This is a genomic window from Pseudolabrys sp., assembly GCF_035943735.1.
Taxonomy (GTDB): Bacteria; Pseudomonadota; Alphaproteobacteria; order Rhizobiales; family Xanthobacteraceae; genus Pseudolabrys.
The window spans coordinates 54851-169306 of the sequence record NZ_DASZBV010000025.1; the positions used below are offsets into that span (position 1 = coordinate 54851).

103 protein-coding genes (2 of these 103 only partly in view) are annotated in these 114456 nt (G+C 65.6%); 29 read left to right on the plus strand and 74 right to left on the minus strand.

Annotated elements, in window-relative coordinates:
* The 5 genes in view from treZ to VGV41_RS18870 are tightly spaced (at most 8 nt apart) and all read right to left on the minus strand, a layout consistent with a single transcriptional unit that may run on beyond the window.
* Positions 1-793, minus strand: partial view of a malto-oligosyltrehalose trehalohydrolase gene (treZ, locus tag VGV41_RS18850; protein WP_326865543.1) — the 5' portion only. It extends 956 nt beyond the left edge of the window; only the first 793 of its 1749 coding nucleotides appear in the window; the start codon lies at positions 791-793; its stop codon lies off the left edge, out of view.
* Positions 790-2886, minus strand: a complete 2097-nt coding sequence (gene glgX, locus VGV41_RS18855; RefSeq protein WP_326865702.1) for a glycogen debranching protein GlgX — start codon at positions 2884-2886, stop codon at positions 790-792. Before glgX ends, treZ begins: the two co-directional genes overlap by 4 nt.
* Positions 2855-5008: a 1,4-alpha-glucan branching protein GlgB gene (glgB, locus tag VGV41_RS18860; RefSeq protein WP_326865544.1), complete on the minus strand. Its 2154-nt coding sequence runs from the start codon at positions 5006-5008 to the stop codon at positions 2855-2857. Before glgB ends, glgX begins: the two co-directional genes overlap by 32 nt.
* The gene (treS, locus tag VGV41_RS18865; protein ID WP_326865545.1) at positions 5005-8289 is read right to left on the minus strand and encodes a maltose alpha-D-glucosyltransferase; all 3285 of its coding nucleotides are present in this window, start codon (positions 8287-8289) and stop codon (positions 5005-5007) included. Before treS ends, glgB begins: the two co-directional genes overlap by 4 nt.
* An 8-nt stretch (positions 8290-8297) precedes the next feature.
* Positions 8298-10268, minus strand: a complete 1971-nt coding sequence (locus VGV41_RS18870; protein WP_326865546.1) for an alpha-1,4-glucan--maltose-1-phosphate maltosyltransferase — start codon at positions 10266-10268, stop codon at positions 8298-8300.
* Positions 10269-10409: 141 nt separating this feature from the next.
* Here VGV41_RS18870 and malQ point away from each other — a divergent pair, with 141 nt between their 5' ends.
* Positions 10410-12161, plus strand: a complete 1752-nt coding sequence (gene malQ, locus VGV41_RS18875; RefSeq protein ID WP_326865547.1) for a 4-alpha-glucanotransferase — start codon at positions 10410-10412, stop codon at positions 12159-12161.
* Here the strand turns inward: malQ and VGV41_RS18880 are convergent.
* The 19 genes from VGV41_RS18880 to VGV41_RS18970 form a co-directional block, all read right to left on the minus strand.
* Positions 12158-14626, minus strand: coding sequence for a glycogen/starch/alpha-glucan phosphorylase (locus VGV41_RS18880; RefSeq protein ID WP_326865548.1), 2469 nt, complete (start codon positions 14624-14626; stop codon positions 12158-12160). The genes malQ and VGV41_RS18880 overlap by 4 nt on opposite strands.
* A gap of 238 nt (positions 14627-14864) precedes the next feature.
* Positions 14865-17093, minus strand: a complete 2229-nt coding sequence (locus VGV41_RS18885) for a xanthine dehydrogenase family protein molybdopterin-binding subunit (RefSeq protein ID WP_326865549.1) — start codon at positions 17091-17093, stop codon at positions 14865-14867.
* Positions 17090-17584 (minus strand): (2Fe-2S)-binding protein, encoded by a 495-nt coding sequence (locus VGV41_RS18890; RefSeq protein WP_326865550.1) that lies wholly within the window; start codon positions 17582-17584, stop codon positions 17090-17092. The genes VGV41_RS18885 and VGV41_RS18890 overlap by 4 nt, the downstream gene beginning before the upstream one ends.
* Positions 17581-18927 (minus strand): cytochrome c, encoded by a 1347-nt coding sequence (locus tag VGV41_RS18895; protein WP_326865551.1) that lies wholly within the window; start codon positions 18925-18927, stop codon positions 17581-17583. Before VGV41_RS18895 ends, VGV41_RS18890 begins: the two co-directional genes overlap by 4 nt.
* Before the next feature lie 110 nt (positions 18928-19037).
* Positions 19038-21260 (minus strand): xanthine dehydrogenase family protein molybdopterin-binding subunit, encoded by a 2223-nt coding sequence (locus VGV41_RS18900; protein ID WP_326865553.1) that lies wholly within the window; start codon positions 21258-21260, stop codon positions 19038-19040.
* A gap of 16 nt (positions 21261-21276) precedes the next feature.
* Complete coding sequence (locus tag VGV41_RS18905; protein WP_326865555.1) at positions 21277-22305, minus strand: xanthine dehydrogenase family protein subunit M; 1029 nt, start codon at positions 22303-22305, stop codon at positions 21277-21279.
* 2 nt (positions 22306-22307) lie between these two features.
* Complete coding sequence (locus VGV41_RS18910; protein WP_414705156.1) at positions 22308-22796, minus strand: (2Fe-2S)-binding protein; 489 nt, start codon at positions 22794-22796, stop codon at positions 22308-22310.
* Positions 22797-23070: 274 nt separating this feature from the next.
* Positions 23071-23421, minus strand: a complete 351-nt coding sequence (locus tag VGV41_RS18915) for an oxidase (RefSeq protein ID WP_326865557.1) — start codon at positions 23419-23421, stop codon at positions 23071-23073.
* Positions 23418-24065, minus strand: a complete 648-nt coding sequence (locus VGV41_RS18920; RefSeq protein WP_326865558.1) for a cytochrome c oxidase subunit 3 — start codon at positions 24063-24065, stop codon at positions 23418-23420. Before VGV41_RS18920 ends, VGV41_RS18915 begins: the two co-directional genes overlap by 4 nt.
* Entirely contained in the window at positions 24055-25719 is a 1665-nt protein-coding gene (locus tag VGV41_RS18925; protein WP_326865560.1) for a cytochrome c oxidase subunit I, read from the minus strand. Before VGV41_RS18925 ends, VGV41_RS18920 begins: the two co-directional genes overlap by 11 nt.
* On the minus strand, positions 25716-26663 hold the full coding sequence (coxB, locus tag VGV41_RS18930) for a cytochrome c oxidase subunit II (RefSeq protein ID WP_326865562.1): 948 nt from the start codon (positions 26661-26663) through the stop codon (positions 25716-25718). Before coxB ends, VGV41_RS18925 begins: the two co-directional genes overlap by 4 nt.
* A gap of 2 nt (positions 26664-26665) precedes the next feature.
* Positions 26666-27475 carry an SCO family protein gene (locus VGV41_RS18935; RefSeq protein ID WP_326865563.1) on the minus strand — a complete coding sequence of 270 codons (810 nt, stop codon included), beginning with the start codon at positions 27473-27475 and terminating at the stop codon, positions 26666-26668.
* Positions 27472-27978 (minus strand): hypothetical protein, encoded by a 507-nt coding sequence (locus VGV41_RS18940; RefSeq protein ID WP_326865565.1) that lies wholly within the window; start codon positions 27976-27978, stop codon positions 27472-27474. The genes VGV41_RS18935 and VGV41_RS18940 overlap by 4 nt, the downstream gene beginning before the upstream one ends.
* Positions 27971-29065 (minus strand): hypothetical protein, encoded by a 1095-nt coding sequence (locus tag VGV41_RS18945; protein ID WP_326865566.1) that lies wholly within the window; start codon positions 29063-29065, stop codon positions 27971-27973. The genes VGV41_RS18940 and VGV41_RS18945 overlap by 8 nt, the downstream gene beginning before the upstream one ends.
* On the minus strand, positions 29062-29577 hold the full coding sequence (locus tag VGV41_RS18950) for a c-type cytochrome (RefSeq protein WP_414705159.1): 516 nt from the start codon (positions 29575-29577) through the stop codon (positions 29062-29064). Before VGV41_RS18950 ends, VGV41_RS18945 begins: the two co-directional genes overlap by 4 nt.
* A complete protein-coding gene (locus VGV41_RS18955; RefSeq protein ID WP_326865567.1) occupies positions 29574-30107 on the minus strand; it encodes a DUF3341 domain-containing protein in 534 nt (177 codons plus the stop codon). The genes VGV41_RS18950 and VGV41_RS18955 overlap by 4 nt, the downstream gene beginning before the upstream one ends.
* Positions 30104-31471: an NrfD/PsrC family molybdoenzyme membrane anchor subunit gene (gene nrfD, locus VGV41_RS18960; RefSeq protein WP_326865568.1), complete on the minus strand. Its 1368-nt coding sequence runs from the start codon at positions 31469-31471 to the stop codon at positions 30104-30106. The genes VGV41_RS18955 and nrfD overlap by 4 nt, the downstream gene beginning before the upstream one ends.
* 18 nt (positions 31472-31489) lie before the next feature.
* Entirely contained in the window at positions 31490-34417 is a 2928-nt protein-coding gene (locus tag VGV41_RS18965) for a TAT-variant-translocated molybdopterin oxidoreductase (protein WP_326865569.1), read from the minus strand.
* Entirely contained in the window at positions 34414-35031 is a 618-nt protein-coding gene (locus tag VGV41_RS18970) for a cytochrome c3 family protein (RefSeq protein WP_326865570.1), read from the minus strand. Before VGV41_RS18970 ends, VGV41_RS18965 begins: the two co-directional genes overlap by 4 nt.
* A gap of 331 nt (positions 35032-35362) precedes the next feature.
* Between VGV41_RS18970 and VGV41_RS18975 the strand changes: the two genes are divergently transcribed.
* Positions 35363-37147, plus strand: a complete 1785-nt coding sequence (locus VGV41_RS18975) for a thiamine pyrophosphate-requiring protein (protein ID WP_326865571.1) — start codon at positions 35363-35365, stop codon at positions 37145-37147.
* 97 nt (positions 37148-37244) lie between these two features.
* On the opposite strand, the gene VGV41_RS18980 is transcribed toward VGV41_RS18975, so the two are convergent.
* The 7 genes from VGV41_RS18980 to VGV41_RS19010 all read right to left on the minus strand — a co-directional run bounded on the left by VGV41_RS18980 (position 37245) and on the right by VGV41_RS19010 (position 47381).
* Positions 37245-38345, minus strand: a complete 1101-nt coding sequence (locus VGV41_RS18980; protein ID WP_326865572.1) for an enolase C-terminal domain-like protein — start codon at positions 38343-38345, stop codon at positions 37245-37247.
* A 1-nt stretch (position 38346) separates the two neighbouring features.
* A complete protein-coding gene (locus VGV41_RS18985; RefSeq protein ID WP_326865573.1) occupies positions 38347-39987 on the minus strand; it encodes a GMC family oxidoreductase in 1641 nt (546 codons plus the stop codon).
* Positions 39984-40631: a gluconate 2-dehydrogenase subunit 3 family protein gene (locus tag VGV41_RS18990; RefSeq protein WP_326865574.1), complete on the minus strand. Its 648-nt coding sequence runs from the start codon at positions 40629-40631 to the stop codon at positions 39984-39986. The genes VGV41_RS18985 and VGV41_RS18990 overlap by 4 nt, the downstream gene beginning before the upstream one ends.
* Entirely contained in the window at positions 40624-41535 is a 912-nt protein-coding gene (locus tag VGV41_RS18995) for a hypothetical protein (RefSeq protein WP_326865575.1), read from the minus strand. Before VGV41_RS18995 ends, VGV41_RS18990 begins: the two co-directional genes overlap by 8 nt.
* 94 nt (positions 41536-41629) lie before the next feature.
* Positions 41630-42679 (minus strand): SDR family oxidoreductase, encoded by a 1050-nt coding sequence (locus VGV41_RS19000; protein ID WP_326865576.1) that lies wholly within the window; start codon positions 42677-42679, stop codon positions 41630-41632.
* A 255-nt stretch (positions 42680-42934) separates the two neighbouring features.
* Positions 42935-43306 carry a hypothetical protein gene (locus VGV41_RS19005; protein WP_326865577.1) on the minus strand — a complete coding sequence of 124 codons (372 nt, stop codon included), beginning with the start codon at positions 43304-43306 and terminating at the stop codon, positions 42935-42937.
* Positions 43307-43913: 607 nt separating this feature from the next.
* A complete protein-coding gene (locus tag VGV41_RS19010) occupies positions 43914-47381 on the minus strand; it encodes a P-loop NTPase fold protein (RefSeq protein WP_326865578.1) in 3468 nt (1155 codons plus the stop codon).
* Positions 47382-47605: 224 nt separating this feature from the next.
* On the opposite strand from VGV41_RS19010, the gene VGV41_RS19015 reads away from it, so the two are divergent.
* Entirely contained in the window at positions 47606-48562 is a 957-nt protein-coding gene (locus VGV41_RS19015; RefSeq protein WP_326865579.1) for a tripartite tricarboxylate transporter substrate binding protein, read from the plus strand.
* The gene (locus tag VGV41_RS19020; RefSeq protein WP_326865581.1) at positions 48559-48978 is read left to right on the plus strand and encodes a lipocalin-like domain-containing protein; all 420 of its coding nucleotides are present in this window, start codon (positions 48559-48561) and stop codon (positions 48976-48978) included. Before VGV41_RS19015 ends, VGV41_RS19020 begins: the two co-directional genes overlap by 4 nt.
* Before the next feature lie 166 nt (positions 48979-49144).
* Here the strand turns inward: VGV41_RS19020 and VGV41_RS19025 are convergent, their stop codons facing one another.
* Both VGV41_RS19025 and VGV41_RS19030 read right to left on the minus strand, forming a co-directional pair.
* Positions 49145-50218, minus strand: a complete 1074-nt coding sequence (locus tag VGV41_RS19025; RefSeq protein WP_326865582.1) for a 2-hydroxyacid dehydrogenase — start codon at positions 50216-50218, stop codon at positions 49145-49147.
* A gap of 4 nt (positions 50219-50222) precedes the next feature.
* A complete protein-coding gene (locus tag VGV41_RS19030) occupies positions 50223-51890 on the minus strand; it encodes a CocE/NonD family hydrolase (RefSeq protein WP_326865583.1) in 1668 nt (555 codons plus the stop codon).
* 304 nt (positions 51891-52194) lie between these two features.
* On the opposite strand from VGV41_RS19030, the gene VGV41_RS19035 reads away from it, so the two are divergent.
* Together VGV41_RS19035 and VGV41_RS19040 are read left to right on the plus strand one after the other, a co-directional pair.
* On the plus strand, positions 52195-52359 hold the full coding sequence (locus VGV41_RS19035) for a hypothetical protein (RefSeq protein WP_326865585.1): 165 nt from the start codon (positions 52195-52197) through the stop codon (positions 52357-52359).
* 312 nt (positions 52360-52671) lie between these two features.
* On the plus strand, positions 52672-52944 hold the full coding sequence (locus VGV41_RS19040; protein WP_326865586.1) for a hypothetical protein: 273 nt from the start codon (positions 52672-52674) through the stop codon (positions 52942-52944).
* Positions 52945-53227: 283 nt separating this feature from the next.
* On the opposite strand, the gene VGV41_RS19045 is transcribed toward VGV41_RS19040, so the two are convergent.
* The 5 genes from VGV41_RS19045 to VGV41_RS19065 all read right to left on the minus strand — a co-directional run bounded on the left by VGV41_RS19045 (position 53228) and on the right by VGV41_RS19065 (position 57575).
* Complete coding sequence (locus VGV41_RS19045) at positions 53228-53473, minus strand: hypothetical protein (RefSeq protein ID WP_326865588.1); 246 nt, start codon at positions 53471-53473, stop codon at positions 53228-53230.
* Between the two features lie 224 nt (positions 53474-53697).
* Complete coding sequence (locus tag VGV41_RS19050; RefSeq protein WP_326865590.1) at positions 53698-54078, minus strand: c-type cytochrome; 381 nt, start codon at positions 54076-54078, stop codon at positions 53698-53700.
* Positions 54071-55840 carry a GMC family oxidoreductase gene (locus tag VGV41_RS19055; RefSeq protein WP_326865591.1) on the minus strand — a complete coding sequence of 590 codons (1770 nt, stop codon included), beginning with the start codon at positions 55838-55840 and terminating at the stop codon, positions 54071-54073. The genes VGV41_RS19050 and VGV41_RS19055 overlap by 8 nt, the downstream gene beginning before the upstream one ends.
* A gap of 13 nt (positions 55841-55853) precedes the next feature.
* Positions 55854-56585, minus strand: a complete 732-nt coding sequence (locus VGV41_RS19060) for a gluconate 2-dehydrogenase subunit 3 family protein (protein ID WP_326865593.1) — start codon at positions 56583-56585, stop codon at positions 55854-55856.
* Positions 56586-56783: 198 nt separating this feature from the next.
* Positions 56784-57575 (minus strand): enoyl-CoA hydratase/isomerase family protein, encoded by a 792-nt coding sequence (locus VGV41_RS19065; protein ID WP_326865595.1) that lies wholly within the window; start codon positions 57573-57575, stop codon positions 56784-56786.
* 150 nt (positions 57576-57725) lie between these two features.
* On the opposite strand from VGV41_RS19065, the gene VGV41_RS19070 reads away from it, so the two are divergent.
* The gene (locus tag VGV41_RS19070; protein WP_326865597.1) at positions 57726-58319 is read left to right on the plus strand and encodes a hypothetical protein; all 594 of its coding nucleotides are present in this window, start codon (positions 57726-57728) and stop codon (positions 58317-58319) included.
* 142 nt (positions 58320-58461) lie between these two features.
* Here the strand turns inward: VGV41_RS19070 and VGV41_RS19075 are convergent, their stop codons facing one another.
* The 3 genes from VGV41_RS19075 to VGV41_RS19085 are packed head-to-tail and all read right to left on the minus strand — an operon-like array spanning position 58462 to position 59475.
* Positions 58462-58899, minus strand: a complete 438-nt coding sequence (locus tag VGV41_RS19075) for a hypothetical protein (protein ID WP_326865598.1) — start codon at positions 58897-58899, stop codon at positions 58462-58464.
* Positions 58899-59291, minus strand: coding sequence for a hypothetical protein (locus VGV41_RS19080; protein ID WP_326865599.1), 393 nt, complete (start codon positions 59289-59291; stop codon positions 58899-58901). Before VGV41_RS19080 ends, VGV41_RS19075 begins: the two co-directional genes overlap by 1 nt.
* A gap of 40 nt (positions 59292-59331) precedes the next feature.
* Entirely contained in the window at positions 59332-59475 is a 144-nt protein-coding gene (locus tag VGV41_RS19085) for a DUF3309 domain-containing protein (protein WP_326865600.1), read from the minus strand.
* Positions 59476-59722: 247 nt separating this feature from the next.
* Here VGV41_RS19085 and VGV41_RS19090 point away from each other — a divergent pair, with 247 nt between their 5' ends.
* Both VGV41_RS19090 and VGV41_RS19095 read left to right on the plus strand, forming a co-directional pair.
* Entirely contained in the window at positions 59723-59905 is a 183-nt protein-coding gene (locus tag VGV41_RS19090; RefSeq protein ID WP_326865601.1) for a CsbD family protein, read from the plus strand.
* A gap of 432 nt (positions 59906-60337) precedes the next feature.
* Positions 60338-61387: a GGDEF domain-containing protein gene (locus VGV41_RS19095; protein ID WP_326865602.1), complete on the plus strand. Its 1050-nt coding sequence runs from the start codon at positions 60338-60340 to the stop codon at positions 61385-61387.
* Between the two features lie 18 nt (positions 61388-61405).
* On the opposite strand, the gene VGV41_RS19100 is transcribed toward VGV41_RS19095, so the two are convergent.
* From VGV41_RS19100 to VGV41_RS19115, 4 genes are all read right to left on the minus strand, one after another.
* On the minus strand, positions 61406-61756 hold the full coding sequence (locus VGV41_RS19100; protein WP_326865604.1) for a KTSC domain-containing protein: 351 nt from the start codon (positions 61754-61756) through the stop codon (positions 61406-61408).
* 163 nt (positions 61757-61919) lie between these two features.
* Positions 61920-62243, minus strand: coding sequence for a 2Fe-2S iron-sulfur cluster-binding protein (locus tag VGV41_RS19105; RefSeq protein ID WP_326865605.1), 324 nt, complete (start codon positions 62241-62243; stop codon positions 61920-61922).
* Positions 62244-62418: 175 nt separating this feature from the next.
* Positions 62419-63444 (minus strand): NAD(P)/FAD-dependent oxidoreductase, encoded by a 1026-nt coding sequence (locus tag VGV41_RS19110; RefSeq protein WP_326865606.1) that lies wholly within the window; start codon positions 63442-63444, stop codon positions 62419-62421.
* Positions 63445-63491: 47 nt separating this feature from the next.
* The gene (locus tag VGV41_RS19115; RefSeq protein ID WP_326865607.1) at positions 63492-64397 is read right to left on the minus strand and encodes a helix-turn-helix transcriptional regulator; all 906 of its coding nucleotides are present in this window, start codon (positions 64395-64397) and stop codon (positions 63492-63494) included.
* A gap of 201 nt (positions 64398-64598) precedes the next feature.
* Between VGV41_RS19115 and boxC the strand changes: the two genes are divergently transcribed.
* The 3 genes from boxC to VGV41_RS19130 all read left to right on the plus strand — a co-directional run bounded on the left by boxC (position 64599) and on the right by VGV41_RS19130 (position 68450).
* Positions 64599-66254 (plus strand): 2,3-epoxybenzoyl-CoA dihydrolase, encoded by a 1656-nt coding sequence (gene boxC / locus VGV41_RS19120; RefSeq protein ID WP_326865608.1) that lies wholly within the window; start codon positions 64599-64601, stop codon positions 66252-66254.
* 143 nt (positions 66255-66397) lie between these two features.
* Positions 66398-67852 (plus strand): benzoyl-CoA 2,3-epoxidase subunit BoxB, encoded by a 1455-nt coding sequence (boxB, locus tag VGV41_RS19125; protein ID WP_326865610.1) that lies wholly within the window; start codon positions 66398-66400, stop codon positions 67850-67852.
* A gap of 409 nt (positions 67853-68261) precedes the next feature.
* Positions 68262-68450, plus strand: a complete 189-nt coding sequence (locus VGV41_RS19130) for a hypothetical protein (protein WP_326865611.1) — start codon at positions 68262-68264, stop codon at positions 68448-68450.
* Positions 68451-68468: 18 nt separating this feature from the next.
* Here the strand turns inward: VGV41_RS19130 and VGV41_RS19135 are convergent, their stop codons facing one another.
* The 5 genes from VGV41_RS19135 to VGV41_RS19155 form a co-directional block, all read right to left on the minus strand.
* Complete coding sequence (locus tag VGV41_RS19135) at positions 68469-68666, minus strand: hypothetical protein (RefSeq protein ID WP_326865612.1); 198 nt, start codon at positions 68664-68666, stop codon at positions 68469-68471.
* A gap of 72 nt (positions 68667-68738) precedes the next feature.
* Positions 68739-68975 carry a hypothetical protein gene (locus tag VGV41_RS19140; protein WP_326865614.1) on the minus strand — a complete coding sequence of 79 codons (237 nt, stop codon included), beginning with the start codon at positions 68973-68975 and terminating at the stop codon, positions 68739-68741.
* A gap of 52 nt (positions 68976-69027) precedes the next feature.
* Positions 69028-69276 carry a ParB N-terminal domain-containing protein gene (locus tag VGV41_RS19145; RefSeq protein WP_326865615.1) on the minus strand — a complete coding sequence of 83 codons (249 nt, stop codon included), beginning with the start codon at positions 69274-69276 and terminating at the stop codon, positions 69028-69030.
* 183 nt (positions 69277-69459) lie between these two features.
* The gene (locus VGV41_RS19150; RefSeq protein WP_326865616.1) at positions 69460-69882 is read right to left on the minus strand and encodes a thioesterase family protein; all 423 of its coding nucleotides are present in this window, start codon (positions 69880-69882) and stop codon (positions 69460-69462) included.
* A gap of 58 nt (positions 69883-69940) precedes the next feature.
* Positions 69941-70603, minus strand: a complete 663-nt coding sequence (locus VGV41_RS19155; RefSeq protein ID WP_326865617.1) for a hypothetical protein — start codon at positions 70601-70603, stop codon at positions 69941-69943.
* 213 nt (positions 70604-70816) lie between these two features.
* On the opposite strand from VGV41_RS19155, the gene VGV41_RS19160 reads away from it, so the two are divergent.
* From VGV41_RS19160 to cysG, 7 genes are all read left to right on the plus strand, one after another.
* The gene (locus VGV41_RS19160) at positions 70817-70945 is read left to right on the plus strand and encodes a hypothetical protein (protein WP_326865618.1); all 129 of its coding nucleotides are present in this window, start codon (positions 70817-70819) and stop codon (positions 70943-70945) included.
* A gap of 2 nt (positions 70946-70947) precedes the next feature.
* On the plus strand, positions 70948-72702 hold the full coding sequence (locus tag VGV41_RS19165; protein WP_326865619.1) for a diflavin oxidoreductase: 1755 nt from the start codon (positions 70948-70950) through the stop codon (positions 72700-72702).
* An 85-nt stretch (positions 72703-72787) separates the two neighbouring features.
* Positions 72788-74572 (plus strand): NADPH-dependent assimilatory sulfite reductase hemoprotein subunit, encoded by a 1785-nt coding sequence (locus tag VGV41_RS19170; RefSeq protein ID WP_414705163.1) that lies wholly within the window; start codon positions 72788-72790, stop codon positions 74570-74572.
* Between the two features lie 219 nt (positions 74573-74791).
* Positions 74792-75625, plus strand: coding sequence for a formate/nitrite transporter family protein (locus tag VGV41_RS19175; protein ID WP_326865621.1), 834 nt, complete (start codon positions 74792-74794; stop codon positions 75623-75625).
* Entirely contained in the window at positions 75622-77436 is a 1815-nt protein-coding gene (locus VGV41_RS19180) for a NirA family protein (protein WP_326865622.1), read from the plus strand. Before VGV41_RS19175 ends, VGV41_RS19180 begins: the two co-directional genes overlap by 4 nt.
* On the plus strand, positions 77433-79064 hold the full coding sequence (locus tag VGV41_RS19185) for a sulfite reductase subunit alpha (protein WP_326865623.1): 1632 nt from the start codon (positions 77433-77435) through the stop codon (positions 79062-79064). The genes VGV41_RS19180 and VGV41_RS19185 overlap by 4 nt, the downstream gene beginning before the upstream one ends.
* Before the next feature lie 19 nt (positions 79065-79083).
* Positions 79084-80544, plus strand: coding sequence for a siroheme synthase CysG (gene cysG, locus VGV41_RS19190; RefSeq protein ID WP_326865624.1), 1461 nt, complete (start codon positions 79084-79086; stop codon positions 80542-80544).
* Here cysG and VGV41_RS19195 read toward each other — a convergent pair.
* The 5 genes from VGV41_RS19195 to exbB all read right to left on the minus strand — a co-directional run bounded on the left by VGV41_RS19195 (position 80489) and on the right by exbB (position 89992).
* Entirely contained in the window at positions 80489-86968 is a 6480-nt protein-coding gene (locus tag VGV41_RS19195; RefSeq protein ID WP_326865625.1) for a tetratricopeptide repeat protein, read from the minus strand. The genes cysG and VGV41_RS19195 overlap by 56 nt on opposite strands.
* Before the next feature lie 249 nt (positions 86969-87217).
* Entirely contained in the window at positions 87218-87820 is a 603-nt protein-coding gene (locus tag VGV41_RS19200) for a TIGR02594 family protein (RefSeq protein WP_326865626.1), read from the minus strand.
* 192 nt (positions 87821-88012) lie between these two features.
* Positions 88013-88777, minus strand: a complete 765-nt coding sequence (locus tag VGV41_RS19205) for a TonB family protein (protein ID WP_326865628.1) — start codon at positions 88775-88777, stop codon at positions 88013-88015.
* On the minus strand, positions 88774-89199 hold the full coding sequence (gene exbD / locus VGV41_RS19210) for a TonB system transport protein ExbD (protein ID WP_326865629.1): 426 nt from the start codon (positions 89197-89199) through the stop codon (positions 88774-88776). The genes VGV41_RS19205 and exbD overlap by 4 nt, the downstream gene beginning before the upstream one ends.
* 4 nt (positions 89200-89203) lie before the next feature.
* Positions 89204-89992: a tonB-system energizer ExbB gene (gene exbB, locus VGV41_RS19215; RefSeq protein WP_326865630.1), complete on the minus strand. Its 789-nt coding sequence runs from the start codon at positions 89990-89992 to the stop codon at positions 89204-89206.
* Positions 89993-90171: 179 nt separating this feature from the next.
* On the opposite strand from exbB, the gene VGV41_RS19220 reads away from it, so the two are divergent.
* Positions 90172-90696 carry a DUF1993 domain-containing protein gene (locus tag VGV41_RS19220; protein ID WP_326865631.1) on the plus strand — a complete coding sequence of 175 codons (525 nt, stop codon included), beginning with the start codon at positions 90172-90174 and terminating at the stop codon, positions 90694-90696.
* 82 nt (positions 90697-90778) lie between these two features.
* On the opposite strand, the gene VGV41_RS19225 is transcribed toward VGV41_RS19220, so the two are convergent.
* The 7 genes from VGV41_RS19225 to VGV41_RS19255 all read right to left on the minus strand — a co-directional run bounded on the left by VGV41_RS19225 (position 90779) and on the right by VGV41_RS19255 (position 97224).
* Positions 90779-91291, minus strand: coding sequence for a hypothetical protein (locus tag VGV41_RS19225; protein WP_326865632.1), 513 nt, complete (start codon positions 91289-91291; stop codon positions 90779-90781).
* 216 nt (positions 91292-91507) lie between these two features.
* Entirely contained in the window at positions 91508-92521 is a 1014-nt protein-coding gene (locus VGV41_RS19230) for an ABC transporter substrate-binding protein (RefSeq protein WP_326865633.1), read from the minus strand.
* Between the two features lie 63 nt (positions 92522-92584).
* Positions 92585-93586: an ABC transporter substrate-binding protein gene (locus VGV41_RS19235; RefSeq protein ID WP_326865634.1), complete on the minus strand. Its 1002-nt coding sequence runs from the start codon at positions 93584-93586 to the stop codon at positions 92585-92587.
* A 129-nt stretch (positions 93587-93715) separates the two neighbouring features.
* Entirely contained in the window at positions 93716-94543 is an 828-nt protein-coding gene (locus VGV41_RS19240) for an ABC transporter permease (RefSeq protein WP_326865635.1), read from the minus strand.
* Positions 94531-95271 (minus strand): ABC transporter permease, encoded by a 741-nt coding sequence (locus VGV41_RS19245; protein ID WP_326865636.1) that lies wholly within the window; start codon positions 95269-95271, stop codon positions 94531-94533. Before VGV41_RS19245 ends, VGV41_RS19240 begins: the two co-directional genes overlap by 13 nt.
* A 7-nt stretch (positions 95272-95278) precedes the next feature.
* The gene (locus VGV41_RS19250; protein ID WP_326865637.1) at positions 95279-96070 is read right to left on the minus strand and encodes an ABC transporter ATP-binding protein; all 792 of its coding nucleotides are present in this window, start codon (positions 96068-96070) and stop codon (positions 95279-95281) included.
* Positions 96071-96180: 110 nt separating this feature from the next.
* Positions 96181-97224, minus strand: coding sequence for a hypothetical protein (locus tag VGV41_RS19255; RefSeq protein ID WP_326865638.1), 1044 nt, complete (start codon positions 97222-97224; stop codon positions 96181-96183).
* Between the two features lie 195 nt (positions 97225-97419).
* Between VGV41_RS19255 and VGV41_RS19260 the strand changes: the two genes are divergently transcribed.
* Together VGV41_RS19260 and VGV41_RS19265 are read left to right on the plus strand one after the other, a co-directional pair.
* Positions 97420-98244: a class II aldolase/adducin family protein gene (locus VGV41_RS19260; RefSeq protein WP_326865639.1), complete on the plus strand. Its 825-nt coding sequence runs from the start codon at positions 97420-97422 to the stop codon at positions 98242-98244.
* A 95-nt stretch (positions 98245-98339) separates the two neighbouring features.
* Positions 98340-99314: an ABC transporter substrate-binding protein gene (locus VGV41_RS19265; RefSeq protein WP_326865641.1), complete on the plus strand. Its 975-nt coding sequence runs from the start codon at positions 98340-98342 to the stop codon at positions 99312-99314.
* An 81-nt stretch (positions 99315-99395) separates the two neighbouring features.
* Here VGV41_RS19265 and VGV41_RS19270 read toward each other — a convergent pair whose 3' ends face one another.
* The 6 genes from VGV41_RS19270 to VGV41_RS19295 all read right to left on the minus strand — a co-directional run bounded on the left by VGV41_RS19270 (position 99396) and on the right by VGV41_RS19295 (position 104042).
* Positions 99396-99713 (minus strand): hypothetical protein, encoded by a 318-nt coding sequence (locus tag VGV41_RS19270; RefSeq protein WP_326865643.1) that lies wholly within the window; start codon positions 99711-99713, stop codon positions 99396-99398.
* 120 nt (positions 99714-99833) lie between these two features.
* Positions 99834-100733 (minus strand): NAD(P)-dependent oxidoreductase, encoded by a 900-nt coding sequence (locus VGV41_RS19275; RefSeq protein WP_326865645.1) that lies wholly within the window; start codon positions 100731-100733, stop codon positions 99834-99836.
* A gap of 27 nt (positions 100734-100760) precedes the next feature.
* Entirely contained in the window at positions 100761-101513 is a 753-nt protein-coding gene (locus tag VGV41_RS19280) for a nuclear transport factor 2 family protein (RefSeq protein ID WP_326865648.1), read from the minus strand.
* The gene (locus VGV41_RS19285) at positions 101513-102358 is read right to left on the minus strand and encodes an aldo/keto reductase (RefSeq protein ID WP_326865650.1); all 846 of its coding nucleotides are present in this window, start codon (positions 102356-102358) and stop codon (positions 101513-101515) included. The genes VGV41_RS19280 and VGV41_RS19285 overlap by 1 nt, the downstream gene beginning before the upstream one ends.
* Before the next feature lie 7 nt (positions 102359-102365).
* Positions 102366-103325 (minus strand): catechol 2,3-dioxygenase, encoded by a 960-nt coding sequence (locus tag VGV41_RS19290; protein WP_326865652.1) that lies wholly within the window; start codon positions 103323-103325, stop codon positions 102366-102368.
* A 12-nt stretch (positions 103326-103337) separates the two neighbouring features.
* Entirely contained in the window at positions 103338-104042 is a 705-nt protein-coding gene (locus VGV41_RS19295; protein WP_326865704.1) for a DUF938 domain-containing protein, read from the minus strand.
* A 188-nt stretch (positions 104043-104230) separates the two neighbouring features.
* Between VGV41_RS19295 and VGV41_RS19300 the strand changes: the two genes are divergently transcribed.
* From VGV41_RS19300 to VGV41_RS19315, 4 genes are all read left to right on the plus strand, one after another.
* Positions 104231-105244, plus strand: coding sequence for an ABC transporter substrate-binding protein (locus tag VGV41_RS19300; RefSeq protein WP_326865654.1), 1014 nt, complete (start codon positions 104231-104233; stop codon positions 105242-105244).
* A 73-nt stretch (positions 105245-105317) separates the two neighbouring features.
* Positions 105318-106139, plus strand: coding sequence for an ABC transporter permease (locus tag VGV41_RS19305; RefSeq protein WP_326865657.1), 822 nt, complete (start codon positions 105318-105320; stop codon positions 106137-106139).
* Between the two features lie 41 nt (positions 106140-106180).
* Positions 106181-106648 carry a DUF202 domain-containing protein gene (locus tag VGV41_RS19310; protein WP_326865658.1) on the plus strand — a complete coding sequence of 156 codons (468 nt, stop codon included), beginning with the start codon at positions 106181-106183 and terminating at the stop codon, positions 106646-106648.
* Between the two features lie 94 nt (positions 106649-106742).
* Entirely contained in the window at positions 106743-107243 is a 501-nt protein-coding gene (locus VGV41_RS19315; protein ID WP_326865660.1) for a hypothetical protein, read from the plus strand.
* Positions 107244-107370: 127 nt separating this feature from the next.
* Here VGV41_RS19315 and VGV41_RS19320 read toward each other — a convergent pair whose 3' ends face one another.
* Both VGV41_RS19320 and VGV41_RS19325 read right to left on the minus strand, forming a co-directional pair.
* Positions 107371-107532 (minus strand): Flp family type IVb pilin, encoded by a 162-nt coding sequence (locus tag VGV41_RS19320; RefSeq protein WP_326865662.1) that lies wholly within the window; start codon positions 107530-107532, stop codon positions 107371-107373.
* Between the two features lie 244 nt (positions 107533-107776).
* Entirely contained in the window at positions 107777-107938 is a 162-nt protein-coding gene (locus tag VGV41_RS19325) for a Flp family type IVb pilin (protein WP_326865662.1), read from the minus strand.
* Between the two features lie 447 nt (positions 107939-108385).
* Here VGV41_RS19325 and VGV41_RS19330 point away from each other — a divergent pair, with 447 nt between their 5' ends.
* Entirely contained in the window at positions 108386-109537 is a 1152-nt protein-coding gene (locus VGV41_RS19330) for a glycosyltransferase family 4 protein (RefSeq protein WP_326865664.1), read from the plus strand.
* 7 nt (positions 109538-109544) lie between these two features.
* Here the strand turns inward: VGV41_RS19330 and VGV41_RS19335 are convergent, their stop codons facing one another.
* From VGV41_RS19335 to VGV41_RS19345, 3 genes are all read right to left on the minus strand, one after another.
* Positions 109545-110237 (minus strand): 4-carboxy-4-hydroxy-2-oxoadipate aldolase/oxaloacetate decarboxylase, encoded by a 693-nt coding sequence (locus VGV41_RS19335; RefSeq protein WP_326865666.1) that lies wholly within the window; start codon positions 110235-110237, stop codon positions 109545-109547.
* 146 nt (positions 110238-110383) lie between these two features.
* Complete coding sequence (locus tag VGV41_RS19340; RefSeq protein ID WP_326865668.1) at positions 110384-111109, minus strand: PIG-L deacetylase family protein; 726 nt, start codon at positions 111107-111109, stop codon at positions 110384-110386.
* Between the two features lie 47 nt (positions 111110-111156).
* Positions 111157-111825 carry a GntR family transcriptional regulator gene (locus VGV41_RS19345; RefSeq protein WP_326865669.1) on the minus strand — a complete coding sequence of 223 codons (669 nt, stop codon included), beginning with the start codon at positions 111823-111825 and terminating at the stop codon, positions 111157-111159.
* Positions 111826-112387: 562 nt separating this feature from the next.
* Between VGV41_RS19345 and VGV41_RS19350 the strand changes: the two genes are divergently transcribed.
* Positions 112388-113683, plus strand: a complete 1296-nt coding sequence (locus tag VGV41_RS19350; protein WP_326865670.1) for an amidase — start codon at positions 112388-112390, stop codon at positions 113681-113683.
* On the opposite strand, the gene VGV41_RS19355 is transcribed toward VGV41_RS19350, so the two are convergent.
* Positions 113680-114141, minus strand: coding sequence for a MarR family winged helix-turn-helix transcriptional regulator (locus VGV41_RS19355; RefSeq protein ID WP_326865671.1), 462 nt, complete (start codon positions 114139-114141; stop codon positions 113680-113682). The two genes, VGV41_RS19350 and VGV41_RS19355, sit on opposite strands and share 4 nt — an antisense overlap.
* 210 nt (positions 114142-114351) lie before the next feature.
* Here VGV41_RS19355 and VGV41_RS19360 point away from each other — a divergent pair, with 210 nt between their 5' ends.
* Positions 114352-114456, plus strand: partial view of an ABC transporter substrate-binding protein gene (locus VGV41_RS19360; protein WP_326865673.1) — the start only. 1134 nt of this gene lie beyond the right edge of the window; the window shows 105 of its 1239 coding nt (coding positions 1-105); its start codon is at positions 114352-114354; its stop codon lies beyond the right edge, outside the window.

The window sequence follows — 114456 nt, forward strand, 5'->3', positions numbered from 1 at the left end:
GCAGGATTTCCGGTTCGCCCGGGGTGACGATGGCGTGCACGGCGTCGAGCCGCAGCCCGTCGAAGCGGTAGTGGTCGAGCCAGTGCAGCGCATTGTCGATGGCGAAGGCGCGGACGTTCTCGTTCTCGTAGTTGATCGCGCCGCCCCATGGCGTGTGCGCGTCCGTGAAGAACTGGGGCGCGATGCGGGGCAGGTAATTCCCTTCCGGACCGAAGTGATTGTAGACGACGTCGAGGAAGACCATGAGTCCGCGCTGATGTGCCGCATCGATCAGCGCCTTGAGGTCCTCTGGCCGCCCGTAGACGGAATCCGGCGCGTAAGGCAGCACGCCGTCATAGCCCCAGTTCCAGCGGCCGGGAAAATCCGACAGCGGCATCAGTTCGAGCGCGGTAATGCCGGTGTCGGCGAGGTGATCGAGCCTGTCGATGATCGCGCGGAAGCTGCCCTCGCGCGTGAAGGTGCCGACGTGCACCTCGCTGAATACAGCCTCCTCCCAGGGGCGGCCCTTCCAGCCGGCGCACTGCCACGCGAAGCTTTGGTTGATGACCTCGCTCGGCCCCTGCACGTCGTCGGGCTGGAAATGCGAGGCGGGGTCGGGAATATCGAGTTCGCCATCGATATTGAAGCGGTAACGCGTGCCGGCGGCGGCGTCGCCGACGCGTGCCTCGAACCATTCGCCGCGCTTCTGCATCGGCAAGGCGCGATCGAGGACGAGTGTCACCTCGTGCGCGGCCGGCGCCCACAGGCGGAAGGTGACGCCGGTGTCGTCGATAAACGGTCCGAAGCGGCTCATCGCGCGCCCGCGAACACGAGCACGGAGCGGGGCCTCGCCTTCCACTTGCTGCCGACCGGTTGCGCGTTGCCGTCGCCTTCGCCGTTGGCGGTGTCGAGGAACATCAGCCAGCGGCCGGTCTCCGGCCATTCCGGCAGCGTGATCTCCATCTCCTCCTCGGTGCCGTTGAGCACGATGTAGAGCGGCGCGGTGCCGTCACCGTCGCCGGAGAGCACGTAACAAAGAAAGCGGCCGTCGGGGAAATTCCAGTCCTGCTCACTCATCTCGGTGCCGGCCGGCGTCAACCACTTCACGTCGTAGGAGCCGTCCTCTTTTTTGCCTTCGAGCCAGCGGTGCGGCTGCAATTGCGGAAAACGCCGGCGTATCTCGGTGAGCGTCCCTATCAGCTCCGTGAGGTCGTCATCGCTGCCCGCCTTGCTCCAGTCGATCCAGCCGGTGGGATTGTCCTGGCAATAGGTATTGTTGTTGCCGTTTTGGCTGTTATCGACCTCGTCGCCGGCGAGGATCAGCGGCACGCCCTGCGCCAGCAGCAGGCTGACCAGCTGATTGCGCCGCAACTGGCGGCGCAGCGCCAGAATGTTCTCATCGTCGGTCGGCCCCTCGACGCCGCAATTGGTCGAGACATTGTCGTCGGAGCCGTCGCGATTGTTCTCGCCGTTCGCCTCGTTGTGCTTGCCCTCGTAGCTGACGAGATCGGCGAGCGTGAAGCCGTCGTGCACGGTGACGTGGTTGATGCTCGAGCGCGGACCGCGGCCGTCGTGCTGGAACTGCGCCGCCGAACCGGTCATGGCGTGCGCCATGTCGCCGATGAGATTGCCTTCGCCGCGCCAGTAGCGGCGGGCGGTGCGACGATAAATGTCGTTCCATTCCGACCAGCCGGTCGGAAAGCCGCCGACCTGGTAGCCGCCGAGGCCGACGTCCCAAGGCTCGGCGATCATCTTGACCCGCTGCAACACCGGATCCTGCTGCACGGCGGCGAAGAACGGCGCGTTGCGGTTGAACGCCGGTTCGCGGCCGAGCGTGGAGGCGAGATCGAAACGGAAGCCGTCGACGTGGAAAGTCTCGACCCAGTAGCGCAGCGAGTCCATCACCATCTGCAGCACGCGCGGATGCGCGAGCTTGAGCGAATTGCCGGTGCCGGTGAAATCGTCGTAGTAGCGCGGCTGGTCGGGTAGCAGCCAGTAGTACGAGGCGTTGTCGATGCCGCGATAGCACAGCGTCGGCCCCATCTGGTTGCCTTCGCAGGTGTGATTGTAGACGACGTCGAGGATCACCTCGATGCCGGCGTCGTGGAGGGCCGCGACCGTGGAGCGGAATTCGTTGAGCGGATTGGCGACGGCGTAGCGCGCTTCCGGCGCGAAGAAGCTCAGCGTGTTGTAGCCCCAGTAATTGCGCAGGTTGCGCTCGAGGAGGTGCCGGTCGTCGAGAAAGGCGTGGATAGGCAACAACTCGACGGCGGTGACGCCGAGCTTGCGCAGGTGCGCGATCATGCCGGGCTCGGACAAAGCGCGGAATTTGCCGCGCGCCGTCTCCGGAATGTCGTCGCGTTGTTGCGTCAGGCCCTTGACGTGGGCCTCGTAGATGACGGTGTCTTCCCAGGCGATGGCCGGACGCCGCTGATGCGTCCAACTGTGCGCGGTATCGACCACCACCGATTTCAGCATCCCGCGCGCGTTGTCGCGCTTGTCGAACGAGAGGTCCGCCTGCCTGGCACCGGTGCGGTAGCCAAAATGCGCGTCGCTCCAGGCGAAGGTGCCGCCGAGCCGCTTCGAATAAGGGTCGATCACCAACTTGTTCGGATTGAAGCGGTGTCCGGCCTCCGGCGCGTAAGGGCCGTGCACGCGGTAGCCGTAAAACTGCCCGGGGGAGATATGCGACAGATAGACGTGCCAGACGTCGTCGGTGCGCTCAGGCAGGGTAATGCGCTCGGTCTCGCGCCGGCCCTCGCGATCGAACAAGCACAGTTCGACCTTCGTGGCGTTCGCCGAGAACAGGGCGAAGTTCGTGCCGCGTCCGTCCCAGGTCGCCCCGAGAGGATGTGGCGCGCCCGCCGTGACGTGATTACTCGCTCGTGGGAACGAGAAAGATCGCAGCAAGGGGTGGGACGATAACGTGAAGTTCCGGACCATGGCGTGTCACAACCGTGGAGACCGCTCCGGCGTTCCCCACATTGCTGCCTCCGTAAAGTCCCGCATCCGAATTGAGCACCTCGCGCCAGGTGCCGGCGAAGGGCACGCGCACGCGGTAATCGTGGAGCACCTGCGGCGTGAAGTTGACCACTACCACGCAGCGCTCATGCGCAGCCTTGCCCTTGCGAAGCCAGGCGAAGGTCGAGTTGCTGGCATCGTCGGCGACCAGCCATTCGAAACCGGCGGCGTCGCAGTCGAGCGCGTGCAAAGCGGTCGTGTCGCGGTAGAGGCGGTTGAGGTCGCGCACCAGGCGCTGCACGCCGGCGTGTTTCTCGTCGTTGATCAGATGCCAGGGCAGACTGACGTCGTGATTCCACTCGCCCGGCTGGCCGAACTCCGAGCCCATGAACATCAGTTTCTTGCCGGGGTGCCCAAACATGAAGGCGTAATAGGCGCGCAGATTGGCGAAGCGCTGCCACTCGTCGCCCGGCATGCGGCCGAGGATCGACCGTTTGCCGTGCACGACTTCGTCGTGCGACAGCGGCAGGATGAAATTCTCCGAGAAGGCGTACTGCAGCCCGAACAGGATGTTGCCGTGGTGGTGGCGGCGGTACACGGGGTCCTTGGCGATGTAATCCAGGGTGTCGTGCATCCACCCCATGTTCCACTTGTAGCCGAAGCCGAGCCCGCCCCAGTCGACCGGGCGCGACACCATCGGCCAGGCGGTCGACTCTTCCGCGGCGGTGGTGGCGTGCGGAAATTCCTTGAACAGCTCGGTGTTGGTGCGCCGTAAAAACGAGATGGCGTCGATGTTCTCGCGGCCGCCGAATTTGTTCGGTACCCAGGCGTTGGAGGGGCGGCTGTAGTCGAGATAGAGCATCGAGGCTACGGCATCGACGCGCAGCCCGTCGATGCCGTAGCGGTCGAGCCAGAACAGCGCGTTAGCGGTGAGGAAGTTCGTCACTTCCACGCGACCGTAATTGTAGATCAGCGTGCCCCAGTCGAGATGGCGGCCCTGGCGCGGATCGTTGTGCTCGTAGAGCGCCGTACCGTCGAAGCGGGCGAGTCCGTGCGGATCGTCGGGGAAATGCCCCGGCACCCAGTCGAGCAGCAGGCCGAGCCCCTTGTCGTGGCACGCTTCGACCAGCGCCACGAAATCCTCCGGCGTGCCGAAGCGGCTGGTCGGCGCGTAGAGGCCGGTCGGTTGATAGCCCCAGGAGCCGTCGAACGGATGCTCGGCGATCGGCAAGAGCTCGATGTGGGTGAAGCCCATATCGGCGGCGTAGGCCGGGAGTTGCTTGGCAAGTTCGCGGTAATTGAGCCAGAACTCGCCGCGGTCGCCCTTGCGCCGCCACGAGCCGAGATGCACCTCGTAGATCGACATCGGCTTGCCGAGCGCGTTGATGCTCTCGGGTGCGGGCTTCGGCTTCGGCAGCGTCGTCTGGTCGATGACGATCGATGCGGTCGACGGCCGCATCTCGGCGAAGGCCGCGCAGGGGTCCGACTTCAGCGGCAGCAATGCGCCGTTACGGGCGACGATCTCGTATTTGTATTTGTCGCCCGCCTTGGCGCCGGGGACGAAGATCTCCCACCAGCCGCTGCCGCGCACGCGCATGGCATGGCGGCGGCCGTCCCACAGATTGAAGTCGCCGACGACGCTGACGCGGCGCGCATTCGGCGCCCAGACGACGAAGGCGACGCCGTGGATGCCTTCCATCTCTATCGGATGGGCGCCGAGCTTGTCGTAGAGTTGCAGGTGATTGCCTTCGCCGAGCAGATAGAGGTCGAAGTCGGACAGTACCGGCGGGAAGCGATAGGGATCCTCGAGCTCGACCTCCTGCTCGCCGTAGCGCGCGCGCAAGCGGTATTGCTCGCTGCCAACCGGGCCGGCGAACAGGCCGGCCGGATCGAGCTGGGTCAGTTCGCGCTCGCTGCCGTCCGGCACGAGTGCGACGACCTGGCTCGCCTCCGGCAGGAATACGCGCACGATCGTCTGGTCGTTCTCGCGATGCGGCCCGAGATAATGGAACGGGTCGGAATGACGGGCCGCGATGACGTCGCGGGCTTCGGGCGTCAGCGGGCTCATACGGTCACCCCGCGGGCGCTGAGGATGTGCAAGGTGGCGTCGATCGGGATCGCCGCCCAGGTCGGGCGATTGCTGAGCTCGTATTCGATTTCATAGAGCGCTTTTTCCAAAAGGAACATGTCGAGCAACGACTTTTGCTGTGCCTCGTCCACCGGCCACAGCGCGACGCCGCCAATCGTCTCGCGATAGGCGTCCCAATAAGCGGCGCCGAGACGTTCGCTCCACGCGCGCACCTGCGCCATGAGCGGATCGACTTCCTCCGGCTTCAGATTCGGCGCGCGCTCGAGTGCGGCGCTGGTGGCGTAGTCGATCGAGCGCAGGAAGCCGGCGACATCGCGCGCGGCCGGCGCCTTCTGCCGCCGCTCCTCGATGGTGCGGCGCGGCTCGCCTTCGAAGTCGAGGATGTAGGCATCCTCCTTGGCCATCAGCACCTGGCCGAGATGGAAGTCGCCGTGATGGCGGATCTTGAGGCCACCGACTTCGGCGTTCCGCGCCTCCTCGATGTGCGCCAGGATTGCGGTGCGGCCGTGCAGCAGGCGCCGCGCCTGCGCCGCCGTTCCCTCGGGCAGATCGCCCAGCCGGCGTTCGATGGCGGCGAAGGCGCTCTGCGCGCGCGCGACCATCGAGTCCGTCCAGCGACCGGCATCCTCGGCTGTGATCGTCTCGGGCGCGAAGGCCGGGTCCTTGTCGTCGCAGCCGAAGGCGAGATGCATCTCCGCCGTGCGCTTGCCGATCTGGCGGATGCGTTGCGTCAGCAGCGCCGCCGACTCGCTGCTATCGAAGGCCGTCTCGCCAGGGACGAGCCGCTCCTCGTCGATGATGCGGTCGAGCGCCGCCGCGGTGACCGTCCAGGCGTCGCCCTGGTTTTCGATGAAGCTGTGCACCACCGCCAGCGCGCTGTGGCGGTCGTTCTCGAACAATTCGAGCGAGCCGAGCAGCGTCGGCGCGTTCTCGAACTTCGCCACGTCGGTGAGGAAGCGGCCGATCTCGATCTCCGGATGGATGCCGGAGGTGACCCGGCGCAGGATCTTGACCACGTATTTGTTGTCGACGACGACTGTGGTGTTCGACTGTTCGCGCTCGCCGCCGTTCACGGCAGTGACCTCCGGCGCCGGCTGTGCGCTGAAGGCCCGAGTCGGCCGGAATTCCAGCCTGTTGCCGTCGCGCTCGACATCCTCGCCCGCGTGGATCTTGGCCAGCAGCGCGGTGATGAATTCGCGCTCCGGCGAAGCGTCGAGCAGCGCGCCCTCGCGTGGGCCGCGGCGCACTGCCGCGAGCAGTGTGGCCGGGCCTCCCTCGATCGAGGTGTAGCGGGTCCAGCGGATGGTGAGCGGCAGGAAATAGCGGCTGATGCCGGATAGCCCCGCGACGTCCGTGACCACCACCGCGAATCGGTCGTCGCCGTGCTCGATCGGGATGGCGGCCGTCACCTTCGGCGAGAGGTGGCGCACCCCTTTGTCGGCGAACCAGCGCCGCTCCGGGAGGTAAGCGGGCAGCACGTCGTTCTCGAAGGTGCGCCGGGTCCAGCTCGACAGCGCGTTCTCCCAGCCATGGCCGAGGACGAGCGTGGTGACTTCGCGCGGGAAGACCTTTTCCGGCTCGGTCTTCTCGTCGGCGAGCAACTGGAACCAGAAGAAGCCGTAGGGCGGCAAGGTGACCAGATAGGGCAGGTCGCCGATGCGCGGGAAGCGCGTCCGCCCCAGCATTTCCTGCGGCACGCGGCCCTTCCAGGCGCTCATGTCGAGTTCGACCGCCTGCGCCGCGCGCGAGATGTTGGCGACGCAAAGGATCGCCTCGTCGCCGAATTGGCGCACGTAAGCGAGCACGGCCCGGTTTGCCGGGCGGATGAAGGTCAGCGTGCCGCGGCCGAACACCTTGCTCGATTTGCGCACGCCGATCAGCCGCTTCATCCAGTTGAGCAGCGACGAGAGCGAGCGCGACTGCGCCTCGACGTTAACGGCGGAGAAGCCGTAAACCGGGTCCATGATCGGCGGCAGGTAGAGCTGCGCCGGATCGCAGCGGGAGAAGCCGCCGTTGCGGTCGGGCGTCCACTGCATCGGTGTACGCACGCCGTTGCGGTCGCCGAGGAAGATGTTGTCGCCCATGCCGATCTCGTCGCCGTAATAGATGATCGGCGTGCCCGGCATCGACATCAGGATCGAGTTCATCAGCTCGATCTTGCGGCGGTCGTTGTCCATCAGCGGCGCCAGCCGCCGGCGGATGCCGAGATTGATGCGCGCGCGCGGATCGGCGGCGTAAGTCGACCACAGGTAATCGCGCTCGGCGTCGGTCACCATTTCGAGCGTCAGTTCGTCGTGATTGCGAAGGAACATCGCCCACTGGCAGTTCGGCGGGATTTCCGGGGTCTGCCGCATGATGTCAGTGATCGGGAAGCGGTCTTCCTGCGCGATGGCCATGTAGATGCGCGGCATCAGCGGGAAGTGATAGGCCATATGACATTCGTCGCCCTGGCCGAAATACTGCTGCACGTCCTCCGGCCACTGGTTGGCCTCGGCGAGCAGCACCTTGCCCGGCGCATAGGCGTCGAGCGCGGCGCGCAGCGTCTTGATGACCGCGTGCGTCTCGGGAAGGTTCTCGTTGTTGGTGCCTTCGCGCTCGCAGAGATAAGGCACGGCGTCGAGCCGAAACCCGTCGACGCCGGCGTCGAGCCAGCGCTTCATCACCTGCAGCACGGCGCGCACCACGCGCGGATTGTCGAAGTTGAGGTCAGGCTGGTGCGAGAAGAAGCGGTGCCAGTAATAGGCCTGCGCTTCCGGGTCCCAGGTCCAGTTCGATTTCTCGGTGTCGGTAAAGATGATCCGGGTGCCCTGATATTTTTGGTCGGTGTCGCTCCAGACGTACCAGTCGCGGGCGCTCGTCCCCTTGGGGCTGCGCTTGGCGCGCTTGAACCAGTCGTGCTGATCGGATGTGTGGTTGATGACCAGCTCGGTGATGACGCGCAGGCCGAGCCGCTTCGCCTCATGCATGAAGCGGCGGAAATCCTTCATCGTGCCGAACGACGGATTGATGTCGCCGTAGTCGGAAATGTCGTAGCCGTCGTCGCGGCCCGGGCTCGGATAGAACGGCAGCAGCCACAGCGTGTCGACGCCGAGATCGCGCAGGTAGTCGAGCTTGCCGGTCAGGCCGGCAAAATCGCCGACGCCGTCATTATTATTGTCGGCAAAGGCCTTGACGTGAAGCTGGTAGACGATCGCGTCCTTGAACCAGAGGCCGTCGTCGGCGGCTTCCGGAGCGACGGTGATGTCGGGTCGCACGTTCATGGTCGCGCTCACGCGGTACAGCGAAAGAACAGGGCCGGGTCGTCGTTCGGATCGATGCGCAGGCGGATGCCGCCCCATTCGAGCATGTGCCGTTCGCCGGTGACGAGGTTCTCGATCACGCGCACGCCCTTTCGGTTGCCCGACCGGCCGATCTCGTCGGCGCCGAAATGCAGCCAGAACTCCTGCGGACCGCCGGCGAACGAGATCGCTACGGCCACGGCATTGTCGTGCTCGATGGACTCCTTGAGGAAGCCGGTGACGTTGCCGTTGTCGACTTGCAGGAAGCGCAAGTCGTTGGTCTGCAGTAGCGCCGGGTTCTGCCGGCGGATGGTGTTGAGTTGCTTCAGATAGGCCTTGATGTTGCCCGGCCGGTTCCAGTCGCGCGTCCTGATCTCGTATTTTTCGGAATCGAGATACTCCTCGCGGCCCGGCAGCGGCTCGTGCTCGATCAGCTCGAAGCCATTGTAGATGCCATAGTTCGACGACAGCATCGCGGCGAGCGCCGCGCGCGACTTGAACATCCAGGTTTCGCCGGTCTGCAACTGCACGGGGAGGATGTCCGGCGTGGTGACGAAGAGGTTTGGCCGGAAGAAGTCGCGCGCAGGATGACTGGTGATCTCGGTGAGGTATTCCTCGATCTCCGCCTTGGTCGTGCGCCAGGTGAAGTAACTGTAGGACTGCGAGAAGCCGAGCTTGGCCAGCGCCCGCATCACCTTCGGGCGGGTGAAGGCCTCCGACAGGAAGATCGTGTCAGGATGGCGGTCGCGCACCTCGCGGATCATCCATTCCCAGAACGGCAGCGGCTTGGTGTGCGGGTTGTCGACGCGGAAGATGCGCACGCTTTGGGCGCACCAGAACAGGATGACGTCGCGCAACGCTTCCCACAGCGCGATGCGGTCGGGGCAGGTGAAATCCGGATTGACGATGTCCTCGTATTTCTTCGGCGGGTTCTCGGCGAACTTGAAGGTGCCGTCGGGCCGCGTCTTGAACCACTCGGGGTGCTGCTTCAGCCACGGATGGTCGGGCGAGCACTGCACCGCGAAGTCGAGCGCGATCTCCATGTTGTGCTGCTTGCATACCTCGACGAGCCGGCGGAAATCGTCGAGCGTACCGAGCTCGGGATGAATGGCGTCGTGCCCGCCGGTTTCGTCGCCAATGGCGTAGAAGCTGCCGACGTCGCCGGGCGCGACCTTCAGGGAGTTGTTCTTGCCTTTGCGATTGGTGTGGCCGATCGGATGGATCGGCGGGAGATAGAGCACGTCGAAGCCGAGGTCGGCGATCTCCGGCACGCGGGCGATGCAGTCCTTGAAAGTGCCGTGCTGCCCCGGCACGCGGCCCTGGCTGCGCGGCACCATCTCGTACCAGGCGCCGGCGCGTGCGCGCTCACGCTCGGCGAGCAGGGGCACGACATGGCTGCGGGTGAGGTCGGGACGCAGCTCGCTGGTGCCGATCGCGGCGGCGAGCAGGTCGTCGAGCAGGTGGGCCGGATCGCCGGTCTCGGTGAACTTCTCGGCGGCGGCTTCCACCAGCAGGCGGGGCTCGCGCTCGTAGGGCATCAGCTCGATGATGAGCTCATAGCCCTCGCGCGCGGTCAGCGCGACGTCCTGTCCGGCTTCCTGCTTGAGCAGGAATTCCTTGCGCCAGGTGGCGTACTGATCGGTCCAGGCCTCGATGGCGAACAGGTACCAGCCGGGCGTTGGTGGCGCGAAGCGGCCGTGCCAACGGTCGTTGCTGTGCAGGCGCATCGGCTCGCGATGCCAGTCGTTGGCCTTCTCCTCGCGCCAGATCACGTTGGCGGCGAGGACGTCGTGGCCTTCGCGAAAAATATCCGCCCAGATCTCAACGGATTCGCCGGCGACGCGTTTGATCGGGTACCGACCACCGTCGACACAAGGGTAGATGTCCTCGATGCGAAAACGCGGCCCCGTCGGATCGTTCGGCGACAATTCCCACCCGTCCTGGAGCGGCGACCGTCTCATCCCGCCAATGCTGGGTTCGCCGCCATAATGTTTCATTTGTCCCCGACCGCCGGCTGTTATCGGTAGAACCACAGGGCACCCGGAAAGTTCCACTCGACGGAGTGCCGCAGGCCGGCGCCTGTTTTAAGAAACGTAAGCCGAATGAACGACTTGGAAGAAAAAGCGCAACGCTGGGGCATCGAGCCCGGCTATCACGATGTCTTCGGCAAATGGCATCCCGCCGACCATGGGACCCTCCGGGTGCTGGTCGAGGCCCTATCGCATGGGCGCGAGGCGCCACAACCGATGCCGGCGGCGCCGGCGGTGGCGCCAATACGCGCCTGGCAGGGCGACGGACGCCAGCATTGGCTCCTCGCCGTGCAGCTCTACAGCCTGCGCTCGGCGCGCAACTGGGGCGTCGGCGACTTCACCGATCTGAAGACCCTGATCCCGGTCGCCGCATTGCACGGCGCCGCCGGCATCGGTCTCAATCCGTTACACGCACTGTTTCCCGACCGGCCGCAGCAGGCAAGCCCCTATGCGCCGAACAGCCGGTTGTTCCTCAATCCACTCTACATCGACGTCGCGGCGATCCCGGAATTTGGGCGTTCGTCGAAGGAGAAGACGGCCGCTTTACGCAGCGGCGAGCTGGTCGACTACCCCGGTGTGGCGAAGCTGAAGATGGACGCGCTGCGGCGCGTCTACGAGCGCTTCCGCGACGAGGCTGCGCCGGCGCGGCGCGCCGACTTCGACGCCTTCCGCGCCGAGCGCGGCGAGGCGCTGTTGCGCTTCGCCTGCTTCGAGGTGCTGCGTCAGCGGCACGACGAACCGTGGCCGGAATGGCCGGCGCCGTGGCGCGCCCCGGCGCGCGCCGATCTCGAACGCTTCCGTGCCGACAATCTGGCCGCCTGCGAATTCGAGGAGTTCGTGCAGTGGACGGGGGAGCGACAGCTCGCCGAGTGCCAGGCTGCGGCGACGGCCAACGGCATGAGCATCGGTCTCTACATCGACGTCGCCGTCGGCATCGATCCGCAGGGCGCCGACGCCTGGGCGCAGCAGGATGCGGTCATCGCGGCGGTGTCGGTCGGCGCGCCGCCGGACGAGTTCAATCCCGGCGGGCAGGACTGGGGGCTGGCGCCGTTCAATCCGAGCGCGGTCGCCGCGGACGACTTCGCGCCAATGCGGCAACTGCTTGCCGCCGCCATGCGCCATGCCGGCGCTATTCGCCTCGACCATGTGCTCGGCCTCCAGCGCGTGTTCATGATCCCGCACGGCATGAAGGCGGGCGACGGCGTCTATGTGCGCTTCCCGTTCGAGCAGTTGTTGCGCGTCGTCGCCGAGGAGAGCGTGCGCTTCCGCTGTTCCGTGATCGGCGAGGATCTGGGCACGGTGCCAGAGGGCTTCCGCGACACGATGACGAAATGGGGCCTGTGGACTTACCGCGTCATGCTGTTCGAGCGCGAGGGCGATGACGCCCGCTTCAAGCCGCCGGAGGCCTATCCCGCCGGCGCGCTCGCCACCTTCAACACGCACGACCTGCCGAGTTTCCGCGGCTGGTGCGAGAACCACGATCTCAACGTCAAGCGCGGGCTCGGTATCGATCCCGGCGAGAACGCCGACGCGCGCAACTGGGCGAGGCAGAAGCTCACCGAGATGCTGGGTGCGCGTGGGCAGGGGTACCCGCCGGACGATCTCGCCGCCGTCGCGGCTTTCCTCGGCGCGACGCCCTCGCGGCTGGTGGCCATCGCGCTCGACGACATCGTCGGCGCGCGCGAGCAAATCAACGTCCCCGGCACGACCGACGAGCACCCGAATTGGCGGCGCAAGCTGCCGGCCGCGCTCGAGGACCTGGGAGAGAATGAGACCTTCCGCCGCGTCGGCGAGGCTTTCGCCAAAACGGGCCGTCGCGGCTAGCCGGCCGGCACGTTCCAGATGTCGCGCGCGTATTCGCGGATGGTACGGTCGGAGGAGAACCAGCCCATGCGCGCGGTGTTGAGGATGTTCTTGCGCCACCACTCATCCGGCGTCAGCCAGAGCCGGTCGATCGATCGCTGCGCCTCCCAGTAGCTCTCGAAATCGGCCGCCACCATGTAATGGTCATATTCGAGCAGCGCCTGCACGATCGGTGAGTAGCGGTTCGGATCGTCCGGCGAGAACTCGCCGGCGGCGAGCGCGTGCACCACGCGCGCCAAGCGCGCCGACTGCGCCACCGCCGTCGAGCCCTCGAATTTTTCGGCTACGCGCTCGGAGACCTGCGTCGCGGTCAGACCGAAGATGACGACATTGTCGTCACCGACCTGCTCGCGGATCTCGATATTGGCCCCGTCGAGCGTACCGATGGTGATGGCGCCGTTGAGCGCCAGCTTCATGTTGCCGGTGCCGGAGGCTTCCATGCCGGCGGTGGATATCTGCTCGGAGATGTCCGCCGCCGGGATGATCTGCTCGGCAAGGCTGGCGCTGTAGTTCGGCACGAACACCACTTTCAGCCGGCCGCCCAGCGCCGGGTCGGCGTTGACGATGCGGCCGACGTCGTTGATCAGCTTGATGATCAGCTTGGCGCGCGTATAGCTCGCCGCCGCCTTGCCGGCGAACAGCTTGACGCGCGGCACGAAGACCTTGTCCGGTCGCGCCTTCATCTCCTGATAGAGCGCGATGGTCTCGAGCACGTTCAGGAGCTGGCGCTTGTATTCGTGGATGCGCTTGATGTGCACGTCGAACAGCGCGCGCGGGTCAACCTGCACGCCCGCCGCGGCGCGCACCACGCCCGCCAATCGCGCCTTGTTCGCCTGCCGCGCCTGCTGATATCGCGCCACGAAGGAGGCGTCGCTGGCGCGCGCTTCGAGCTCGCGCAGGCGCGCGGGGTCGTCGAGCACGCTCTCGCCCAAGGTCTCGGTTATCAGGCGGGTCAGCGCGCCGTTCGCTTCATAGAGCCAGCGGCGAAAGGTGATGCCGTTGGTCTTGTTGACGATGCGCGTCGCCGTCGTCTCGGCAAGATCGTGGAAAACGGTCTTGCGCAGCAAGTCGGTGTGCAGCGCGGAGACACCGTTGACGCAATTGGAGCCGAGGAAGGCGAGGTGCGCCATGCGCACGCGCTTGTCGCCGTTCTCGTGGATCAGCGACACGTTGGCGACAAAGTCCGCATCGGTGAACCCGCGTGCGGTCGTCTGCTGCAGGTGGATCCAGTTGATGAGATAGATGATCTGCAGATGGCGCGGCAGCAGGCGGCCGAACAGCTCGACCGGCCAGGTCTCCAGTGCCTCGGGCAGCAGCGTATGGTTGGTGTAGTTGAGCGTGCCCCTGGTGAGCGCCCACGCCTTGTCCCAGCTGTAGTCGTGCTCGTCGACAAGCAGGCGCATCAGTTCGGCGACCGCGATCGCCGGATGTGTGTCGTTGAGCTGCACCGCGCAGTAGTCAGGCAGATTGTCGAGCGTGCCGTGTTCGTCGAGATGGCGCCGCACGAGGTCCTGCAGCGAGGCGGCGGTGAAGAAATATTCCTGCCGCAGTCGCAGCTCCTGGCCCTCCGACGTCGCATCGTTGGGGTAAAGCACGCGCGAGATCGCCTCGGCGCGCGCCCGCGCGGCGACCGCGCCGCCATAGTCGCCTTCGTTGAAGGCGGAGAGATGGATCGGCGTTGCGATACGCGCCGACCATAGGCGTAGCGCATTCACGTGCTTGCCGCGCCAGCCGGCGACCGGCGTGTCGTAGGGAATGGCGTCGACGCGCTCCTGCGGATACCAGACGGCGCGCGCCGTCTTGTGGTCGCCGCCGATATATTCGACGGCGCCGCCGAAGCCGATGGAGTAATGCGGCTCCGTGCGCCGGAACTCCCACGGATTGCCGCGCGCCAGCCAGTCCTCCGGCAGTTCCTGTTGCCAGCCGTCCTGCAGGCGTTGCTCGAACAGGCCGTTCTCGTAGCGGATGCCGTAGCCGTAGGCCGGGATGCCGAGCGCCGACATCGAATCCATGAAGCAGGCGGCGAGGCGGCCAAGCCCGCCATTGCCGAGCGCGGCGTCCGGCTCGGCCGCGCGCATGCGCTCGAAATCGACACCCAGGCTCTCCAGCGCGCGTTTTGTCGGCTCGACGATGCGCAGGTTGGTGAGCGTGTCGAACAGCAGCTTGCCGATCAGGAATTCGATCGAAAGATAATAAACCCGCTTCTTCTTCCTGTTCTCCGCCTCTGCCCGCGACTTCATCCATATGTCGACGATGCGGTCGCGCACGGCCAGCGCGGTCGCCTGGTACCAGTCGTAATCGCCGGCGTTGTCGCCGGTCTTGCCGAGTTCGTAGACGAGCTTGGAATGGATCGCATGCCGGAGCTCGTTCTCCAACGCTTCGGAGGACGTCTGCGGCGGCGGCTGTCTCAATCTCAATTGCGGCATTGCATGTTTCGACGTTCCTGGCGCTCTGCTGACGCTTTGATCGATGATGGCAGCGGCCAACGCCGTCGCAAGATGACTCGCGGTGCCGCTCTAGACAAATTCACGGCGGTGGAAAAGCGCGGATAACGTGTAAATACCGGTGCGATGGAACTTCGCGCAGCCATCAGACAGAAGTAAGGCGCGACAGGGCGAGATCGTTCCGCAATGCAGCATCGACGTTTGTCGAATACCACAGGCGTCAGACGCCGACCGCCTGCTTGATGCGGGTGGCGGTCAGCGGCAGATCGCGCAGACGTGCGCCGGTCGCGTCGGCGATGGCGTTGGCAATGGCCGCGGCGGCCGGTCCCTGGCCGGCCTCACCGGCGCCGAGGAATTTCTCGCCCGGGCGGTCGATCACGTGCACCGCCACGCTTGCCGGCGCATTGGGGAAACGCAGAATCGGGTAGCTCGACCAGTCGCGGCTGGTGATGTCGGTGCGGCTGAATGTTACCATCTCGTACAAGGTCCAGCTCGCCGACTGCACGATGGCGCCCTCGATCTGGTTGCGGATGCCGTCGGGATTGACCGCTTGTCCGCTGTCGACGGCGGAGACGACGCGTCCGAGCCGCACCTCGCCGTTTTCGTGCTCGACATCGACTTCGAGCGCGATCGCGCAATAGGTGGCGAGGTTTTTATATTGCGCGAAGGCGAAGCCGCGTCCGCGTCCGCGCGGCCGCTTGTCGTCCTTCTTCCAGCCGAATTCCTGCGCAGCCTTGTTGATGACGTCGCGCGCCCGCGGATCGGTCAGATGCTTGAGGCGAAATTCGACGGGATCGGTTTTCGCCGCGTCCGCCAGCTCATCCATGAAGCTCTCGATGGCGAACACGTTCAAATAGGCGCCGAGGCCGCGCAGCGCCGACACCCGCAATGGCATCTGCGGGATGAAATGGTCGACCACGTGCGCGTTCGGAATGGCGTAGATCGGAATTGCGTTGCGGTCGCCGCCGCCTTCCGGCATGGGGATTTCTTTCGGCGGAGGCGGCATGAACGGCTTGGCCAGGTATTGCGCCGCGAGCAGATTGCCCGGCGGGCCGGCCGGCCGCGTCGAATGCGTATTGCTCCACACCTCGTAGGTCCACGAGACGATCTTGCCCTGGTCGTCGAGCGCACCCGTGACGCTCGAGCTCATCGCCGGGCCGAACGGCTCCCAGCCCATCTCCTGCTCGCGCATCCATTGCAGACGGATCGGTCGCCCCGGAATCGCACGCGCGACCAGTGCGGCGTCGGCGGCGGCATCGTCGGCGGCATTATGACCATAGCAGCCGGCGCCTTCGGTCTGGATGCAGTGGACCTGCGCCGGCGTCATGCCGAGCATCTTGGCGAGCGTATCGCGTAACGGGAAAACGCCCTGCGAATGCGTCCATACGGTCAGCTTGTCCGCCTGATAGAGCGCCACGGCGCAGGACGGGCCAATCGAGCCGTGCGAGAGATAGGGCCGCGAATAGCTGGCGCGCAGCACATGCGCGCCCTGCTCGGCGGGGTTGCCTTTATTGACGATGGTCTGGTCCTGCGTCGGCAGACGCATGAGGAATTGATGGACAGTCGCCTCGTCCGGCAGTGCGGCGATCTTGCGCCATTGCGCGGTGGCGGCGAGCAGGTTCATTGCCTCGATTGCCTGGAACTCCCGCTGCGCGGCGACCGCGAGGAAATTGCCGTTGCGCACGACCTGGATAACACCGGGCAGCTTCTCGACCGCCGCCACATCGACCGAGACGAGCTCGGCGCCGTAATTCGGCGGGCGCACCACACGCGCATGCAGCATGCCTTCGGGACGCAGGTCCTGCACGTACATCGGCGCGCCGGTGACCTTGCCGGGAATGTCGACACGCTGCGTTGACTTGCCGATGACCGTGAAGCTCTTCGGGTCCTTCAACGGCGATTGCGGCTGCGCCGTCCGATGCAGCGCCTGGCCGATGACGAGATCCTTGTAGGCGACGCTGCGCCCGTCATTGGCGACGATGGCGCCGGTCTTCGCCTGCAACTGGTCGGTGGGCAGGTTGAGCTGGTTGGCCGCGAGCTCGATCAGGATGGCGCGCACCTGCGCGGCGGCATTGAGGATGGCGGTGCCGGAATCCTGCATCGAATGGCTGCCGGCGGTGTAGCCTTCATTGGCCGTGCGCTCGGTGTCCGCGGTGACGATCGTCACGACTTTCGGATCGACGTCGAGCTCTTCGGCGGCGCACTGGATCAGTGCGGTCATGATGCCCTGGCCGAGTTCGGCCTTGCCGGTGAAGACGGTGACGGCGCCGTTGCCGTCGATGCCGATCCAGGAGTCGAGAGAGGGGGCCTTGTCGAGGCTGCCGGGAAGCTTCACCGGCTGTTGCGCGGCTTGCGCCAGCGCGCTGCGGCTCATGGCGAAACTGACGATCAGCGCGCCGCCGGTGGCGACGAACGTGCGGCGGGTGAGGGCAGCCTGCGGCGCGTTCATCTCTCGGCCTCCCGCATCGGTCGCTCGATCTCGACCGTCATCAGCCGCGCCGCCCGATGCACCGCGCGCAGGATGCGCATCTGCGTGCCGCAGCGGCAGAGATTAGGGGCCATTGCTTCGCGGATTTGCGCATCGCTGGGCGCCGCGTTCTTCTCGAGCAAGCTTTGTGCCCGCATCATCATGCCCGGGATGCAATAGCCGCACTGCGCGGACTGCTCCTCGATGAAGGCCCGCTGCACCGGACCGGGCTTGTCGATCGTGCCGAGCCCCTCCACCGTGCGCACGTAGCGTCCTTCGACGGCGGCGAGCGGCGTGAGGCAGGAGAAGACCGGTGTGTGGTCGACGAGCACGGTGCAGGCGCCGCATTGGCCGAGCCCGCAACCGAACTTGGCGGCATTGAGCTTGAGATCGTCGCGCAGCACATAGAGCAGCGGCGTGCGCGGATCGGCATCGACCTCGTGCTGCTGACCGTTGACGTTGAGGACTGTCATGGGGTCTCCATCGTCGGCGTCTGCTGTTGCCGCATCTTCGCCAGCGCCGCCGTCACGTTTGTCCAGCGGCCGCCGCGGCTGTATTGCGTGCGGACGTAATCGGCGAGCGCGTCGATCTGCGGATCGGTGAGGGCGCCGGAGAACGACGGCATGATCGGGCCGCGGTGGCCGAGCGGCGGTTGGATGCCGTCGAGCACGATGCGCAGGAAATTGGTGGGATCGGGCTCGTTGACCGGCGTGCTCAAGCCGAGCGCGACCGGCCGTGAAATCGGCAGGCCGCCGCCGGAATGATGACAGCTGGCGCAAGCACCGGCGAACAAAATCGCGCCGCTGACCGTGCCGGTGTTCGCGGAGCCCGTTGTGCCGCCTTGCGCGATGCCTGTCACCGTTACAGCGCGCTGGGCGGCGAAGGCGAGCGCGCCTTCGGTCTGCCGCTTGCGCGCCGTCGCATCGCGCGGCCCGCTGATCGATGCGATGAAAGTGGCGATGGCGTGCACGTCGGCATCGGGCACCTTGCGCAGACTGAGCACGACCGGCTGCATCGGACCGGCAGCGAAGCCATGCTGGTCGGCATAGCCGGTGCGCAGATAGGCGTAGAGTTCGTCGACGGTCCACGGCACCGGCGCGGGCGAGGCGGCATCGAGCGCCGGCGCATACCAGTCCTCGGCCTCACCGCCGCCGAAGCGGTCAGATTTGGTCTCGGCGCCGAGCGCGTTGCGCGGCGTGTGGCAGGCGCTGCAATGGCCGGCGCCGGCGACGAGATACGCGCCGCGATTCCATTCGGCGCTCTTGCCCGGGTCGGGACGGTACGGCCCCTGCCGCAGGTACAGCAGGTTCCAGGCGGCGGCGAAAGGACGCCAGTTCAGCGGAAAGGACAGCCGCGTCGGCCGGTTCGGCTGGTGCACGGGCTCGCGCGTCATCAGGAAAGCGTAGAGCGCGGAGATGTCGCCGTCGCTGATGTTGGTGAAATGATCGTAGGGAAAGGCGGGATAAAAATGCGTGCCCTTGCGGCCAACGCCTTCGCGCAAGGCGCGGCGGAAGGCTGCTTCCGACCAGGTGCCGATGCCGGTATCGCGATCGGGCGTGATGTTGGTGCCGTAGACGATGCCGAACGGCGTCTTCACCGGAAAGCCGCCGGCATAGGGCTTGCCGCCGGCCTGGGTGTGACAGACGGCGCAATCGGCAACAGCGGCGAGGACAGCGCCCTTGGCGACAATACCGGGATCGAACGAGGCAGCGTTGGCGGTGACCGGCGGCAGCTCGCCGCGCCACTGCCATGCGAAAAAGGCGCCGAAGACGACGGCGACGACTATGACGAGGCCGCCCAGGATGCGCGTAAGCATTCAACAGCCGTTCGCTGCGCCCCAAGGGGTAATCATAGCCCCGGTTCCCGGTTTGGAACAATAACGGCGTCGGGTCGCGGGCGTTCCCCGCGGCATTGCAGCATCGGCGTTCACGCCATCAGCTTCTCCAGCCGGATCGGCAACTGGCGTACGCGGATGCCGGTGGCGTTGTAGACGGCGTTGGCGACGGCGGCGGCGGTGCCGACATTGCCGAGCTCGCCCAACCCCTTGATCCCGGCCGGATTGACGAAGGTGTCCCGCTCGGGAACGAGGATCACCTGCAGGTCGCGGATGTCGGCATTCACCGGCACGAGGTAGTCGGCGAGGTTGTCGTTGATGTAGCGCGCGTTGCGCTTGTCGATCTCGGTCTCCTCGTGCAGCGCCGAGGAAATGCCCCAGATCATGCCGCCCATCAACTGGCTCCGCGCCGTGCGCGTGTTCATGATGTGACCGGCGGCGAACGCGCCGACGATGCGCGGCACGCGGATCTCGCGCGTCTGCCGATGCACGCGCACCTCGACGAACTCGGCGCCGAGTGCGTACATCAGTTTCTCGCCCTTCGAGCCGCCGCTGAGGAACGGCTTGCCGTGATAGAGATGCGCCATGGTGTCAGGCTTGGCGCCCGGCGGCAGATATTCGGCGTACTCCTCGATGACGCCGACGCCGAGCCGCTCGAAGGCTTGCTCGATATCGCGCGCGGCGCCGGTGTTGCTGCCGGTGGTGGCGGTTGGTGGATTGAGCTTGGCAAGGATGGCGTCGCAGGCCTTCATGACGGCGTTGCAGCAGCTCGCCGTCGTATTCGATCCTCCGGCGACGGGCGCGGCCGGGAATGTGCTGTCGCCCAGCTCGACGCTGACATGCACCATCGGCACGCCGAGCTTCTCCGCCGCCATCTGCCCGATGACGGTGTAGGCGCCGGTGCCGAGATCGTGCGCGGCCAGTTGCACGCGCACGCGGCCATCCGATTCGAGACGCACGCGCACGGCAGAGGCGCCGATATGCGTCGGATAGATGGCGCTGGCGCAGCCGAAGCCGACGAGCCAGTCGCCGTCGCGCATGGCCCCGGGCTTCGCTTCGCGCTTCGACCAGCCGAAGGCGCTCGCGGCCTCGTCGTAGCACTTCATCAGCGAGCGCGACGACCACTCCTTGCCGGTCGTGTCCTTCATCGAATCGTTCTTGCGCCGCAACTCGACCGGGTCCATGCCGAGCTTGACCGCGAGCTCGTCCATCGCGCTCTCGAGCGCGTAGATGTAGGGCACGACAGGCGGCGCGCGCATGAACCCTGGCGTATTGCGGTCGGCATGCACGAGCGTCACGTGCGTCTTCACCGTGCCGTAGTTATAGACGCGCGCTGAATCCTCCACGCCGGCGACGGTGTAGGGATCGGGCCGCGAGGTGACCTCGAAACCTTCGTGGCTGAATCCCTTGATGCTGCCGTCCTGCTCGGCGCCGAAGCGGATCTTGTGCCGCGTCTCGGCGCGATAGGTCTGCACCGTGAAGCCCTGATCGCGCGTGACGACGAGCTTCACCGGCCGGTTGAGCACCTTGGCGGCATAGACGACGAAGCCGGTGCGCGGCGAGAACTGCGCTTTCGAGCCGAAGGCGCCGCCGACATACGGGCTGACGATGCGCACGCGGTCCCCGGCAATGCCGAGCTTCTGCGCCACGCTGTGCTTCTGGCCGTAGACGAACTGGCTCGGCTCATAGACGGTGACTTCGCCGTCGCGCCACACCGCCGTCGTGGTGAAGAGCTCGATCGGATTGTGATGCTCGGTCGGCGTGCCGTATTCCGCTTCGAGCTTGACCGGCGCGGCGGCGATGGCGGCATCGGCGTCGCCGGCCTGCGGCAGGCCCTTGGCGCGCTCACTGGCCTTGCTCGCGTCCTCCTGCGTCACGCCCGGCGAGCCGAACGTGGCGCTCGGCTTCTCGACGTCGTAGTCGATCTTGACCAGTGAAGCCGCCTCCTGCGCCGCTTCGTAGGTGTCGGCGACCGCCATGCCGACGATCTGTCCGTCGTGGTGGATCTCGGGCCCCATCGACTGCATCGATTGGGTGGCGCCGCCGCCGCCGGTGGAGAACGGCACCTCCTTGAGGCCTTTCGTATTCTCGTAAGTGAACACCTCGATCACACCGGGCAGGCGTTTCGCGAGACTGGTGTCGATGCTGGCGATGCGGCCCTTCGCGATCGGACTGGTGATGAGGAAGGCGTGGGCGACATCGCTGACAATGAAGTCCGAGCCGTAGCGGGCTTCGCCGGTCACCTTGGCACGGCCGTCGAGCCGTGGCTCCGGGCGGCCCATGTTGTCGAGCGGGGCGGGGGCGGCGCGATTCATGGGGCGGCTCCGATCTTCAAAGGTTCATCTCGGCGGTTTCGCGCAGCGCGCGGATCAAGGTCTGTTGACCGAGCGCGACCTTGAAGGCGTTCTCGCCGCGCGGCCGCGCCTCCGCGAAAGCCGTCTCGGCGGCGGCCTTGAGCGTGTCGTCGTTGAGCGGCTGACCGCGCAACGCCTCCTCGGCCGAGCGCGCGCGCCACGGCACGGTGGCGACGCCGCCGAGGGCGATGCGCACGTTGCGCACCTTGCCGTCGGCGATGTCGAGCGCGACGGCGGCCGCGGCAAGCGCGAACTCGAACGACTCGCGGTCGCGCACCTTGACGAATTTGGAGCGTCGCGCCCACGGCAACGGCGACACGACGAAGGCGGTGATGAGTTCGCCGGGTTGCAACGTCGTCTCGATGTGCGGCGTGTGGTCCGGCCGCCTGTGCAGTTGCGCGAACGGGATGGTGCGCGACCCGGACGGGCCAGCCACGTCGACGACCGCGTCGAGCGCGATCAACGCCTGGGCGAAATCGCCGGGATAGGTGGCGATGCAGCGATCGGAGACGCCGAGAATCGCGTGCTTGCGATTGACGCCGTCCAGCGCGGCGCAGCCAGCTCCGGGCGAGCGCTTATTGCAGGCGGCATAGGACATGTCGCGGAAGTATGTGCAGCGCGTTCGCTGCAGCACATTGCCGCCGAGCGAGGCCATGTTGCGCAGTTGCGCGCTGGCCGCGAGATTGAGCGATTGAGCGATCACCGGGTAGTTGGCGGCGACGTCGGGATGATCGGCGGCTTGCGACATCTTGACGAGGGCGCCGAGCCACAGGCCGCGCGCGCCGTATTCGATGCGGCCGGACGGCGTCCGCTCCAGCGCGTTGATGTCGGTAACCAGCTCGGGCTGCATCACGTCGAGGCGCATCAGATCGATGAGATTGGTGCCGCCGGCGAGATACTGGCTGCGCGCGCGCACCGAAGGCGCCTCGCGCGGGCTGTCCGCGAGGTGATGCGTCTCGATGGCGCCTTGCGCCGTTGTCGCACGGGCATAGACGAAGGGATGCATGATCAGGTCTCCTTCATCTTCGGCTTGGCGTCGTTGATGGCGTCGACGATGTTCGGATAGCAGGCGCAGCGGCAGAGATTGCCGCTCATGTATTCGCGGATCTCGTCGTCGGACCTGGCGTGGCCTTCGTGCACGCAAGCGACGGCGGACATGATCTGCCCTGGCGTGCAGTACCCGCACTGGAACGCGTCGTGGTCGATGAAGGCCTGCTGCATCGGATGCAGCGAGCCGTCCGCGCCGGCCAGGCCCTCGATCGTGGCGATCTCGTGGCCTTGCGCCATCGCCGCGAAGGTGAGGCAGGAGAGCACGCGCTTGCCGTCCATCAGCACGGTGCATGCGCCGCATTGACCGTGGTCACAGCCTTTCTTCGTGCCGGTCAGACCGACGTGCTCGCGCAAGGCGTCGAGCAGGCTGGTCCGCACGTCGAGTGCCAGGCGGCGGTCCTGGCCGTTGATGCGCAAATTGACAGGCACCGGCTGGCGGGGCTGCACGCGCGGCTCCGCGGGTGTGGCGCCGGCGCTCGGCCGGTCAAGCAAGCTCAAGGTCATAGTGGATGCCATCGTGCTGGTGAGAAAGTTCCGGCGACTGAAGCCGGCGGTGCCGCGGGTTGATGACGAATTGGGCATCGGACCCCCCTCATCCTGAGGCGAGAAGCACGTACGCGGACGTACGCCGCAGTCATCGCGGCAAGTCTCGAAACGTCCGGTGGTTCCTTGTCACGGACAGTTTGGTGCGGGCGTACGTGCGGAACCTGCCGCGGCGCACTTATGGGCCGTCATTCAACGTCGTGATGCCCGGCCGCGTGGGCATGTAGCTCGACGGCCAGCCCTTGCGCGTCGCATAGTCGGTCATGCTCAAGCCGAACAGGAACGTGAGCCAGAAGAATCCGGTGATTGCGAAGACCCAGCGGAGCGAGGGTGGGCCTTTCAGGCGCATGAAGAGGATGAAGACGATTGCGGCCTGCATCGCCGCGATGCCGAATTGCGCGAACGGTGCCCACACACCCACGCCGAGGAAGGCCGTGACCAGGCTCACGCCGGCGAGCACGAGCAGGATCAGCCACGCGATGATGAACGGGAGAGACCGGGCACGTCGGGGCTCGACATCGATCCTCATGATCGCCCCACGAGATAGATGCACGGATAGAGGAAGATCCAGACGGCATCGACGAAACTCCAAAAGATGCCGACGACTTCGAGCGGCGCATAGTAGACGGATGTGATCTCGCCGCGCCGAATGCGCCAGAGCATGTAGAGGAGGAGGCCGATGCCGATCGTAAGGTGGATCGCGTGCAGGCTGGTGGCGACCCAGTAGAACACCCAGAACAGTTCGCCCGCCGTTCCTTCCCCCGGCTTGGCGAAATAATTGACGACGGGCACCACCTGATCCTGGAAGTCCAGGTAGTATTCAAAGCCTTTGATGCCGAGGAAGGCGCAGCCGAGCCCGATCGTGGCGTAGAGCCAGACGACCATGGCGCGCCGCGCGTCCTGGGCGCCGGCGTTGATCGCAAACACCATGGTCAGGCTGCTGGTGAGCAGAATGACGCTGTTCACCGTACCGCACCACACCACGGCATCCTTGCCCGCAACCGCGAACTCGTGCGGATACGTCGTGCGGTAGATGAAATAGACGAAGATCAGCGCGCCGAAGAACAGCGTCTCATTGACGAGGAACAGCCACATTCCGAGTTGCGCGACTTCGCCCTGCTGCTTGATCGTCGCGTACTGGACCTCGGGCACGATCGCCGCGCTATTCGGCATAGGGCGTGCCCTCCTGCGTGACGAAGGTGCCGTCCTCGGGATCGTAGCGATACGGTTCTCGCGTCACGACCGGCGTGTGCGAGAAATTTTGTTTCGGCGGCGGCGAGCTCGTAATCCATTCCAGTCCGGTCGCCCGCCACGGATTGATCGGAGCCCTTTTGCCCCGGAACAGCGACCAGCCGAGATAGAGTAGCGGCAGGGTATAGGCCACCGCGAGGATCGACGCGCCGCCGGACGAGAGCACGTTCCAAACCTGCCAATCGACCGGATAGGTGTAGGACCGCCGCGGCATGCCGAGATAGCCGAGGATGAATTGCGGGAAAAAAGTGAGATTGAAGCCGACGTAAGTGAGGATTGCCGCGAAGCGCGCCCACATCTCTGGGTACATGCGGCCGGTCATTTTCGGCCACCAATAATGCAGGGCGCCGAAGAACGCGCTCACCGTGGCGCCGACCATGATGTAGTGGAAGTGGGCGACGACGAAGTAGGTTCCGTGTACGTCGACGTCGACGGCGAGCGTTGCCAGCATCATGCCGGAGAGACCGCCGAGCGTGAACAGGAGGATGAAGCCGAGCGCGTAAAGCATCGGCGCGTCGAAGGTGATCCTGCCCTTGTGCAGACTGACGGTCCAGTTGAACACCTTGATGGCCGAGGGGACGGCGACGAAGAAGGTCATCAGCGAGAACACGACGCCGGAATAGATCGAAATGCCGGCGACGAACATGTGGTGCGCCCAGACGAAGAAGCTCAGGATCGAGATGGACATCAGCGCGATCGTCATGCCCGCATAACCGAAAATCGGCCGCCGTGCGAAGCAGGGGATGATCTCGCTGACCACGCCCATCGCGGGCAGGATCATGATGTAGACGGCGGGATGGGAGTAGAACCAAAACATGTGCTGCCAGAGCAGCGGGTCGCCGCCGTGCTGCGGATCGAACAGGCCGACGCCGGTGAAGCGCGAGACGGCGAGCAGGAGCGTATCCATGGTCAGCACCGGCGTCGCCGTCAGCATGACGACGCTCACCGCGTAGATGCCCCAGACGAACAGCGGCAGGCGCATCCAGGTCATGCCCGGCGCGCGCAGGCGGTGGATGGTGACCACGAAATTCAGCGAGGTCATGATCGAGGAGAAGCCGTTGACGAAGACGGCGAGCGCGGCGGCCAGCACATAGCCGTTGGCGTAGATGGTCGACAGCGGCGTGTAGAAGGTCCAGCCGGTGTCGGCGCCGCCCATGATCAGCGAGTACAGCACGATCAGGCCGGATAGATTGAAGACGTACCAGCTGGCGAGGTTGACGCGCGGAAAGGCGAGGTCGCGCGCGCCGATCATCAGCGGCACGAAGAAATTGCCGAACGTGGTCGGGATGGACGGGATCAGGAAGAACCACACCATGATGATGCCGTGCATCGTGAACATGCGGTTGTACACGGCGGGCTGCAGCAGCCCTTGCGGCGTGGCGAGGTTCAGCCGCATCAGCGTCGCCGCCATGCCGCCGATAAAAAAGAAGAACGTGATCGAGGCGAAGAACATCAGCGCGATGCGCTTGTGGTCGCGCGTGAACAGCCACGAGACGACGGTATTCTCCGAGGTGAGGTAGCTCGGCTCCTCCGTCGGGTTCGGCAATGCGGCGCGATCGACCGTGGTGACCGTCATCGGCGCGTCTCCTGTTTGCCGGAAAGCGACTGGATGTAGGCGACGATCTTCAAGAGGTCGCTTTCGCTGATCTGGCCGGAGAAGTCGGGCATGATCGGCGGGTAGCCGGCGACGGTGAAGCTGCGCGGGTTGAGGATGCAGTCGCGCAGATAGGCTTCATCGGCGAGGCGCACGGAGCCGTCCTGAAGGTGTACGAAGGTGCCATAGACGCCGTTGAGGGACGGCGCATGCACCGTGCTGTTGTCGCCGTGGCAGCCGCTGCAGCCGTGTGCACGGAACAGCTTCTCGCCCTGTTCGGCCATGGATTCATGCACGCCCTGGGTCGTGAGCCAGCGGGCATAATCGGGCCCGCTCATCACCACGACCTTGCCTTGCATGGTGGCATGCTGCAGCCCGCAATATTGCGTGCACTCGAGGCGGTAAACTCCCGGTCTGTCGGCCTTGAACCAGATTGTCTCGTAGGTTCCGGGAACAACGTCGTGCTTGAGACGGAACGCCGGGATGAAGAAGCTGTGAATGACGTCTTCCGACGCCATCACCACGCGGATGGTCTTGTCGATGGGGACGTGCATGGCGTTGATTTCGCGCTGGCCGCCCGGATGCTCGACCTTCCACATCCACTGCTTGCCGACGACATAGACCTCCTCGTCGCCGCGCGGCGCGCGGAACAGCCAGACGTAGATCTGCGCGCCGTAGACGAAGAGGATGAGGAACATGCCGAGCGTGGCGGCTGTCCACGCGATCTCGAAATGCCAGGTCTTCTGCACGCGGTCGGCGCGCGATGCGTCGCTGCCTTTGCGGTAGCGGGACGCAAAATGGAGCATCATGACGACGACGGTCAGCATGATGACCGCCGAGAGAGCGAGTTCTGCGGCGAACAGGGTGTTCACGGCGTGGCCGCTGGAGGCGGCGGTGTCGGGCCAGAAGGGGATCCAGCTGTACATGGTCAGCTGCTCCGCCGTCGGACGACAGTGAAGACAGCGATGGCCGCGATTCCGGCCGCGATGTCGGCCAGCATGAAGGCCGCCAGCACCGGGACGGTCAGGTTGCCGAGCGGCGCGCCCTGGATATGGCAAAACAGGATGATGCGCGTGAGAAGACCCGGGGTCTTGTTCTCCTGCGCGTCGGCGATGGCTTTGATGAGATCCTGCGGCGAGACCGCCACGCCTTCGATATAGCGGCTGATCACGCCGCCCGCCGTTGCGACGACGAAGCCGGCGGGGTGCATGTAGGCGTCGAGCAGACGATCGTAGCGGTAGGGGAAGCCGACCACGTCGGCGACCTCGCGCGCCGCCTGCGCCGGGCCGGTGAGGAAGTGCAGGCCGCCAGGGCCGCCGCTCTTGAGGAGGGCGGCGTATTTGGCGCGCGCGGCCTCGGCGTCGGCGGGTGTGTCACGCGGATCGATGCTGACGGCGACGAGCTGGAAGTCGCGCCCCGGCACGAGCGGCGTTCCGTCGAGCGCCTGGACGATGTTGCGCAGCGTCACGCCGCAGAGCGAGGTGCACCGCAGGTATTCGAGCACGAGGATGACCGGCGTCTTGCCGAAATAATTTTGCAGGGCGACTTGATGGCCGCTTTCATCGGCAAATGTCATGCCCAGCGGCAACCTCGCGCCCGTGTGCGGGTGGATGGAAAGCGCCGCGATATCGTTGCTGCCGTCGCCGGTTTGCGCCGGCGCCGCGCCGGCGAGCAGCCATGCGGCGATGCCGCTGCACACGGCGACGACGGCGATGGTGATGAGGCCCGCGCGTGTCATGGCTGGACCTTCGGGAAGCCGGGGATGCCCGTCTGCACCAGCGTCTTCATTGCCTGTTCGATCGGGATATGCACCTGCTCCTTCTCGCGGTCGACCCAGTAGTAGGTCTCCAACTGCTTCTGCTCTTGCGCGCGGAAGTCCTTCAGATCGTCGCCGGGATTGGTCTGCAGGCGCGGGCCGGGCGGCGCGATGTGCACCGTGCGGTCGACGTCGTGCAGGCTGTCCGGATAGGCGGCGATCAGCACCAGGCACGAGATCACCAGCAGCGCGAAGGTGCCGAGATAGATGAGCCCCACCGGGCCGAGGTCCCAGTCGGATGTTTCATAGGCGGTGGTCGGCCGCTCTCCTTCGCGCTGTTCCGCCGCGGCTATCTCTTCATGGTGCCGCGAGCGTCGCACCATCTGCCGCCACGCATAGCCCCACGCCAATGCGGCGACGGCGCCGCCGAGACTCACGGTGCGTGGCCGGCGTCGCGGCCGCTGTGAGCGGACCCGGTCAGGCATGATCCACCCTCCAGGCCGGAACGCGGGCTCGGATGTTCGGCAGCGCGCGCAGCGCAAAGGCGAACAGCAGCAGCATGGCGCCGCCGAGCGCCAGCACCGCCGCGACGTCGAGCCAGAACGAGGTGCCGCTGTCGAACTCGGGCATCACCAGCAGCCAGGTATTGCCGAGGCGGCTGATGAGGATCAGGGCGCAGATCGTCGCCACGATCGCGCGCCGGCGCTTGCTCGGCGCCCACAGCAGCACGAAGAACGGCACGACAAATCCCAGTCCGGCCGAGATGTAGATCGCTGAATGCCAGACCGACTCCAGACGCTTCAGGTACCAGGGGATCTCGTGCTTGAGGTTCTCCTCCCAGATGATGAGGAATTGCATGAACTCGAGGTAGGCCCAGAAGATGGTGGTCGCGAGCAGGATTTGCGTGAGGTCGATCATGTGCTTGCGCCGGTCGACCGCCGGCCAGCCGATCAGCGCGATGGTCAGCAGCACGAGCGCGAACCCGGTGTTGAACCAGCTCGCGGACTGCGTGTAGGGGAAGATCGACGACCAGAATTTCGGTTCGAGCGACAGGATCCAGTCGATCGCGGCGAAGCCGGTCGAGAAGGCGAGAGCGACCAGCGCGATTCCGCTGATCCACGACAGCGCCGGGCTGATGGGCAGGCGTCCCTCGCGCGGCCCGAACACCACGAAGGCCGCCATGACATTCCACACGACGACGTAGCAGCCATAGCGGATGAAAAACGCAACCGGGTTGAGATAGAAGACGTTGCCGAGGTCCGGCGCAGGATGGGTCCAGCTGTACAGCGAATGTAGCCCGATGAAGGCCGGAATGCCGGCGAGGCTCGCGAGCGGCATGGTCAGGGCTGCCGCTGTCAGCGGCCCGCGCGCCGTCGCCATCCATTCGCCGCCGCTGAGATCGTGCACCAGCACCAGCGTGATGCCGGCGAGCGGTACGCCGAGCCAGAACAGGTAGCTGCACAGCCAGGCGCGGAAGAACGCGGCAGGATCGAAGATGGCGCCGACGACGCAGCCGACGACACCGAGCAGGCCGAGCACGATCGCCGTGAGTTGGATCCTGTTCGGCCTCATTGCAGCGCGCTCCGCTTTTCGGGCGGCACATCGGAGGGCGAAGCGCTCGCGCTGGCCTGCAGCGCGCGGATATAGGCGACGATGGCCCAGCGGTCGGCGGGTTTCACACGATCGGAATACGGATACATCGCACCGTAGCCGTTCGAGATCACGTCGTAGAAGTGCTGGTTGGGCGCGTTACGCAGCCGCCCGATGAAATAGGACGGCGGACGCGGGAAGCCGCGCCGCACGATCATGCCGTTGCCTTCGCCGGTGCGGCCATGACAGGGCGAGCAGTAGATGTTGAAACGCTGCTGGCCGCGCTCGAGCAGAGCCATGGTGACCGGCGGTGGCGATGGTTGTCCGGGCGCGTCGTCGCGTGCGATGGCGTGCGGCACCGGCTTCGCCGGCCACGCCTTGTTCGCGCCGTAAGGCACCTCGTATGGCTTCATCCGCGGCTGGTTGGCCATGTTGTCGCAGGCGGTGAGTCCCACCGCCAGACCGACGAGCGCCATGCCGACCGTCCACTTCACGTGCGGACCTCTTCGATGTGCTCGGCGCCGAGCTGGCCGAAGGCCTCCTCGACTTCTTTCGGGTCGAAGATCGGATCGCTCGCCTTCACGCAGAGGATGAAGCGATCGCGCGAAGCGCGCGCGAAGAAGCGAGACTGGAACAGCGGGTGATAGAGCTTGGGCAGCGACGATGCGGCCAGCATGCCGAAAAGACCTGCGGCCATCGTGACCAGCAGCATGAACTCGAACGCCGAGACCGTGAACGCCGGCCAGCTGTTGTGCGGGCGTCCGCCGACATTGAGCGGGTAGTTCAGCACTTCGTCCCAGTACTGGACGAAGTAGCCGTAGCCGGCGCCGAGGATCGCAACGGCGAACATCAGCAGCGGCAGGAAGCGTTTCGGGCCGGGATGGACGATGCGGTTCAGCGGCTCGACCGGATAGGGCGTGTAGGCCTCGAAGCGGCGGAAGCCGGATTCGCGCAGATAGACCGCCGCTTTGGTCACGGCCTCCGGCGTATCGAAGACGGCGAGGACGCCATACAGCGTTGTCATCGGCCGTTTTCCTTCTGCACCACCTCCCGCATTTCGGCGATCGACACGATCGGCACGAAGCGCAGGAACAGAAAGAACAGCGTCAGGAACAGCCCGATCGTGCCGGCCAAGGTCGCCCAGTCCCAGAAGGTCGGGAAAAACACGCCCCAGTAGGATGGCATGTAGTTGTGTTCGGTGGCGGACGTGACGAAGACGAAGCGCTCCTGCCACATGCCGACGATTACACCGGTCGAGATGGCGACGAGCAGGGCCTGGTTGCGGCGCACGAACGGCAGCCACAACAGCTGCGGGATGACGACGGTGAGGATCTTCTCGGACCAGAAGGCCGGCGAGGTGAAGCCGAACACGCGCTGCATGAACTCGGTCTTGTCGGCGACCTCGCTGCCGTAGATTGGCCCGAAGGCTTCCCACACATAGGCGTAAGCCAGCATCAGGCTGCCGACCAGCATCACCTTCGCCATGGCGTTGAGGTGATATTCGGTGAGCACGTTCTGCAGGCTGTATCCCCAGCGCACCAGGATGGTGAGCATGATGATCACGGCCGTGCCTGAGATGACGGCGCCGAAGAAGAAGTAGGGAGGGAACTGCGTGTCGTGCCAGCCGGGCGTCAGGCCGCCGGCGAAATCGAGGCCGACCACGCTGTGCACCGAAACGACCATCGGCGCCATGATGGCGGACATGATCGCGTAGACGGTGCGTTGGTTCTGCCATTCGCGCGTCGAGCCGCGCCAGCCGAGCGCCAGGATGCCGTAGAGGATCTGCTTGCCGCGGCTCTTCGCGAGGTCGCGGACGGTGGCGAGGTCCGGAATAAGTCCGGCGTAAAAATACATCAGCGACATCAGCATGTAGCAGACGATGCAGATGAAGTCCCACCACAGCGGGCTGCGCGCCTGCGGCCACACGCCCATGACGTTTGAATATGGAAACAGCCAGTAGAACAGGCCGGGACGGCCGAGATGCATGATCGGCATCAGCCCGGCGCACGGCACCGCCGAGAGCAGCATGCTTTCGGCAATGCGGTTGGTGGCCGAGCGCCACGGCGAGCCGGTGAGGAAGAAGAGCGCGGAGACGATCGTGCCGCCGCTCGCCAGTGCGATCCACCAGACGTATTCGGCCAGCGCTAGGCCCCACGCCACCGGGATGTTCACGCCCCAGACGCCGATGCCGTTCACGAACAGCCACGTCATGGCGATGACCAACAGCAGAAACAGCGTGAATGAGATGCCGAAACCGATCCACCACCAGCGCGGCGCCCGGTTGGCCAGCACGCGGCCGCTCACCTCTTCGCTCAATGAGGCGAGCGTCACATCGCGCGTCACGATCGGCGCATCGGCCGGCAGTTCGGTCGGCAGCGTAATCGTCATGGCGTCATTCCCGGGCCGTCACGTCTCTTGGGTCTTGATCGCGGGATTGGGATTGCGGATGAGCGCGCTGTAGCTGGTGCGCGGCTTAGTGTTCAATTCCTCGAGCAGCACGTAATCGAGCGGCGTATCCTTGCGCTTCGCCACCGCGCTCGCGCGATCGTTCTTGTCGCCGAAGGTGATCGCCTGCGTCGGGCAGCTCTGCTGGCAGGCGGTGACGATCTCGCCGTCCCTGATTGGGCGGTCATCGCGATCGGCGTCAATCTCGGTCCGGCGGATGCGTTGGATGCAGTATGTGCATTTTTCCATGACGCCGCGGTCGCGCACCGTGACCTCCGGATTCCACGATGCGTCCGGGCGATCGTTCTGGGCGGCATAACCGAAGAAGTTGAAGCGGCGAACCTTGTACGGACAATTGTTGGAGCAGAAGCGGGTGCCGACGCAGCGATTGTAGACCATGAGGTTGAGACCTTCGTGGTCGTGCACGGTGGCATGCACCGGGCAGACGACTTCGCACGGGGCGTCCTCGCAATGCATGCAGGGCATGGGCTCGAAGGCGACATCCGGTGTGTCGACCGGGCCGGAGTAATAGCGGTCGATGCGCAGCCAGTGCATGATGCGCTGGTCGAGCACCTGATCCTTGCCGACGATCGGAACGTTGTTTTCCGCCTGGCAGGCGATGGCGCAGGCCTGGCAGCCGATGCAGGAGTTAAGATCGATCGCCATGGCCCAGGCGCGGTCGGGATACGCGACGGGCGGATAGAGCGACTCGTCCTTGGTCTTCTTCTTCAGCGAATCCGGATCGTCGTTGAACTGCTGCAGCGTGCCTTCGCGGATGAGATCGCGGCCGAGCACGCGATCTTGGCCCTGCACCGATGCCAGCTTGTAGGTGTCGCCGGTTTTGCTGAGGACGGCTTCGGCTGTCCATGCGTTGCTGCTCGTGCGCAACGAATAGGCGCTGAAGCCGGCACCGACGCCGAGCCCGCCGGCGCTGCGGCCCCAGCCGAGCGGCAGAGTGATGCAATCGGCGGCCTGGCCCGGCAGGACGAAGACCGGCGCTTTCACCTTGCTGCTGCCGACGGCGATCTCGACGACGTCCTGCGTCGCCAGATCGAGGCGCTTCGCCGTGCTCGGGGCGATCAGCGCCGCATTGTCCCAGGTCAGGCGCGTGAACGGCCGCGACATCTCGAGCAGCCACGCATTGTCGGCGTAGCGGCCGTCCCATAGCCCTTCGTCCGGCCGGAACAGCGCCTGCAGCGTGTTCGGCTTCGCGGCGGCCGGCTGCGGCAACTGCGCCAAGGCATCGGTGCGCGGCTGTACCGAGACTGGCTTTGCCGCTGTATCGGGCACGACCCCGCTGCGCACTGCGTCGTACCAGAAATGCTCGAAATCGCCGCGGCCCTCCTGCTGCGCGCGGCTTTGCCAGAAGGCGCGCGCCAGCGTGTAGTCGTCCTGCTCCGGCTGCCCCAGCACCAGCGCAACGAGCGCATGCGCCGACCGCCCGCCATACAGGGGGCGCGCCTGCGGCTGCTGGATGGTGACGGTGCCGTCGAAGGCGCGCGTATCGGACCAGGTTTCGAATTCATGCGTCGCCGGGATGCGCCAGGTGCAGGCGAGCGCCGTCTCGTCGTCGTACAGCGCCAGAGCGACGGAGAGGGGGACGCGCTTCAGCGCGGTGGCGAAATGCAGGTCGGCCGGCGCGTCGTAGACCGGATTGGCGCCGATGATGAGCAGCGTATCGACATGACCGGTGGCCATGTCATGGGTGAGCGCGGCGAGCGACTGCTGCTTGGCCTCGTTCGCCTGTTCGACCGGGGCGATAAGCTTCACCGTTTGGCCAAAGGCGCCGAGCGCATTGTTGATGGCGTTCGTCAGCAGATGCACCTCCACCGATTGCTCGCGGCCGGCGTGCACCAGGACTTTGCCCTTGTTCTGCTGCAGGTCGTCGGCCAGCGCCTTCAGCCAGTGCGACGGCACGTTCTCCTGTTGCGTCCACTCCTGCGGGCCGGTGCCGACGAGACCGGCGACGTAGCGCAACGCGCGCTCGATCTCATCCGGGCGCAAGGGCAGGCGGTGATCGGCCTTGGCCCCAAGGAGCGTCGGCGTGCTCTCGACCGCGTAGACGCGGCTCATTTGTCCGTGCGTCTCGCTCGGCCGCCGTGCAGCCGCGAACTGCCGGGCGTAAGCAAGTGCGCCCGGCGTCGTCGAAATCAAATCGCTGCCGATGCCGAAAATGCGCTCGGCTTTGGGGAGGTCGTACAGTTTCTCCGCCGCCTGGCCGAACATCTGCGTGTCGGCCGCGAGCTCCGCGTCGCGATGCAGCGGCTCCCACTGGTGCCACTGCATCTGCGGGAACTGCTGCTTCAGCGCCGCCAGTTGCGCCGCCAGGAACGGCGACGTGACGGCGCCGGTCAGAACGCGCAGGCCTTCGCCCTTGCGCTCGAGCAGCGCCCCGCGCCGGCCGTACAGAACCGGCACGAAGGACTCCCACGTCGCGATCTGGCCGTTGCCGACCACGAGCTGCGCGCGCCGCGGATCGTAGAGCTGCAGGATGCTCGCCTGCATGATGGCGCTGGCGGCGCCGAGACTTGCCGGATGACCCGGGTTGCCTTCGACCTTGATCGGCCGCGCCATCTGGTGCGTCACCAGCACGCCGGTGCCGTAGCCGTTCTGCGTCACCGCCGTGGCGAAGAAGCGGTCGCGTCCCGGAATGACGTTGTCGGGTTCTTCCACATAGGGCAGCAACTGGCGCGGATTGGCTTCGGGGCCGCAGCCGGAGAGGCCGCCGAGCGCGATCGACGCCGCCATCAATTGCAGGAAGCGCCGGCGGTCGAAGCCATGGATGACGTCCTTGAAACGAGGCGCCTCGCGCGCGACGGCGGCGGCGAACTCCGGCGAGTCCGCCAGTTCTTCCAGTGTCTGCCAATAGGTGCGCCCAGCAGCTGTCATCGGTGGCAGACTCCGCAGTCGGTCAAGCCCGTGGTGTGGATGTGGAATGCGGCCATCAACGTCTTGCCGGACGGCGTCGAGGGCGTGCGCTGCCAATGGGGATTGAACACCTGATCTTTCGGCCGCAGGTGCGGCGCAGGATCGCGATGGCAGGACAGGCACCAGCTCATGTGGAGCGGGCGCGCCTTCCATGTGAGCGCCATGTCGCCGATCGGTCCATGGCATTCGGTGCAGCCGACGCCTTTGGCGATGTGGATGCTGTGATCGAAGAAGACGTAGTCGGGCAGGGTGTAGACGCGCGTCCAGCGGATCGGCACGTCTTTCGCCAGGCTCTGCCGGTCGGGTGCGAGCATCTTGGCGTTGGTCCAGATCTGCGAATGGCAGGTCATGCAGACCGCGGTCGACGGCATGCCGGCGCTCGACGATTTCTCGACTTTCGTATGGCAATAGCGGCAGTCGAGGCCGAGGCCGCTGACGTGGTGGCGGTGACTGAAGGGGACTGGCTGGTTGGGGGCAAACCGCTCCTGCGTATTGTATCCCATCACCGGCACTACCCAGACGGCGAGCAACATGAACACCAGCGCGCTGCCGAGCGCGAGCAGGGCCGTGTTCATGAACAGGTTCGCTCGGGGTCCGAAGATCGCCATGAGTCGTCTGCCGCAGCTGTCAGCCCGGGGACACCCCGCACAGCGCTTCAGTAAAATCCCCGGGGTATGAACTTGCATGCGGAACCGGAGTTCCAGGCTTTGCGCATGCGGTCCGCGCCGAATTGACGCGCCACGAAAGTCGCACCGCCGCAAGCGTGTGTGATGACTGCGCGCCGCGGCGGTGGTCGGAACGGAACGAACCGGGGCCGGTTATCATCGCGAACGGCCCGACGCACAGCCGGGGCCGCGCCAGCTGCATACAAAACCATCCGACCGACGAAACGACACGGTGAGCCCCATGGCATCGAATGTCTCCGATTTCTTCTGGAAACGTATGTCCGAATGGGGCGTGCGCCGCATCTTTGGATATCCGGGCGACGGCATTAATGGCCTGATGGGCGGCCTCGCGCGCGCCAAAGGGAAATTCGAATTCATCCAGGCGCGGCACGAGGAGCTCGCGGCGTTCATGGCCTGCGCGCACGCCAAGTTCACCGGTGAGGTCGGTGTCTGCCTCGCGACCTCCGGCCCCGGCGCCATTCATCTTCTCAACGGGCTGTACGATGCGCGGCTCGACCACCAGCCGGTGGTCGCCATCGTCGGCCAGCAGGCACGCACCGCGCTCGGCGGCCATTACCAGCAGGAAGTCGACCTCAAGAACCTGTTCAAGGACGTCGCCGGCGAATTCGTCGAGATGGCGACAGAGCCGGCGCAAGTGCGCCACATTATCGACCGTGCGATGCGCATCGCCATCGCCGAGCGCACCGTCACCTGCATCATCATGCCCAACGACCTGCAGGAGCTCGCCGCGGTTGAGACGCCGCCGCGCGCGCACGGCACCGTGCATTCCGGCATCGGCTACTCGGCGCCGCGCGTCGTCCCGACCGACGCCGACCTCGCGCGGGCCGCCGACGCGCTCAACGCCGGCAAGAAGGTCGCCATGCTGGTCGGCGCCGGTGCACTGCAGGCAACCGACGAGGTGATCGAGATCGCCGATCTGCTCGGCGCCGGCATTGCCAAGGCGCTGCTCGGCAAGGCCGCGGTGCCCGACGACCTGCCTTACGTCACCGGCTCGATCGGCCTGCTCGGCACGCGGCCGAGCTACGAGATGATGAACGACTGCGACACGCTGTTGATGGTCGGCTCCGGCTTTCCCTATTCCGAATTCCTGCCCGAGGAAGGCCAGGCGCGCGGCGTGCAGATCGATATCGATCCGAAAATGCTCTCGATCCGCTATCCGATGGAGGTCAATCTCGTCGGCGACAGCGCCACCACGCTGAGGGCGCTGGCGCCGCTCATCAAGCGCAAGAGCGACCGCTCATGGCGCGAGAAGATCGAGAAGAACGTCAAGGAATGGTGGAAGACGCTCGAAGCCATCGCGCACGAGGCGGGCGAGCCGATCAATCCGCAGCGGGTGTTCTGGGAGTTGTCGCCGAAGGTGCCGGACGGCTGCATCTTCGCCGCCGATTCCGGGTCCGGCACAAATTGGTACGCACGCGACATCAAGATGCGCCGCGGCATGATGGGCTCGGTGTCGGGCGGTCTGGCGACGATGGGCTGCGGCGTGCCCTACGCGATCGGCGCCAAGTTCGCGCATCCCGATCGGCCGGTCATCGCCATGGTTGGCGACGGCGCGATGCAGATGAACGGCATGAACGGGCTCATCACCATCGCCAAGTACTGGGAACGGTGGTCTGATCCGCGCCTGATCGTTCTCGTGCTGAACAATCAGGATCTCAACCAGGTGACCTGGGAAATGCGCGCGATGACCGGCGATCCGAAGTTCGAGGCATCGCAAAGCCTTCCGGACGTGCACTACGCGCGCTACGCCGAACTCGTCGGCCTCAAGGGCATCTTCTGCGACGATCCGGAGAAGATCGCCGCGTGCTGGGACGAGGCGCTGGCGTCGCGCATTCCGGTCGTGCTCGAGATGAAGACCGACCCGGACATTCCACCGCTGCCGCCGCACATCACGCTGAAGCAGGCGAAGGCCTTTGCATCGACGCTATGGCAGGGCGATCCGAACGAGGCCGGTATCATCCGCAAGACGATCAAGGAGTTTGCGGACGAGCTGCTGCCGCATTAGCGATTAGCGGAGGCGATGAGCGGAGCATTCCTGCTCCGCTCATTCCGTGCAAGCGGGAATCCGGCGATGGGTCCCCGCTTTCGCGGGGGGCGAGCGGTTAGCTAGCAAACTTCTCGGCATCCTTTGCTTTGAACGCCAGCCCGTGCCCCGGCCGCGTCAGGTCCGGCGCAATGCGGCCGTCCTTCGGCGCCGGTGCGCCATCGAACAGCATGTGCTCGATGCGGACGTGGTCGTGAAACCACTCGAGATGGCGGAAGCGCGGCGCGGCGCAAGCCGTGTGCAGATGCAATGCCGGCGCGCAATGCCCGGAGAGGTCGATGTGGTGCGCATCCGCCAGCGCGGCGACCTGGAGGAAGCCGGTGACGCCGCCGCAGCGGGTGATATCCGCCTGCACGACGTCGACCGCGCCCGCATTGAGCATGCGGCGGTAGTAATCGATGTCGTAACCGTATTCGCCGGCGGCGATCTCCATGCATGCCGGCGCGCGCTGGCGCATGATCCGCAAGCCCTCCAGGTCATCGGATGAGACCGGCTCCTCGAACCAGCCGACCTGATAGGCGGAGAAAACATTCGCCATCTCCAGCGCCTGCTTGGTCGCGTAGGCGCCGTTGGCGTCGACGAACAGGGTGGCGTCCGCGCCGATGGCCATCTTGGCGGCGGCGACGCGGCCGGGATCGTCACGCGGATGTGTGCCGATCTTCATCTTCACCCATCGGCAGCCGTCGCGCTCGACCCAGCCGGTCAGCTGCTCCTTGAGTTCGTCGAGCGAATAAGTGGTGAAGCCGCCGCTGCCGTAGATGAGCGCGTGGTTGCGCGCGCGGCCGAGCAGCAGGCAAAGCGGCAGATCGAGCAGCTTCGCCTTGAGATCCCAGAGCGCCGTGTCGACCGCCGAGATCGCCGTCGCCGCCAGGCCTTGGCGGCCCATGTTGCGCACCGCACGCTGAATGGCGGCAAACGCCGACGGCGGATCGAGCGCGTCGATGCCGGCGATCGTCTGCTTCAGCTTGCTTGAGATCAGATCGACGATCGAGCCGTGCGTGTAGCTGTAGCCGACGCCGGTCTTGCCTCCAGCCTCGACATGCACGACGACCAGAGTCGTCGAATCCCAGGCGAAGGTGCCGTCGGCTTCCGGTTTGTCGGTTGGAATCGTGTAGGCGCGCGCGCGGACACCGCCGATGGGAGCTTCGCTGCGCGCCATTTCACAGTTCCCCGCGCCTGGCCATCGTGGCGATACGGTCGCCCATGCGGCAGGCGAGCGCGTAGATGGTCAGCGATGGATTGACGCCGCCCGATGTCGGAAACAGCGAGCCGTCGCAGATCCACAGATTGCGGATGTCCCAGGTGCGGCCGTCGGCATTGGTGACGCTGTCGCTCGGATTGGTGCCCATGCGGCAGCCGCCCATGAGATGCGCGGTGCTCGACGTCTCCGTCATGTCGCTCGCGCCCGCGGCCTCCAGCATGTCGCGCATGAAGCGCAGCGAGTGCTCGTAGAGCCGCTTGTCGTTGTCGGAGTAAGCATAAGTGGCGCGCGCCAGCGGAATGCCGAACTCGTCGACCTCATCCGACAATTGGATGCGATTGTCGGCGCGCGCGTCGGTTTCGCCGACGATCTTTAGTCCGGCCATGTGATTGTACAGCGCCATGCGCTGGCGCAATTCCATGCCGAACATGCCGGTGTCCGACACCAGCGATTTGGCGTGGTCGACCGGCAGCGGCCCCTGGCTCATGAAGGCGTAGCCGCCGTGGAAGTCCTTGCCCCTGTCTTCGTAATTCCAGTGTTCGCACACCGTCATCGACGGCGGGCCCTTGTACCAGCGGATTTCGTCCTGCATCACGCCCCACACGGCGTGGTTGGAATGCACCATGAAGTACTTGCCGACGAGTCCGCTCGAATTGGCGAGACCGTCGGGATACTTCGCGCAAGCGGAATGCAGGAGCAGTCGCGGCGTCTCGACGGCGTAACCGGCAACGACGACGTTGCGCGCGCGTTGGCGACGCCATTGCCCGTCGCGATGATAGACGACGCCGCGGGCGAGTCCGTCCGCGCCGACCTCGATCTGGCCGACCATCGCGAGGTCGCGGATCTCGGCGCCGGCTTTGATTGCGCGGGGAATCCAGGTGTTGAGCGCGCTCTGCTTGGCGTTGGTCGAGCAGCCGCTCTTGCAGAAGCCGCGATAGACGCACGGCGGCGCCTTGCCGCGCGGCGCCGACAGCGTCGCCAGCGGCGTCGCTGCCCATTTCACGCCGAGCGCTTCCGCGCCCTTCGCCAGAACGAGGCCGGCGGCGTTGATCTCGTGCTCGCGATAGGGATAGCGGCCGCGCGACGGGCCCCATGGATAATGCACGGGGCCGGACACCTTCAGCGCGTCTTCGGCCTCGTCGTAGTAGTGCCACATCTCGCGCCAGTCGATCGGCCAGTCGCGGCCGTAGCCGAGCTTGGAGCGCGACGCGAACCATTCCGGCCGCCAGCGCAGCACCACCATCTGGAAATGCACAGTCGAACCGCCGACGGCGCGGCCGGAATTGTTGGAGCCGAACTCGACCGGATCGTCGCCGCCGCTGATGCGGTCGGACAGCCAGTAGAGTTTGCTTTGCTCGGTCTCATCGGAAGCGAAGTCGGCGAGCGGACGGTAGAATGCGCCGACGTCCATCGCCACGACGCTGAAGCCGGCCTCCGCGAGCTTCGCCGCCAAGGTCGCGCCGCCGGCGCCGGTGCCGACGATGACGAAGTCGACCGCTTCGTCCTCGCGGTATTGCTTCATCGGGATCCAGTCGTCGTGACTGAACACGTCGGGAGCACGACCGTCAGTCGCGCGCGGTTTGTCGAGGGCGTCGATCATTTGAACGCCGCCGCGCGCACGAGCGTGTCGTCGCGCTCCTGCGCTTCCCAGGAGTCGTGGCGGTTGGCGGCGAGGCGGAGGTAGCCGCGGGGGGAGGCGGGGCCGCCGAAGCCGATCTCGCTCCAGGCCGCCGGATGCGCGTAATAGACCTCGACGATGACCTGCAGCAATTCGTGGCGCATGAATTTCTGCGCCGGAAAATGCGGGCCCCAGGCCGGGCCCTCGGTCTCGCCTTTGTTCATGGCCTGCAGGATGAGGTCCTGCTCGACCGGGTCGAGCGCGGTGTACGGGCGGCGGTAGCGGTGCTGCGCCTCGGCTTCAATGGCGTCGAGGCCGCGGCGCCAGCAGTCCTGCAACGGCGGCAGGGGGACGTAGCGCGTGCCGCTGCCCCGGTTCTCGTGCAGGCGGGCGTCGATCCACGGCGCGATCGGCACCTTGTCGAGGCCGCGTTCCGGCTGCGGTATGACGCGGTCGCACACCGCCTCGAGGGTGGCGTACTGCGCCTCGGTGAGGAAGCGCCGCGGCGGCACCTCGCGCAGCCGTTTCGCCACCACCTCGCGCGTCTGCTCGTTCCACGACGGCGACTGCCATTTCGCCAGCACGTCATAGTCGGGGTAGGGGTTGCGGAAGCCGCGCTCAGCCATGGCGCACCTCGTTGTCGCGCAGCAGCGACAGCGCGCCGAGGCCGGCGATCGCCAATCCCGTGAAGCTCGGCGGCGCCGGCAGCGGCGGCCCCTGGAACAGCATCTGCGACCAGTTCTTGAAGCCGCCCATGTTGCGGCTGACGCCGTAGGCGTGGAAGCCGACGCCGGCGAAGCCGAGCAGGCTGGTGACATTCAAAAGCCATCGGGCGAGCCGCAGATTGCGCTCGTTCGGTCGCGCACCGGCCAAAGCCAAAGCACCGGCGGCGGCGGGCACGACGGTGACCGGCAGGACCATGAACGGGTCGTGGAAGGCGCCGCGGAAGTGCAGCACCCACACCTCCGAGGCGGTGACCATGAGGCTCGCCGACATGGTCCAGGCGAGGGCGGCGGCGAGTTGCTTGCGCTTGAGCGGCGCGGCGAAACGGATGCGCGGCAGGTGCGCCGCGCCGAGCCCGAGCAGGCCGGCCAGCGCCAACGCGCCCGGCGCCGCAAAGGGCGCAGCGTAGAACAGGTTCTGCCACGACAAGCCGCCGGGGCGCTTCGTGATGTTGTAGGCGTGGAAGCCGAGGCCGGCGGCGCCGATGACGAAGCTCGCGCCGAACACGGCGGTGGCCAGCTCGCGCGGCGCGCGACCGGACAGCGCCACCGCCATCGCGGCGGCCGCCGTGACCGGCGCGACATACATCGCGCGGTTCTCGTAATTGCCGCGAAAGTGCTCCAGCGCAGAATCGGCGACGACGCTGGCGGCGAGCATTGCCGCGCTGCGGTTGAGATCGCGGGCGCAGAGCCGCCACGGATCCGGCGCGTGCCGCGGCAGCGGCGCCGCCCTGCGGCGCCACGCCAGTCCGGCGAGGCCGACCGCGAGCAGCCCCGCGCCGACGGCGAGCATCGCCGTGTTCGACACCGGCGGACCCGTCCGCGCGCGGTGGAGTATGTCGCCTCTTGGCCGTTCGATAAGCGCCACTGTCGCACCGGCTCAGCAGCGTCGCACCCGAACGTCAACGGAGACGACCCTGTGCGCGTTCCGTGACGATTCGTCCGAGCAGGAAACCGAGACCCAATGTCGCCAGCGTGCCGGCGGCGACCACCGCGAGGCGCGCGTGATCGGCGTCGACCACCGCCGCCCGGCCGCTCGCTGTGGCGTCGAACGCGCCGTGCGTGCGGTGATACCGGTGCACCGGCTGGTACAGATTGTCCGGCCGGTCGGGCGCGATGCGCTCCTGCGTCATCTGGCCGTCGACGGCCGTGCGCGACAGATACCGCGTGATGGCGCGCGGCATCAGCATGTTGCCGACGATGAGCTCGAACACGGTGCGGCTGATCCAGTATTCGGCGTGGCCTTCGCGCGCCGCGCGCAGGATGGCGCGCGCCGGCACTTCCGGCTGGAACACCGGCGGCACCGGCTGCGGATGACGATCGAGATGCGCGCGCGCCCAGTCGAACTGCGGCGTGTTGATGCCGGGCAACTGCACCATCGACACGCGGATTCGGCTGCCCTCGTACTCGAGCTCGGTGCGCAGGCTCTCGGTGAAGCCGCGAATGGCGAACTTGGCGCCGCAATAGGCCGCCTGCAGCGGGATGCCGCGATAGGCGAGCGCCGAGCCGACCTGGACGATCGAACCCGCGTCGCGCGGCCGCATGTGTTTCAGCGCCGCCAACGTGCCGTGCACGAAGCCGAGATAGGTGACCTCGGTGACGCGGCGGAATTCCTCCGCCGTCGTGTCCTTGATGGCGCCGAACACCGTGACCATCGCCGCGTTGACCCAGACGTCGATGCCGCCATAGGCGCTTTCGAAATGCGCGGCGGCGGCGAACACCGCCTCCGCGTCGGCGACGTCGCAGGCATAGACCGCGACCGGCGCGCCGAGCGCCACCAGTTCGGCCTTGGTTTCGTCGAGCGCGTCCTTGTCGCGGGCGATCAGGCCGAGGAAGGCGCCTTCGCGGGCGAAGGCTTCCGCGGTGGCGCGGCCGACGCCGGCCGATGCGCCGGTGACGACGACGACCTTGTTGCGGACATGCGAATGGCCGAAGAGTTGCGCGAGCGTCATCGGTGTCGTCCGTGCGGTGCGTGTTGCGTCACGACCGCAACACGACGACGCCCGCGCTTGTTCCGTGCTGCGACAAATGCGAGCGCGACAGGAGTGTTCCGGAGCGACGGCGCTTGTCGATGAGCCCTCTCCCACCGAACTCGGGCTCGCCCGAGTTCGGCATTTGAAATGGTCGAAGTCGGAAACATCCGACTTCGACTGGGAGAGGGCTCAATAATGAACGCCGCGCGAATGGACACGCCGCGCGCGTCATTCTCAGCCCCGATCCACCCCGCGCTCGGTGAGCACCGTGTCGAGCGCGCGGCGCCATTCGACCATCACCCGCGGCCAGTCCCGCGCCATCTCTTCTTCGGAGATCGGCGGCACGTTGGCGCAGTCGCCGGACGGCGCCATGCAGCCGCGCATGCGCTGGCAGATCGGCTCCGGACAGCCGGGCCATTCGTTGAGAAACATGACGATCTTGCGCGCGAGGCGCAGGCGCCAGTCGTCGATCCCGAGCGCCATGTCATCGTCGTCGAGCCCGGCCGCCTTCAGCCGCGCGTGCCAGTCGGCCGAATACTCGGCGCTGTCGACCGGCACCAGGCCGGACCCGATGCGGATCATTTTCTTCTCGTCGCGTCTGCTCATGACGTTTGCTCCGTGTGATGCTGTGAGGACAGAAGGGTTCGTTGCCGCGCGCGGTTGGCGCGGGCTTGCAATGTCCGCCGGCCGAGCCTGCGCGGACGGCCCCGCTGCCGGGGGCCCGGTCGTTGCCCCGCGCCCAACAGGGGCCCGGGGAGTCCTTCCCCGCGCAAAAAGCGCGAGGGGGTGGAGCACCGAGAGGCGCGTCCACTGTGACCTCCCGCCGGGGCCTTTCGGCTCCGCCGGGCCGCGCCGTTTTACGAGGCCGGCGCGACGCCTTCCGATGCTCCACCGCGGCGATTTTTGGTCCCTTGGCCGCGCTTCCGGGCGGAGACGGGGCCCGTTTTCAAGCCCCCGATCCGGAGCGGCGCCCATGCCGCTCCTTCGTCTCCGCCGCGTGCAGCCCGTTGCTCCGTAGAGCGGGTGGGCAGCCGGTCTTAATGCCGGCGGGCGGCTGGGCGGGACCTCCCGAGTGCGGGGGTACAAACCCCGCCCGCGGGCGCCGCCGTCCACCCCACGTCCGGCAGTGTCCTGCAGAACGCCCCAAGCATGGGGTGAATATGCCTAGGTATATATAGGTTAGGATGGAAGTCAACAAGAATTTGATTTGATTTTACGCGGCGGGCCCCCCTCCCAAACTCGGCGCATTATTCTCTGCCTCCGTAGAGGCTGGCGCAGGGAGATCAATATGTAGGTCCTCCGCAAGTCGCAAATATCTCGCCGTTGTGGGCTCATCGGCGGTCTTCAAGAGGGCCTCAAATCTGGTCTTTAGAACCTCGAGGTCTGCCTCGCTGGCCTGCGACACCATCGCTCCAAACGCGACCGAATTTCGTTCCACTACGGAAAGCGCATTTGGATCACTGCTCGCCAACAAGGGATCCAACACGACACGCAATGTCTGGCTCGTGCGAGAATTGATGCCGGTTTTCGTCAGAACGGCTTCGCCAAACAAGTCCAATAGGGCAGCCACGATCTCGGCACTGGGAGACTTGTTCAATAGCTGGTCGCCAAATTGTTGATAGAAGAACCCCGCTTGCGCATCAGAAAGCGCCAGGGGCAACAAACGCCATCGCTTCGAAAGCTTCGATGGCCGCTTACCTCCGGCGACTAAGTCCGCAGCATGGGCCAAAAGTGCGTCGTAATAAGGCGCGCCCAATGGCCTAGCCTCTGATCCTTCAATCATTGTCAACAAGAGGTCGAGTTCATTGCTCTCCTGCTTGAGTATTTCGAGCCACTTATCTCGCCCGACGCCTTCAAACCCTGTCTGCAGTATCTGAACAAGATCGCGGTGCTGATCCGGATTTGAAGACCTAAGCCAAAGAACAAATGTCGATTGAAATTGTGACCAGTCTTTATGATTTAACTTATCTGAAAAATCGATTCCTGAGAGGATGCTTCCTAGTTTCGGTAGTCGCTCTTCGCCGATAACTTCCGCAAATTGACTGAAATTGTTCGCGATGGTCTCCACTTGAATATCTTCGGACGCCGCAATTTCGATCATTATTCTCAGCATATAGCGGAAAATTTCGCGCTCTTTGCCATTGACTACCGCAAGCCCCAGCGTCTGAGAAAAACCGTTAAGGGCGAGATTCGTTTCAGCTAGCTTCCTTGCTAGACTAGGATCTGTATCCGGAGAGGTTTGGAGCGTTTTTAAGAGTGTGTTTGCCTGCGCCAATTGACCGTACTGAGGGTGTTCAGTCGGCCCCTCCCAGTTGGCCTTCCTGAAATCAATAAGCTTGTCGACTACAATAGCGCATAGCTCATTGTTCTTTTCGTTATGGCCGAGTTGAAACAGCCCGTGCAAACTTCCATCAGCATTCAAATCCTTCAAATCGACATCTATATTGAAGTTCGGCTCGTCCATAAGCATCTGCAAGATGCTCATTAGCTGTGCCGCTGTATTAGAATTTAAGGCAGGAGAATTAGTTTGAAGCCTGTTCTTGATCCCATTGACGACCGTCGTCCAAACGACGTGACGTGGAACTAGTAGGAGCGCAGACACAACAGATGAAAGTCTTGAATCTACGTTCGACTCCTGCGTGCGTGCTAGTAATGCCTTCGCGATATCCTCAGGTGAATTTTCGATCTGGAAATTTTTAAGCGTCAATATCTTAGATGAGGAAATCTGCTGTGTGGCGCCCCACATAAAGTCAAGGCTCTTTGGAATTGGGATGCCAGAGATCAGCCTGTTGAATCGACTGACATCGATGTCTTTTGCGCTCTCAGCCAATGCTTCGATCATAATGGCCCAAGCAATACCGAAAGAGTCCCCGTTGGATTTTATGTCTTGTCGTTCAATTGAAAGGGCATTGCGGATTGCTTCCGCGATTGAAGCCTTCCGCTGTGGCCTAGCATGATCGAGAAGTGCCTTTATTCCGCTCCCAGTAAGATCTGTCGCGACTATTGGAAGGCGCAACTCGACGGCGCATTCGCTGAGATCGTGCCACAGGTGCTCGGTCGTCGCGCTGTCTACGAGCCTTAGTTGGCTTATGGTGTAAACGATGTCGAAAAACTCGCTTGGATTTTCGCGAGCCAATTGTCGGCCTTCACGGGAAACGACGTCGTTCAGAAGTTCGGCGAATCCGATAGTAGCCGACAGTTGATCGAGTCGATGAGCGTTCCTGCTTAGGAGTGCCTTTTCGATATCGGCCGCTAAGAGAATTTCTAAGGCTTCTTCAGGCAAAACATTGTAATGAGCTGCTGCAACATATTTTGTCCAATCTGGGTCGGTCACGGTAGATTTGATCGGGTCATCTAGAATAGTCGAGTCTTGGAGCATTCCGATATCGGCGGAGATGCGATCTTTGTACAGAACGTAAAGGCCTTGATATTCGAGCGGGATTGTGTTGCCCGATAATTTTGCTTGCGCAATGATTTTATTTATATGTGACTTTATCGCTCTGGGTGTAATGGGCCTCGGATTTATTGTCTGAAAAAGCTCGAAGAGGCGGAATAGACGGTAGATATCGGCTTTCGATATCTTTTCCCCGAAGTGGAAACTAAGTTGCTTCGAAAAGAAATCGCGCCAATTTGACAAAAGCGGTGGCGGAACTCGCAGTAGGATTTCAAACGTCTTCTCGACGAATCCTCGCGCATTGTGATCCGTGTCGGTGTCAGTTCCGTCCGCAAACACCGCTTCAATATGCCGACGATCAATAGGTACAACCAGCCAGACGTTCTTCAGTATTTTCGTGCGCGGGGATCCCGGGGTCGCGGCGAAGAAATTTCTCATCGTGGCCCAGATTTCGCGGATCTGGTCGTTTGCTAACCTATCGAGATTATCGAGTACAATTACCAGGCGGTATTGCGCCTTCTCCGCGTCAGCTAGAATTTCGTCAAAGACCGCGTTGAACTCCAGTGTTGTCGCTTCGTCCTCTCGTATGAGCTGTTCGGTTGTCACCTCATCGGTTTGTCGGTTGAAGGCCACAAGTATGCTTTTGCCTTTCATGTCTGGGTCGTCGATGCGGCCCAGCCACGTGAGTAACGCTGCGGCGTATGGAGCGAGAATCAAGGCAAGAGCAACTGAGGCCACAAAGTTGATAGAGACGTCGCCGATGATGGGCAGCGCTATCTTTGGCGGGGTCGGCTTAAGCCATTGTGAAAGAGCCAGATAGGCTACAGGAAGAAGCGGCAGGACAAAAAGTGAAACCCTAGCGACCCAGCCGAGGTTTTCGGATTTCTTTTCAGTCACTCGTTTCCGAAGCGATCTAAGCTTCTCGAGCTTTTCTTTCCATTTCGATTTGCTGATTACGGCTCCAGACAACTGCTCTATTAGCGTGTCGAGAAATACGCGGCGCATCGGGTCGCCTTGATGGGCCCAGGTATCGAAGACGAAAACTGCGTGTTTAAGTGCGGTTGTCTTGTTTCTGGTTGCGAACGCTGTTCTGGCCAGATCGATAATTGTCGATTTGCCGCTTCCCCATGTTCCTTCGAGTCCAACCGCTCTTCCGCCGTCGTTCGAAGCGATCAGGTCAACCAAAGTCGCGGCGACGCGAGAGTGAGCACCACTGGGAAATTCATCTGTGCGCGACGGTTCGTCGGCAATGAATTTGATTTCGGCATAATAGTTGAAATCGCTCACGATTTTGCTCCGGTTTCCTCAATTGAAATATACAACCAGAACTTGGCTAGGGTGTCCGGTGCCACCTGTTGGGGATGAAGATTTCCACAAGATGTGTCCGCACAGCTTTCACCTCGCGAAACGGACTGAACCCCACCCCCCGCGCTGTTTCCCCCGTACCGGAACCCTGCCAGACTGACCGGCAAGGGACGACGCAAAACGATAAACAAAGGGGAGGACCAACCATGCGCACACTCACGCGCGCGGGCCTGGCCGTCGCGGCCGCGCTCGCCATCACCGCCGGCGCCGCACAGGCCGCCGATTATCCGACAAAGACCGTCAGCCTGATCGTGCCCTATCCGGCCGGCGGCGGCGTCGACACCGTCGGCCGCGTCATCGCCAACAAGATGTCCGAGCGGCTCGGCCAGCAGGTCATCGTCGTCAACCGCCCGGGCGCCGGCTCGGTCATCGGCGTGCGCGACGCGGCGCGCTCGGCCCCCGACGGCTACACCATCCTGATGCTGGTGACCGGCGCCTCGCTGCCGTCCAATCCCGGCTACGACCTGCAGAAGGACTTCGCGCCGATCGGGCTGGTCGCCTCGATCCCGATCGTCATCATGGCGCACCCGTCGGTGCCGGTGAAGTCGATGACCGACCTGATCGCGCTGGCCAAGAAGGAGCCGGGCAAGCTCAACATCGGCACGCCGCCGTCGCCGACGCTGAATTATTTCGGCGCCGAGCTGTTCAAGTCGACGACCAAGACCGACGTCGTCATCGTCACCTACAAGGGCACCGGGCCGCTGACCTCCGACCTGCTCGGCGGCCACGTGCGGCTCGCCTTCAACACGCTGCCGCCGGCCATCGGCAACATCAAGGCCGGCACGATCCGCGCCATTGCCGTGGCGGCGCCGGAGCGGCTGGCCGCGATCCCCGACGTGCCGACGACCAAGGAGGCGGGGCTGCCGCTCGACATCGTGCAGTATTACGGGCTGGTGGCGCCGGCGAAGACGCCGCAGGCGATCGTGACGCGGCTGAACAAGGCGCTCAACGAAGTGCTGGCCATGCCGGACATCAAGCAGCGGCTGATCGATGACGGCGGCTCGGCGATGCCGTCGACGCCGGCCGCCTACGCCGCCAACATCAAGGAGAACGAAGGCAAGTGGGCGGCGCTGATCAAGAAGCTCGGGCTGGTCGTGCCTTGAGCGGGCAGGGGAAGGGCGCCGACGGCATCGTCGGCGTCTGGCGGCTTGCGAAGACATCGGCGACCGGCGACGACGGGGCGCCGATGCATCCGCCTTACGGCGCGGACCCGCGCGGGCTGCTGGTGTTCTACGCCGACGGCCGCATGATGTCGGTGCTGTGCGACTCGCGCAAAGCCTTGCCGCCGGGCGAGAGCGTGCGCGAGTACATGTCGTACTGCGGCAACTACACCTGGGACGGCAAGACGTTGGTGACGCGGGTCGATGCCTCGGCCGAGCCGAGTCGCGTCGGCGGCGAGCAGACGCGCTTCACCCATTTCGAGGACGGGCTCTTGGTGCTCACGCAGAAGCCGCGGCCGTGGCAGGGCAAGATGCAGCACAGGGCGCTGTACTGGGAGAAGATCGCGGCGGCGGAGTAGGGTTGCCGCGCGCTCGCTTCACCTCTCCCAGAGGGAGAGGTCGACCGCCGCAGCGTAGCGAAGGCGGGCGGGTGAGGGGTTACAAACGTCGAGAGTCCGGAACCCCCTCACCCCAACCCTCTCCCCAACGGGGAGAGGGAGCGCGCTCTGCCTGCGGCAAGTCACGCTACGCCACCCGGTGCCGTATCTCTCCGCCCGTCATCGCCGCCTGGCAATTGCCGACCACCGCCGCCACCTCGTCGATGATCGCGACGCGCGCGCCGCCGGCGAGATGCGGCGTCATGATGATAGTGTCGAGCCCGGCGAAGATGTTCGGCCTCGGCCGCGGCTCCTGCGCATGCACGTCGAGGCCGGCGCCGGCGATGGTCCCGCGCGTGAGCGCGTCGCGCAACGCCGCCTCGTCGACCATGCGGCCGCGGCTGGTGTTGATGAAGAACGCCGTGCGTTTCATCTGCGCGAAGAATTGCGCGTCGATCATCCCCTTGTTCTCCGGCAAATTGCTGGCGTGCATTGACACGACGTCCGACTGCGCCAGCAGTTGCGGCAGCGAGAGATAGCCGACGCCGTAAGCCGCCTCGCGCTCGGGCGTGAGCCGCGTGCGGTTGCAGTAGACGACGCGCGCGCCGAAGCCGTTGGCCATGCGCGCGGCCATGGCGCCGACCTCGCCGAGCCCGACGATGCCGACGGTGGCGCCGTAGAGGCCGCCGATGCCGGTGATGCCGGCCCAGTTGTAGGCGACGCCATTCTCGGGGTGAACGCGCGCGCGGTCCCATGTGTCGTTGCGCACGGCGGCGTCCGACACGATCAGCTTCTTGGTCAGCGCCAGCATCAGCAGGATCGCGTGCTCGGCGGTGAATTGCAGCGACGGCCGCGGCACGCAGGACACGGCGATGCCGCGCGCCTTCGCCGCGGCGAGGTCGATCATCTCGGCGCGCTCGCCGATGCGCTGGATCAGTTTCAGTTTCGGGTTGGCGTCCATCAGCGCCGCATTGATCACGCCGCGGCGGAAGATCAGCACCTGCGCGTCGGTGCCCTCGCGCGCGTCGACCGCCATCGGCACGAGCGCGACGCCGTCGCGGCGCAGGCCCTCGCCAAGCGCGCGGACGCGCGCGGTGTCGACGTCCTCGGGCAGGAAGAAGTGCTCGGCCCAGTCCTGCGTCACCTCGCCGGGCCCGGCGATGGCGTAGCGGATGAGGCGGTTGATGTGGTCGTCGTCGAGGATCGCGATCTCTGCGGCCATGAGGTCAGCCCGGGATGACCGGCAAGAGCAGGTACGACTCGTACTGCCCGCCGGCGTGGATGGTGTTGCGGCCGCTGTTGTAGTCGGCGTGATAGTGCATGTAGCCCTGGCTGCCGACGCCGTCGCGCGGCTGCACGTCGAGGCGGATGCGGTGGCCCTTTTTGAACACCATCGAAGTCGGCCAGATCTCGACGTCGACCTTCACGATCTCGCCGGGCTTGAGATAGAGCCGGCGCTTGTGCGCGTGATAGGGCCGTCCCGGCGTCGACAGCTTGGGATCGAGCTCGCGATGCGACACGCGCAGCCAGCCCTTCGCCACCGGCACCGGCGCGCCCTGCTGGCCGGTCTCCATGATCTCGGTGCCGTTCTCGTCGAAGTGTCGCAGCGTCAGGAACAGGTCCATGTCCTCGCTCTCGCTCGACACCCAGAACGACGCGGCGAGCGGACCGGTCACTTCCATGTCGGCGTCGAGCGGCGGCGTCTCCAGCGCCACGCCCATGTTCGGACGGATGCCGCCGCCGCCCATCACTTGCGACGAGGCCGCCGAGGTCGAGCCCATGGTGCCGAGATGCGAGGTGACGTAGCTGCGCGTGTGCGCGGCCTTCGGATTCTCGCGCACCAGTTTGGCGCTGTACTCGGGCGCGCCGTCCTGCGGCGCCAGGTCGAAGTACAATTTCGTCCACTGCGTGCGCGCCAGCGGCCATTCCTGCTCGTGCCGCCAGACGATCTTGTCGGCGCCGTGGCGGATGGCGAGCTTGACCGGCGGCTCGTCCATGACGCCGTTGTCGATGCCCTTGAGCCAGTAATCGAAGAAGCGGACCTGATCCTGCCGGCCTTCCTCGGTGTAGAACGGGTGTACGTGGCTGCCGGTGTGGATGCGCAGCTTCTTGTGCTTCGACGCGGCGCGCGCGAAGGCTTCGGTGTTGCCGCGCAGGTGCAGGCCGAAGCCGGTCCAGTTGCCGACCGAGAGGAACGGCACGGTGATCCTGTCCCATTGTGCCTGCGCGCCGTGAAACGCGCCGCTGTCGAGATTGTTGGACAGCCAGAAGTCGAGCGTGTTCACCTTCCACGCGTCCGGCATGGTCTGCGAGGCGCGGCCGAGCTTGTGGTGCATCAGGTGTGCGGTGAACCAGTTGGTCATGAACACGTTGAGCAGGCCGCCGTGATAGAGCGCGTCGCGGTAGATGTCGGCGAAACCCTCCCACGGGATCATCGCCTTCAGTGACGGCGGCTGCTGGTTGGCGACGAACCACTGGTTGATGGCGTAGTAGGAGATGCCGGTGAGGCCGACCTTGCCGTTGCACCAGGGCTGCGCCGCCGCCCATTCGATGGCGTCGTGGAAGTCGATCGCCTCGGCGAGCGACCACGGCTCGCACTGGCCGGGCGAGCGGCCGCTGCCGCGGCCGTCGACGCGCACGCAGGCATAGCCGCGCGGCACCCACCATTCCGGGTTGACCGTCTCCCAGTTCATCCAGTCGTTCTGCTTTTCCTCGAGCGCCGGCGGCACCACCCAGAGCTTGTCCTTCTGGTAGGGGCCGAGATTGAGGAGGGCGGGCACGCGCCCGTCGCCCTTGGGGCGGAAGACGTCTGCCATCAGCCGCGCGCCGTCGCGCATCGGCACGGCGACGTCCTTGTCGATGACGATGCCGCCTGCAGCCGTTGCCGTGGTCATCCGCGTTTTCTCCCCGTGACGCGCGCGTTGCGTGCGCTGCTTTTTGAAGGCGGCCACCCTAATGCGGCACAGCGCCGCGGCCAACCCGGGCGGCTCCGCCGCATCGGCATGGCTGGCGCGCCGTTGCGCAGGGGAGGCGGCGATCTGGGCGTCGACGTGCGACCAATTGCCGGGGGTGGAACGCTGTGCGCGGCGCACGGTTTGCCAGAGGATGCCGTTGGAGAGGCGGCACGCGGCCATGTGGCAAGCCACTTGCATGGCGATGGTTCGGACGGGATCGGGCCGAACCGATGGAGATCAGGCCATGCCCACTGACATTGCGGCGGTGATGCGGCGTCGTGCGTTCGAACGGAAGCGGGAGAGCGCCACCGTGCTGCTCGTGCCCGTGCTCATGTGCATCGTGACGGTGGCGATGTCGCTGGCAAGTCCAGCCTTCGCTGCCACCTTCCGGCAGTTCGGGTCGTTCTAAAGCGGGCGGCGCGGCCGCAGGTCATTCGAGACGGGACCAACGGCACCACCGCGGGCGAGGACGTCGCCGTATGTGCCCTCTCCCTTGTGGGAGAGGGCATCCGCGACATTTCAAACTGAAAGAATGGGTGAGGGGGCTTCCCCCTCACCCGGCAGAGTGCGTCGGGAGTCTCTCAATGCCCTCTCCCACAGGGGGGAGGGCACTGCGATGATCGCTGTGTGCGCGGATGCGGCGCTGAGTTTCCGCACCCGCGCAGGAACGCATGGCCGCGCTTGCCGTTGTAGGGCGGGGTCATGAACGAGGATGCACACTGTGAAATCCCTGAGGCCATGGTTCGAGGCTTGGCAGTTCGCGGCGGAGGCGCAGCAGGTCATCGCGCTGCGCATGATGCAGTTCTGGCGCAACGACCCCTCGGCCGGGCGCGAGGCGACGCGCATGGTGACCGAAAAGATGGCGGCAGCCGCCGAGGCGCACGCCGCGGCGGCGTCGGCGCTGATGATAGGCCAGAGCGCGACGACGGCTCTCAGGCGCGCGGCGATCCCCTATCGCCGGCGCGTGCGCGCCAACCGCCGGCGGCTGAGCTGAGAAACGCGCGGCATGACCAGGCTGAAATCTCGCTCGCGCAAGACCGCTTAACGGATCAGTCCGAACGATATCGGCCGCCCGGTTCGCGCGCAGTTGTCTGCGCAGATACGAAATTTGTTCTGACATTTCGGCGTATAGGTGCCGGCGAACCGGCAATTATATTCTTGAGTCGTGCAAACACCGATACATTTATTAAATCGGGAATCCGCGGCGTGCGAAGGGCCAACGGTCGAACAGAAAGCCGAAGCCGCAAGTACCACGCCGGCTAACCAACGCGCCAACATCAGCGATCGCTCCGATGCGCCGGGGGATGATGCGGCGCGTTCATGTTGCCATAAGCCGCGGCCCGCGACAGTGACTCCAGGCATCTGGGGTCCCTCTCGCATGGCGATCGGCGGTCGTGCACCGCGTGGTGGGTATGGTGGGTGTTCTTGTTATTGCTCTCGGCCCGCGAGGGCTGGCCGGCCATGATCGTCAGGGCCGCCACGATGCCGGCGAACAGCAGGCCAGTCGTCAGTCTGCGCGACATGCGCGATCTCCCCCAGAAGTTCCAATACGTGATTTGACAGTTGGCCGCGACGTTACTGGCCAGACAAACACGTTTATGTGGTTCCAGCAATACCAAGACATGTGAATAGTGGACTCATCGTTGCGGATTGTGCGTGCGACGTCGGCTTGCGAACGTCGCGCGAATTTTCAGATGTTGATCGGGCCGATAGCCGGACGATCGCCCGGTGCTGCAGACTCGCCCCGCTATTTCAGCGTCTCGAGATAGCCGACGACGTCGTCGACGTCGTGCGGATCGTGCAGCCCGCTGAACGGCATGCGATTGCCCGGCACCTTTGCCTGGGGATTGGCGATGTACTGCTTGAGGTTGGCCTCGTCCCAGACGAGGTGGGCGCGGCGCATCGCGCCTGAATAGCGATAGCCGTCGACCGCGGCGGACTTGCGCCCGACGATGCCCTTGAGGTCCGGCCCGATCGCGTCGGGGCGCTCCGAGTGGCAGGCCGCGCAGGAGGCGAAGATCTGCTTGCCGTGCGCCACATCGGCTGCCGATGCGGCGGTCGCAAACAGCGTCAAGGCCGCCACGGCGCCGAGGCCGAGCAGCGTCATGTCCAATCTTGCTTTACGCATGAACGAGAGGCCCCGGGCTCTTGAGATACTGACCGGTGATGGCGTTGGCGGCCCAATAAGCGAGCGCGCCGACGGTGCCGGTCGGGTTGTAGCCGTGCTGTTGCGGAAACACCGAGGCGCCCATGACGAAGAGATTGTGCGCGTCCCACGCCTGCAGATAGCGGTTGACGGCGCTCGCCTTCGGATTGGCGCCCATCATCGTGCCGCCGGTGTTGTGCGTCGACTGATACGGCACGATTGTGAAATTCCGCGGCCGCGGATGCATTTCGTAATGCGTGGGGTTCATCGCCTTGATCACGCCCTCGAGCTTGGCAAGGAGATAACGCGACATCTTATGGTCGTTGTCGGTGCCGTTGTACGTCAGCCGCAGCAAGGGACGGCCGAAGGCGTCCTTGTAGGTCGGGTCGAGGTCCATAAAGTTTTCGCGGTTGGCGTAGACCGAGCCCTGCGTGTTGAACCGCGCGACGCGATTGTACCATTTCACCGTCGCCTGTTTCCATTCCGCGCCCCAGCGCGGCGTGCCGTGCGGCACGTTGCGGCCGGCGATCGGCGGCGCCCCTGCCATGCTGCAGGCGATATAGCCGCCGCCGAAGAAGCCCAGCCCGGCGTGATCGAAGTTCTCGCCGTTGAAGTCGTCGATGCAGACGCCGACGCCGGCGGAGCCCATATACGGGTTCCACTCCTTGTCCTCGAAGAAGGCGGCGGCGCCGGCTTCGAACTGATAGGCGTAGTTTTTGCCGACGACGCCCTTGCCGGTCGCGCGATCGTAGGGCTCGCCGATGCCGGCGAGCAGCATGGCCTGCGTATTGCCGAACACGAACGATGACAGCACGACAATGTTGGCGGGCTGTTCGTACTCCTCGCCGGTGCGCATGTCCGTGTAGATGACGCCCGTGACCTTCTTACCCGGCTTGTCGTAGACGAGCCTGGTCACGAAAGCGCGCGTGCGCAGCTCGAATTTCGGCTCGTCGCGCAGTTTCGGCAGGATCGTCGTGTTGGCCGACGCCTTCGCGTTCGCCTCGCAGGCCATGCGGTTGCAGTAGCCGCAGTATTGGCATTCGCCGAGCGCGATGCCTTCGGCATTCGTATAGGCGGCGCTAGCGATCGCAACCGGCGCCGGAAACGGGTGATAGCCCAGGCTCCGCGCCGCATCGGCGTACATCAGGCTTGGCGCCGCCGACATGATCGGCTTGTTCGGATAGGGATTGCTGCGCGGTCCTTCGAACGGATTGCCGCCGGCGACGGTCGTGCCCTTGAGATTACCGGCCTGCCCGGACGCGCCGCAGATCTTGTCGAACTTGTCGTAATACGGCTCGAGCTCGTCATAGCTCACCGGCCAATCCTCGATCGTCATGTCGTCGGGGATGGCCTTGGCGCCGTAGCGCTCGCGCAAGTGGCTCTTGATGCGGAAGTCCGACGGCAGGAAGCGCCAGTGCAGCGCGCCCCAATGCAGGCCGGAGCCGCCCACGCCTTCGCCCGGCAGGAAGGCGCCGAAGCGGCGGATCGGCAGCGCCATTTCGGGGGCGGCGTTGCGGAAGGTGATGGTGTCGACGGAATTGTCCTGCATCAGTTCGAGCCGCTGCGCATAGCGCAATTCGTCGCGGATCGCCGGCAGGATGAAGTTCTCGCCCGGCACGCGGTCCGGACCGCGTTCGATTCCGACGACGCTGAGGCCGGCCTTGGACAATTCGCGCGCCATGATCGCGCCGGTCCAGCCCATGCCGACCATCACCGCATCGACTTCTTTCAATCGCGTCGCCATGTCCGCCTCCGCCTTAAGAGAAGTCCGCCATCGAGCGCGGCGGCGCGACGTAACGCTTGTTGCGATATTCCTCGAACGTATCGGCGTAGGTGGCGGGCAGGCCGGGGAAACCGAGCATCTTCCACGAGGCGGCATTGCGGTTGCCGCCATAGGCGGGGTCGGCGAAGAAACCCTGCATCGTCATGGTCAGCAGCATGTTGAAGAAGGCGCGCGCGGGAATGCCGTTGAACCTGGCCTTGCCGTCCTCCATCGCCTTGAGGGCGGCGACCTGGTCGGCCGGTGCGAGCCGGTCGAACTCCTTGCCGTGGGTCGTCCGCGACCAGGCATTGGCCTCGGCGATGCCGGTCTGGAAGAACTGGCGCGGCGTGAGCGCGAGCTGATAGCCCTGCTCCGGCTTGCCTTTGTGGTAGGGGCCGCTGCGATACATCTTCGCGCCGCCGCCCCATTCGCTGGCAAGCGCCCGGTCGATGAAGACCACCAGCCCGCAATCGGTGCCGGACGGCGAGTGCGCATCGGCGGGAATGAAGGCGTCGACCGCAGCGGATACGAAGGCCGCTTCCGTCGCCGTGAGCAGAAGCAGCGTGTCCGGTTCGGCGGCGGGAGCGGCCGGCGCCGGCGTCGCCGCCGGTGACGTCTCAGCCTGTGCAGGACGGGGAGCTTCGGATGCGAGGCCGGCCGCCATGGCCGTGCCTGCGAGGCCGGCGCCGAGCAGGAATCGGCGCCGCGGAATCGTGTCGTCCGCCATAGGCACTCTCCCTTATCGCCGCGCCGGTTGTCACCGGTCGCGCCCGATCCGCCCGCGCTATCGCGGACGGATCGATATTTTGGAAGAATGCTAATCGCGGACGCGCGCGCGGTCTACGGCGACGTCATGTCAAAAGTGCAGTGCCTGTATTCTTGAAGCACTGCACAATCGGGATGGGTTACCGCCGGGACCAAAGCCTCACTCGCCCTTCCACTGCGGCGGGCGCTTGTTGAGGAACGCGTCCATGCCTTCGCGGAAGTCCTGGCTCAGGTAGCACATGAGGATGAGGTCCTGGCCTTCCTCGCGCGTGAGACGGTGCTGCAGCCGGGCGAGTCCCTGCTTGATCGCGTTCATGGTCAGCGGCGCGTGGCCGGCGATCAGCTTGGCGACCTCGGCGGTGCGCGTCTGCAAGGCGGCGCCGTCCTCGACCACTTCGGTGAGCAGGCCGAGCGCAGCGGCTTCCGGCGCCTCGACCAGGCGCGCCGTGAAGATGAGGTCCTTCACCCGCGCCGGCCCGACCAGAGCCGTCAGCCGCGACAGGTTCGACATCGACAGGCAGTTGCCGAGCGTGCGCGCGATCGGGAAGCCGATGCGGGCGGTTTTCGTGCCGATGCGCAGGTCGCAGCAGGCGGCGATGCCGGCGCCGCCGCCGGTGCAGGCGCCGTTGATGGCGGCGATGGTCGGCACGCGGCAGGTCTCGAGCACGCCGAGCACGCGGTCGATGCGGCCCTCGTATTCGAGCGCGTCCTCCGGACCCTTGAAGGCGCGGAACTGGTTGATGTCGGTGCCGGAGGCGAAGGCCTTGTCGCCGGCGCCCTGGAAGACCAGCACCTTGAGCGCCTTGTCCTCGTTCGCCTGCTTGGCGATCTCGGCGAGCCGCTCGTACATCGCGAAGGTGAAGGCGTTGCGCGCCTGGGGACGGTTGAACGTCACCCAGCCGATGCCGTCCTTCACGTCAAAGAGCATGTCCTGGGAAGCTGCAGAGTCCACCGGTCGTTTCCTTTCGTCTCGACATCACGCCCGCCGGTCGAAGGCGGCCGCGGGGCGGTTGATAGGCCGACCGGGGCGGCGCGTCCAGCCGGGGCGGTTGGAGGATGGGCCGCATTTCGCTAGCCTGCCGCCGAACAGTGGAATCGCCCCATGACCGAAACCGTGATCGCCGCGCCGGCCGCCGTCCCCACGATCGGATCGCCGCTCAAGCCCTGGTACCTCGTCCCGGCGCTTGCCGCGCTGGCGCTGATGGTCGCCGCCATTCTCGGCAGCAGCCTCTGGTTCCTCAATTTCGTGCACGTGATGGCGGGCACCTTGTGGACCGGCATCGACCTGTTCATGGGCTTCGTCGTCGGGCCGGTGCTGCGCCGCGTCTCGCCCGAGACGCGCAAGGCGGTGATGTCCGGCATCGTGCCGCGCACCCTGATCCTGATGCCGACGCTGTCGACCATCACCTCCACCGCCGGCTGGTTCCTCGCCACAAGGCTCGGCTTCCTCGATCTCGGCTATCCGGAGTTCTGGTGGGTCATCGCCGCGCTCGGCATCGTCACCGTGCTGACCATCCAGGGGCTGGGCTATCTGCTGCCGACCAACCTCAAGCTCTACTTCGAAATGCAGAAAGCGCAGCCGGACTACGGCAAGCTCGCGGGCTGGATGCGCACTTACGTGCGTATCGTCGCCGTGCAGGGTGCGATGCAGGTGGCGATCATCGTGGTGATGGCGCGGTTCGCGACGGGATTTTGAGGCTGAGCGTGGCGGAGACCGGGCATGCGCCGGGTCTCGATATCGATGCAACCGACTTAAATCGGAAATTCGGTTGCTTCGTCGTTGACGTCCGCATCTGATCCAAGCGGACATGGCAACCCGATGCCGGGGGCAACTGACGCTAAAGCTTTCGACCGGCCATCATCCCGGCCACCAAAGCCAAGGCGACCGCCGCCAGCATGGACTCCCGCGAGCCTTTCTGCATCGTAGCGATCGCTTCGTCGAACATCCGTTCCGATCCAGCCATTCCCGGTTCATGCGGTTTATAGTGAGGAGCGAAGGCTTCGCGTGGATCCCGCCGCTTCGGACGTGCGAACGCAAAAAGAAGCAGTACTAATCCTAGCACCGCACAACCAGCGGCTATGATCGTTAGGGCCGGCACGGTCCCTTCGGTGCTTTCGAGCCAGAAATAAAGCAACGAAAGCCCGAAACCCGCACCAATCAGCAAAGCAACCACGGCTGCGACGACCAGCGCAACGGTAATGGTCATCGAGCGAACGCTGCGCTTCACATCGAAGCGGAATACGCCGAGAACGATATTCAGCGCGGTCGACAGCATTAACGCTTCCGCATCATGAGGCCCAGGATCAATCCGAGGCCGAGGGTGCAGCCCAGCACGCAATGAGGATTTCTACGTGCGAATTCCTCAAAACCTCCAACCATAGAGTGCGCGCGCTCCCGCGCGTCGGCGGCAAATTCGTGTGCGGCCTCGGCCCCTGCGGCGCCCATGCGAGAGGCGGCCTCGCCCGTTTCGGCGCCGGCGGCTTTGCCGAAGGCACCGATCGTGTTCTGGATAGCGGTCACATCGTCTTGCAATTGATGGAGCTGAACCGCCAAGTCTTCGCCGGCGGAACCGGCCGAACGGGCAATGTTGTCTTTGGCGCGTTGAAGTTCCTCGGCAAGGCGAGCGGCTAACCCGGCGATGCTTCCGATTTCGTGCTGCCCACTCATGAGCGGCCTCCTGATATGGGCGTTTGCGACGCGCGCACCTTCAGCCTCTGAACAGAATGATCAAAACAATGATCACCACGATCAGGCTGAGGCCCCCGCCGTAGTAATGAAACGGAGGACCAAGATAGAAACCGCCGCCGCCAAAAAGGAGAACCAAAACGATCAATAGGAGAATAAGTCCCATTGTATGCCTCCTGTGGATTCCTCGTGACGTCTAACGAAAACGTCCTCTCGCGAGCGTGAAAATGCTGCCTCATTCTCATAATGGGTAATCTCTGGCGCCGAATTGATTTGCCTCAAAATCGTTCGGCAATCCGCTCGTAGCCTATAATTAAATCAATTGTCGTTTGAGAGGTCCGTCCCCCGCTAAAATGCCGGGTTGGCGCGCCTACTGAAGCGGCGGCTGACATCAACCGAAGGAGAGGGACAACATGGACAAAGATCGAGTCCAAGGCTCCGTCGAGCAGGCCAAAGGCAAGGTCAAGGAAGTCGTGGGCAAAGTGACCGGCGACGCCAAGCTCGAAACCGAAGGCAAGACGCAACAGGTCGCCGGCAAGATTCAGAATGCGGTCGGCGGCATTAAGGATGCGCTCAAGGATGCCGTCAAAAAATAGCGGAGACCGCCTTTGACACTGTGAGGCCGCCCCGGTCGGCGGCCTCTTTGTTATCAAGCGAGCCACAGGCACGATTCCGCTTGTCGGCGCAAAGCTGACGTCCGAACACGAGCCGGCTTACTTCGGCGGTTGGGCTTTACCAAGCCCTGGCGTGGGCGCGATGCAGGTGGCGATTACCGTGGTGATGGCGCGGTTGGCGACGGGATTTTGAGGCGCGGCATTTCGCTGCCCCGCAAATTCCATTCCAAATTTCACGTGAAGGGCTTGCCGCGCGCGGTCGTCCTCGACGCGGCGGGTTAGCCGTTCTCACGGCCTGGCCGGCTTCGCGCGACGAGCGCAAGGGTAAACGATTCATTTACGCTGGGCGGGCGATAGTACCGCCCGCCCTGACGCCGGGCCGAAGCGCGCCGCCGCCGATCACATGACCTGCCGATGAGCCAACACGCCGCCGACGACAATTGCGAAGAGGTCATCCGTCTCCTGCATGCGTGGGGGCTGGCCGCCGACCCGCGCAATTACGAAGTTGCCTTCCTCTATCTGCAGCGGACCAATGCGGCCTTGAACGGCGCGGTCGACGCGATTCTCGCGCGCGGCGACCAGCTCACGCGCGTGCACGTCGAAAAGCTGCGCGAGCGCTATCTGGCGACCGAGAAGGTCGCGCGCCGCATCGCCGACATCGGCGAGCGGCTCACCGACGAGGTCGATCAGGTCTCCTCGATGATCGAGGCGGCGATCGGGCTGACCGGCAATATGGGCGACACGCTGTTCGGTGTGAACGAGAAGCTGCATGCGCCGCTCGACCGCGAGATGTTGCGCGGCATCGTCTCGGCCGTGGTCAGCGCGCTGCACGACAGCCGCAGTGAGAACCTCGCGCTTGGCTCCAGCCTGCGCGAGTCGCGCGAGGACATCTCGAAGCTGCAGCAGGACCTGCTGGCGGTGCGCGCCGAGAACCTGACCGATCCGCTGACGGGCGTCGCCAACCGCAAGCATCTCGACGAATTCCTCGCGCAGGCGGTGCGGCAGGCGCACCAGGCGGGGCAACCCTTGTCGCTGCTGATGGTCGACGTCGACAATTTCAAGATGTTCAATGACGTGCACGGCCATCTGACCGGCGACGTCGTGCTTCAGCTTATCGCGCAGACGCTGAAGCAGAATTTGAAGGGCGTCGATCTGGTGGCGCGCTACGGCGGCGAGGAGTTCGCGGTCGTGCTGCCCAACACTGCCGTGCAGCACGCGGCCTCGGTCGCCGACCGGCTGCGCCTGACGGTGGGCGCCAGCGAGATCGTCAAGCGCTCGAGCGGCGAGCATCTCGGCCGCGTCACGGTCTCGATTGGCGTCGCCGAACTGACGGCGGCGGGGACGCCGCAGGCGCTCGTCGCGGCCGCCGATGCGAGTCTCTATCGCGCCAAGCGCGACGGCCGCAACCGTACCGTCATCGACGAGCCGCCGCCCGCGGCGGCGGCGGGCTTCGTCGCGGCCTGACGGCCGGTCACGCCGCGATCACTGCACGACCAGTTGCGCGATGCCGGCGGGAAGCTCGCCCTTTTTGCATTTGTGGCCGGCGTGGATTTCGGAGAGATAGAAGGCCGGCACGCTCTCGGCCGAGGACAGTTCGTCCACGGCCGTCGCGTCGATGTTGCAATGCGCGTAATAGCGGCCGTCGATTTCGGCGAGCAGATAGCGATGCGCGGCGTCGTAGCAGACGCGCTTGAGTAGCCGGCTTCCCGTAATCTCCGTGCAGTCGAAAGCCGACAGATCGGGCGGTACGGCACGCCCGCGCACGGGCTCCGTTCTCATCTCGAAGAATGTCGTTGCGGCGATCAGCACGGCCGCGATCAACAGGCGATGCATGGCGGTGGCCTCGACTCGACGACCCGTATTATCGCCGGCACCGGCGAATTTGGCGTGCCCGAAAGAACGGCGCGCTGCCCGTCAAAGCGGCGGCGATTTGATCATTCAACGAGCGAGGCGGCCAATTCCGCGTAAAGCCGGCATATAAAATGCGGTCCGCCGCTCACCGCCCCTGATAGGCCGGCGTGTGCACGATCAGGCCGTCGAGCGCCTCGGTCACCTTGATCTGGCAGGCGAGGCGCGAGGTCGGCTTCACCTCGAAGGCGGCGTCGAGCATCTGATCTTCCTCGGCGTGCGGCTTGCCGACGATGGCGCTCCAGGTCTCGTCGACATGCACGAGGCAGGTGGCGCAGGTGCAGGAGCCGCCGCATTCGGCGACGATGCCGCCGATGTCGTTCTTCAGCGCCGTCTCCATGACGGTGGCGCCAAGCTCGGCGTCGACCGTGTGCCTGGTGCCGTCGTGCAAGATGAAGGTGATGCGGGGCATCAAATTATCTCTTAAAGAGAACAAACCCGTCGTCGGCATCGCCGCCTGCACCGCGCATTCCCTCTCCCCGTTGGGGAGAGGGTTGGGGTGAGGGGGCTACTGACTCAATTATGCTGTAACCCCTCACCCGGATCACCTATCGGCGATCCGACCTCTCCCTATGGGATCGTGCGTCTCACGCGACTCCCAGCTTCTTCTGCAGGCTGGTGGAGGAGGTCGTGTACTGGAACACCAGCCGCTTCTCCGGATAGACGTAGTGATAGATCTTCTGCGCCATCAGCGCGCCTTCGTGGAAGCCGGACAGGATCAATTTCAATTTGCCCGGATAGGTGTTGATGTCGCCGATGGCGAAGATGCCGGGCACCGAGGTTTCGAACGCGGCGGTGTCGACCGGGATCAGTTCGTCCTCCATCTTGATGCCCCAGTCGGCGACCGGGCCGAGCTTCATGGTGAGGCCGAAGAAGGGAAGCAGGGCGTCGCAGGCGATGCGGTCGGTCGCCTCCTTGCCCTTGATCTGCGCGGCGACGAGCTGGCCGTTGTCGCCTTCGAGCGCCGCCACCTGGCCGATCCTGAGATCCATATCGCCGGCCGCGACCAGCGCCCGCATCTTGTTGACGCTGTCGGGGGCGCCGCGGAATTCATCGCGCCGGTGCACCAGCGTCAAGCGTTTGGCGATCGGCTGCAGATTGAGCGTCCAGTCGAGCGCACTGTCGCCGCCGCCGACGATGACCAGGTGCTTGTCGCGGAGCGCGTCCATCTTGCGCACGGCGTAGTGCACCGATTTGTCTTCGTAGGCCTCGATGCCGGCGATCGGCGGCCGCTTCGGCTGGAACGAGCCGCCGCCGGCGGCGACCACCACGCATTTGCACTCGAACACCTTGTCGCGGTCGGTCGTGACGCGGAATTGCGCGTCGCCGAGCTTCTCCACCTTCAAGACCATCTCGCCGAGGTGGAAGTTCGGATTGAACGGCTTGATCTGCTCCATCAACGCGTCGGTCAGGCCATGGCCGGTGATGAGCGGGATGCCGGGAATGTCGTAGATCGGCTTCTCCGGATAGAGCTCGGCGCACTGGCCGCCGACCTTGTCGAGGATGTCGATCAAGTGCGCCTTGATGTCGAGCAGGCCGAGCTCGAACACCGCGAACAGGCCGACGGGCCCCGCGCCGATGATCACTACGTCGGTCTTGATCGTCTCGCTCATGCCACTTCCGGCCCGGGCCGGCTCCTGTCCTTGAATTGCGGGGGTCGTCACGCCGAACGGCGCGAGATGCGATTATCGGGAACCGTCACTGCGCGCAACAGTTCCGCGAGCGTCTGCTCCGGCGTCCGCCCGCTCGTCGATATCGTCAAATCCGCCTTCGCGTACAAGGGCTTGCGGCTCTCGAGGATGCCCAGCAGGTCCTCCATCGCGCGGGCGCTATGCGCCATCGGCCGCATGTCGCCCTGCTGCAGTACCCGTTGCATGTGCTCGCTCGGCTCGGCGCGCACCCAGACGGTGCGGCAGGAGGAGAGCAGGCGCTCCAACGTGCCGGCGTCGGTGACGATCGAGCCGGAGGTCGCCATGACGAATTGCGGGTGCGTCGCCAGCACGTCGTCCAGCGCTTCGCGCTCGGCGCGGCGGAAGGTCTGCTGGCCGAACATGTCGAAGATCTCGCTGAGCGAGGCGCCGCTGCGCCGCTCGATCTCGCGGTCGAGCTCGATGAAGGGCACGCCGAGCGCTTCGGCCAACATGCGTCCCAGAGTCGACTTGCCGCCGCCGCGCAGGCCGATGAGGGCGATGCGATGGCCGCCGGTGACGTCGCCCGGCGTGCGGAACCGCTCGGTGACCAGCTTGCGCGCTTCCGCCAGCATCTCCGGCGGCAGCCGCTCGAGATGCTGGATCAGGAGCTGCAGGTCGATCGACGGCTCCGGCGCCTCTCCGACCAGCGCGGTGACCGGCGTGCCGATGGCGCGGGCGACGCGGCGCAACAGCACGATCGAGCCGTTGCCCTGGCCGGCCTCGAGCTGGGCGAGATAACGCTCCGACACTTTGGCGTGCAGCGACAACGCCTTGCGCGTCATGCCGCGCTGGCTGCGCAGGACGCGCACGCGCTCGCCGAGGCGGCGCAGATAGGCGTCGGTGTCTTCGGCGGCGGGCGCTTCGGCTTTGCTCATGTTCATATGCATTATAGTTCCGCACGGACTATGCCGCGCGCCCGTTACAAAAGCAACCGATTTTGCGGCGATTTGTAGTGCGCCGCGGCGGCGCACCGCTTGCCGCGCCGGAGGGGTGGTGATAGGGAAATGCATCATAATGCATAAGGGCGGCACACCGCCCGCGCGGCAGGAAAGACTCAAGGACGCGGCCAGGAGGCCATGAGCGCGATCGACTTTCGCACCGAGCCTTCACGCTATCGCCATTGGCGCATCGAAGCCGACGGCGAGGTCGCTTATCTCGTGATGGACGTCGATCCGGCCGGCGGCCTGTCGACCGACTACGAGCTCAAGCTCAATTCCTACGACCTCGCCGTCGACATCGAGCTCAACGACGCGGTGCAGCGCTTACGCTTCGAGCACCCGGAGGTGCGCTGCGTGGTGGTGAAATCCGGCAAGGACAACGTGTTCTGCGCCGGCGCCAATATCCGCATGCTCGGCAAGGCGACGCACGGCCACAAAGTGAACTTCTGCAAGTTCACCAACGAGACGCGGCTCGCCATCGAAGACGCGACCGAGCATTCGCGGCAGATCTACATGAGCGCGGTGAACGGCTCCTGCGCCGGCGGCGGCTACGAACTGGCGCTCGCCACCGACCACATCATGCTGGTCGACGACCGCCGCTCGACCGTGTCGCTGCCGGAGACGCCGCTGCTCGGCGTGCTGCCCGGCACCGGCGGGCTCACCCGCGTCACCGACAAGCGCAAGGTGCGGCGCGACCGCGCCGACGTGTTCTGCGCGACCGAAGAGGGCCTGCGCGGCGCCAAGGCGCGCGACTGGCGGCTGGTCGATGAGGTGGTGCCGCCGTCGAAATGGGACGAGGCGGTGCGAGCGCGGGCAAGCGCGCTGGCGGAGCGGTCCGATCGGCCGGCGGGAGCGAAGGGCATCGCGTTGACGCCGCTGCAACGCCAGTCGGACGGCGACCGCCTTTCCTGGTCGCACGTCGATGTCGCGCTCGACCGCGCGCGCAACGTCGCAACGCTGACCGTGCGCGGGCCGTCGCAGCCGGTGCCTTCTTCGCGCGACGCGGCGCATGCGCTCGGCGCCGCCTTCTGGCCGCTGACCGTGGCGCGCGAACTGGAAGACGCGATCCTGCATCTGCGCACCAATGAAGCGGCGATCGGCGTATTGCTGCTCAAGACCGACGGCGAGGCGCAGGGCGTGCTCGACCACGACGCATTCCTGATCGCCGGCCAGGACGACTGGCTGCTGCGCGAAGTGCGGCATTATTTGAAGCGCGTGCTGAAGCGCATCGACGTCACCGCGAAGACCTTCATCGCGCTGATCGAGCCGGGCTCGTGCTTTGCCGGCACGCTCGCCGAGCTCGTCTTTGCCGCCGACCGCGCGATGATGCTGGTCGGCACGCGCGAGGGCGACAATCGCGCGCCGGCGGCGATCGTTTTGGACGAAGCGAATTTCGGCCTCTATCCGATGGGCAACGGTCTGACGCGCTTGCAGGCGCGCTTCCTCGGCGAGCCGGAGATGCTCGACGCCTTGCACGCGCGCCTCGGCGAGCGCTTCGAGGCCGAGGCGGCGGAGGAGGCGGGGCTCGTCACCTTCGCGCGCGAGGATTTCGATTTCGACGACGAATTGCGCGTGATGGTCGAGGAGCGCGCCAGCCAGTCGCCCGATGCATTGACCGGCATGGAGGCGAATTTGCGCTTCGCCGGCCCAGAGACGATGGAGACCAAGATCTTCGGCCGGCTCACCGCCTGGCAGAACTGGATCTTCCAGCGTCCCAACGCCGTCGGCGAGCAGGGCGCGCTGAAACTGTACGGGTCGGGCGTGAAGCCGACCTATGGCAAGGACAGGGTGTGATCCGTGCCCCGGACGCGGTGCAGCGCGCAAGCGCGCACCGCAGATCCGGGGCCGTAACGAACGCGAGAGACCGTAACGATCCCGGGTCTGCAGCGCACCGCTAACGCGCTGCGCTGCGCCCGGGACACGAGAGGACCACGGCCATGAACGTCGCCACCGGCATCGGCAAGGTCGATTACGACGGACTGATCCCGAACAATGTCGGCCTCGGCGACGACGTGCGCGTCAAGCGCGCGCTCGAGAAGTGGCATCCCGGCTACATCGACTGGTGGAAGGACATGGGGCCGGACGGCTTCCAGGAGTCGCTCGTCTATCTGCGCACGGCGGTGAGCGTCGATCCGAAAGGCTGGGCGAAGTTCGATTACGTCAAGATGCCGGACTACAAATGGGGCATCCTGCTGGCGCCGCAGGCGGCAGGCCGCACCATCCCGTTCGGCACGCATGCCGGGCAGCCGGTGTGGCAGGAGGTGCCGGGTGAATATCGTGCCATGCTGCGCCGCCTGATCGTCATCCAGGGCGATACCGAGCCGGCCTCGGTCGAGCAGCAGCGCCATCTCGGCAAGACCGCGCCGTCGCTCTACGACCTGCGCAACCTGTTCCAGGTCAACGTCGAGGAGGGCCGCCATCTCTGGGCGATGGTCTACCTGCTGCAGAAATATTTCGGCACCGACGGCCGCGAGGAGGCGGAAGCTTTGCTCGAGCGCCGCTCCGGCGATCCCGACACGCCGCGGATGCTGGGGGCCTTCAACGAGAAGACGCCGGACTGGCTGTCCTTCTTCATGTTCACCTACTTCACCGACCGCGACGGCAAGATGCAGCTCGAGGCGCTGGCGCAGTCGGGCTTCGATCCCTTGTCGCGCACCTGCCGCTTCATGCTGACGGAGGAGGCGCACCACATGTTCGTCGGCGAAACCGGCGTCACGCGCGTCATCCAGCGCACATGCGAGGCGATGAAGGACGCGGGGATCACCGATCCGTACGACATCGAACGCGTGCGCAAGCTCGGCGTCATCGACCTGCCGACCATCCAGAAGAAGGCCAATTTGCATTTCTCGCTGACGCTCGACCTGTTCGGCAACGAGATATCGACCAATGCGGCGAACGCCTTCCATGCCGGACTGAAGGGCCGTTATCGCGAGAACCGGCTCGACGACGACCACAAGCTCGAACAGTCCACCTATCCGGTGCTGCGGCTGATCGACGGCAGGATCCAGAACGAGGACGCGCCGGCGCTGTCGGCGCTCAACATGCGGCTGCGCGACGATTACGTTAACGACGCAAACGTCGGCATCGGCCGCTGGAACAAGGTGATCGAGAGCTTCGGCATCCCGTTCGAGATCAAGCTGCCGCACGTGGCGTTCCATCGCCACATCGGCGAGTTCTCGCACATCAAGACCGATGTCGACGGCAGACTGTTGAGCGATGCGGAGTGGGCCTCGAAGCGCCGGGACTTCCTGCCGGACGATTCGGACAAGGACTTCATCGAGAGCCTGATGCGGCCGCACTACGAGCCCGGGCAGTTCGCCTCCTGGATCGCGCCGCCCAAGGTCGGCATCGACAACAAGCCCGGCGAATTCGAGTACGTGAAGATCGCGTGATACGTTCGCCGTTTCCTCAAAGGAAAGGCGGGCGCGAGGTGGATCGGGCGTCCCATTGCCGCATGCCGGTCATCGCCAGCCGAGGATTTTCGCCTCTATCCGTGTGCCGCTGGCGGCGTGATGCCAGGCGCCGTCCCGCCATTCGCAGGAGTACGGCAGCACGTAAGTCCCATTATGGTCCTCGCAAAGCACTTCCACCGCGTGCGAGGGAGGCGCGCTCTGGTTGAACTCATTCAAGCGATGCTGTCGGGTTGCCATTTGGAGCTTTTTGACCGGTAGCCCTGTCGGGCTTTGCTCATATCGATCCCCGAACCGGGGAAGTTGTGAATTATAGCCACCGCCTATATATGGCGTTCGCAGCGTCGAAATAATGCTGGTCTCCAGTTCGAATCATCGTCAAAACGGCAAAATGAGCAAAAAGCCCCGCATTGAGTTCCGCCCGAAGCGTATTGCCGAGAATGAATGGCAGGTCGAGGCAATATGCCCGGGACACGAGACGCGCTTTATTACGGGCCTCACCAGTCGCGACGACGTCTACGAGTGGATAAACGGGCCGCGCAAGATTGCGTGGCTCAAGTCGCAAGGGCTGGCCAAGTAGACGCGGCGGCAATTTTCGCTATGGCTCCTGGTGCTCGCTCAGAAAGAGCAGCAGCGCCTTCTTCCCCGCCTGGTTTGCTTCCGTGACGGTCATGAAGTACTCGGCCGACGTGGTGATCGGGCTTTTGCGTCCCGCGCGATGGATTTCCCACCGCCACGGCTTGGGTGGGTTTGCGCGGTTTTTCACCACAACGGAAAAATCGTCATTATTCTGCATGGTATTCAATCTGATCCAATGGACGGATGAATGCCGGCTGCGATCCGGACGGACTGCAGCGCCGCAACGGGTTTATTGTCTCTCCGCATAAGGCGGGACATCGACCAGCGTCCCGATCAGCCTCAAGAGAGCCTGTCGTTCAGGACCCGTTCCACTGCTCAGGAACGCCGCCAGTTCGATATGGGACAGCCGGCCCCCGGAGGGCGCATTCGGCTGATGGATGATGAATGCCTGTCCGTTGGCCGGCTCACGTCCAAGAAACCAGGCATCGCCGTTCGGGCTTCGATACAACTCTCGACGGTCAGTCATGACTTCTTCGCTCTTTTTGGTGAAGTGCCGTCCGGCCGACACCCCCCGTGACCTAGTGTTTCCGCGCCTGGACGCGGAATCCGACGATCGTATTCTCGCCGAGGGAGCGGGCTGCTTCGAGACGATGCAGCCCTTCGACCAAAACGAAGCGCGCGCCGTCTTCGCGAACCAGAATCGGCGTCGTTTGCCCGCTTTCCAGCATGCTCTGGGCGATAGTATCGACACGCCCCTGATCGAGCGTCGACCGGCGCTTCAGGGGCACGTAGATGCTGGCAATCGGAAAGGTCTCGCGCTTCATCATCGTGGCTGGCCCGGCTTGCCTGACGGGAATGTGCCCGTATTGCGCGACGCTTTGCCGACAATGACACAGGGGGCACCCCTGCTGCAAACCGGCCGGCGCTCATCGCGATGCCCTCTCCGCGTGCGAAAGGAGGGCATTGCGAGGCGCTGCAAGGCCGTCGGCGGTTCCCGCCGATGGATGCGGCTACCCGAATTTCGCGATCACGTCGGCCGGAATCGGGGCGGTGGCGATGGCGTCGGGATCGTCGGCGCGGCGCACGGCCCAGACGCGCGTTTCGCGGCCTTCGACCGAAACGTCGCCCTTGTTGATGAGCCTGTGCTCGACGTCGAAGCTGGCGCGGCGGAATTCCGCGACGCGCGAAACGATCTCGACGGTGTCGCCGAAGGCGACCGGCTTCATGAAGTTGCCGCGCGCATCGACCAGCGCAATGCCGACGATGCCGTAGGCGGCGGCGAAGTCGTGCTGCGAGACGCCGAGCGCCGCCTCGAACAGACCCCAGGTGCTGGCGTCGAAGAACTCGAAGAAGCGCGGGTTGAACACGATGCCGGCGGGGTCGCAGTCGCCCCAGGCGATCCTCAGCGTGCGCTTGAAAGTGAAGGTGGTCATCGGCTCAGTCTTGCGTTGCGTCGCTACCCAAGCCTCGCGGGCGCACCGCTGTCAACGTTCACAGCTTCGCCCGCCGCGGCGCCTTGCGCCCGCGCGGCTTCTCCCATTCCACCATGTTCTGCGCCACGATCTCGAGCTTCGTCGAGCGGCGCTGCCTGATGCGCTTCGGCGCCACGGGTTCGTGCGGCGAAGCATCGAGCGCCTCCATCAGCCAGTGCAGGTCTTCTGCTGTCGTCACCCAGCGCGACGGCGCGTAGCGCGCCAGCGAGAACGGCCGCGAGAAGGCGAGCAGCGACTTCTGCCCGCTCGGCAGGCAGTATTCGTGCGCGTAGCTCACCGCCAGTTCGCGCACGGTTTTGTAGATCGGGTCGCGCCAGCGCAGGATCGAATGGTTGGTCTTGCTGATGGCGCCGAAACGGCCGTGCTGCTTGAACACGGCGATGACGTGGTCGTGGTCGGTCGGGCGCGCGCGCAAATCGAGGAGCCACACCGGCTGGCGATGGAACATGAGCACGGCGGCGGCAAACAGCGCGCCTTCGGCGCAGTGGGCGACCTTCGCCTGCAGCATGCGCCGCGGCGACATGATGGTGTCGCCGTCCGGCTCGAAATTCACCGGCAGCCGGTCGAGGAAGTCCTGGATCTTGTGCGGCGTGTCGAGGCGCGCGAACAGCCGCCGCTCGGCCGGGGTGAGCAGGTCGTTCAGCGCTTTCGGCGGCGGCATGCGACTCTTGTCCCTTGGCCCGAGTGACCTGTTTGCCACGGCGGACGCCTGCGAAACACGCGGGAGCGGCGTTCTCCACAGAGCACCTTCGGCAGCAACGGCGTTCTGCCGCCGCAGGCCCGGACCACAGCTATCTTCTTATTTTCCAACGCTTATTGCCGCTTCGCCGGGCTGCCTTCTATCTAAGGCTTCTATTTTCGTTGGAGCCGTCCGATGACCGAGTTCCCTCATGAGCTGCATGGCCTCGAGCCGCAGCAGTCGCTGACCGACTGGCTGATCGCCTTTGTCGGCACGCTGATCGTGCTGACCGTCCTCACCGTGCTGCCGCGCCTGTGGGGCTGAGAATGTCCGCGTTCGCCGCCATTCCGAAGACCGCGCCGTTTTCCGAAGAAGACGTCGACCTGTTGAACCGCGTGGTCGGTCCGGCGTCGCAGGTGCAGCGCGCCTGGCTGGCGGGCTTTCTCGCCGGTGTCGAGGCGGCGCAAGGCGGCGGCGAGGCGGCGATCGAGCAGGCAGCGCCGCGCGCGGCCGAGCCGCTGACCATCGTCTACGCCAGCGAGTCCGGCAATTCCGAGAAGCTCGCCGGCGACATGGCGAAGTCGGCGCGCAAGCTCGGCTTCAAGCCGGCCGTCGTCGACATGGCCGACCTCGAACTGGCGAGCCTGACCAAGGCCAAGCGTCTCGTCGTCATCGCCGCCACCTGGGGCGAGGGCGAGCCTCCGGGCCGCGCGGCGCGCGTGTACAACGAATTGATGGGCGAGGGCGCGCCGCGCCTCGACGGTGTCGAATTCGGCGTGCTGGCGCTTGGCGACACCGCTTACGCCGAGTTCTGCGCCATCGGCAAAAGGATCGACGAGCGTCTCGAAGCGCTCGGCGGCAAGCGCGTCGCGGATCGCGTCGACTGCGATCTCGACTTCGCCGCGCCGGCCGCGCAGTGGGTCGACGGCACGCTCAAGGCGCTGGCGCCGGCCGACCTCGGCAAGGCGAAAGTCATCTCGGTCGACTTCGGCGGCAAGCAGACCGCGTCGCCCAACACCGATATTGTCGAGGCGGAGGTCACCGAGCACGTCAACCTCAATTCGTCGCGCTCGGCGAAAGAGACGATCCATCTCGCGCTCGGCTTCGACAATGGTGCGCCCGCCTATGAGCCCGGCGCCTCGCTCGATCTCTATCCGGAGAACGATTCGGCCTACGTCGACGAACTGCTCACACTCGCCGGCGTGCACGACGACGCGCTGCGCCAGGAGTTCATCACGTCGCGTGACGTGACCACGCTGTCGGTGAAGACGATCGAGACCTACGCCGCCTCGACCGGGCATCAGTACGTCAAGCAGCTCATCGCCGACGGACATGCGCGCGACTGGACGAATGGCCGCCAGCTTATCGATCTCTTCGGTACCTTCCCGATCTCGCTCGACGCCGAGCGCCTGCGCGCGCTGACGCGGCCTCTGGCGCCGCGCGCCTATTCGATCGCGTCGTCGCGCAAGGACGTCGGCGACGAGGCGCATCTCCTCGTCTCGGCGGTGCGCTATGCCAGCCACGGCCGCGACCGCCGCGGCGTCGCCTCGAATTTCGTCGCCGAGCGGCTGAAGAAGGGCGGGCGTATCCGCGTGAAGCTGAAGCCCAACAAGCATTTCGGCCTGCCGGCCGGCGACCGCGACATCATCATGGTCGGCCCCGGCACCGGCGTCGCGCCGTTCCGCGCCTTCGTGCAGGAGCGACGCGCAGTCGGCGCCACCGGCAAGAACTGGCTGTTCTTCGGTGACCGTTCCTACACGCACGACTTCCTCTACCAGCTCGACTGGCAGGACGCGCTCAAGGACGGAGCGCTGACCCGGATGGACCTCGCCTTCTCGCGCGACCGGCCCGACAAGGTCTATGTGCAGCACCGCATCTGGGAGCGTCGCAAGGACCTCATCGACTGGCTGGAGAACGGCGCCAACTTCTATGTCTGCGGCGACGCCAAAAGCATGGCCAAGGACGTCCGCGCGATGCTGGTCAACGCCTATGCCGACGTGAAGACATTGTCGGCCGACGGCGCCGAGCAGGCGGTTGCTGCGCTCGAGCGCGACAAGCGCTATCTTCAGGACGTCTATTGAGCCCGTGTCCCGGGCGCAGCGTGGCATGTGAATGATGCGCTGCAGGCCCGGCACCGCACAAACTCCGAATTCTTGACGGTCGCGGATCTGCGGTGCATCGCTCGAGCGCTGCACGACGTCCGGGGCAAGCGAGCACATGATGGCCGACAAAAAAGAACTGACGTCGATGGAGCACCTCAAGGCGCGGAGCCGCTATTTGCGCGGCAACCTCGCCGAGGACATGGCCGATCCGATGACCGGCGGCGTCAGCGAGGACAGCACGCAGCTCCTCAAGTTCCACGGCATGTATCTGCAGGACGACCGTGACCTGCGGCCCGAGCGCGCCAAAAAGATGCTGGAAAAGGCGTTCGGCTTCATGATCCGCATCCGCCTGCCGGGCGGCGTCATCACGCCGAAGCAGTGGCTGGCGCTCGACGACGTCGCCCGCACCTATGCCGGCGAGACGCTGCGGCTGACCACGCGCCAGACCTTCCAGATGCACGGCGTGCTGAAGTTCAACGTCAAGACGGCGCTGAAGGCGATCAATGCGGTGGCGCTCGACACCATCGCGGCGTGCGGCGACGACAACCGCGGCGTGATGTCGGTGGCCAACCCGCACCAGTCGAAGATTCACGCCGAGGCCTACGAGCTTGCCTGCCGCACCTCGGCGCATTTCAAGCCGCAGACGCACGCCTATTACGAGATCTTCCTCGACGGCGAGAAGGTCGCCGGCGAGGGCGAGCGCGACGATGTCGAGCCGATCTACGGCAAGACCTATTTGCCGCGGAAATTCAAGATCGGCTTCGCGGTGCCGCCGTCGAACGACATCGACGTGTTCGCGCAGGATCTGGGCTTCATTGCCATCGTCGGCAAGGAGGACAAGATCGAAGGCTGGAACGTGTCGGTCGGCGGCGGCATGGGCATGACTCATGGCGAGCCGGAGACCTATCCGCGCACCGGCGACGTGCTCGGGTTCTGCCGCCCGGAGGACCTGATGGCCGTCGCCGAAGCGGTGATGACCATTCAGCGCGACTGGGGCGACCGCACCAACCGCAAGCACGCGCGGCTCAAATACACGCTCGACGACCGTGGCGCCGAAGCCTTCCGCGCCGAGATCGCCAAACGCGCCGGCAAGCCGCTCGACAAGGCCCGGCCCTATACGTTCACCTCGAACGGCGACCGCTATGGCTGGACGCAGGGCGACAACGGCAAGCACCATCTCACGCTGTTCATCGAAAATGGCCGCCTGCGCGACTTCGCGGGCGGGCACAAACTCCTCACCGGCATGCGCCGCATCGCCGAGGTGCACGAGGGCGAGATCCGCATCACGCCGAACCAGAACCTGATCATCGCCAACGTCGCCGACGACAAGCGCGCGGAGATCGAGCGGCTCGCCACGGAGCACGGCTTGAACGGCCGGGCCGGCGCCCTGCGGCGCAACGCGATGGCCTGCGTGGCGCTGCCGACCTGCGGCCTCGCGCTCGCCGAGAGCGAACGCTATTTGCCGAGTCTCATCACCAGGCTCGAGGAGCGGCTGGCCGCGCACGGGCTCGCGGAGAAAGACATTACGCTGCGCATGACCGGCTGCCCGAACGGCTGCGCGCGGCCCTACATCGCCGAGATCGGTTTGGTCGGGAAGGGACCCGGCCGGTACAACCTGTATCTCGGCGCCGCGCATGACGGCTCGCGGCTGTCGAAGCTTTACGCCGAGGAACTCGACGACGCCGGCATCGTCGCCGCGCTCGATCCGATCTTCGCCGGCTACGCCGCCAACCGGCAGAACGACGAGCACTTCGGCGACTTCTGCATCCGCGCCGGCTACGTCGCGAAGACGGTAAACGGTCTCGATTTCCACGAGAACGTGCGGGTGCCGACGACTGCGTCTGGCTAAGATTTGAGCTCCTGGGCGCGGTGCACAAAATTTCGACTATGGCCGCTCAATTCCCCGCCATCGCTCCGGCAGGCGAATCGGTCGTGTTGAAAAACAATCGTGTAATCAACGGCTTCATGCCTGGCACGCTCCTTGCTGCTCTGCAGCACGGAGCCAGTCCCGGCCGACCGGAAGCATCGATGCACGCTTTCGGCGGCCCCCAGCACAGGGAGTCGGAAGATGGATTACGTGAAGCCGGTCGATGTGGCCTCGGCCATGGTCAACACGGGACGGATGAAGCTTGGCCTGACGCCGACGGACCTGATCGTGCGCGGCGCGCTCGCAGGAAGCGTTCTCGGCGCGGCGACGAGCCTGGCCTTCACTGGCGCCTTGCAGACCGGCGTGCCGCTGGTGGGAGCGCTGATCTTCCCGGTCGGTCTCGGCATCATCGTGTTGCTCGGCCTCGATCTGGTTACCGGCAGCTTCGGACTTTTGCCGCTGCCCTGCATCGAGAAGACCGGCGACCCGCGCACGATGTTCATGAACTGGGTCTACGTGTTCATCGGCAATCTGATCGGCAGCATGGCCTATGGCGCGCTGCTGGCGATCGCGCTGACCAATTTCGGTTCGACCGCGCCGACCGGCGTCGCGGCGCAGATCATTGCCGTCGCGCAGGCGAAGACGACGGGCTACGCGGCATTCGGTTTCGCCGGCATGGTGACCGTCTTCGTCAAGGCGATGCTGTGCAACTGGATGGTCTGCCTCGCCATCGTCATGGCCATGACCAGCGCCTCGACGGTCGGCAAGCTGGCGGCGCTGTGGATGCCGATGCTGATCTTCTTCGGCCAGGGCTTCGAGCATTCGGTCGTGAATATGTTCGTGATCCCGACCGGCATGCTGATGGGCGCCAAGGTCAGCATGGCGCAGTGGTGGCTGTGGAACCAGATTCCGGTGACGCTCGGCAATCTGGTCGGCGGCTCGATCTTCACCGGGCTTGCGCTCTACCTCACGCACAAGCCGAAGGACTCCGCCCCGGCGCCGTTGACCATGCCGAGCCAGGTGCCGGCGGAATGAGCGAGGTCGACCTCAAGCCCGCGGTCGATCTGACAACCGGCGAGTTCGAGCCGGAGCAGAAGCGCTATTTCGAGGGCTTCGTCGCCGGCGTGCAGATCGCCAAGGCGGCCAAGAGCGTCGCCGGCGCGGTGGGCGGCGCGCCAGCGGCCGCGAGCGAGCCGGTCGGTCCCGATGCCGCCGCGCTGAAGGCGCAGGACCGCGTCGTGACGAGTGGCGGCAAGCTCGCCGATCAGGAGAAGGTCAAGCGCGAGCAGCACCCGTTCGACGCCTACGGGAAATTGAAGGAGCAGGCGGCGGCGAACGAATATCCGAAGCCGCCGGACAATTTTCGCTGGCGCTATTACGGGCTGTTCTACGTCGCGCCGAACCAGAACTCGTATATGTGCCGGCTGCGCATTCCGAACGGCATATTGAACTGGTTTCAGTTCGCGGGCCTGGCCGATCTCGCGCAGCGCTACGGCGGCGGCTACGCGCATGTGACGACGCGGGCCAACATCCAGATCCGCGAGATCGAGGCGAAGAATGCCGTCGCCATGGTCGAGGGCGTGCAGGATCTCGGGCTCAACTCGCGCGGCTCCGGCGCCGACAACATCCGCAATGTCACCGGCACGCCGACGGCCGGCATCGACCGCCAGGAGCTCATCGACACGCGGCCTTATGCGCGCGAGTGGCACTTCCACATCTTGAACGACCGCTCGCTCACCGGCCTGCCGCGCAAGTTCAACGTCGCCTTCGACGGCGCCGGTATCATCCCCGTGCTCGAGGACACCAACGACATCGGCTTTCAGGCGGTCGAGGTGAAGGATGGCTTCGGACTGGAGCCCGGCATCTGGTTCAAGCTGTGTCTCGGCGGCATCACCGGACATTTCGATTTCGCGCGCGACACCGGCGTGCTGGTGAAGCCCGCCGACGCCTGCATGGTGGCGGACGCGGTGGTGCGCGTGTTCGTCGAGCACGGCAACCGCACCGACCGCAATAAGGCGCGCATGAAATACGTGCTCGATGCCATCGGCATCGAGAAATACGTGGCGCTGACCGAGGAGAAATTCGGCCGCAAGTTCACTCGCGCCGTGCCCGGCGCCGTCGCGGAGCGACCCGCCTTCAGCCGAACCGCGCATATCGGCGTGCACAGGCAGAAGCAGGCGGGGTTGAATTGGATCGGCGTCGTGCTGCCGGTCGGCAAGGTGACCGTGGAGCAGATGCGCGGCCTCGCCAGCATCGCGCATGACCTCGGCGACGGCGATGTCCGCCTGACCGTCTGGCAGAACCTGCTGATCTCCGGCGTCGCCGACGACAAGGTGGCGCTCGCGTGCGACCGCATCGGATCGCTCGGGCTTGCGACCGAAACCAGCGCCCTCCGTTCCGGCCTCGTCGCCTGCACCGGCAATACCGGCTGCAAGTTCGCCGCATCGAACACCAAGAAGCACGCCGAGGACATCGCGGCCTGGTGCGAAGAGCGTGTCGCGCTCGACACGCCGGTGAACATTCATCTCACCGGCTGCCATCACTCCTGCGCGCAGCACGCGATCAGCGAAATCGGCCTCATCGCCTGCAAGGTGCAGGTGGACGAGGACGCCGATCCGGTCGAGGGCTATCACATGCTGATCGGCGGCGGCTTCGGCCCGCAGGCGGCGATCGGCCGCGAGCTCTACCGCGACGTCACCGCCGACGCCGTGCCGGGCGCGGTCGAGCGCATCCTCAAGGCCTATCTGGCGCACCGCGCTTCGAACGAGGAGAGCTTCCTCAGCTTCGCGCGGCGTCACGAGATCGACGCCTTGAAGGCGATGGCCGAACTGGAGGCCGCGGCATGAGCATGAGCCCGCGCCCGCCCATCCCGTCCTTCATCCCGGAATCGGCGCCGTTCACGCCGGAGCAGCGGACCTGGCTCAACGGGCTGTTCGCCGGTGTGTTCGGGCTGCAGGAGGGCGTTACGCCGCTGTCGCCGGCCGATGCGGCAAAGCTGCTGCCCGGCCTGCTCGATACCGGCGCGGCGCCGGCGACAACGCCCACCGAGGCCGACGACGGCGCGCCCTGGCACGACCCGGCGATGCCGATGCCCGACCGCATGAAGCTCGCCGACGGCAAGCCGCTGCCGCGCCGCATGATGGCGGCGATGGCGCAGCAGGACTGCGGCCAGTGCGGCTACAATTGCAAGGATTACGCCGACAAGCTGTTCGACAAGTCGGAGAAGCGGCTGAACCTGTGCGTGCCGGGCGGCAAGGAAACGTCCCGCATGCTCAAGCAGCTCTACGCGGAGCTCGACGGCGGCGCGTCGGCGCCTGCGGTGGAAATAGCGGAAGAGCCGAAGCGCGTCGCCTATTCGCCGCCCGGCCGCTCGCGCGACAATCCGGTCTACGCCACGTTCCTGTCGCGCCAGCGCTTGAACAAGGAGGGCTCCGAGAAGGAGACCTGGCACATCGAGATCGATCTTGCAGAGAGCGGGCTCGATTACGAGGTCGGCGATTCCTTCGGCATCTTCCCGGCCAACGCGCCGTCGCTGGTCGAGGGCGTGCTCGACGCGCTCGGCGCGCCGGGGGATTTTCCGATCGGCGACCGCACATTGCGCGAGGTGCTGACCGACGGCGTTTCGCTATCGCCTGCGCCGGACATGCTGTTCCAGCTCGTCTCCTACATCACCGGCGGCGAACGCAAGGCGAAAGCCAAGGCGCTGGCCGAAGGCAAGGACCCGGACGGCGATGCGGCATCCCTCGACGTGCTCGCGGCCCTGCACAAGTTTCCCGGCCTGCGGATGGACCCCGAAGCCTTCATCGAGGCGCTCGACCCGCTGCAACCGCGCGTCTACTCGATCTCATCGTCGCTGAAGTCCTCGCCCGGCCGCGTCACGCTGACGGTCGACGCGGTGCGCTACGAGGTCGACAAGCGCATGCGCTACGGCGTCTGCTCGACGTTCCTCGGCGGTCGCTGCAATCCCGGCGACAGGCTGCGCGTCTACGTGCAGAAGGCGCACGGCTTCGCGCTGCCGGCGGATCCGGCGAAGCCGGTGATCATGATCGGCCCCGGCACCGGCATCGCGCCGTTCCGCGCCTTCCTGCACGAACGGCAGGCGATCAAGGCCCCGGGCCGCAACTGGCTGTTCTTCGGCCACCAGCGCAGCAACCACGACTTCTTTTACGAGGAGGAGTTGACGGCGATGCGTGCGTCCGGTCACCTGACGCGGCTGACGCTCGCCTGGTCGCGCGACGCCAATGAGAAGATCTACGTGCAGCACCGCATGCGCGAGGTCGGCCGCGACATCTGGGCGTGGCTCAACGACGGCGCGCACGTCTATGTCTGCGGCGACGCGCAGCGCATGGCCAAGGATGTGGAGACCGCGCTGGTCGACATCGTCGCGCAACACGGCGGCTGCACGCCGGCGCAGGCGAAGGATTTCGTCGCCGAACTGAAGGCGAAAGGCCGCTACCAGGCGGACGTGTATTGAGAACCGAGGAAAGCCGGACGTGACTGACGATCGCACACCATCCGAAACGCGGCCCGCGCGCATGGAGCCTCTGGCGCGGCTGCCGGTGTTTCTGGCGCTCGATAACAAGCGCGCCGTGCTCGCCGGCGGCAGCGCCGCCGCCGCGTGGAAAGCGGAGCTGTTGTCGGCGGCCGGCGCGCGCGTCGACGTCTACGCGGCGGAGGTCTCCGACGAGATGGCGGCGATCGTCGCCAATCCGCCGCGCGGCGCAATCATGGTGCGCAAGCGCACCTGGAACGCCGCCGATCTCGCCGGCGCGGCGGTGGCCATCGGCGCGTTCGAGGACGACGCCTCCGCGGCCGACTTCGCCGCCGCGGCGCGCAGCGCCGGCGTGCCCGTCAACGTCATCGACCGCCCGGCCTTCTGCGACTTCGCCTTCGGCGCCATCGTCAACCGCTCGCCGCTGGTGATCGGCATCTCCACCGACGGTGCCGCGCCGGTGTTCGCGCAGGCGATCCGCGCCAAGCTCGAGGCGATGCTGCCGCAGGGCTTCGCCGCCTGGGCCGCGGCGGCGCAGCGCTGGCGCGCGGCGGTGAAGGCATCGGGCCTGCCGTTCGCCGGACGACGCAAGTTCTGGCACCTCTTCACCGCGCACGCGGTAACCCATGCGGACGTCGAGCCGAGCGATGCCGATTTCGAGCGCTTCATCGCCGAAGTGAAGGGGCAGGGCGCGGCGGTCGAGGCCGGCACGGTCACGCTGGTCGGCGCCGGGCCCGGCGATCCGGAATTGCTCACCTTGCGCGCCGTGCGCGCGCTGCAGTCCGCCGATGTGATCCTGTTCGACGATCTCGTTTCGCGCGACGTGCTCGATTTCGCCCGGCGCGAGGCGCGCAAGATGCTGGTCGGCAAGACCGGCTTCGGCCCGTCGTGCAAGCAGGAAGACATCAACGCGCTGATGGTCGGCCTGGCGAAGCAGGGCAAGCGCGTGGTGCGGTTGAAGGGCGGCGATCCCCTGATCTTCGGCCGTGCCGCGGAAGAGATCGACGCCTGCACCAAGGCGGGCATCGCCGTCGACGTCGTCCCCGGCATCACCGCGGCGCAGGGCGCGGCGGCGAGCCTCGGTCTCACGCTCACCGGCCGCGGCCATGCGCGGCGGCTGCAATACGTCACCGGCCATGCGTGCGACGGCCGCATGCCCGATGACATCGACTGGAAGGCGCTCGCCGACGCCGCCACGACGACGGCGATCTATATGCCGACGCGCACGCTCGCCGAACTGGTGACGAAGGCGCTCACCGAGGGCCTCGATCCGGCGACGCCGGCCATCGCCGTGGCCCGCGCCACCCGCCCCGATCAGCAGGTGCTGCACGCGGCGATTGGCGATCTGCCGCGCAAGCTCGCGGCGGCGGATCTGCCCGGGCCGGTGCTGGTGATGCTGGGAAGGACTATCGCTCGGGCGGACGCCGGCGCAGTTCGCGCGGCACGACAGCGGCGCGGCTGAGCGCGGCGCGACGCGACAGCCGCGGCGGCGGCTGGTGCGCCACAGGCTTGCGCTGGATGTACCGCGGCGGCCGCGCCGGTATCGGTACGGTGCGCTTCACCGCACGCACTGCCAGTTCCTTCGGCTTTTGCGGTTTGGCCGTGTGCGGGATGCCGTGCGCGGGTTGCGCAACGGCCTGTTCCGGCAACCGCGGCGCCACAGGCGTAGCCACCGGGGCGGCGGCGCTGACGCGCGCCGGCTCGGCCGCTGCCATACCCGTCGATGAGGCCGACGGGAAGGTGTCGGGCGAATAGGCCATCGCATTGTAGGTGATGGTGCGCACGGGCTCGGCCGATTCCTGGATGATGCGGTCACCCTCGCGCCGGTTCTCGTAGCTCGCCGCGTGCGCGTTGAAGCTGACGGTGAACGCCGGCTTGCCGCCGAAGGCGACCGCGGCGGCGAGGGTGCGGTCGAAGTCGCGCTTGTCGTAGGAGTCGATGCCGCGGTCGCGCAGCGCCGTCGAGAAGCTGGGATTGAGCTTGATCGCCTGGTTCATGTCGCGTGTGGCGCGCTCGAGATCGCGCTTGTCGTAATAGACGATGCCGCGATTGTAGAGCGCCAGCGCATAGCCCGGGTTAATCGTCAGCGCCTGGTTGTAGTCGGCGATGGCGCGGTCGAGATCGCCGCGGTTGCGCCAGGCGAAGCCGCGGTTGTTGTAGGCGCGCGCGTTCTTCGGATCGAGCTTGATCGCCTGGTTGAAGTCGGCGATGGCGTCGTCGAACTTCGCCTTGTCGTCGCGCGCGACGCCGCGCGCATTGTAGGCCTCGGCGAAGGCCGGATTGAGCTTGAGCGTCGCGTCGAAGTCGGCGATGGCGCGGTCGATGTCCCGCTTCTCGTAGTAGACATTGGCGCGGTTGAACAGCGCCACTGTGTAGCGGGCGTTGAGCCTGATCGCCTCGCTGAAGTCGGCGACGGCGCGGTCGAGATCGCCCTCGTTGCGATAGGCGAAGCCGCGGTTGTTGAAGGCGACCGCGTCGGTGCCATTGAGCTTGAGCGCGGTGGACAGGTCGGCGATGGCGCGGGCGTTGTCGCCGCGCAAGCCGTAGGCCGTGCCGCGGTCGTGCCAGGCGGTGGCGAGTTTGGGGTCGAGCTTGAGCGCCGCGTCAAAGTCGGCGACGGCGTGATCAAGGTCGCCCTTGAGGCGCAAGGCGACGCCACGGTCGTCGTAGAGCGCCGCGTTCCGCGGATCGAGCTTGAGCGCCTGGCTGAAATCGTTGACGGCGCGGTCGTAGTCCTGCTTTTCGCGGAAGGCGAGGGCGCGGTTCGACCAGGCGGAGGCGTCGTTCGGGTTGTAGCGGATCGCCTCGGTCAGGTCGGCTATGGCGCGGTCGTAGTCGTGCTGGGCGAAATAGGTGCTGCCGCGCTGCGCATAGGCGGCGGAGAACTTCGCATCGAGCGTGACCGCCGCGCCGAAGTCGGCGAGCGCGTGCGCGCTGTCCCCCTTGAGCCGGTAGGCGACGCCGCGATTGTAGAAGGCGGTCGCCGCCTGCGGATCGCGCTTGATGCTCTCGGAAAGGTCGGCAATGGCGCGGTCGAGATCGCCTTTGGCGCCGAAGGCGAGGCCGCGCTCGGACCAGACAGCGGCGACGGCCGGGCGCAGCTTGATCGCCTGATCGAAGTCGGCGACGGCGGCGTCGTAATCGCGCTTCGCCTCGAGCGCGCTGCCGCGGTTGTAGTAGGCGGCGGCGTAATTGGGATTGAGCTTGACCGCCTCGCCGAAGCTCTGGATGGCGCGATCGAGATCGCGCCGCTCGCGCCAGGCGAGGCCGCGATTGTACCAGGCGATGGCGTTCTTCGGATCGAACTTCACCGCCTGGTCGAAATCGGCGCCGGCGCGCTCGATGTCGCCGCGCGCGGCATAGGCGACGCCGCGGTCGTTGTGCGCCTGCGCGAAGTCAGGCTTGAGCCGCAGCGCCTGCGTCAGGTCGGCGACGGCGCGGTCGAGGTCGCGGCGGTTGGCGTAGGCGTTGGCGCGGTTGTTGAGCGCCTGCACGTCGGCCGGGCGCAGCTTGAGCGCGCTGTCGTAGTCGGCGATGGCGCCGGCATAGTCGCCCTTGTCGTATTTGGCGTTGCCGCGGTTGTAGAAGGCGGCTTCGTAGTGGCCGTCGAGCGCCAGTGCCTGGCCGTAATCCTGCAGCGCGCGGTCGCTGTCGCCCCTGGCGAGGAAGGCGATGCCGCGATTGTTGTAGGTCGGCGCGTATTTGGCGTCGGTCGCGACCGCCTGGTTGTAGTCGGCGATGGCCTTGTCGGTGTCGCCCTTGAGGCTGAAGGCGATGCCGCGGTCGTTGTAGGCGGCCGCGTCCTTGCCATCGAGCTTCACCGCCTGGGTCAGATCGGCAACCGCCTTATCGAACTCGCCCTGGCTCGACAGCGCCTTGCCGCGCGCGCCATAGGCGGCGGCGAGGTTCGGATCGAGCTTGATCGCCTGGCTGAAGTCGGCGATGGCGCGCTCGTCGTCGTGCTGCTCGTGCCAGGCGATGCCGCGGTTGTACCAGGCGCTGGCGTTCTTGCCGTCGAGCCGGATCGCCTGGTCGAGATCCTGCACCGCGCGCGCGTAGTCGCCGCGCTGGTAGCGCGCGACACCGCGGTCGTACCAGGCGCCGGCGTCCTTGGGGTCGAGGCGGATCGCCTGATCGTAGCTGGCGATGGCGCGCTCGACGTCCTGCTTCTGCAGGTAGGCGTTGCCGCGGTTGAAATAAGCGACGCCGAGATTGGGATTGATCTTCAGCGCCGCATCGAAATCGGCGATGGCCTGGTCGAGCTCGTTCTTGCCGGCGCGGGCGACGCCGCGATCGTCATAAGCGAGCGCGAACAGCGGGCTGAAGCGCAGCGGCCGCGCAGGCTCCGCCGCCTCGCGATCGTAGCCGCGCTGGGCGCGCAGGTCGCGGCTGTCGGGGCGCGGCGCGATCGAATGGCTCGGGCTGAGCTTCACCGCCATTTCGAAGTCGGCGATGGCGTGCGCCGTGTCGCGCTTGCGGTAATAGGCGAGGCCGCGGTCGTGCCAGGCGAGCGCGTCCTTGCCGTTGAGCTTGATCGCCTGGTCGAGGTCGGCGATAGCGTGGTCGAGGTCCTTCTTGTCGCTATAGGCGCCGGCGCGGTTGAAGAAGGCGACCGAATAGCCGGCGTTGATCTTGATGGCGTCGTCGAAGTCGGCGATGGCGCGGTCGTCGTTGCCCTTGCCGCGCCAGGCAAGGCCGCGATTGTTGAGCGCGATGGCGTTCTTCGGATCGAGCTTGAGCGCCTGATCGAAATCGGCGATGGCGCGGTCGTTGTCGCCTTTGCCACCGTAGGCGATGCCGCGGTCGTAGTAGCCGCGCACGTAGTTCGGATTGAGCTTGATCGCCGTGTTCAGGTCGGCGATGGCGCGGTCGTATTCGTGCTTGTCGACATAGGCGTTGCCGCGATTGCTGTAGGCCATCGCGTAGTTGGGGTCGATCTTCGCCGCCATGCTGAAATCGGCGATGGCGCGGTCGTTGTCGCCCTTGGCGCGGAAGGCGAGCCCGCGGTGGTTGTAGGCGGCGGCCAGCGCGCCGTCGAGGCGCACGGCCTGGCTGAAGTCGGCCACGGCGCGGTCGAAGTCGCGCATGTTGGCGAGCGCCTGGCCGCGGGCATTATAGGCGGCGGCGTTGGCCGGATTGAGCTTGATGACCTGATCGAGGTCCTTGAGCGCGCGCTCGTGATAGCCGAGCGTCTCCAGCGTCTCGCCGCGGTTGAACAGCGCCACCGCATAACCCGAATTGATGGTGATGGCCTGGTCGAAATCCTTGAGCGCGCGGTCGAGCTGGCCCTTGGCCTTGTAGGCCATGCCGCGGCTGTTGAGCGCCACGTCGAAATGCGGATTGGCCCCGATGGCGAGATTGTAATCGGCGATGGCGCGGTCGACATCGCCCTTCTGCTGATAGATGGCGCCGCGGTTGTTCAGCGCCACCGCGAAGGCCGGATCGAGCTTGATTGCCGAATCGAGATCGGCGAGCGCCTTGGTCAGGTCGCCCTTGCGCTTCCACAGCATGGCGCGGCTGTTGAACACGCCGGCGTAGTTGGGATTGAACCTGATCGCCTGCTCGTAATCCTGCAGCGCGCGGTCGATCTTGCCGCGCAGGGCATAGGTGTTGCCGCGCTCGGTGAAGGCGGCGGCGTTCTTCGGATCGAGCTTGATCGCCTGGTCGTAGTCGTGCACGGCGCGGTCGTAGTCGCCCTTGCGCTGATAGGCGTCGCCGCGGTCGACATAGCCGACGGTGAACTTCGGATCGATCTTGAGCGCGGTGTCGAAATCGGCGATGGCGTGGTCGTAATCGTGACGCTCGCGATAGGCGACGCCGCGGGCGTGTACCGTCGTGATGTTCTGCGGATCGAGCCGCATCGCCTGAGTCAGGTCGGCGATCGCGTGGTCGTAGTCGTGGCGGGCGTAGTTGGCCATGCCGCGGTTGAAATAAGCGCTCGCGAAGTTCGGCTTCAGCTTGAGCGCGGCGTCAAAATCCTGGAAGGCGTGCTCGTCGTCGTTGGCGCTGGCGTAGCAGAGGCCGCGGCCGTTATAGGCGTCGGCGTTCTTCGCATCGAGCTTGATCGCATGGGTAAAATCGGAGATGGCGTGGCCGCAATCGCGCTTGCCGGCGAGCGCCATGCCGCGGCTGTACCAGGCTTCGGCAAAGGCGGGGTTGGCCTTGATAGCGAGGTCGAAATCGGCGATGGCGCGCGTGTAATCGCGCTTCTTCTGGTAGGCGTTGCCGCGGTTGCTCAGCGCCGCCGCAAAGCTCGGATCGATGCGGATCGCCTGATCGAAATCAGCGATGGCGCGGTTGCTGTCGCCCTTGCCCTCATATGCCATGCCGCGGACGTTGAACGCGGCGGTGTAGTCCGGCTTGATGTTGATGGCGGTGTTGAGATCGGCGATGGCGCCGTCGAAATTGCGTTTCGCGAAGCGGGCATTGCCGCGCTCGTACCAGGCCTGGGCGTTATTGCCGTCGATCTGGACGGCCTGGTCGAAATCGGCGAGCGCGTGGTCGAGGTCGCTGCGGTCGCGATAGGCGAGGCCGCGGTTGAAGAAGGCGAGCGCATTCTTGCCGTCGAAATGGATGGCCTGTGTGAAATCGGTGATGGCGCGGTCTTCCTGCCCTTGCGCGCGCAGTACGAGGCCGCGGTTGTAGTAGGCGAGCCCGTTCTTGCCGTCGAGCTTGATCGACTGGTCGAAGTCGGCGATCGCCTTGTCCGGCTGCTGCATCGCCGCGTAGACGACGCCGCGATTGTAGCGCGACAGCGCGTCCTTCGGGTCGAGCTTGACCGCCTGCGTGAGGTCGCTCAGCGCCTTCTTGTAATCGCGCTTGTCGAACCAGGAGATGCCGCGGTCATAATAGGCCAGCGCGTAGCCGCTATCGAGACTGATCGCCTTGTCGTAGTTGGCGATGGCGCGGTCGTAATCGTGCTTGTCGTAATAGGCGTTGCCGCGGTTGTAGTAGGCGAGGACGTAGTTCGGGTTGAGCAGGACGGCCTGATCGTAATCCTTGATGGCGCGGTCGGTCTCGCCGCGATTGCGGTAGGCGAGGCCGCGGTTGTTGTAGGCGAAGCCGTCGCGCGGATCGAGCAGGATGGCCTGGTCGAAGTCCTGGATGGCGCGCTCGACGTCGCCCTTCGAGGCGTAGGCGATGCCGCGGTCGTTCAGGGCGAGAATGAAATTCGGGTTGAGCTTGATCGCCTGGTCGAAATCCTGGATGGCGCGCTCGTAGTCGCGGATGTCGCGGTAGGCGAGGCCGCGCGCGTGGTAGGCGAGCGAGTCGCCGGGATTCAGTTTGATGGCGCGGTCGTAGTCGGGAATGGCGCGGTCAGGCTCGCCCTTGGCGCGGTAGGCCATGCCGCGGTTGAAGAACGGCAGCTGGGAATTCGGCGTGAGGCGAACGGCCTGGTTGAGGACGTCGATCGCGTGCGCGTAATCGCGCCGGTCGTAATAGAGATGGCTCAGAATGTTGAGGGCGTTGGCGTTGTGTTTGTCGAACTTGACCGCCTGTTCGAGATCCTGCACCGCGTGGTCGGGATCGCCGCGGTCACGGTAGGTGAGGCCGCGGTTGTAGAAGGCGTCGGCGGCATGGCTGTCGAGCTGGATCGCCTGGTCGAAATCCAGGATCGCCTGATCGGCGCTGCCCTTGGCGCGATAGGCCTTGCCGCGGTTGGCGTAGGCGACGGCTTTCTGGTGCTTGTTCTTGCTCGCATCGATGACGGCGGAGCAGGTGCTGATGCGCAAGTCGGCGGCGATGTCGCCGGTCGATTCACAGGTGCGAATCTGCTCGCGCGACGGGCCATGCGAGGCCGGCGCGGCAAGCGCCGCCGGCGCGTTCAGCGCACCGAGCGCCGCCGCCGAAAGCACCATCGCAATGGGGCGCACATTCCAAATCATCGCGCCTCGCCGGATCCTTCGGCGCCCGCACCGCGCGGCAGACGCCGTGATCGAAAATAGACGCGAGAGTGTGCATCTTGATACCGACCCGTCGAGGTCTTGCCGGGATTAAGATTACCTGGAAACGATAAATGCGGCCCCGTTAGTGATGAATCGCAATTGGGCGCGGGGGCCGGCAGAGCAAATTGCAATCGGCAAAAGAAAATGCGCCGCGTCGTGGACGCGGCGCATCGGTTCGCGAAATAGGCATCAGCGCAGCGGCGCTTCTTCCTTCGCCAGGGCGGCGGCCTTTGCCGCCTTGATCATGTCGTCGAGCACGTATTGCGGCGGCATCACGTAGGCCAGCACCTTGCTCTTCGGATAGGTGGACTGGCGCACGGCGTTGCCGTGATTGCCGGAGACGACGATGGGGTTGCCCTGGCCATCGGTGCCGCGCACGACGCCGACATGGCCGTTGTTCGGGCCCTTGCGCCACATGATGGCGATGGCGCCGACGCGCGGGCCGTCGAGCTTCTTGCCGAAGTCGAGGAAGGAGCGGGCGGCGCGCGAATGCGTACCTTTACCGCCGGCCTTGCGCAGAACCATGTTCATGAAATCGGCGCACCACAATTTGGTCGGCAGGCCAAGCTGCCGCGCCGACTTGCCGCGATAGCGCAGTGCCTCGAGCAGCACCGCGGCGGCGCCCGGCACCTGCGCGGCCGCTTCGGCGGCGTCGGTGCGGCTGCGCGCGATCGGCTCCAGCGGCTCGATATTGGCAAAGCGGCCGTTCGGCTTCGTCGCGGTGGCGTGCGCAGGCAGCGCGGTGGCGACCGCGACGGCACAGGCGACCAGAACGGAAATCGACGGTTTCATCTTTAAATTCCCGCCCCCCGGCGGACCTCCACATCGTCTTCCACGCGATCGACCGGGATCGCAAAATTGATGTCCGGACTGTCGCGGAGCGATTTGGTTACCGCAAGATCGGCGAGGTCGCAGGCGCGGTGGAGGTGCGATTATGGTTAACCGCCGTTAAGCGCTGTCCCATGCGGGGACATTCCGCGCAACTCAGCGGAGGTGGTAGCGCAACGGCACAACGACAGGGATGAGTACGCCGGCGACTTCGGGCGGCGGCGGCGGCAAAGGAGCGGCGCGGGCGACCCACGCGAGCGCGTCGCGATCGAGCAAAGCGGAGCCGGTGCCGCGCACCAGGCGCATGCGATGCACGCCGCCGCGGCGGTCGACGCTGAAGCCGACTTCGGCGTCGCCCTGATCGCCGCGCTCTTTCGCCTCCGCTGGATAGCTTTTGTAACGCTCGATCTGCGCCACCAGCCGCGAGCGCCAGTTCGGCACGGCGTCGGGATCGCGCGATACCGGGCCGGGCGCGGCGGTCCGCGCGTGCGCGGCGCGGCGCTCCGCTTGCGGCGCGGCAGTGGCGAGGCTGGCGTGGCGCTCATGCGGCGCAGGACGCTCGGTCTTGCGCAAGATGGGTTTCGCCGGCCGCTCGACCGGGCGCGCCGGCGGCAGTACGGAGAGCGCGTCCGGCAACGGCGCTTCCGGGGCGACGATCGGCTGTGCGTCCGCGGCGGCCGGCTTGGGCGCGGCCTCCGTTTGCGCCTGGCTGGCGACGGGGGCGGGCGGCAGTTCGGTCGGCTTCGGTTCGGGCGCGGCCGGCGCCGGCGCCAATGTCACCATGATGAGCGGGCCGCCGGCGGGCGTCTCGGGCGGCGCGGCCGACCAGTGCGCGAGCAGCGCGGTCGCGGCCATGGCATGCACGCCGAGCACCAGCGCGAAGCAGGCGCCCCAGCGTGCAAGGTTGCCCGCCGTGCTCATGGCGACGGCGCACCTTCGAGCCCGACCAGCGCGACGTCGAGATAGCCGGCGCTGCGCAGCGCGTTCATGACATTCATGAGGTCGCCGTAGGGCACCGCTCTGTCGGCGCGCAGGTAGACGCGCTGCTTGCGGTCGCTTTTTGTCGCGGCGTCGAGCGCGGCGGCAAGGCCGTCTCGCGTCACGGCCTTGTCGTCGAGCGTCAGGGCGAGGTCCGGCTTGAGCGTGAGCGTCAACGGCTTGTCCGGCTGCGGCGTGCGCTCGGCATTGGTCGATGGCAGATTGACGGCGATGTCCGCGGTCGCCAGCGGCGCCGCGATCATGAAGATGATCAGCAGCACCAGCATCACGTCGATGAACGGCGTGACGTTGATCTCGTGCATCTCGTCGAGCGCGTCGGCGCCGTGATCGAGCCGTAGCGCCATGACCTCACTCCGCGGCGGCGCGGCGCGCCGCATTCGGCATGGCATCGCGATCGAGGTCGCGGCTGACGAGACGCAGCACCGCGGCGCTGGCATCGGCGTGCTGCGCGCGATAGCCGGCGGTCCAGCGCGACAACAGATTGTACATGACCACCGCCGGGATGGCGGCGACGAGGCCGAGCGCGGTGGCGAGCAGGGCCTCGGCAATGCCGGGCGCGACCACCGCGAGATTTGTGGTGTGCGCCTTCGAGATGCCGATGAAGCTGTTCATGATGCCCCAGACGGTGCCGAACAGGCCGACGAAGGGCGCGGTGGCGCCGATGCTGGCAAGGATGCCGGTGCCGCGGATCATGCGCCGCGCCGCAGCTGCCTCCAGCCGCTCGAGCCGCGAGGCGACGCGTTCCTTGATGCCGTCGGCCGCCGGCGCATCGGCGGAGAGGGATAGCTCCGTCTCGGCGGCAGCGACCAGCGCCGCGGCGCCGTCGGCTTGCGCAGCGGACACATCGGTCAGGGAGCGCGCATCGGCCAGAGCGCGGATCGCCCGCCGCATGCGGGCGCGCGCGGCGACGAGCTCGACCGACTTGGCGAGCCAGATGGTCCAGCTCACCACCGAGGCGAAGAGGAGGCCGACCATCACCAGCTTCACGACGATGTCGGCATTGAGGAACATGCCCCAAGGCGACAGGTCGCGCGGCAGCGCCAGCACCGTGTCCGGCGTCGGCACCTGCGCCCAGGCAGGCGCCAGCGCCGCGACGGCAGCGGTCAGGCAAAGAAGGCGGCGCGGTGTTCGGCTCATGTCGCTTGTCTCGGGGCTCGGCCGTCCTTTGTACCCCATTTGCGACTTCCTGCGGGCGGCGCAAAGCTGCCCCGCGCGGACGAATTTTAGCGCCGGCGCGATTGTATTGCCGTGCCCGGTTCGGGCAACGTGCCGCGGCCGGGAGACCCGGCTCATTTCATCGCTTTGCGAGGACAGTCATGCCCTATTCCATGTCACAGGTCGCGTTGCCGACCTTCGAGATCGGCCTCAACGCCCTGAGCGGCGTACTCGACAAGGCGGCCGCGCACGCCGCCGCCAAGAAAATCGACCCGGCCGTCCTGCTCGGCTGGCGGCTGGCGCCGGATATGTTCGCGCTGACCAAGCAGGTGCAGGTCGTCTGCGACCAGGCCAAGAACGGCGGCGCGCGGCTCGCGGGGATCGAGCCGCCCAAGTTCGAGGACAAGGAGACGACGCTCGAGCAGCTGAAGGACCGCATCGCTCGGACGCTCGCCTTCGTGAAGGGGCTCGACGCCAAGGCGATCGACGGCGCCGCCGAGCGCACCATCACCTTTCCGCTCGGGCCCGAGAAAAAGGGGCAGATGAGCGGCGCCGACTATCTCAACCACTTCGTGCTGCCGAATTTCTATTTCCATCTCACCGCGGCCTACGCGGTGGTGCGCAACTTCGGCGCCGACGTCGGCAAGCGCGATTTCCTCGGCGGCATTCCGATGAAGATCAGCTGAGCGGGCACGGACCCGCCCAAAATGCGAAACCGCCTCGCCGTTGCCGGCGAGGCGGTTTGCGAGCGGCTTTGATGGCTGCTCGTCAGTCGCGATAGGAAACGACGTCGCTGCGGCCGCGATAGCCGCCTTCGCCGCCGTAACCGCAGTTGCAGTTCACGCCGCGCACTTCGCGCCGCTCCAGCACATGGCGGACGCTGCCCTCTGCCGTGCGGTTGACCACCTCGACGTGGCGCTCCTCACGGTACTTATTGGTCGTGTTGACCTTGTGCAGGAGGACGTCGCGCACGACTGTGTTCGTGCGGTGCACGACCACTTCGCGATTGATCACCGGCCGCACATGCACGACGAGCCGGTTTTCCTGGATCAGGCGGGTATTGCCGCGCACGACCCGGGTCTGATTGACGACCCGCTCATGCGTGACGACGCGCGGCGCCAGACGCTCGTAGCGACGCGTGTTGTATTCGGAGTCCGGGCGCCGGCAGTTACAGACGGTGTCCCAGTGATAGCCGCCTTGTGCCTGAGCCAGATCCGGAGTGATACCCGCCAGCCCGAGGACAAGCAGGGCACCGTAGAACGCTTTGTACAGTGGTTTCATTGTCAACGCCCCGTTAACCATATAAGTGTTGCCGCTATCTCCATTTTTTCTTCGTTAACCATGTTTGTAAAGGGGGCACGGGGCGATGTTTCCGGTCTGTTTCCACCGCCCCGGAAGGGGTCGAAATTGCAATAGATAGGCCCCGGAGACGGATCCCCGGGGCCCGAGCCGCAAGATGTAGTCGAACGCCGACGTTTTATTTCAAATTGTACTGAATTATTTTTTCAGCCGCGCCGTCGCATCCTTCACCAGCGACAGGTCGGAGTACTTCTTGACGTCGAGCTTCTGCTTGATGAAGCCGAGCTGCTGCGTGGCATCCATGTTGCGCTGGAGCGCGTCCAGATTGGGCATCATATCCGGGTCGCGATACGCATCGGCCTTGGTGAAGAGCCAGCCGAAGCGCTCCGGCGGCGCCTTGGTGATCTTCGACGCGATCTTGGCCGCCTCGTCGTGGTTCTTCGGGTCGAGATACCAGTGAACGATGCGCAGCATGTCTTCCATGTAATCGACCATGGCGGCGCGGTTCTTGTCGATGAAGGACTTGCGCGCGGCCAGCACGATCATCTGCGTGACGCCGAGCGCGTCGCTCTGATGAAAGAGGATCTTGCCGTCCGAGCGTAGCTTCGGATTGAGCGCGAAGGGCAGCACGCCGGGGATCAGGTCGGCCTTCTTCTCCAGCAGCATCGCCGGCATCGCCGGCAGGGGTCCTTCGAGCATGGTGTAGTCGCGCTTGTCCTCGAGGCCGTGCTTGTGCAGCATCGCGCGCGCGGCGATGTCGACCGCGCTGCCGGCGCCGTTGGTGCCGATCACCTTGCCCTTGAGGTCCTCGATCTTGTTGATGTTGGCGTCCTTGCGGACATAGAACTCGGTGCTGAAATATCCGGGCACGCCGTCCTGGAATTCGTCGGCGATCACGCGCATGTCGAGGCCCGCGTTCTCGATCGCCAGCCCCAGCGAGGAATAGGCGAGGCTCGCCACTTCCAGCTCGTTGTTCGCGAGCGCCGTGATCATCTGCGGCGTGCCCTGATAGTGCACCGTCTCGAGCGTGTAGGACTTGCCCATATGCGTGGCCAGGTCCTTCTTCTCCATGACGATGGAGGCCCAGTTGGCGAGCGGGGCCACCCACGACATCCGGATCTTGACCGGCTCGGCGCTCGCGGACGCGGCGCCGAGTACGGTCAGCGCGAAGACGCCGGCCGCCGTGACCTTCATGAAATTCCGAAAACGCATGTCATCCTCCCTTGAAGCCGGGCGTCGCGTCCCGGCACGTTTCCCGCCGCGCTCCTGTGGCGCCTATTTCAGGCGCTTGGCGGCTTCCTGCACGAGGCTCAGGTCGGCGTGCTTGGACACGTCGACCGACTGCTTGACGAAGCCCAGATCGCGGACAAGGTTCACGTTCTGCTGCAGCACCTTCAGGTTGGGCAGCATGTCCCGGCTGCGGTAGTTGTCCTGCTTGGTGAACACCCAGCCGAAGCGCTCGGGCGGCTGCTTGGTCATCTTGGCGCAGATTTCCTCGACTTCCTTGTGATTGGCGGGGTCGAGATACCAGCGCACGATGCGCAGCGAATCCTCCATGAAGTCGATCATCGCGGCGCGGTGCTTCTCGATGAAGCCCTTGCGCGCGACCCACATCGAGAACTGCGTAATGCCGACCGCGTCCTTGGTGGTAAACAGCGTCTTGGCTGACTTGCGCAGCTCCGGATTGAGCGCGAAGGGCAGCACCGCCGAAATCAGGTCGGCCTTCTTCTGCGCCAGCATCGCCGCCATGGTCGGAAACGGCGCCTCGATGACGGTGTAGTCGCGCTTGTCCTCGAGCTTGTGCTTGCGCAGCATGGCGCGCATGGCGATGTCGACGGCGCTGCCGGCGACGTTGGTCGCCAGCACCTTGCCCTTGAGATCGTCGACGGTTTTGACCGGTCCGTCCTTGGCCACCATGTATTCGTTGCTGTAGTAGCCCGGATTGCCGTCCTGGAATTCGTCGGCGATGACGCGCAGATCGTCGAGCCCGGCGTTCTGGATCGCCAGCGGCAGCGTCGGGTAGGTCAGGTCGGCGACTTCGAGCTCGTTGTTGGCGAGCGCGGTGATCAGCGCGGGCGTGCCGGCGAAACGAATCGCCTCGAGCGTGTAGGATTTGCCGAGATGCTTGGCCAGATCCTTCTTGGCCTCGATCATCGGCGCCCAGTTGGCGACCGGCACGACGTAGGACAAGCGGATCTTGACGGGCTCGGCTTGCGCGATCCCGACGAACAGGCCGAATGCGCACGCGCCGGCCAGCACGTTCTTGAAAAACCGCATCGCTTCCTCCCGGTATCGCCGCGCTTGCGCGTTTACTGGCAAACTTCGCGACCGGCAGATTGTCGGGGGTCCAACCGATTTTGGCAAGCGCGACGGAGGGCCGTTTCGCCCGCCATCCGATACAGAGGGTCAGGCCGTGCTGGGGTCGTGGGCTTCCTGGTGCCAGATCAGCAGCCGCCGGCGCAGCAGCGCCATGGCCTTGACCAGTACGTAGCCGACGACGGCGATCTCGACGATGCCGGCGAAGACGCCGGGCGAGTTGGCGAAGCGCGAGGCGGTGATCATGGCGCCGCCCAGGCCGTAACCGCCCATCAGCATCTCGGTGACCACCGCGACGATGAGGGAGAGCGGCAGCGAGACCTGAAGCCCGGTCATGATTTGCGGCAGCGCCGCCGGCAGCACGATTTGCCAAAGCATCTCGCGCTCGCCGGCGCCCATGTTGCGCGCCGACCAGAGCAATTCGCGCTCGACGCCTTGAATGCCGATCATGGTCGCGGCGATGACCGGGAAGATGGCGTCGAACACGATCATCGTGATCTTCGAGGTGTCGTAGAGGCCGAGCCAGAGAATGATCACCGGCAGGAAGGCGATCTTCGGCATGGGGAAGCCCATCGACACCAGCGGATCGAAGAACCAATGCGCGAGGCGGATGCGCGCCATGGCCGTGCCGATGAGGACGCCGACGACGGCGGCGATGGCGAAGCCGGCGAGTGCCCGGTAGAGCGTGAGCGCCGTGTTGATCCAGAGGTCGCCGGCGACGGCGTCGGTCCAGATGCGCCCGACCACGACGCTGAAGGCCGGCAGTTGGAACGGCGTCAGGGTGCCACTGCGCGCGGCGATCTCCCAGGCAGCGAGCAGGACGACGACGGAGCTCGCCTTTACGCCGAAGCGCAGGCTCGCCCGCAGCGCGCGCAGGCTTATCGCCTCCTGAATCGGCAACTGTTCTATTGTCGCCATATCAGCACCCTGTGCGCGAGCATCTGATAGGCGCGGTCGGCGGCGAAGCCGAGGAAGGCGACGGTGAGCACCACCGCGTACATGGCGTCGTAGCTGCCGTTGGCGCCGAGATAGCCGATCAGGTAGCCGAAGCCCTTCTGCGCGACGATCAGTTCCGACGACACCAGCAGGATGAAGGACAAGGCCAGCGCCGTGCGGATGCCGTTGAGCAGTTCCGGCAGGGCGCTCGGCAGCGCCACGTCCCAGATCAGCCGCAGGCGGCTCGCGCCCATGCTGCGTGCCGACCAGAGGAGCTGCTGCTCGCTCGCGCGCGCGCCGTTGAATGCGCCGAGCGTCACCGGCAGCATGCAGCCGAGGAAGATGAGCAGGATCTTGGAGCCGTCACCGAAGCCGAGCCAGATCACGGTGACCGGGATGAGCGCCGATTTCGGCAAGGGATAGAAGATCTCGACGATCGGCGCCAGCAGCACGTTGACCGGCTTCCACCACGCCATCGCCAGCCCGAGGACGGCGCCGATGACCACCGCGAGGCCGAGCCCGGCGGCGGCGCGATAGAGCGAAGTCAGGCCGTTGGTCACGAGTTCGCCGTCGCGGATCATGTCGATGCCGGACTTGATGACGTCTGACAAAGGCGGCAGCGACATGCTCGACACGAGGCCGAGCCGCGAGCTCGCCTCCCAGACGACGGCGATGATCACGAGCGGCAGATAGCGGACGATCAGCTTCATGCCGTCCTCACCCGCGCGTGCCCTGCGCCTTGATCGCCTCGTCGCGCACCAGGTTCCAGATCAGGTCCACCTTCTCAACGAAAGCCGGGTTCTTGAAGATGTCCGGGTCGTTCTTGTCGAACTTGGTATCGACGATGGTCTTGATGCGGCCGGGCCGCGCCGACATCACCGCGACGCGGTCGGCGAGATAGACCGCCTCCTGCACGTCGTGCGTGACGAAGATGACGGTCTTCGGCGTGCGCTGCCAGATCGCCAGTAGCTCGCGCTGCATCAGGCCGCGCGTCTGCGCGTCGAGCGCGCCGAACGGTTCGTCCATCAGCAGGATCTTGGGATCGAAGGCGAGCGTGCGCGCAATCGCGGTGCGCTGCTTCATGCCGCCGGACAGCTGCGAAGGGTAGCTGTCCTCGAAGCCGTGCAGGCCGACCATGTCGATGAATTCCTGCGCGCGCTTTTCACGCTCCGGCTTCGGCATACCCTGCCGCTCGAGCCCGTAAAGGATGTTGCCGCGCACGGTCTTCCACGGGAACAGGGCGAAATGCTGGAAGACGATGCCGCGGTCGGGGCCGGGGCCGCTGACCGGGCTGCCGTCGACCGATATGCCGCCGCGCTCGACCGGCAGGAAGCCGCCGATCAGATAGAGCAGCGTCGACTTGCCGCAGCCCGACGGCCCGAGCAGCGCCACGAATTCACGCGGCGCGACGTCGAGGGACACCTGATCGAGGGCGAGCACTTCCCGGCCGCGCGGCGGCCGGTACATGTGGCTGACGTTGTCGACGCGGATTTGTGAAACGGCGCTCATGGTGGCGGCAAGCGTCCCCAACGGCGGGCGTCTGTCAAGCTTTCAACGCGTGCAATGCCGAAATTTCGTCCTGTGATACGGGACAGGTCTCGCCATTGCGCGCGATCCGCTCAACCGAGCGCGGCGATATCGGCGTGCAACCGCAGCAAGGCGGGAATCGTCGCGGGATCGCGGCGGCCGAAGCCGCACTCGGTGGCGACCCCGAAATCGCGAACAAACTGCCGCGCGGTTTCGAGTCGCTTTCGGGTCCCCTCCAGGCCGTCAGTGTAGTGCACCAGGCCGAGGCACAGCCGCGTGCTCGACGGGAGCCGCAATCGTTGCAGCGGCGCGAAGTAGGCGGCATCCGAACGATCGCGGGGGACCGGCATGTGGATCTGAGCGATCGGCCGCTCGATCTGTCCCGCCAGGCGGTTGGCGTAATCGACCATGTCGCCCATATCGGTCGGCTCGATCACGTGCCGATGACCGGCGTCGCCGTAGCAGAAGTGGAACAGGAGATCGATGTCGGCCGGCACATGGTTGGCGAGCCGCAGCACGATCTTCGAGAAGGTGTCCTGCATCTCGGTCTTGGTGGCGCCGTAGGGGCTCGGCTGGTCGCGCTCGAGCCGCGCGAACACGGCCGAGGCGATGTCGAACTGGATGGCGATGTCGTCGTGCGGCAGCGCGGCGGCGATCTTGTCGATCTCGCGCAGCACGGCGTCGTTGTAGATGGAATCGATCGCGCGTTGCAGGCCTTCCTGGACGAACAGCCAGATGACCGAATGGGCCGGCACAAGATCGATCTGAAATTTCACCTGCGGCGGGATCTTGCCGGCGCGCTTGAGCGCACTGAACGTGGCGTAGGATTGCCGCGCGATGTCGGCATAGAACAGGTTGTCGAAGCGAACGTCCGACACCGAGATACCGGGCTTGAGCTGGTAGCGGCGATGTTTGGCCGCCAGCCCATGCAGTTGGAAGGTCTCCGGCGAGAGCTCGAATGCCGGATTGTCCCGGAACACCGGCTCGAGCCAGGTGATCCAGTCCAGCCGCTCTCCGGTTTCCCCGTCGGGCAGCGTCAACAGCAGGGGGCCGACCGCCGCGCTCACCGTCTCGAACACCGTGGCCGCATCGGCCATCGGCACGCTGCCGACCAGATAGACGTTGCGCGCGCTCATTCTGCTCTCCGCGATGACTCGCTTCATGGGCGGTTCGTCCGGCACCCTGCGACGCGCCAAGTGGCCATGGCAAGGCTCGCGCGCGGGAGTCCCGGCATTCGGGCTGCGACGCCTTGCGGCGCCGGGCTTGAACGCGGCGGCGCGCGGCTCTAATGGTCGCGCAACCAGAACGCCTTATCAGGAAGGGAAACGTCCGTGCCGACTTCGCTGACCGAAGCTTTCCGTGAACTCGCCATCGCCAACCGCATCGTCGCCAATGAAGGCGTGCTCGACGCCTTCGGTCACGTCAGCATGCGTCATCCCGGCCATCCCGACCGCTACGTGCTGTCGCGCTCGCGCTCGCCGGAACTAGTCGAGCCCGGTGACCTGATCGAATACGATCTCGATTCCAGGCCGCTGCGCGATCCGGACGTCGGCCAGTATTCCGAGCGCGTGATCCATGGCGAGATCTACAAGGCGCGGCCGGACGTGATGGCGGTGTGCCATCATCATGCGCCGGCCTTTATGCCGCTGCTCGCGGTCGGCGGCGATTACCTGCCGATCTTCCATCTCGGCGCGGTCGGCGGCATCCGGCCGCCGTACTGGGACCAGCAGGACGAGTTCGGCGACACCAACATGCTGGTGGTCAAGCCGGAGGAGGGCGCCTCGCTCGCGCGCGCTCTCGGCGACCACAACATGGTGATGATGCGCCGGCACGGCGTCACCGTGATCGGCACCAGCGTGCAGGACTGCGTTTTCCGCTGCGTGTTCTCGGCACGCAACGCCGATTATCAGGTGCGAGCGATGGGCATCGGCACCATCTCCGCGCTGACGCATGGCGAGACCGAGATGTGCGGCAAGATCAGCCAGAGCACGACCGGGCTCGGCCGCTCGTGGGAGTACTGGTCGGTGCGGCTCGGTCGCGCCGGACTGATGATCCCGCCGGTGAAGGCTGCAGCGAAAGGCGGGCGCGCCGCGGCGCGGAAGCCTGCGCGTACCGCGACCAGGGTTCCGGCGCGCAAGAAAACACGCCGGCGTTGAAAATTGAGGCTTCCCCTGACGGCGGCGGCACGATTGAATGCCGCACCCGTCAGGGGGCGAATGAGAAACGTGAGCGAAGCTCAAGGGAGGATCGTATGACAAATTTCAGATTGATGGCCGCGGCTGTCGGCCTGGCGCTGCCGCTGGTGGCGGCGGGGCTGCAGCCGGCCGCAGCCGAGGACCATCTCAAGGTGGCGATCGGCCAGATCAACAATTGGGAAAACCAGGCGCCGACGCTCGGCCAGGATGCCGGCATCTTCAAGAAGCACGGCATCGTGCTCGATAACGTCGGCACGCAGGGCGCCGGCGAGACCATCCAGGCGGTGATCTCCGGCTCGGCCGACATCGGCGCGGGCGTGGGCGCCGCCGGCGTCATGCGCGCTTTCTCCAAGGGCGCGCCGGTGCGCATCCTGGCGCCGGCCTTCACCGGCACCGGCGATCTGTACTGGTACGTGAAGTCGGATTCCAAGATCAAATCGATCAAGGACTGGACGCCGGACACCACCGTCGCCTATTCGACCAACGGCTCGTCGTCGAACAACATTGTCGTCGCGTTCATGAATGAACTGCACGGCAAGGGCAAGCCGACTGCGACCGGCGGTCCGGCCGCGACGCTGACCGCGGCGATGTCGGGCCAGGTCGAAGTCGGTTGGGCGGCGCCGCCGTTCGGTCTCAAGGAAGTCAAGGAAGGCAAGATCCGCATCGTTGCCCGCGGCAGCGACGTGCCCTCGCTGCGCGGCCAGACGGTGCGCACGCTGATCGTCAACGCCAACGCCTGGAAGACCAAGCACGACGCGATCCTGCGCTTTATGGACGCCTATCGCGAGGCGATCGACTGGATGTACTCCGATCCGAAGGCGGTTGAGATGTACTCGAAGAAGGTGCATCAGCCGATCGAGCTCTTGAAGGAGTCGATGGAGAAATTCCAGCCGAAGGAGACGGTGCAGACGACCGAGTTCAAGGATCTCGACGGCGCCGTGAAAGACGCGGTGAAGCTGAAGTTCCTCGACAAGCCGCTGACCGAGGCGCAGCTCAAGGAGCTGATCGTCACGCCGCCGGTCCGGAAATAAGCCGGCTCAGGAGCCTGGAAACCGAAAGGGCCGCTGCGATGCAGCGGCCCTTTCTTATTGCCTCGTGAAGAGCAGCGACGATCACATCTTCTTGGCCTTGTCGCCCTTCTTCATCGGCTTCTTCATCGACATCTTCTTCTTCATCATTTTCTTGCCGCCCGCGCAGGCGCTGTCGCCGACGATCTTGGCGCCGTCCTTGAGCGCGAAGCAGGCGCTCGCATAGGTGAACTTCTGCGTGCCCTTCATGCCGCAGACCGCCTTGTGCGGCTGCAGGCAGACCGGGGTCGAGTCTTCGGCGTAGGACTTCGCCTTCTTCTTGGCGGCGAAGCTCGGGCTCGTCGCGACGACGGCGGCGGTGCCGGCGATCAGCAGGGTGTAAGCAATATGTTTGAGCTGCATGGGTTTCTCCTCCCTCATTGCAAACGCGAGACAGTGTGTATGTACCGTCGCCGATTTACAAGAAGTTGACGGAGTTGCCGCTCCGCGACATTTTGCTTTCTGAACGGGCGTTCAGGAAGATCAGGTGTCGCCCTTGGCCGCGCTGATCGCCTTGAGCATGGCGTCGTGGCCGGCGTCGAGCGTCGCGCGCACCGCTTCGCCCTTGCCGATGCGGCCCATTTCGCGCTGCCGCCTCACCGTGCCTTCGGTCATCGCCGGATCGATGCCGAGTTCGCGCAGGGTGACGCAGGACTCCTCCATCTCGGCGGCGCGGCGCTCACCGTGGCTCGCCATGCGCTCGATGTTGTAGTCGGCGATCTGCTTGAAATCGAGGGTTGGGTAGTTGTTCTGCATCGACACCGCCACCTCGTCGACCAGGCCGGCGCGCTCGGCGGCGAGGAAGCACTCGAGGGTCAGCGCCTCGAGGCCCTTGATCATCACGCTGCGGATCATCTTGATCGCAGCCGCTTTGCCGGTCTCGCCCGAGACGACCTTGAGCTTCATCTCCATCTCTTCGAGCAGCGGTGCGACGCCCCCGGCGTAGGGCCCGGCGATCAGCAGCGGCGTCTTGTGGCGCTTGGGATGGATCGGCGCGATCACCGCGACGTCGACATAGCGGGCCTTGCCGTCGAGCAGCTTCTCGGTCGCATGCTTGCGCCCGGGCGAAACCGAGTTGATGTCGAGGTACCAGGGGTTTCCCGACAGGTGCGGCGCGACGGATTGGGCCGCCTCGAGGCTGGAAGCCGCCGTCACAGCCGAAATCACCATATCGGTCTCGGCCACGGCGTCGGCGGCTGACCTGGCCAGCCGCACCCCCATCTGCTCGCCCGCCGCCTTCAGCTTCGCGCCTTCGGCCTGCGGGAACAGGATATCCCAGGCGGCGATCTGTTCGATGCCTTCCTCGCGCAGGCCGGAGGCGATGGCCTGTCCGGCCTCGCCGAAGCCGATGAACGAGATGCGCGGGGTATTGCGACGGGTCATGGCAGTCTTTGTCCTTAGATACGCAAGTTAGATCGTTTTCACCGGCGCGTCCTGGCGCGTGGTCTGGAAGCTCGCGGCCATCAGCCAGACGCCGTCGCGCTTGACGAACAGGCGGCTGACATACGCGGCCTTGCCGTGGAACGGCTGGTGCTCGCAGCGCATCAACATCGTGTCGCCGAAGCCGTCAAGGCGGGCTTCGACCAGCGGGGCCGGCGCCGACGGCGTGTTGTTCTTCCGCTGCTCCGCGACGACGGCGTAGCGGTCGGCCTTGCTGTGGCGGCGGGCGGCGCCGACGACGATGAACTCGTCGGCGACATGGCGGGCCCATGCGTCCGGATCGTGACCCATCACCGCTCTCTCGAGCTCTTGCCAAGAGGCGAGGCAGTCGCGCTCGTCTGCGGACTTTGGCGTGTAGGGCAGGGTGCGACAGGGATTGTCCCAGTCGGCGCGGCCGGGCGCGTGTCCGGCCGGCGGGTTCTGCTGCGATACTTCGTGCCAGACGATGAGCTGCCAGCCCTGCGCGCGCTTCACCCAGATGCGCAGCACGAACATCTTGTCGCGATCGGTCATGACGGTGGCGGTCTGCGCATAGCGCTGCGTCTGCGGGACGAGACCGTCCTCGCTGCCGAGCGGCGAGGCGGGCAGGGTATCGTTTCTGCCGAAGCGGGCTCCGCGCGCGTCGATCCAGGTGAAATCGTCGTCGATCAGCGCCATGGCGTCGGGGCTGCGCGCGGCCAGCGCGGCGACGAGCCGTCTGTCGGCGGCGAGAAGGTCGTCCATCACAGCATGTCCAGCGGTTGCGGCGAGGTCGGCGGCGGGAAGGCGCGGTCGAGTGCGGCGACATCGGCTTCGGTGAGCGTGAGGTCGAGCGCGCCGAGGTTTTCGTCGACATGCGTCAGCGCGGTCGCCTTCGGAATGACGATGACCCCCTGCCGCAACAGCCAGGCGAGCGCGACCTGCGCCGGCGTCGCCTCATGGCGGCGCGCGACATCCGCGAGCGCCTTGTGGCCGAGCATGCGGCCCTGCTCGATCGGCGAATAGGCCATCACCGGCATCTTGTGCGTCCGGCACCACGGCAGGAGGTCGAACTCGATGCCGCGGCGGGTGAGATTATAGAGGACCTGGTTCGTCTGGCAGTGCTTGCCGTGCGGCGCGCGGGCGAGCTCCTGCATGTCGTCGTGGTCGAAATTGCTGACGCCCCAATGGAGGATCTTGCCGGCGGCGCGCAGGTCCTCGAAGGCGGCGACGGTGTCGGCGAGCGGATGCGAGCCGCGCCAGTGCAGCAGATAGAGATCGATGCGGTCGGTCTTCAGCCGCTTCAGGCTGCGCTCGCAGGCGGCGACTGTGCCGCGGCGCGACGCATTGTTCGGCAGCACCTTGCTGACGATGAAGATCTGGTCCCGGTCGCCGCCGACCGCGTCGGCGACGATCGTCTCGGCTTCGCCGTCGCCGTACATCTCGGCGGTATCGATGAGCGTGACGCCGCGCGCGATGCCGTGGCGCAGCGCCTGCACCTCGTTGGCCCGGGTCCGTCCGCTCTCGCCCATGCGCCAGGTGCCGAGGCCGTAGACCGGCATCGGAGCGTCGGACGGCAGACGGACAGTGGGGATCGAGCGCGCGGCCATGAGCGGACTACTTGTGCGGAACCTCCGGCGTTCCATGCGTATGGAACGACTCGATGGTCTTCAGGCCCCAGGCCTGGCCCTTCTTGCGCTCGTCCTCGGTCCAGGTGATCGGCTTCCAGTCGGGCGCGAGGATGAGCCGCGCGCCCGCGTTCGCCACCTCGACGCGGTTGCCGCCCGGCTCGTAGACATAGAGGAAGAACGTCTGTTGCACCGCGTGCTTGTGCGGGCCGGTCTCGATGAAGACGCCGTTCTCGAGGAAGACGTCGGCGGCGAGCAGGACCTCCTCGCGCGAATTGAGCGCGTAGGTGATGTGGTGGAAGCGGCCCTTCGTGCCGGTATGGTCGCGCGTATAGGCGAAGTCATAGGACTTGTTGGTGGCGGTGAACCAGATGCCGGCCTCGGTGCCGTCGTTGAGCACGATCCGCTCGGTGAGACGGAAGCCGAGATAGTCCTCGAAGAATTTGCGGCAGGCGGAGATGTCGGCGGCGAGGCCGTTCCAGTGGTCGAGCCGGCGGACGTTGCAGCCGCGCGCGGGAAAGCGCTGCGCCTGGTTCTTGAGCGACGGTTTCAGCTCGGGCGGCGCCTCGTACCATTCGGTGTCGAAATAGAGCTCGATGACGTGCCCGTCCGGATCCTTGCAGACGAAGGTCTTGCCGTGGCCGAGATCGCCGTCGGTCCAGCCGACGTCGAAACCCGAGCCTTTCAGCGCCGCGGCGCGGCGCTCCAGTGCCTGCGGCGAGCGGCAGCGATAGGCGACGTGCGCCATGCCGTTGGTCTTCGCGGCGGTGAGTTTGAGCGAATAGCGTTCGTAGTCGTCGTAGGCGCGCAGATAGACGCTGTCGCCCTTCTCGCCGGAGATGGTCATGCCCATCACATCGACGAAGAAGCGCACGCTCTTGTCGAAGGTCGGTGTCAGCAATTCGAGATGGCCGAGATGGGCGATATCGAAAATCGGTTCAGGCTGCATTGATGTCCTTCGTCAGTTCAAGGTCGTCGACGTCCGGCCATCGCGCGCGATCACCAGGATGAAATTGTTGGCTGGCATCGGCACGACGTCGGCGAGGGTAAGACCGTTCGCCGCCGCGAGCGTGGCGAGGTCGCGCGTGTCGCGCACGCCCCAGTCCGGATTGCGCGCGCGCAGGCTGGCATCGAATTCGGCGTTGCTCGGCGCGGTATGCGCGCCGTCGCGCTTGAACGGGCCATAGACGAACAGGCGGCCGGCGCGGTCGAGGAGTCGGCCAGCGCCGGCGATCAGGTTCTGCGACACGCACCATGGCGAGATGTGCAATACGTTGATGCACAACATCGCGGTCAGGAGGCCGCCCGGCGTCCAGTTCCAGCCGGGGTCGGTCAAGTCAATGCGCTGCGGCGGCGCGACATTGGCGAGGCCCGTGTGCGCGCGCCAGGCTTCGATGCTGGCAAGGTGGCTCTCCTGCAGGTCGCTCGGATGCCAAGTCAGCGCCGGCGTCAACGCCGCATACGCGACGGTATGCTGGCCGGTGCCGCTGCCGAGTTCGAGCACGTTCCCGCGTGCCGCCGCGAGGTGCGGCGCAAGCGCCTGCCAGATCGCATCGTGGTTGCGGTGGAAGGCGGGCGCGTCCAGCCGCCCCGCCTCGGCGGGCGGGGTGCCGTCCTTGCCGAATTCGACGACGAAACGGGGTTGCGGAGGATCGGCGGGCGCCATCATAGGCGCCATGAACCATGCGGGAGCCGTTTCGGTCAAACCCCGGCCGGCATGGACGAAAAACCCCCCTTCGTTGTTTTTCCAATGGCCATGCGGCAAGATCGCGCGCGAGGGAACGCGCGGCTCAAAGCCGCAAATCACAACGCCGGCAAGAAAAACCACGGCCGGCAACATCAGGGAGGACGAAGATGCGCAGGTTCTATCGCCTGGCCGCGCTGGCGGCCGCGCTCACGCTGGCGGCAACTGCCGCGCAGGCGCAGGAGAAGGTCGTCATCGGTCTGCCGACCTCGCCGCCGAATGTCGTGCATATGCCGGTGATCATCGCCAAGGATCTCGGCCTCTACAAGAAGGCCGGCCTCGACGTGGAGACGGTGTCGCTCGGCGACGGCACCAAGGTTTACCGCGCCCTGCTGGCCGGCAATATCGACTTCGGCCTCACGCCAGGCGCGCCGACGATTATCGGCCGCGCCAACGGCGCGACGGTGAAGGCGCTCTCCGCTAACCTGCCGAAGTTCGAAGCCTCGATGATCGTGCGCGCCAACGTCAAGACGATGGCCGACCTCAAGGGCAAGCGCATCGGCATCCAGGAGCCGGGCGGCTTCGCCGACATCCTGAGCCGCAGCGTGCTGCGCGCCGCAAAGATCGATCCGAAGGAGGTCAACTTCGTCTCGATCGCCAGCGAGGACGTGCCGGCGCTGGTCGCCAACCAGGTCGACACGGCCATTCTGCACGTCGAACAGGAGATGCTGGCCAAGAGCAAGGTTCCCGACCTGCACGCCGTCGGGCGCATGTGGGAATTGCAGCCGAAGACGCTCTACACCTTCCTGTCGGCGACCGAGAAGACGCTCAAGACCAAGCCGGACGTGACCGAGAAGGTCGTCGCTGCGACGATCGAGGCGACACGCATCATGTACAGCGATAAGGCCAGGGTGCTGCCGATCATGGTCAAGGAGACCGGCTATCCGGAGAAGATCATCTCGGAGAGCTACGACTTCCTGGTGAAGAACTGCATCTGGGACGCCAACAGTGGCCTGAGCAAAGAGCGCGTCGACTTCACGGCCAACCTGATGACCAAGGTCGGCAACATCAAGCCGGGCAAGACGCCGAGCTACGATGACGTCGTCGATGCGAGCTTCGCCAAGAAGGCCATCGCCACGATGGGCGAATGGAAGGGCCCGGTCTGCCCGACCCCGGCATTCTGACCACAACGTCCGGCGGGCGGCACGAATGGCGCGCCCGCCGGAGCATTCCTGAAGGCAAACGGCAGGAGACGCGATGACTGTGGTCCACCAGGCGCAGCCGGCCTCCGCCGCGCCGAAGCCGCTTGCGGGAGCAAGACCAAGCTGGCTGGAGAGCAAGGCGGTCTTCCGCTATGGCTTCACGCTCCTGATCCTGATCGTCTGGCAAATCGCCGGACCGTTCATCGATCCGATCTTCTTCTCTTATCCGTCGAAAATCGCGATCGCTTTCTACGATCTCACCGTCTCGGGCGACCTTCCGTACTATCTCTCGCAGAGCCTCGAAGTGATGGTACTGGGCCTCGGCTGCGCCGTCGTCGTCGGCATCCCGCTCGGCGTCGCCATGGCGCGGATCCGGAAGCTCGACTGGGCGCTCGATCTGCCCATCAACGCGCTGTATTCGACGCCGACGGTGGCGCTGGTGCCGATCCTGGTCTTGTGGTTCGGCATCTATCTCAAGGCCAAGGTGATCGTCGTCTTCCTGTTCGCCGTGTTTCCCGTCCTGATCAACACGTACCAAGGCGTGCGCGAATGCGACAAGAACATGCTGGAGGTCGCGCGCTCGTTCCGCTCGACCGAAAGCCGCATGTGGCAGGACGTGCTGCTGCCCTTCGCGCTGCCCTACATCGCCGCCGGTATCCGTCTCGCGATCGGGCGCGGTCTCGTCGGCATGGTGATTGCCGAGTTCTACACCACCATCTCCGGGCTCGGCTTTATGATCACGAAATATGCAAACGTTTTCGAAATGGACAAGACCCTGGTGCCGGTGATCGTTTTGATGACGCTCGGCGTCACGCTCACGGCCGGTCTGAAACGGCTCGAGCGCCGGATCGCGCCCTGGAGCCACGCCAACCGTTGACGGCGGCAGGAACCTTGTTCCGACCGCGGTCTTCTTAAAGCATGGCCACGCAACGCAAGATCGAACGGTCTGCCAAGGAGATCGAAAGCAGCGCCGCGCACGTGGACGCCAGCGCCGAGCATATGGCGCGCGACACGGCGCAGATGGAAATGGCCGCGGACCGCCGCACCGAGCTTGCCGCCGACCGCACCGTGTTCGCCGCCGAGCGCACCTACGCCGCCTGGGTGCGCACGGGGCTCGTCTCGCTGGCGAGCGGTGTCGGCGCCAAATCGCTGCTGTCGCACGTGCTGCCCGGCTGGCTGATCGGATTGACCGGCAGCGTCCTCGTCCTTTTCAGCGCCTTCTGCTTCGGCGCCGCCGTGTGGCGGCAGCTCAGGCCCGGTCCGCCGCCGCCGGAGCCGGACGCGCGGCAGTTGCCGGCGCCACTCCTGCTGCTCGTCAACGGCTTCCTGGTGCTGGTGGCGCTCGCCTCGCTGGTGGGTATCTGGTTTTCCCACGCGCCTTCTTGAAGGTTTCACGACGAAAGCGCGCGACATTGCCAGAGACGGCGCCGAAGCGCGGGCGTAAGCTCGGCGTCGCGCCGGGCTTCGATGGGGGAGCATCATGATTCTCGGTCTTTCGCTTGCCGCTTTCACGATTCTTCATGTGCTGATCAGCGTGGCGGCGATCGCCGCCGGCATCGTCGTCGTCATCGGCATGCTTCGCGCCGAACGGCTGTCCGGCTGGACGGCGGCCTTCTTCGCCTTCACGCTGCTGACCAGCCTCACCGGGTTCCTTTTTCCGATAAAGGGCTTCACGCCGGCGCTCGGCACGGGTGTCGTATCGACGGTCATTCTGCTGACGGCGCTCTGGGCGATCTACGGCGGCCATCTCGGCGGCGCGTGGCGCTGGATCTACGCGGTCTGCGCAGTCGCCGCGCTATACCTGAACATCCTCGTGCTGATTGTGCAGGCGTTTCTCAAGGTACCACCGCTGCACGTGCTGGCGCCCACCGGATCGGAGCCGCCGTTCCTGGTCGCGCAGATCGCGGCACTCGCGATTGCGGTCATCGTCGGCTTCTACGTGGTACGCCGGTTTCGGCCGGCGGGGCCGCACCTTGCCTGATCGCCGGCCGCTGTATCCCCGGACTAACAGGATCTTTCTTGCTCTTTTTCAAGCTCCGGAGGCCGGGAAAAACGAAGAAGCCGCCGTTGCCGGCGGCTTCCAGGTACTTTGCGTCCGTCGACCGCGCTTATTTCAGCTGGGTCGAAATGCTGGTGAAGTTCGTGTTCAGCTTCGAGCCGATCGTGTTGACGACGGCGATGATGGCGACGGAGATGCCGGCGGCGATGAGGCCGTACTCGATGGCCGTCGCTCCCGACTCGTTCTTCAAAAACGCAACGATCTTGGACATTCGAGACGCTCCAGGTGACTCGCTCCAGGACGGGAGCGTCCGAAAACTACCCACCGCCGGTAAAGAGTTTCTTCACGCGACATCGTAATGCAATTTAACAAAGTGTTGCCGGGACCGCGCATAAATGCCGGGTATGGCATGCATAATGGGAAGGCCGCGAGCCCGCGCTCCCGCTGCGAGGCTCCAAAACGAAAGAAGCCGCCTCGCGGGCGGCTTCTTCCCAACCGGTCCCTGCGGGACGCGATTATTTCAACTGCGTCGAGATGCTGGTGAAGTTCGTGTTCAACTTCGAGCCGATCGTGTTGACGACGGCGATGATGGCGACGGAGATGCCGGCGGCGATGAGGCCATACTCGATGGCCGTAGCGCCGGACTCGTTCTTCAGAAACGCAACAATCTTGGACATGTGAGACGCTCCAGGAGGGTTAGTGGGTAGAACCTAACCGCCGGACGTTAAAAATAGCCTTCGGGAATAGTGCAAAGTCGTGCCTATCCCTGTCAGGCCCCGCGGCCGCAGCGGACGCCTCACATGCGCTATGTGTTCGAAACTGCGCAATTTCCGGGGCCGTTCTAGCCCCGGATTGAAGGACAAACCTGAAAGGCCGGCTCGCTATTAACGATGCATTAGTGCTGAGTTGAAAATTCGTTTGACGGTACGGAACGCGCAATTGCTCCAGCGCAATGCAACCCTGCTGCACATCCGCATAAAGAACGTATGCATGCGGCGGCCGGTTAATTCCTAATCGAATTGTCGGTTCCACGCATTCTCGGTTTCGCATACCAGAATACGAGCGGCGGTTCCGCCGAGAGAGCCGATCCGGATTCCGGGCGGCCGCCAGTAAGAGTCCTTTCAATGCGGTCCCTCAATATCATCCACGTCTTTCGCGCGCCGCTCGGCGGCCTGTTCCGGCACGTCGTCGATCTGGTGAACGGGCAGGTGGCCCGCGGCCATCGTGTCGGGCTGGTGCTCGACAACCTCACCGGTGACGGCCGGTCATCCGCCATCCTCGCCATGCTCGCCCCCTGCCTGGCGCTGGGTATCACCAGCGTGCCGATCCCGCGGCAACTCAGTCCGCGCGATCTCGGCGCCGTCGCGCATGTCAGCCGGCGTCTGCGGCAGGTCAACGCCGACGTGGTGCATGGGCACGGCGCTAAAGGCGGCGCCGCCGCGCGTCTCGCTTTCGTCGGCAGGCCGATCGTGCGCGCCTATACGCCGCACGGCGGCAGCCTGCTGCTCGATCACACGAAGCTTACGGGCAAGGCGTATCTGCTGATGGAACGCGCGCTGATGGCCCGTGGCGATCTTTATCTGTTCGAGAGCGCCCACAGCGCCAACGTCTTTCGCAGCAAGGTCGGCACGCCGCGCGGGTTGGTGCGCATCGTGCACAACGGCATCAGCCGCGGCGAGTTCGCGGAGGTGGTCCCGGCGGCGGACGCGAGCGACATCGTGTTCGTCGGCGAATTCCGGCCGGTGAAGGGCATCGACACGCTGATCGACGCCGTCGCTGCGTTGCACCGCGAGGGGCGCCTGCTGACGGCCACTCTGGTTGGTGACGGTCCGGAAGCGGCCGCGCTGCGCGCGCGCGTGGCGGCGAACGGACTCGCCGCGGCGATCCGCTTCATGCCGCGAATGCCGATGCGCGTGGCGCTGACGCACGGGCGCCTGGTGGTGCTGCCGTCGCGCGCGGAGTCGCTGCCTTACGTCGTGCTGGAGGCCGCTGCGGCCGGAAGGCCGCTGATCACCACGCGGGTCGGCGGCATCCCGGAGATTTACGGGCCGCTCGCCGACGGGCTCGTCGTCGCCGGCGAGGTCGGTTCATTGCAGCAGGCAATCGCTGCGGCGATAGCCGACCCGGAACCGGCAACCGTCACCGCGCAGGTGCTGCGCCAGCGCGTGATGGATTTCTTCTCGGTCGACGCGATGGTCGACAGCATCCTCGCCGGCTATCAGCAGGCGATCGGCGGCGCGCCGGCGGCGCACCGCAAGGTGTTGGTGCGAGCTTAGGCGAGCCTCAGACGTCTTCCGGATTATCGACGTAGACGAGGCCGGCCTTCGCCAGTGGCTCGCGCATGTTGTACATGTCGAGGCCGAGGATGCCCGACGCCAGCTTCTGACGCTTGGCGTCTTCGTCGTCGAAACGCTTCTGCGCCTTTGCCGCGGTCTCGGCGACATACTTCTTCGGCACGACCACGACGCCGTCGTCGTCCGCCACCACTGCGTCGCCCGGCTCGACATAGACGCCGGCGCAAACGACCGGAATGTTCACCGAGCCCAGGGTTGCCTTCACGGTGCCCTTCGATGAGATCGCGCGCGCCCAGATCGGGAAGCCCATCTCCTTGAGCGCCACGACGTCGCGGCAGCCGGCGTCGATGATGACGCCTTTGACGCCGCGCGCCTTCAGCGAGGTGGCGATCAGATCGCCGATCATGCCATCGGTGTTGTCGGCCGTGCAGCCGAGCACGACGACGTCGCCGGGTTTGCACTGCTCGATGGCGACATGCAGCATCCAGTTGTCGCCGGGTTGCGCCAGGATGGTGACGGCGGGTCCCGCGATCGATGCGCCGGCCCAGACCGGGCGCATATACGGCTTCATCAGCTGATAGCGGCCCAGGGCTTCGTGCACGGTCGAAGCGCCGAGCTTCTCGAACGTGGCAAGCGCCTGGGCATCGGCGCGCTGGATGTTGCGTACGACGACGTTCTTCATGGTGGTTTTCTTTCTGGCTTGTCCCGGACGCGGTGCAGCGCGATAGCGGAGCACCGCAGAGCCGGGACCTTCGCAAACTCGGAAGTCGTAACGGTCCCGGGTCTGCCATGCATCACTTCGTGCTGCATTGCGCCCGGGACAAGAAGCTAGCCCAAAGTCTCGGTGACGACGCGCGGGAACAGGGTCTGATAGGCCTCGCCGTAGGTCATCGGGATGCCGGTGTTGCGCGAGCCCTGGATGCCGCGGTTGAGCGCGACGCGTTCGTAATAGTGCCAAAGGTGCTTCTGCGCGGCGAGGATCTGGAACGCCTTGTACTTGGTCTCCCAGACATCATCGATCTTGAGGATAAGATCGGGCTTGTAGTCGCACTGCTCGGGCTGGTGCGGCTCGAACAGATAGACCGGCGGCGCCGAATACTTGTACTTGGCGCCGGGCTTGTGGCCCATCGCCTGCGCGACGACGCGCGTTTCCTGCGCAAAATGCGCGGCGTTCGGATGATCGAAATTGTACGGGTCCTTCAGCGCGTGCGTGAGCACGAAGGCTGGATTGGTTTCCCTGTAGATGTCGACCATGCGGTCGAAGTGCGCTTCGGTGAGCTTGAGCGGATAGTCGCCGCAGTCGAAGAACTCGATCTCGGCGCCCAAAAGCGCCGCGGCCTGCTCCGCCTCGTCCTTGCGGCCCGCCTTCACCTTCTCCATCGTCGCGCCCGCCTCCTTCCAGGCGAACTGGCTTTCGCCGCGCTCGCCGAAGGACATGCAGACGATCTTCATCTTGTAGCCCTGCTTGGCGTGCAGCGCGATCGCGCCGCCGGCGCGCCAGACGAAATCGCCGGGATGGGCGGTGACGACGAGCCCGGTCTTCTGTTCCGACATGAAAGCTCCTTCTTGTTGATCGTGCACGGCCCGCGCCGCGGTCTCGCTCAGAAGCCGCCGTGCTGGCTGGCGGCGATCGCCTGCGTGAGCAGGTGGGTGAAGCTCTCGAGGTGGCGCCGCATCGCCGCTTCCGCCGCATCGGCGTCGCCCTTGCACAGCGCGTCGACGATGGCGCGGTGCTCGGCGAGCGAGGATTGCGGCCGGCCCGGCAGCAGGATGACGCGGTACTGCAGCCGCACGAGGTGCGACTTCAGCGTGTCGAGGATGCGCGAGGCGGTAGCGTTGCCGGCGATGCGCTGGATCTTGCGGTGAAGCGCGCCATTCAGTTGCGAGAAGCGCGAATAATCTTCCGCGCCGACGGCGGCGCGCATCTCGCTTTCGATCTCGCGCAGCGCCTTGCGGTCGGCGGCGCCGGCGCGCTCCGCCGCCTGCCGCGCCACCATCACCTCGAGGACGAGGCGCGTCCCGGCGATCTCCAGCGCCTCGGCATCGGAGACGGCGCGCACGCGCGCGCCGCGGTTCTTCTCGCGCACGACCAGGCCCTCCTGATCGAGCATGGCGAGCGCGGTACGGATGTGCGCGCGGTTGACGCGGTATTGCCCGGCGAGGTCGGCCTCGATCAGCCGCTCGTTCGGCATCAGCCGGCCGCGCGTGATCGCGTCGCGCAGGCGCGCGGTGATGTCGGTGGCGGCAGGGCGGGGAGAACGATGGACCATTCGTGACGCAACAATCTGGCTGACCGGATTGTTAACAATCGGCGCCGACCCGCGTCAAGCGCGGCGCTTACGCGGGTGCGCCGTGCGCAGGCGACGAAATATTCGCGCAGGCGCTGATGTTGGCGCGATACGGACGAATTGTGCGAAGAGGGGGGGGCCCAAAGCCATAACGGGCAGACCGTCGTCTGCCCGTCTCTAGCTCTCTGATGCATACCCGGCGCGGGCTCCGGCCCAGCGCGGGAAACCAGTTTACCGAGAGCCAGGACCGGAAGACCTGGACCACGAAGACCGCTTGCGCGGCATCCACGTCCCATGTCCGCTCGGCCATGGCGGCCATCCAGGTCCGGCAAGCCGAAGGAGGATGTCCTGCCCAAAAGCTTACGCCGTCCTCGTGCGGGAACAAGCGGCTTGTCGTCGGTCCATGCGCGGTTGATAAGAGCGGGGACAAGTTTTGTACGCTTTTGCAGGCGTTCTTGCGTGCCGACGCCGCCGCAAAGAGCGCACTTGTGTCGCCGCGCTCTCTCTGCACTATCGCAGCCGGACAACAGCGGAGTGACAGAGCATGACGCGATCCTCAACCCGCGCGCGCCTCGATGAAGCCCTGGCGCGCATCGACGATCCGAAAGGCGAGGGCGCGCGCGCCTGTCTCACCGTCTATCGCGATGCGGCGTGCGCAGCGGCGGAAGCGGCCGATGCCCGCGCCAAGGCCGGCGTGACGCTCGGCGCGCTCGACGGTGCCATCGTCAGCATCAAGGATCTGTTCGACGTCGCCGGCGAAGTGACGCGCGCTGGCTCGAAGGTTCTCGCCGAAGAAGGCAAGCCGGCCGCGTCCGACGCGCCGGTGGTGCGGCGGTTACGCCAGGCCGGCGCGGTGATCGTCGCCAAGACCAACATGACCGAGTTCGCCTTCTCCGGCATCGGCGCCAATCCGCATTTCGGCACGCCGGGCAATCCGGCCGACCGCGCGCGCATTCCCGGCGGTTCGTCGTCGGGCGGGGCGGTCGCCGCCGCCGACGGCATGTGCGAGATCTCGATCGGCAGCGACACCGGCGGCTCGACGCGCGTGCCGGCGGCCTTGTGCGGCATCGTCGGCTACAAGCCGAGCCGCCTGCGCATCTCGCGCGACGGCGTCTATCCGCTGTCGCAGAGCATGGACTCGATCGGGCCGATGGCGCGCAATGTCGCCGATTGCCGGCGCGCCGACGCGGCGATGGCGGGTGAGGCGCGCGCGCCTTTGGCGGCGCCTTCGCTCACCGATCTGCGTGTCTCTGTGGCGCAGGGCATACCGGTCGACAATCTCGATGCGACCGTCGGCAAATCCTACGCACAGGCGTTGGCGCGGCTGACCAAGGCCGGGGCCCGGCTGCGCGACAAGCCGCTGCCGCTGATCGAGGCAATGGTCGAGGTCAACAAGCGCGGCGGCGTGCAGCCGGCAGAAGCCTTCACCGTCAACCGCGACCTTCTCGACCGCCGCGGGAGCGACATCGATCCGAACGTCCGCGCCCGTCTCGAGCGCGCGCGCACGATCGGCGCCGCCGACTACATCTGGATGGCGAACGAGCGCGACAAGCTCATCCGCATGATGGACGAATGGCTCTCGGACACCGATGTTCTGGTCATGCCCACCTGTCCCATCGTCGCCCCGACGCTTGCCGAGATCGCTGCGCCGGAGGATTTTGCGCGCAGGAACGCGATGACCCTGCGCAACACGTCGGTGTGGAATTTCTTCGACTGCTGCGCCATCTCGCTGCCGCTGCCGCGCAACGGCCTGCCGGTCGGGCTGATGCTGGTCGCGCGCAACGGCCACGACCGCAAATTGTTCGCCATCGCCACCGCGGTCGAGCAGGTGTTTGCCTAGACCGCGCGCAGGACGTTCAGCAGCGTGCGATAGCGGCGGGCGCCCAGCTTCTCCCTGAGCACGTCCTCGTGCTGCCCGGCGAGCCGCTCGGCGGCCGCCAGCACCGTTCTGCCTTCGCGCGTCAATTCCAGCGCATGGCGCCGGCCGTCCGAGCGGGAGGCGCGCCGCTGCGTCAGGCCCCGCCGCTCCAGCCGGTGCAAAAGGCGCACGAGCCGGGCGCGCTCGATGCCGAGCGTCTCGGCGAGCTCGGCCTGCGACAGGCCGGGATTGGCGCCGATGACGACAATGACCGAGAACTGCGCCGGGCTGAGGTCGAGGCGCGCGAGCCGGCGGATGAAGTCCTGAAATATCCAGACCTGCAGCCGCCGCACGAAATAGCCGAGGCGGTCGTTGAGCGCGCCGAGATCGGGCGCGGCGTTCGGCCGCGCCCGGCGCACGCTGCTTGTCTTCCTTGCCATGAGCGTCGCCTTGCTTTTAAGCGGCTTTCGAGTTGACGGCGATTGTTGACCCGGTCAACAATATTCCGGGTTCGGCCGCTGCCGCAATCCGCCGCGCAACCGGCCTTCGGCCGTTGTTGCGGCAGACGCGTGCGGCGGGCTTGTGAAGGTCGCCGCTCTTCCGGCATCATCGAAAAAAGGGCCGAACAGCCCATCCAAGGAGGACTTCCGATGCCCCGCCACATGCCTCAAGGCGTCAGCCGCCGCACGTTCACCGCCGGTCTCGGCGCCGCCGGCCTTCTCGCCGGCACCACCCCCTTCAACATCGTCCGCGCG

Coding starts and splice junctions, on each gene's coding strand:
- VGV41_RS18895 (WP_326865551.1), bottom strand. CDS start 18,927: ATGCTTACGCGCATCCTGGGCGGCCTCGTCATAGTCGTCGCCGTCGTC.
- VGV41_RS19165 (WP_326865619.1), top strand. CDS start 70,948: ATGTCCGCGTTCGCCGCCATTCCGAAGACCGCGCCGTTTTCCGAAGAA.
- VGV41_RS19055 (WP_326865591.1), bottom strand. CDS start 55,840: ATGGCGACGCGATTGAAAGAAGTCGATGCGGTGATGGTCGGCATGGGC.
- VGV41_RS19265 (WP_326865641.1), top strand. CDS start 98,340: ATGACAAATTTCAGATTGATGGCCGCGGCTGTCGGCCTGGCGCTGCCG.
- VGV41_RS19340 (WP_326865668.1), bottom strand. CDS start 111,109: ATGTCGGAACAGAAGACCGGGCTCGTCGTCACCGCCCATCCCGGCGAT.
- VGV41_RS19355 (WP_326865671.1), bottom strand. CDS start 114,141: ATGGCAAGGAAGACAAGCAGCGTGCGCCGGGCGCGGCCGAACGCCGCG.
- boxC (WP_326865608.1), top strand. CDS start 64,599: ATGAGCGCGATCGACTTTCGCACCGAGCCTTCACGCTATCGCCATTGG.
- VGV41_RS19330 (WP_326865664.1), top strand. CDS start 108,386: ATGCGGTCCCTCAATATCATCCACGTCTTTCGCGCGCCGCTCGGCGGC.
- VGV41_RS18925 (WP_326865560.1), bottom strand. CDS start 25,719: ATGACGGTCACCACGGTCGATCGCGCCGCATTGCCGAACCCGACGGAG.
- VGV41_RS19290 (WP_326865652.1), bottom strand. CDS start 103,325: ATGCAGCCTGAACCGATTTTCGATATCGCCCATCTCGGCCATCTCGAA.
- VGV41_RS19315 (WP_326865660.1), top strand. CDS start 106,743: ATGATTCTCGGTCTTTCGCTTGCCGCTTTCACGATTCTTCATGTGCTG.
- exbB (WP_326865630.1), bottom strand. CDS start 89,992: ATGAGCCGAACACCGCGCCGCCTTCTTTGCCTGACCGCTGCCGTCGCG.
- boxB (WP_326865610.1), top strand. CDS start 66,398: ATGAACGTCGCCACCGGCATCGGCAAGGTCGATTACGACGGACTGATC.
- VGV41_RS19025 (WP_326865582.1), bottom strand. CDS start 50,218: ATGGCCGCAGAGATCGCGATCCTCGACGACGACCACATCAACCGCCTC.
- VGV41_RS19080 (WP_326865599.1), bottom strand. CDS start 59,291: ATGAGTGGGCAGCACGAAATCGGAAGCATCGCCGGGTTAGCCGCTCGC.
- VGV41_RS19130 (WP_326865611.1), top strand. CDS start 68,262: ATGAGCAAAAAGCCCCGCATTGAGTTCCGCCCGAAGCGTATTGCCGAG.
- VGV41_RS19275 (WP_326865645.1), bottom strand. CDS start 100,733: ATGACCCGTCGCAATACCCCGCGCATCTCGTTCATCGGCTTCGGCGAG.
- VGV41_RS19185 (WP_326865623.1), top strand. CDS start 77,433: ATGAGCATGAGCCCGCGCCCGCCCATCCCGTCCTTCATCCCGGAATCG.
- VGV41_RS19070 (WP_326865597.1), top strand. CDS start 57,726: ATGACCGAAACCGTGATCGCCGCGCCGGCCGCCGTCCCCACGATCGGA.
- VGV41_RS18920 (WP_326865558.1), bottom strand. CDS start 24,065: ATGCCGAATAGCGCGGCGATCGTGCCCGAGGTCCAGTACGCGACGATC.
- VGV41_RS19230 (WP_326865633.1), bottom strand. CDS start 92,521: ATGCGTTTTCGGAATTTCATGAAGGTCACGGCGGCCGGCGTCTTCGCG.
- VGV41_RS18885 (WP_326865549.1), bottom strand. CDS start 17,093: ATGAACGCGCCGCAGGCTGCCCTCACCCGCCGCACGTTCGTCGCCACC.
- VGV41_RS19270 (WP_326865643.1), bottom strand. CDS start 99,713: ATGCAGCTCAAACATATTGCTTACACCCTGCTGATCGCCGGCACCGCC.
- VGV41_RS18880 (WP_326865548.1), bottom strand. CDS start 14,626: ATGCCGCAATTGAGATTGAGACAGCCGCCGCCGCAGACGTCCTCCGAA.
- VGV41_RS19350 (WP_326865670.1), top strand. CDS start 112,388: ATGACGCGATCCTCAACCCGCGCGCGCCTCGATGAAGCCCTGGCGCGC.
- exbD (WP_326865629.1), bottom strand. CDS start 89,199: ATGGCGCTACGGCTCGATCACGGCGCCGACGCGCTCGACGAGATGCAC.
- VGV41_RS19030 (WP_326865583.1), bottom strand. CDS start 51,890: ATGACCACGGCAACGGCTGCAGGCGGCATCGTCATCGACAAGGACGTC.
- VGV41_RS19145 (WP_326865615.1), bottom strand. CDS start 69,276: ATGATGAAGCGCGAGACCTTTCCGATTGCCAGCATCTACGTGCCCCTG.
- VGV41_RS18900 (WP_326865553.1), bottom strand. CDS start 21,260: ATGAATCGCGCCGCCCCCGCCCCGCTCGACAACATGGGCCGCCCGGAG.
- VGV41_RS18935 (WP_326865563.1), bottom strand. CDS start 27,475: ATGACACGCGCGGGCCTCATCACCATCGCCGTCGTCGCCGTGTGCAGC.
- VGV41_RS19060 (WP_326865593.1), bottom strand. CDS start 56,585: ATGGCGGACGACACGATTCCGCGGCGCCGATTCCTGCTCGGCGCCGGC.
- VGV41_RS19285 (WP_326865650.1), bottom strand. CDS start 102,358: ATGGCCGCGCGCTCGATCCCCACTGTCCGTCTGCCGTCCGACGCTCCG.
- VGV41_RS19225 (WP_326865632.1), bottom strand. CDS start 91,291: ATGAAACCACTGTACAAAGCGTTCTACGGTGCCCTGCTTGTCCTCGGG.
- VGV41_RS19085 (WP_326865600.1), bottom strand. CDS start 59,475: ATGGGACTTATTCTCCTATTGATCGTTTTGGTTCTCCTTTTTGGCGGC.
- VGV41_RS19335 (WP_326865666.1), bottom strand. CDS start 110,237: ATGAAGAACGTCGTCGTACGCAACATCCAGCGCGCCGATGCCCAGGCG.
- malQ (WP_326865547.1), top strand. CDS start 10,410: ATGAACGACTTGGAAGAAAAAGCGCAACGCTGGGGCATCGAGCCCGGC.
- VGV41_RS19110 (WP_326865606.1), bottom strand. CDS start 63,444: ATGAGCGAGACGATCAAGACCGACGTAGTGATCATCGGCGCGGGGCCC.
- VGV41_RS19105 (WP_326865605.1), bottom strand. CDS start 62,243: ATGCCCCGCATCACCTTCATCTTGCACGACGGCACCAGGCACACGGTC.
- VGV41_RS19255 (WP_326865638.1), bottom strand. CDS start 97,224: ATGAGCGCGCGCAACGTCTATCTGGTCGGCAGCGTGCCGATGGCCGAT.
- VGV41_RS19075 (WP_326865598.1), bottom strand. CDS start 58,899: ATGCTGTCGACCGCGCTGAATATCGTTCTCGGCGTATTCCGCTTCGAT.
- VGV41_RS19235 (WP_326865634.1), bottom strand. CDS start 93,586: ATGCGGTTTTTCAAGAACGTGCTGGCCGGCGCGTGCGCATTCGGCCTG.
- VGV41_RS19240 (WP_326865635.1), bottom strand. CDS start 94,543: ATGGCGACAATAGAACAGTTGCCGATTCAGGAGGCGATAAGCCTGCGC.
- VGV41_RS19280 (WP_326865648.1), bottom strand. CDS start 101,513: ATGGACGACCTTCTCGCCGCCGACAGACGGCTCGTCGCCGCGCTGGCC.
- VGV41_RS19140 (WP_326865614.1), bottom strand. CDS start 68,975: ATGACTGACCGTCGAGAGTTGTATCGAAGCCCGAACGGCGATGCCTGG.
- VGV41_RS18990 (WP_326865574.1), bottom strand. CDS start 40,631: ATGGCTGAGCGCGGCTTCCGCAACCCCTACCCCGACTATGACGTGCTG.
- VGV41_RS19325 (WP_326865662.1), bottom strand. CDS start 107,938: ATGTCCAAGATTGTTGCGTTTCTGAAGAACGAGTCCGGCGCTACGGCC.
- VGV41_RS19300 (WP_326865654.1), top strand. CDS start 104,231: ATGCGCAGGTTCTATCGCCTGGCCGCGCTGGCGGCCGCGCTCACGCTG.
- VGV41_RS19155 (WP_326865617.1), bottom strand. CDS start 70,603: ATGCCGCCGCCGAAAGCGCTGAACGACCTGCTCACCCCGGCCGAGCGG.
- VGV41_RS19005 (WP_326865577.1), bottom strand. CDS start 43,306: ATGAGCAGACGCGACGAGAAGAAAATGATCCGCATCGGGTCCGGCCTG.
- VGV41_RS19310 (WP_326865658.1), top strand. CDS start 106,181: ATGGCCACGCAACGCAAGATCGAACGGTCTGCCAAGGAGATCGAAAGC.
- VGV41_RS19115 (WP_326865607.1), bottom strand. CDS start 64,397: ATGAGCAAAGCCGAAGCGCCCGCCGCCGAAGACACCGACGCCTATCTG.
- VGV41_RS19305 (WP_326865657.1), top strand. CDS start 105,318: ATGACTGTGGTCCACCAGGCGCAGCCGGCCTCCGCCGCGCCGAAGCCG.
- glgB (WP_326865544.1), bottom strand. CDS start 5,008: ATGAGCCCGCTGACGCCCGAAGCCCGCGACGTCATCGCGGCCCGTCAT.
- VGV41_RS19220 (WP_326865631.1), top strand. CDS start 90,172: ATGCCCTATTCCATGTCACAGGTCGCGTTGCCGACCTTCGAGATCGGC.
- VGV41_RS19295 (WP_326865704.1), bottom strand. CDS start 104,042: ATGGCGCCCGCCGATCCTCCGCAACCCCGTTTCGTCGTCGAATTCGGC.
- VGV41_RS18940 (WP_326865565.1), bottom strand. CDS start 27,978: ATGCCTGACCGGGTCCGCTCACAGCGGCCGCGACGCCGGCCACGCACC.
- VGV41_RS19205 (WP_326865628.1), bottom strand. CDS start 88,777: ATGAGCACGGCGGGCAACCTTGCACGCTGGGGCGCCTGCTTCGCGCTG.
- VGV41_RS18870 (WP_326865546.1), bottom strand. CDS start 10,268: ATGAGACGGTCGCCGCTCCAGGACGGGTGGGAATTGTCGCCGAACGAT.
- VGV41_RS19345 (WP_326865669.1), bottom strand. CDS start 111,825: ATGGTCCATCGTTCTCCCCGCCCTGCCGCCACCGACATCACCGCGCGC.
- VGV41_RS19035 (WP_326865585.1), top strand. CDS start 52,195: ATGCCCACTGACATTGCGGCGGTGATGCGGCGTCGTGCGTTCGAACGG.
- VGV41_RS18975 (WP_326865571.1), top strand. CDS start 35,363: ATGGCATCGAATGTCTCCGATTTCTTCTGGAAACGTATGTCCGAATGG.
- VGV41_RS19180 (WP_326865622.1), top strand. CDS start 75,622: ATGAGCGAGGTCGACCTCAAGCCCGCGGTCGATCTGACAACCGGCGAG.
- VGV41_RS19175 (WP_326865621.1), top strand. CDS start 74,792: ATGGATTACGTGAAGCCGGTCGATGTGGCCTCGGCCATGGTCAACACG.
- VGV41_RS18965 (WP_326865569.1), bottom strand. CDS start 34,417: ATGACAGCTGCTGGGCGCACCTATTGGCAGACACTGGAAGAACTGGCG.
- VGV41_RS19015 (WP_326865579.1), top strand. CDS start 47,606: ATGCGCACACTCACGCGCGCGGGCCTGGCCGTCGCGGCCGCGCTCGCC.
- VGV41_RS18945 (WP_326865566.1), bottom strand. CDS start 29,065: ATGAGGCCGAACAGGATCCAACTCACGGCGATCGTGCTCGGCCTGCTC.
- VGV41_RS19045 (WP_326865588.1), bottom strand. CDS start 53,473: ATGTCGCGCAGACTGACGACTGGCCTGCTGTTCGCCGGCATCGTGGCG.
- VGV41_RS18985 (WP_326865573.1), bottom strand. CDS start 39,987: ATGATCGACGCCCTCGACAAACCGCGCGCGACTGACGGTCGTGCTCCC.
- VGV41_RS19050 (WP_326865590.1), bottom strand. CDS start 54,078: ATGCGTAAAGCAAGATTGGACATGACGCTGCTCGGCCTCGGCGCCGTG.
- VGV41_RS19100 (WP_326865604.1), bottom strand. CDS start 61,756: ATGCATCGCCTGTTGATCGCGGCCGTGCTGATCGCCGCAACGACATTC.
- VGV41_RS19095 (WP_326865602.1), top strand. CDS start 60,338: ATGAGCCAACACGCCGCCGACGACAATTGCGAAGAGGTCATCCGTCTC.
- VGV41_RS18980 (WP_326865572.1), bottom strand. CDS start 38,345: ATGGCGCGCAGCGAAGCTCCCATCGGCGGTGTCCGCGCGCGCGCCTAC.
- VGV41_RS19160 (WP_326865618.1), top strand. CDS start 70,817: ATGACCGAGTTCCCTCATGAGCTGCATGGCCTCGAGCCGCAGCAGTCG.
- VGV41_RS19200 (WP_326865626.1), bottom strand. CDS start 87,820: ATGAAACCGTCGATTTCCGTTCTGGTCGCCTGTGCCGTCGCGGTCGCC.
- treS (WP_326865545.1), bottom strand. CDS start 8,289: ATGAACGTGCGACCCGACATCACCGTCGCTCCGGAAGCCGCCGACGAC.
- VGV41_RS19195 (WP_326865625.1), bottom strand. CDS start 86,968: ATGATTTGGAATGTGCGCCCCATTGCGATGGTGCTTTCGGCGGCGGCG.
- VGV41_RS19320 (WP_326865662.1), bottom strand. CDS start 107,532: ATGTCCAAGATCGTTGCGTTTTTGAAGAACGAGTCGGGAGCGACGGCC.
- VGV41_RS18905 (WP_326865555.1), bottom strand. CDS start 22,305: ATGCATCCCTTCGTCTATGCCCGTGCGACAACGGCGCAAGGCGCCATC.
- VGV41_RS19135 (WP_326865612.1), bottom strand. CDS start 68,666: ATGCAGAATAATGACGATTTTTCCGTTGTGGTGAAAAACCGCGCAAAC.
- nrfD (WP_326865568.1), bottom strand. CDS start 31,471: ATGACGATTACGCTGCCGACCGAACTGCCGGCCGATGCGCCGATCGTG.
- VGV41_RS18915 (WP_326865557.1), bottom strand. CDS start 23,421: ATGAGGATCGATGTCGAGCCCCGACGTGCCCGGTCTCTCCCGTTCATC.
- VGV41_RS19090 (WP_326865601.1), top strand. CDS start 59,723: ATGGACAAAGATCGAGTCCAAGGCTCCGTCGAGCAGGCCAAAGGCAAG.
- coxB (WP_326865562.1), bottom strand. CDS start 26,663: ATGTACAGCTGGATCCCCTTCTGGCCCGACACCGCCGCCTCCAGCGGC.
- VGV41_RS19000 (WP_326865576.1), bottom strand. CDS start 42,679: ATGACGCTCGCGCAACTCTTCGGCCATTCGCATGTCCGCAACAAGGTC.
- VGV41_RS18970 (WP_326865570.1), bottom strand. CDS start 35,031: ATGAACACGGCCCTGCTCGCGCTCGGCAGCGCGCTGGTGTTCATGTTG.
- VGV41_RS18955 (WP_326865567.1), bottom strand. CDS start 30,107: ATGACAACGCTGTATGGCGTCCTCGCCGTCTTCGATACGCCGGAGGCC.
- VGV41_RS19150 (WP_326865616.1), bottom strand. CDS start 69,882: ATGACCACCTTCACTTTCAAGCGCACGCTGAGGATCGCCTGGGGCGAC.
- VGV41_RS19250 (WP_326865637.1), bottom strand. CDS start 96,070: ATGAGCGCCGTTTCACAAATCCGCGTCGACAACGTCAGCCACATGTAC.
- VGV41_RS18890 (WP_326865550.1), bottom strand. CDS start 17,584: ATGACAGTCCTCAACGTCAACGGTCAGCAGCACGAGGTCGATGCCGAT.
- VGV41_RS19245 (WP_326865636.1), bottom strand. CDS start 95,271: ATGAAGCTGATCGTCCGCTATCTGCCGCTCGTGATCATCGCCGTCGTC.